The 115,343-nt window shown below is 71.3% G+C and carries 97 protein-coding genes and 2 pseudogenes (2 of these 99 running past the window's edge); 55 read left to right on the top strand and 44 right to left on the bottom strand.

Annotated features, from left to right (window positions below):
• Both JO379_RS05235 and JO379_RS05230 read left to right on the top strand, forming a co-directional pair.
• On the top strand, positions 1-773 hold the 3' portion of the coding sequence (locus JO379_RS05235; protein WP_307841901.1) for an urease accessory protein UreD. It extends 37 nt beyond the left edge of the window; 773 of the gene's 810 nt are visible here — the last part of the coding sequence; its start codon lies beyond the left edge, outside the window; it ends in the stop codon at positions 771-773.
• Positions 774-953: 180 nt separating this feature from the next.
• Positions 954-2,555: an alpha/beta hydrolase gene (locus JO379_RS05230; protein WP_130876551.1), complete on the top strand. Its 1,602-nt coding sequence runs from the start codon at positions 954-956 to the stop codon at positions 2,553-2,555.
• Positions 2,556-2,656: 101 nt separating this feature from the next.
• Here JO379_RS05230 and JO379_RS05225 read toward each other — a convergent pair whose 3' ends face one another.
• A complete protein-coding gene (locus JO379_RS05225; protein WP_209514135.1) occupies positions 2,657-3,490 on the bottom strand; it encodes a TIGR02452 family protein in 834 nt (277 codons plus the stop codon).
• A 222-nt stretch (positions 3,491-3,712) separates the two neighbouring features.
• Between JO379_RS05225 and JO379_RS05220 the strand changes: the two genes are divergently transcribed.
• On the top strand, positions 3,713-4,096 hold the full coding sequence (locus tag JO379_RS05220) for an SSI family serine proteinase inhibitor (protein ID WP_209514132.1): 384 nt from the start codon (positions 3,713-3,715) through the stop codon (positions 4,094-4,096).
• 19 nt (positions 4,097-4,115) lie between these two features.
• On the opposite strand, the gene JO379_RS05215 is transcribed toward JO379_RS05220, so the two are convergent.
• The 5 genes from JO379_RS05215 to JO379_RS05195 form a co-directional block, all read right to left on the bottom strand.
• A complete protein-coding gene (locus tag JO379_RS05215) occupies positions 4,116-4,274 on the bottom strand; it encodes a hypothetical protein (protein WP_165451482.1) in 159 nt (52 codons plus the stop codon).
• A gap of 123 nt (positions 4,275-4,397) precedes the next feature.
• Positions 4,398-5,348 carry a cytochrome c oxidase assembly protein gene (locus JO379_RS05210; RefSeq protein WP_130876548.1) on the bottom strand — a complete coding sequence of 317 codons (951 nt, stop codon included), beginning with the start codon at positions 5,346-5,348 and terminating at the stop codon, positions 4,398-4,400.
• Positions 5,349-5,486: 138 nt separating this feature from the next.
• Complete coding sequence (locus tag JO379_RS05205; RefSeq protein ID WP_130876547.1) at positions 5,487-6,512, bottom strand: 6-phosphofructokinase; 1,026 nt, start codon at positions 6,510-6,512, stop codon at positions 5,487-5,489.
• Positions 6,513-6,665: 153 nt separating this feature from the next.
• A complete protein-coding gene (locus JO379_RS05200) occupies positions 6,666-7,394 on the bottom strand; it encodes a type 1 glutamine amidotransferase (RefSeq protein ID WP_130876546.1) in 729 nt (242 codons plus the stop codon).
• Positions 7,395-7,421: 27 nt separating this feature from the next.
• Entirely contained in the window at positions 7,422-8,660 is a 1,239-nt protein-coding gene (locus tag JO379_RS05195; RefSeq protein WP_130876545.1) for a MurT ligase domain-containing protein, read from the bottom strand.
• 164 nt (positions 8,661-8,824) lie between these two features.
• Here JO379_RS05195 and def point away from each other — a divergent pair, with 164 nt between their 5' ends.
• Positions 8,825-9,463 (top strand): peptide deformylase, encoded by a 639-nt coding sequence (gene def / locus JO379_RS05190; protein ID WP_209514130.1) that lies wholly within the window; start codon positions 8,825-8,827, stop codon positions 9,461-9,463.
• 27 nt (positions 9,464-9,490) lie between these two features.
• Here def and JO379_RS05185 read toward each other — a convergent pair whose 3' ends face one another.
• On the bottom strand, positions 9,491-10,135 hold the full coding sequence (locus JO379_RS05185) for a TetR/AcrR family transcriptional regulator (protein WP_130876543.1): 645 nt from the start codon (positions 10,133-10,135) through the stop codon (positions 9,491-9,493).
• A gap of 151 nt (positions 10,136-10,286) precedes the next feature.
• Between JO379_RS05185 and JO379_RS05180 the strand changes: the two genes are divergently transcribed.
• The 7 genes from JO379_RS05180 (at position 10,287) to JO379_RS05150 (ending at position 25,918) form a co-directional block, all read left to right on the top strand.
• A complete protein-coding gene (locus JO379_RS05180) occupies positions 10,287-11,513 on the top strand; it encodes an acyl-CoA dehydrogenase family protein (protein ID WP_209514128.1) in 1,227 nt (408 codons plus the stop codon).
• Positions 11,514-11,879: 366 nt separating this feature from the next.
• Positions 11,880-13,517, top strand: coding sequence for a TROVE domain-containing protein (locus tag JO379_RS05175; protein WP_209514126.1), 1,638 nt, complete (start codon positions 11,880-11,882; stop codon positions 13,515-13,517).
• A 556-nt stretch (positions 13,518-14,073) separates the two neighbouring features.
• Positions 14,074-16,944, top strand: a complete 2,871-nt coding sequence (locus tag JO379_RS05170) for a helix-turn-helix transcriptional regulator (protein ID WP_209514124.1) — start codon at positions 14,074-14,076, stop codon at positions 16,942-16,944.
• Between the two features lie 13 nt (positions 16,945-16,957).
• Entirely contained in the window at positions 16,958-19,867 is a 2,910-nt protein-coding gene (locus JO379_RS33870; protein WP_209514122.1) for a helix-turn-helix transcriptional regulator, read from the top strand.
• Positions 19,864-22,743 carry a helix-turn-helix transcriptional regulator gene (locus JO379_RS05160; protein ID WP_209514120.1) on the top strand — a complete coding sequence of 960 codons (2,880 nt, stop codon included), beginning with the start codon at positions 19,864-19,866 and terminating at the stop codon, positions 22,741-22,743. Before JO379_RS33870 ends, JO379_RS05160 begins: the two co-directional genes overlap by 4 nt.
• 181 nt (positions 22,744-22,924) lie before the next feature.
• A complete protein-coding gene (locus JO379_RS05155) occupies positions 22,925-24,133 on the top strand; it encodes a cytochrome P450 (RefSeq protein WP_209514118.1) in 1,209 nt (402 codons plus the stop codon).
• A 186-nt stretch (positions 24,134-24,319) separates the two neighbouring features.
• Positions 24,320-25,918 carry a GMC oxidoreductase gene (locus JO379_RS05150; protein WP_209518532.1) on the top strand — a complete coding sequence of 533 codons (1,599 nt, stop codon included), beginning with the start codon at positions 24,320-24,322 and terminating at the stop codon, positions 25,916-25,918.
• Between the two features lie 113 nt (positions 25,919-26,031).
• Here JO379_RS05150 and JO379_RS05145 read toward each other — a convergent pair whose 3' ends face one another.
• From JO379_RS05145 to JO379_RS05135, 3 genes are all read right to left on the bottom strand, one after another.
• The gene (locus tag JO379_RS05145; RefSeq protein WP_130876536.1) at positions 26,032-28,200 is read right to left on the bottom strand and encodes a PIG-L family deacetylase; all 2,169 of its coding nucleotides are present in this window, start codon (positions 28,198-28,200) and stop codon (positions 26,032-26,034) included.
• A gap of 405 nt (positions 28,201-28,605) precedes the next feature.
• Complete coding sequence (locus JO379_RS05140; RefSeq protein ID WP_130876535.1) at positions 28,606-29,286, bottom strand: response regulator transcription factor; 681 nt, start codon at positions 29,284-29,286, stop codon at positions 28,606-28,608.
• Positions 29,283-30,530, bottom strand: coding sequence for a sensor histidine kinase (locus JO379_RS05135; protein ID WP_130876534.1), 1,248 nt, complete (start codon positions 30,528-30,530; stop codon positions 29,283-29,285). The genes JO379_RS05140 and JO379_RS05135 overlap by 4 nt, the downstream gene beginning before the upstream one ends.
• Before the next feature lie 167 nt (positions 30,531-30,697).
• Between JO379_RS05135 and JO379_RS05130 the strand changes: the two genes are divergently transcribed.
• Together JO379_RS05130 and JO379_RS05125 are read left to right on the top strand one after the other, a co-directional pair.
• A complete protein-coding gene (locus tag JO379_RS05130) occupies positions 30,698-30,925 on the top strand; it encodes a hypothetical protein (RefSeq protein WP_242625923.1) in 228 nt (75 codons plus the stop codon).
• 106 nt (positions 30,926-31,031) lie between these two features.
• Positions 31,032-31,424 (top strand): VOC family protein, encoded by a 393-nt coding sequence (locus JO379_RS05125; RefSeq protein WP_209514116.1) that lies wholly within the window; start codon positions 31,032-31,034, stop codon positions 31,422-31,424.
• Positions 31,425-31,482: 58 nt separating this feature from the next.
• Here JO379_RS05125 and JO379_RS05120 read toward each other — a convergent pair whose 3' ends face one another.
• Positions 31,483-32,409: a zinc-binding dehydrogenase gene (locus JO379_RS05120; protein ID WP_209514114.1), complete on the bottom strand. Its 927-nt coding sequence runs from the start codon at positions 32,407-32,409 to the stop codon at positions 31,483-31,485.
• Between the two features lie 253 nt (positions 32,410-32,662).
• Here JO379_RS05120 and JO379_RS05115 point away from each other — a divergent pair, with 253 nt between their 5' ends.
• Positions 32,663-33,697 carry a PLL family lectin gene (locus JO379_RS05115; protein ID WP_130876531.1) on the top strand — a complete coding sequence of 345 codons (1,035 nt, stop codon included), beginning with the start codon at positions 32,663-32,665 and terminating at the stop codon, positions 33,695-33,697.
• Positions 33,698-33,974: 277 nt separating this feature from the next.
• Complete coding sequence (locus JO379_RS05110) at positions 33,975-35,123, top strand: alpha/beta hydrolase (RefSeq protein WP_209514112.1); 1,149 nt, start codon at positions 33,975-33,977, stop codon at positions 35,121-35,123.
• Between the two features lie 17 nt (positions 35,124-35,140).
• Here JO379_RS05110 and JO379_RS05105 read toward each other — a convergent pair whose 3' ends face one another.
• On the bottom strand, positions 35,141-35,902 hold the full coding sequence (locus JO379_RS05105) for an SDR family oxidoreductase (protein ID WP_130876529.1): 762 nt from the start codon (positions 35,900-35,902) through the stop codon (positions 35,141-35,143).
• Between the two features lie 180 nt (positions 35,903-36,082).
• Here JO379_RS05105 and JO379_RS05100 point away from each other — a divergent pair, with 180 nt between their 5' ends.
• Positions 36,083-36,727, top strand: coding sequence for a helix-turn-helix domain-containing protein (locus JO379_RS05100; protein ID WP_209514110.1), 645 nt, complete (start codon positions 36,083-36,085; stop codon positions 36,725-36,727).
• On the top strand, positions 36,724-38,073 hold the full coding sequence (locus JO379_RS05095; protein ID WP_209514107.1) for an MFS transporter: 1,350 nt from the start codon (positions 36,724-36,726) through the stop codon (positions 38,071-38,073). Before JO379_RS05100 ends, JO379_RS05095 begins: the two co-directional genes overlap by 4 nt.
• A 42-nt stretch (positions 38,074-38,115) precedes the next feature.
• Here JO379_RS05095 and JO379_RS05090 read toward each other — a convergent pair whose 3' ends face one another.
• Entirely contained in the window at positions 38,116-39,018 is a 903-nt protein-coding gene (locus JO379_RS05090; RefSeq protein WP_130876526.1) for a LysR family transcriptional regulator, read from the bottom strand.
• Positions 39,019-39,121: 103 nt separating this feature from the next.
• On the opposite strand from JO379_RS05090, the gene JO379_RS05085 reads away from it, so the two are divergent.
• The 4 genes from JO379_RS05085 to JO379_RS05070 all read left to right on the top strand — a co-directional run bounded on the left by JO379_RS05085 (position 39,122) and on the right by JO379_RS05070 (position 42,927).
• Positions 39,122-40,054, top strand: a complete 933-nt coding sequence (locus JO379_RS05085) for an NAD-dependent epimerase/dehydratase family protein (protein ID WP_209514105.1) — start codon at positions 39,122-39,124, stop codon at positions 40,052-40,054.
• A gap of 69 nt (positions 40,055-40,123) precedes the next feature.
• Complete coding sequence (locus tag JO379_RS05080; RefSeq protein ID WP_209514103.1) at positions 40,124-41,035, top strand: aldo/keto reductase; 912 nt, start codon at positions 40,124-40,126, stop codon at positions 41,033-41,035.
• A 177-nt stretch (positions 41,036-41,212) separates the two neighbouring features.
• Positions 41,213-41,782 carry a TetR/AcrR family transcriptional regulator gene (locus JO379_RS05075; RefSeq protein ID WP_130876523.1) on the top strand — a complete coding sequence of 190 codons (570 nt, stop codon included), beginning with the start codon at positions 41,213-41,215 and terminating at the stop codon, positions 41,780-41,782.
• Positions 41,783-41,805: 23 nt separating this feature from the next.
• On the top strand, positions 41,806-42,927 hold the full coding sequence (locus tag JO379_RS05070) for a GDSL-type esterase/lipase family protein (protein WP_209518530.1): 1,122 nt from the start codon (positions 41,806-41,808) through the stop codon (positions 42,925-42,927).
• Between the two features lie 33 nt (positions 42,928-42,960).
• On the opposite strand, the gene JO379_RS05065 is transcribed toward JO379_RS05070, so the two are convergent.
• Entirely contained in the window at positions 42,961-44,118 is a 1,158-nt protein-coding gene (locus JO379_RS05065; RefSeq protein ID WP_130876522.1) for an FAD-dependent monooxygenase, read from the bottom strand.
• Positions 44,119-44,203: 85 nt separating this feature from the next.
• On the opposite strand from JO379_RS05065, the gene JO379_RS05060 reads away from it, so the two are divergent.
• Together JO379_RS05060 and JO379_RS05055 are read left to right on the top strand one after the other, a co-directional pair.
• On the top strand, positions 44,204-44,761 hold the full coding sequence (locus tag JO379_RS05060; protein WP_130876521.1) for a TetR/AcrR family transcriptional regulator: 558 nt from the start codon (positions 44,204-44,206) through the stop codon (positions 44,759-44,761).
• A gap of 155 nt (positions 44,762-44,916) precedes the next feature.
• Entirely contained in the window at positions 44,917-45,390 is a 474-nt protein-coding gene (locus tag JO379_RS05055) for a carboxymuconolactone decarboxylase family protein (protein WP_130876520.1), read from the top strand.
• Positions 45,391-45,514: 124 nt separating this feature from the next.
• Here the strand turns inward: JO379_RS05055 and JO379_RS05050 are convergent, their stop codons facing one another.
• Positions 45,515-46,120: a GNAT family N-acetyltransferase gene (locus tag JO379_RS05050; RefSeq protein ID WP_130876519.1), complete on the bottom strand. Its 606-nt coding sequence runs from the start codon at positions 46,118-46,120 to the stop codon at positions 45,515-45,517.
• Between the two features lie 261 nt (positions 46,121-46,381).
• Between JO379_RS05050 and JO379_RS05045 the strand changes: the two genes are divergently transcribed.
• From JO379_RS05045 to JO379_RS05025, 5 genes are all read left to right on the top strand, one after another.
• Positions 46,382-46,900, top strand: a complete 519-nt coding sequence (locus tag JO379_RS05045; protein WP_130876518.1) for a toxin-antitoxin system HicB family antitoxin — start codon at positions 46,382-46,384, stop codon at positions 46,898-46,900.
• 93 nt (positions 46,901-46,993) lie between these two features.
• Positions 46,994-47,839 carry a DUF4097 family beta strand repeat-containing protein gene (locus JO379_RS05040; protein WP_209514100.1) on the top strand — a complete coding sequence of 282 codons (846 nt, stop codon included), beginning with the start codon at positions 46,994-46,996 and terminating at the stop codon, positions 47,837-47,839.
• Positions 47,840-47,899: 60 nt separating this feature from the next.
• The gene (locus JO379_RS05035; RefSeq protein ID WP_372449051.1) at positions 47,900-48,916 is read left to right on the top strand and encodes an ATP-binding cassette domain-containing protein; all 1,017 of its coding nucleotides are present in this window, start codon (positions 47,900-47,902) and stop codon (positions 48,914-48,916) included.
• On the top strand, positions 48,913-49,701 hold the full coding sequence (locus JO379_RS05030; RefSeq protein ID WP_130876515.1) for an ABC transporter permease: 789 nt from the start codon (positions 48,913-48,915) through the stop codon (positions 49,699-49,701). Before JO379_RS05035 ends, JO379_RS05030 begins: the two co-directional genes overlap by 4 nt.
• Before the next feature lie 147 nt (positions 49,702-49,848).
• Positions 49,849-50,364, top strand: coding sequence for a GtrA domain-containing protein (locus JO379_RS05025; protein ID WP_209514098.1), 516 nt, complete (start codon positions 49,849-49,851; stop codon positions 50,362-50,364).
• Positions 50,365-50,382: 18 nt separating this feature from the next.
• Here JO379_RS05025 and JO379_RS05020 read toward each other — a convergent pair whose 3' ends face one another.
• From JO379_RS05020 to JO379_RS05005, 4 genes are all read right to left on the bottom strand, one after another.
• Positions 50,383-51,489 (bottom strand): serine hydrolase domain-containing protein, encoded by a 1,107-nt coding sequence (locus tag JO379_RS05020; protein WP_242625937.1) that lies wholly within the window; start codon positions 51,487-51,489, stop codon positions 50,383-50,385.
• 245 nt (positions 51,490-51,734) lie between these two features.
• Positions 51,735-52,187, bottom strand: coding sequence for an alpha/beta hydrolase family protein (locus tag JO379_RS05015; protein ID WP_242625922.1), 453 nt, complete (start codon positions 52,185-52,187; stop codon positions 51,735-51,737).
• 114 nt (positions 52,188-52,301) lie between these two features.
• Positions 52,302-52,673, bottom strand: a complete 372-nt coding sequence (locus JO379_RS05010) for a hypothetical protein (protein ID WP_245381383.1) — start codon at positions 52,671-52,673, stop codon at positions 52,302-52,304.
• Positions 52,674-52,858: 185 nt separating this feature from the next.
• A complete protein-coding gene (locus tag JO379_RS05005) occupies positions 52,859-53,821 on the bottom strand; it encodes a TetR/AcrR family transcriptional regulator C-terminal domain-containing protein (RefSeq protein ID WP_209514096.1) in 963 nt (320 codons plus the stop codon).
• Positions 53,822-53,987: 166 nt separating this feature from the next.
• Here JO379_RS05005 and JO379_RS05000 point away from each other — a divergent pair.
• Positions 53,988-55,127, top strand: a pseudogene (locus JO379_RS05000) (FAD-dependent monooxygenase).
• Here the strand turns inward: JO379_RS05000 and JO379_RS04995 are convergent.
• The gene (locus tag JO379_RS04995) at positions 55,106-56,227 is read right to left on the bottom strand and encodes a serine hydrolase domain-containing protein (protein ID WP_209514094.1); all 1,122 of its coding nucleotides are present in this window, start codon (positions 56,225-56,227) and stop codon (positions 55,106-55,108) included. The pseudogene JO379_RS05000 and the gene JO379_RS04995 sit on opposite strands and share 22 nt — an antisense overlap.
• A 189-nt stretch (positions 56,228-56,416) precedes the next feature.
• On the opposite strand from JO379_RS04995, the gene JO379_RS04990 reads away from it, so the two are divergent.
• Positions 56,417-56,737 (top strand): GatB/YqeY domain-containing protein, encoded by a 321-nt coding sequence (locus JO379_RS04990; protein WP_242625936.1) that lies wholly within the window; start codon positions 56,417-56,419, stop codon positions 56,735-56,737.
• 18 nt (positions 56,738-56,755) lie between these two features.
• On the opposite strand, the gene JO379_RS04985 is transcribed toward JO379_RS04990, so the two are convergent.
• Positions 56,756-57,613 carry a class I SAM-dependent methyltransferase gene (locus JO379_RS04985; RefSeq protein WP_209514092.1) on the bottom strand — a complete coding sequence of 286 codons (858 nt, stop codon included), beginning with the start codon at positions 57,611-57,613 and terminating at the stop codon, positions 56,756-56,758.
• A gap of 114 nt (positions 57,614-57,727) precedes the next feature.
• On the opposite strand from JO379_RS04985, the gene JO379_RS04980 reads away from it, so the two are divergent.
• On the top strand, positions 57,728-58,315 hold the full coding sequence (locus tag JO379_RS04980) for a TetR family transcriptional regulator (RefSeq protein ID WP_209514090.1): 588 nt from the start codon (positions 57,728-57,730) through the stop codon (positions 58,313-58,315).
• A gap of 119 nt (positions 58,316-58,434) precedes the next feature.
• A complete protein-coding gene (locus JO379_RS04975; protein WP_209514088.1) occupies positions 58,435-58,956 on the top strand; it encodes a DUF4396 domain-containing protein in 522 nt (173 codons plus the stop codon).
• A 6-nt stretch (positions 58,957-58,962) separates the two neighbouring features.
• Here JO379_RS04975 and JO379_RS04970 read toward each other — a convergent pair whose 3' ends face one another.
• The 3 genes from JO379_RS04970 to JO379_RS04960 all read right to left on the bottom strand — a co-directional run bounded on the left by JO379_RS04970 (position 58,963) and on the right by JO379_RS04960 (position 61,619).
• On the bottom strand, positions 58,963-59,712 hold the full coding sequence (locus JO379_RS04970; protein ID WP_209514085.1) for an SDR family oxidoreductase: 750 nt from the start codon (positions 59,710-59,712) through the stop codon (positions 58,963-58,965).
• Positions 59,709-60,380, bottom strand: coding sequence for an alpha/beta hydrolase family protein (locus JO379_RS33125; protein ID WP_307841900.1), 672 nt, complete (start codon positions 60,378-60,380; stop codon positions 59,709-59,711). The genes JO379_RS04970 and JO379_RS33125 overlap by 4 nt, the downstream gene beginning before the upstream one ends.
• 318 nt (positions 60,381-60,698) lie before the next feature.
• Positions 60,699-61,619, bottom strand: coding sequence for a zinc-binding dehydrogenase (locus tag JO379_RS04960; protein WP_130876503.1), 921 nt, complete (start codon positions 61,617-61,619; stop codon positions 60,699-60,701).
• 89 nt (positions 61,620-61,708) lie between these two features.
• On the opposite strand from JO379_RS04960, the gene JO379_RS04955 reads away from it, so the two are divergent.
• From JO379_RS04955 to JO379_RS04945, 3 genes are all read left to right on the top strand, one after another.
• Positions 61,709-62,647 (top strand): LysR family transcriptional regulator, encoded by a 939-nt coding sequence (locus JO379_RS04955; protein ID WP_209514083.1) that lies wholly within the window; start codon positions 61,709-61,711, stop codon positions 62,645-62,647.
• A 279-nt stretch (positions 62,648-62,926) separates the two neighbouring features.
• Complete coding sequence (locus tag JO379_RS04950) at positions 62,927-64,219, top strand: family 2 encapsulin nanocompartment cargo protein terpene cyclase (RefSeq protein ID WP_209514081.1); 1,293 nt, start codon at positions 62,927-62,929, stop codon at positions 64,217-64,219.
• Between the two features lie 15 nt (positions 64,220-64,234).
• Positions 64,235-65,116 carry a geranyl diphosphate 2-C-methyltransferase gene (locus JO379_RS04945; protein ID WP_130876500.1) on the top strand — a complete coding sequence of 294 codons (882 nt, stop codon included), beginning with the start codon at positions 64,235-64,237 and terminating at the stop codon, positions 65,114-65,116.
• Positions 65,117-65,214: 98 nt separating this feature from the next.
• On the opposite strand, the gene abc-f (JO379_RS04940) is transcribed toward JO379_RS04945, so the two are convergent.
• The gene (gene abc-f / locus JO379_RS04940; protein ID WP_209514079.1) at positions 65,215-66,861 is read right to left on the bottom strand and encodes a ribosomal protection-like ABC-F family protein; all 1,647 of its coding nucleotides are present in this window, start codon (positions 66,859-66,861) and stop codon (positions 65,215-65,217) included.
• A gap of 243 nt (positions 66,862-67,104) precedes the next feature.
• On the opposite strand from abc-f (JO379_RS04940), the gene JO379_RS04935 reads away from it, so the two are divergent.
• Together JO379_RS04935 and JO379_RS04930 are read left to right on the top strand one after the other, a co-directional pair.
• On the top strand, positions 67,105-68,064 hold the full coding sequence (locus tag JO379_RS04935) for an SDR family oxidoreductase (protein WP_209514077.1): 960 nt from the start codon (positions 67,105-67,107) through the stop codon (positions 68,062-68,064).
• Positions 68,065-68,157: 93 nt separating this feature from the next.
• Positions 68,158-69,768, top strand: coding sequence for an ankyrin repeat domain-containing protein (locus JO379_RS04930; protein ID WP_245381381.1), 1,611 nt, complete (start codon positions 68,158-68,160; stop codon positions 69,766-69,768).
• Positions 69,769-70,357: 589 nt separating this feature from the next.
• On the opposite strand, the gene JO379_RS04925 is transcribed toward JO379_RS04930, so the two are convergent.
• Both JO379_RS04925 and JO379_RS04920 read right to left on the bottom strand, forming a co-directional pair.
• Complete coding sequence (locus JO379_RS04925) at positions 70,358-71,866, bottom strand: SulP family inorganic anion transporter (protein WP_130876496.1); 1,509 nt, start codon at positions 71,864-71,866, stop codon at positions 70,358-70,360.
• A gap of 77 nt (positions 71,867-71,943) precedes the next feature.
• Entirely contained in the window at positions 71,944-72,549 is a 606-nt protein-coding gene (locus tag JO379_RS04920) for a carbonic anhydrase (protein WP_130876495.1), read from the bottom strand.
• A gap of 531 nt (positions 72,550-73,080) precedes the next feature.
• Between JO379_RS04920 and JO379_RS04915 the strand changes: the two genes are divergently transcribed.
• From JO379_RS04915 to JO379_RS04905, 3 genes are all read left to right on the top strand, one after another.
• Positions 73,081-73,308 carry a hypothetical protein gene (locus JO379_RS04915; RefSeq protein WP_130876494.1) on the top strand — a complete coding sequence of 76 codons (228 nt, stop codon included), beginning with the start codon at positions 73,081-73,083 and terminating at the stop codon, positions 73,306-73,308.
• Between the two features lie 398 nt (positions 73,309-73,706).
• Positions 73,707-74,468, top strand: a complete 762-nt coding sequence (locus JO379_RS04910; protein WP_130876493.1) for a hypothetical protein — start codon at positions 73,707-73,709, stop codon at positions 74,466-74,468.
• Between the two features lie 61 nt (positions 74,469-74,529).
• The gene (locus tag JO379_RS04905; protein WP_130876492.1) at positions 74,530-74,883 is read left to right on the top strand and encodes a zinc ribbon domain-containing protein YjdM; all 354 of its coding nucleotides are present in this window, start codon (positions 74,530-74,532) and stop codon (positions 74,881-74,883) included.
• A 108-nt stretch (positions 74,884-74,991) separates the two neighbouring features.
• Here JO379_RS04905 and JO379_RS04900 read toward each other — a convergent pair whose 3' ends face one another.
• The 3 genes from JO379_RS04900 to JO379_RS04890 all read right to left on the bottom strand — a co-directional run bounded on the left by JO379_RS04900 (position 74,992) and on the right by JO379_RS04890 (position 77,566).
• The gene (locus tag JO379_RS04900) at positions 74,992-75,423 is read right to left on the bottom strand and encodes a VOC family protein (protein WP_209514076.1); all 432 of its coding nucleotides are present in this window, start codon (positions 75,421-75,423) and stop codon (positions 74,992-74,994) included.
• A 206-nt stretch (positions 75,424-75,629) separates the two neighbouring features.
• On the bottom strand, positions 75,630-76,331 hold the full coding sequence (locus tag JO379_RS04895; RefSeq protein ID WP_242625920.1) for a response regulator: 702 nt from the start codon (positions 76,329-76,331) through the stop codon (positions 75,630-75,632).
• A 20-nt stretch (positions 76,332-76,351) separates the two neighbouring features.
• The gene (locus JO379_RS04890; protein WP_209514074.1) at positions 76,352-77,566 is read right to left on the bottom strand and encodes a sensor histidine kinase; all 1,215 of its coding nucleotides are present in this window, start codon (positions 77,564-77,566) and stop codon (positions 76,352-76,354) included.
• 266 nt (positions 77,567-77,832) lie between these two features.
• Here JO379_RS04890 and JO379_RS04885 point away from each other — a divergent pair, with 266 nt between their 5' ends.
• Entirely contained in the window at positions 77,833-80,052 is a 2,220-nt protein-coding gene (locus JO379_RS04885; RefSeq protein WP_209514072.1) for an MMPL family transporter, read from the top strand.
• 148 nt (positions 80,053-80,200) lie between these two features.
• Here the strand turns inward: JO379_RS04885 and JO379_RS04880 are convergent, their stop codons facing one another.
• From JO379_RS04880 to JO379_RS04865, 4 genes are all read right to left on the bottom strand, one after another.
• On the bottom strand, positions 80,201-81,067 hold the full coding sequence (locus JO379_RS04880) for a TauD/TfdA dioxygenase family protein (protein ID WP_209514070.1): 867 nt from the start codon (positions 81,065-81,067) through the stop codon (positions 80,201-80,203).
• 15 nt (positions 81,068-81,082) lie between these two features.
• Positions 81,083-82,147: a threonine ammonia-lyase gene (locus JO379_RS04875; protein WP_209514068.1), complete on the bottom strand. Its 1,065-nt coding sequence runs from the start codon at positions 82,145-82,147 to the stop codon at positions 81,083-81,085.
• Positions 82,141-82,920, bottom strand: a complete 780-nt coding sequence (locus JO379_RS04870) for a GNAT family N-acetyltransferase (RefSeq protein ID WP_130876485.1) — start codon at positions 82,918-82,920, stop codon at positions 82,141-82,143. Before JO379_RS04870 ends, JO379_RS04875 begins: the two co-directional genes overlap by 7 nt.
• Before the next feature lie 375 nt (positions 82,921-83,295).
• Positions 83,296-84,678: an erythromycin esterase family protein gene (locus tag JO379_RS04865; protein WP_209514067.1), complete on the bottom strand. Its 1,383-nt coding sequence runs from the start codon at positions 84,676-84,678 to the stop codon at positions 83,296-83,298.
• A 117-nt stretch (positions 84,679-84,795) separates the two neighbouring features.
• Here JO379_RS04865 and JO379_RS04860 point away from each other — a divergent pair, with 117 nt between their 5' ends.
• Together JO379_RS04860 and JO379_RS04855 are read left to right on the top strand one after the other, a co-directional pair.
• Positions 84,796-85,623, top strand: a complete 828-nt coding sequence (locus JO379_RS04860; RefSeq protein ID WP_209514065.1) for a 3-hydroxybutyrate dehydrogenase — start codon at positions 84,796-84,798, stop codon at positions 85,621-85,623.
• Positions 85,624-85,703: 80 nt separating this feature from the next.
• Entirely contained in the window at positions 85,704-87,635 is a 1,932-nt protein-coding gene (locus JO379_RS04855) for a helix-turn-helix domain-containing protein (RefSeq protein WP_209514063.1), read from the top strand.
• Here JO379_RS04855 and JO379_RS04850 read toward each other — a convergent pair.
• Together JO379_RS04850 and JO379_RS04845 are read right to left on the bottom strand one after the other, a co-directional pair.
• On the bottom strand, positions 87,606-89,012 hold the full coding sequence (locus tag JO379_RS04850; protein ID WP_372449050.1) for an MFS transporter: 1,407 nt from the start codon (positions 89,010-89,012) through the stop codon (positions 87,606-87,608). The genes JO379_RS04855 and JO379_RS04850 overlap by 30 nt on opposite strands.
• A 57-nt stretch (positions 89,013-89,069) precedes the next feature.
• Complete coding sequence (locus tag JO379_RS04845) at positions 89,070-89,426, bottom strand: hypothetical protein (protein ID WP_209514060.1); 357 nt, start codon at positions 89,424-89,426, stop codon at positions 89,070-89,072.
• Positions 89,427-89,776: 350 nt separating this feature from the next.
• On the opposite strand from JO379_RS04845, the gene htpG reads away from it, so the two are divergent.
• From htpG to JO379_RS33620, 4 genes and pseudogenes are all read left to right on the top strand, one after another.
• Positions 89,777-91,714: a molecular chaperone HtpG gene (htpG, locus tag JO379_RS04840; protein WP_209514058.1), complete on the top strand. Its 1,938-nt coding sequence runs from the start codon at positions 89,777-89,779 to the stop codon at positions 91,712-91,714.
• 39 nt (positions 91,715-91,753) lie between these two features.
• Positions 91,754-91,933 (top strand): annotated as a pseudogene (locus JO379_RS04835) (IS5/IS1182 family transposase); the annotation flags it as partial.
• Positions 91,934-92,163: 230 nt separating this feature from the next.
• Positions 92,164-92,424, top strand: coding sequence for a hypothetical protein (locus JO379_RS04830; RefSeq protein WP_130876479.1), 261 nt, complete (start codon positions 92,164-92,166; stop codon positions 92,422-92,424).
• Between the two features lie 147 nt (positions 92,425-92,571).
• Complete coding sequence (locus JO379_RS33620) at positions 92,572-94,014, top strand: ricin-type beta-trefoil lectin domain protein (RefSeq protein ID WP_209514056.1); 1,443 nt, start codon at positions 92,572-92,574, stop codon at positions 94,012-94,014.
• A gap of 88 nt (positions 94,015-94,102) precedes the next feature.
• Here JO379_RS33620 and JO379_RS04820 read toward each other — a convergent pair whose 3' ends face one another.
• The 3 genes from JO379_RS04820 to JO379_RS33615 form a co-directional block, all read right to left on the bottom strand.
• A complete protein-coding gene (locus tag JO379_RS04820) occupies positions 94,103-95,152 on the bottom strand; it encodes a hypothetical protein (protein WP_242625919.1) in 1,050 nt (349 codons plus the stop codon).
• Positions 95,153-95,435: 283 nt separating this feature from the next.
• A complete protein-coding gene (locus JO379_RS04815) occupies positions 95,436-96,665 on the bottom strand; it encodes a protein-glutamine gamma-glutamyltransferase (protein ID WP_209514053.1) in 1,230 nt (409 codons plus the stop codon).
• Between the two features lie 277 nt (positions 96,666-96,942).
• A complete protein-coding gene (locus JO379_RS33615) occupies positions 96,943-97,419 on the bottom strand; it encodes a hypothetical protein (RefSeq protein WP_209514051.1) in 477 nt (158 codons plus the stop codon).
• 719 nt (positions 97,420-98,138) lie between these two features.
• Here JO379_RS33615 and JO379_RS04805 point away from each other — a divergent pair.
• Entirely contained in the window at positions 98,139-98,864 is a 726-nt protein-coding gene (locus tag JO379_RS04805) for an alpha/beta fold hydrolase (RefSeq protein WP_209514050.1), read from the top strand.
• 22 nt (positions 98,865-98,886) lie between these two features.
• Here JO379_RS04805 and JO379_RS04800 read toward each other — a convergent pair whose 3' ends face one another.
• Complete coding sequence (locus tag JO379_RS04800; RefSeq protein ID WP_209514048.1) at positions 98,887-99,789, bottom strand: serine hydrolase; 903 nt, start codon at positions 99,787-99,789, stop codon at positions 98,887-98,889.
• Positions 99,786-100,688: a LysR family transcriptional regulator gene (locus JO379_RS04795; RefSeq protein WP_242625918.1), complete on the bottom strand. Its 903-nt coding sequence runs from the start codon at positions 100,686-100,688 to the stop codon at positions 99,786-99,788. Before JO379_RS04795 ends, JO379_RS04800 begins: the two co-directional genes overlap by 4 nt.
• 165 nt (positions 100,689-100,853) lie before the next feature.
• Between JO379_RS04795 and bla the strand changes: the two genes are divergently transcribed.
• The 6 genes from bla to JO379_RS04765 all read left to right on the top strand — a co-directional run bounded on the left by bla (position 100,854) and on the right by JO379_RS04765 (position 108,687).
• Positions 100,854-101,780 (top strand): class A beta-lactamase, encoded by a 927-nt coding sequence (gene bla, locus JO379_RS04790; RefSeq protein WP_130876471.1) that lies wholly within the window; start codon positions 100,854-100,856, stop codon positions 101,778-101,780.
• 205 nt (positions 101,781-101,985) lie between these two features.
• Positions 101,986-102,525, top strand: a complete 540-nt coding sequence (locus JO379_RS04785; protein ID WP_209514046.1) for a hypothetical protein — start codon at positions 101,986-101,988, stop codon at positions 102,523-102,525.
• A 406-nt stretch (positions 102,526-102,931) separates the two neighbouring features.
• The gene (locus tag JO379_RS04780) at positions 102,932-103,210 is read left to right on the top strand and encodes a hypothetical protein (protein WP_130876469.1); all 279 of its coding nucleotides are present in this window, start codon (positions 102,932-102,934) and stop codon (positions 103,208-103,210) included.
• A 342-nt stretch (positions 103,211-103,552) separates the two neighbouring features.
• Positions 103,553-105,076, top strand: coding sequence for a DUF8189 domain-containing protein (locus JO379_RS04775; RefSeq protein ID WP_209514044.1), 1,524 nt, complete (start codon positions 103,553-103,555; stop codon positions 105,074-105,076).
• A gap of 95 nt (positions 105,077-105,171) precedes the next feature.
• Complete coding sequence (locus tag JO379_RS04770; RefSeq protein WP_242625917.1) at positions 105,172-106,593, top strand: DUF8189 domain-containing protein; 1,422 nt, start codon at positions 105,172-105,174, stop codon at positions 106,591-106,593.
• A 66-nt stretch (positions 106,594-106,659) separates the two neighbouring features.
• Positions 106,660-108,687, top strand: coding sequence for a DUF8189 domain-containing protein (locus JO379_RS04765; protein ID WP_209514042.1), 2,028 nt, complete (start codon positions 106,660-106,662; stop codon positions 108,685-108,687).
• A 42-nt stretch (positions 108,688-108,729) separates the two neighbouring features.
• Here JO379_RS04765 and JO379_RS04760 read toward each other — a convergent pair whose 3' ends face one another.
• The 3 genes from JO379_RS04760 to JO379_RS04750 all read right to left on the bottom strand — a co-directional run bounded on the left by JO379_RS04760 (position 108,730) and on the right by JO379_RS04750 (position 113,478).
• Positions 108,730-109,494 carry an alpha/beta fold hydrolase gene (locus tag JO379_RS04760; protein ID WP_209514040.1) on the bottom strand — a complete coding sequence of 255 codons (765 nt, stop codon included), beginning with the start codon at positions 109,492-109,494 and terminating at the stop codon, positions 108,730-108,732.
• A gap of 71 nt (positions 109,495-109,565) precedes the next feature.
• Positions 109,566-112,151, bottom strand: a complete 2,586-nt coding sequence (locus JO379_RS04755; protein ID WP_307841899.1) for a SpoIIE family protein phosphatase — start codon at positions 112,149-112,151, stop codon at positions 109,566-109,568.
• Positions 112,152-112,488: 337 nt separating this feature from the next.
• On the bottom strand, positions 112,489-113,478 hold the full coding sequence (locus tag JO379_RS04750) for a PI-PLC domain-containing protein (RefSeq protein ID WP_245381379.1): 990 nt from the start codon (positions 113,476-113,478) through the stop codon (positions 112,489-112,491).
• A gap of 509 nt (positions 113,479-113,987) precedes the next feature.
• Here JO379_RS04750 and abc-f (JO379_RS04745) point away from each other — a divergent pair.
• Positions 113,988-115,343, top strand: the 5' portion of a protein-coding gene (abc-f, locus tag JO379_RS04745) for a ribosomal protection-like ABC-F family protein (protein WP_209514038.1). It continues 279 nt past the right edge of the window; only the first 1,356 of its 1,635 coding nucleotides appear in the window; its start codon is at positions 113,988-113,990; its stop codon lies off the right edge, out of view.

The following is a 115,343-nucleotide window of genomic DNA, read 5'->3' as shown; positions in this document are numbered from 1 at the left end:
GGCTGCGGGCCGCGGCGCACGTCGTCGCGGCGCCGGACGGCCGGGGCGGCACGGGGCTTCCCACGCTGGACGGCGCGGGGCCGTTCGCGCTGCGCAGGCTGCGGCCGCAGGGGCGTGAGGCCCATGTGCGCCTCGTGGGGGCCATGAGCGCGCCCCTCGGCGGTGATCTGCTCGGCCTCACCGTGGAGGTGGCGGACGGCGCCGCCCTGCGGTTCTCGACGACTGCCGCCACCATCGCCCTGCCCGGGCGCACCGGGGCGCCCGCCGCGTACGACACCCGGATCCACGTCGGTGACGGCGCCACGCTGCGCTGGCTCCCCGAACAGCTGATCTCCGCCCGGGGCAGCGACCTGCGGACGACGACCCGCGTCGAACTCGCCCCGACGGCCCGTCTGGTGCTCCGCGAGGAGCAGGTGCTCGGCCGCGCGGGCGAGGACCCCGGACGGCTGTCCGCCCGGCTGACCGTGCGCCGCGCGGGCCGCCCGCTGTTCGACCAGGAGCTGACGTACGGGCCCGGGGCACCCGGCTGGGACGGGGGCGCCGTGCTGGGCGGGCACCGGGCCGTCGGGCAACTCCTCGTCGTGGACCCGGCCTTCGCCGAACACCCGGTGCGGCCCCGCCTCCTCGGTACGACCGCCGCGCTCACCCCGCTCGCCGGGCCCGCCGTCGTGGTGAGCGCGGTGGCCCCGGACGCGCTGCGGCTACGAAGGCTGCTGGATGCGGGAGTTGCGGCCGTCTTCGACGGAGATGACGGGGTACGGGCGTTTTGGTGAACCGGGGGCTGCCGGCGCCACAGGTGCCACCCCGGGTTTCGTCATCCTTACAGATTAGTAAAGAACGTCCGTGCGACCTGTCCTTTGTGGCAATGGAGGCGAAAGGATCCCCCTGCAGCTCCGTGATCATCGTCGCGGCGCATCAGCGCGTACGCGGCGCATCAGCAGGGGGAAAACCACGTGAGACCTACAGCAATATTCGGTGCGGCCGGCACCGCGGTGACGGCCGCACTCGTCGCCGGGCTCCTGGCCGCACCGGCGGCCGACGCCGGCGAGCGGGTACCGGGCGGCGCGGCCGAGGCGAAGGGTGTGCAGATCGCCGCCGCCAAGGCGGCGAAGAAGGGCATCAAGTGGCAGGACTGTCCTGCCGCCTGGGGCCTGGAGAAGCCGATCCAGTGCGGCTTCGTCACCGTCCCGGTCGACTACACCAAGCCGAACGGCCGCACCATCGAGATCGCGGTGGACCGGGTCCGTTCCACCGGTAAGGCGAGCGAGCGCCAGGGCGCCCTCCTGTACAACCCCGGCGGCCCCGGCGGCTCCGGCATGAAGTTCCCGCGGCGGGTCACGACCAAGAACCCGCTGTGGACCAAGACGTCGAAGGCGTACGACTTCGTCGGCTTCGACCCGCGCGGCGTGGGCCACTCCGCCCCGATCTCCTGCACTGACCCGCAGAAGTTCGTGTCGGCCCCCAAGGCCGACCCGGTGCCCGACAGCGAGGCCGACAAGCGCGCCCAGCGCAAGAAGGCCAAGGAGTACGCCGACGGCTGCCACGAGCGCAGCGGCAAGCTGCTCCCGCACCTCACCACGATGAACACCGCCCGTGACGTGGACGTCGTCCGCGCCGCCCTCGGTGAGAAGAAGCTCAACTTCCTGGGCATCTCCTACGGCACCTACCTCGGCGCCGTCTACGGCACGCTCTTCCCGAGCCACGTCCGCCGCATGGTCGTCGACAGCGTCGTCAACCCCGCGCAGGACAACATCTGGTACGAGGCCAACCTCGAGCAGGACGTCGCCTTCGAGGGCCGCTTCAAGGACTGGACGAAGTGGGTCGCCCAGCACGACGGCACCTTCCACCTCGGCAACACCCAGGCCAAGGTCCAGAAGCAGTGGGAGAAGCTGCGCGCCTCCGCCAAGAAGAAGCCCATCGGCGGGGTCGTCGGCCCGGCCGAGCTGATCAGCTTCTTCCAGGACGCGGCGTACTACGACTCCGCGTGGGTCCCGGTCGCCGAGACCTGGAGCAAGTACCTCGCCGGTGACGAGAAGGCCCTGGTCGAGGCGGCGGGCCCGGACCTCTCCGACACCGTCGGCAACGCCGCCAAGGAGAACGGCAACGCCGTCTACACCGCGGTCGAGTGCGCCGACGCCAAGTGGCCCACCAGCTGGAAGAAGTGGGACCGGGACAACACCCGTATCCACCAGCAGGCGCCGTTCATGACCTGGGCGAACGCCTGGATGAACCTGCCGTGTGCCACCTGGAAGTCCAAGCAGGGCACCCCCCTCGAGGTCGCCACGCACAAGGGTCTGCCCCAGACGCTCATCGTCCAGAGCGACCGTGACGCCGCCACGCCGTACGTGGGCGCGGTCGAGCTGCACAAGCGCTTCAAGGGCTCGCGTCTGATCACGGAGAAGGGCGCCGGCTCGCACGGCGTCGTCGGCCTGGTCAACCCGTGCATCAACGACCGGGTGGACGCCTACCTCATCGAAGGCAAGCTCGACGCCAAGGACGTGACGTGCGCCCCGCACGCCACCCCCGAGCCGCCGAAGGCCGCCGCCGCCAAGTAAGGCGGGCGACGACCACACGGGACCGGGCCCCGGTCTTCCCTCAGGACGAGGGGAGAGCGGGGCCCGGCTCGTTCTTCCGCCGCCACCCTCCGCCGGAGGAGTCAACGCCCCCGCGGAGCGAAGGCCCTCGCGAAGGCCGCCCTGGTCGGGGAGTCGGCGGTGCGGTCCAGAACGCCGAAGACGACGTGCTCGAAGCGTCCCGCGAAGCGGCCCTCACCGGTCAGATGGCCGTGGAACGCGGCCGCGACGTGGGCCGGGTCGTTCCGGAAGACCCCGCAGCCCCAGGCGCCGAGCACCAGCCGGTGGTAGCCGTGCGCCGCCGCCACCTCCAGCACCTGCCCGGCCCGGACGGCCAGGGCCGCCGGGACGCGTGCCGTGAGCTCCGGCTCCCGGCGGGCGATCACGCCGGCGTTGGGGGCGGGAGAGGTCAGGAACCCCGCCGTGAAGGGCGTCTCGAGGAGGGCGCCCCGGTCGTCGCGGAACACCGGCACGCCGGGGGAGTGGATGACGCGGTGACTGTAGAAGGGGCTGGGGTCGGCCCGGTGCGCGGCGTAGAACTCCGGTACCTCGCGCAGGCACGTATAGAGCGCCGAGCCGCGGCACAGCGCCTCCTCCTGGGCCTGCGCGCCATTGAGGTAGCCGCCCCCGGGGTTGCGGGCGGAGGCGAAGTTGAGCACCGCGACCGTGCCGCCGGCCGCCATCCGGCGCGCGGCGTCCAGGCTGCCCTCGGCGGTCACCTCGAAGACCGTCGCCCCGGCCGCCCCGTCGCCCGGCTCCGGCACGGCCACCGGTTCCGGCCCGTACAGCCGGGTCCCCCGTACCGCCCGGCCGATCGCCTCCGCGAGGCCGACGGTCCGGCCGGCGGGGGACGTGTAGCCACCGGTCGCGACGATCTCCTCGGTCTCCTTGGCGATGCCGCGCAGCCGGGCGCTCATATGCGATTCCTTGTCATGGTTCCCTTGCGATGATCATTACGGAGCGCCGAGCGTACGGGGCGGGCCGATTTTCGGCCATGTCTTTTTCGCGTGCCGCGGCCGCCGACCGGGTGATCGTGCGCCGCCACCCGGCCTACCGGCCGGTGCGGCAGCTTGCCGGCCCCGGCCCGGGCGGGTGGCCTGGACGGGGGCACTCCCGCGCCCGCGCCCCAGGAGGCACCGATGTCCGTACGTACCGCCGTGGTCGTGGCGACGGCCGCCGCGCTGACCATCCTCCCCCTGGCCCCGGCAGCCGCCGACGAGCCGGGTCAGGGACGGCTCTTCCTGACCGTCTCCGGCGCCCGCGACACCTGGATCCGCGGCCTCCAGCTGGCCTGCCCGGGGCCGGGCCACCACCCCCACGCACGCGAGGCCTGCGCGAGCCTGAAGCGGGCCCACGGCGACCCCGGCGCCCTGACCGGCGACCGGCACCTGTGCACGCGCGAGTACGACCCGGTCACCGCCGGCGCCGACGGCACCTGGCACGGCCGTGCCGTCCACTGGCGCAAGACCTTCCCCAACGCCTGCGCCCTCGAATCCGCGACCGGACACGTCTTCCGGTTCTAGGAAGACCTGTCCGGGGCGCTCACGACCCCCGGGCCGCCAGTGCCCCCAGGGTCACCAGCATCAGCACCACCCAGGTGAACCACAGCCAGCCATTGCTGCCGAGGGTTACCGAATAGGCGGTCACCACGACCAGCCCGCCCACCGTCAGCCCCGCCATCGTCCTCGTCGATCCGGGCATGCCCCGCACCTCCTCACGGCGGCCCCGACGTCGATACCGACAGGCGTGAACGCGCGGACCGCGGCCAGGAGACCATCGTCTCCCGGCCGCGGTCCGTACCGCCATACCGCCGGCGCCGCCCGCTCACTGCTCCCGCGTGCGCAGCGAGGCCAGATACGCGTTGTAGGCCGCCAGCTCCTTGTCACCGTCGCGGTCCGCCGTCCGGTCCGAGCGCCGTGCCTGGCGCTGGTCGGAGCGGTACCACTGGTACACCAGGGCGATCAGCACCACCACCGAGGGGATCTCGCTGAACGCCCAGGCGATGCCGCCGCCCGCCTGCTGGTCCGACAGCGGGTCGATGCCCAGCGAGGCCGGCGGGTTCGTGTACGTGCCGATCATCGGCTCCGAGGCCATCATCAGCGCGATGCCGAAGAAGGCGTGGAAGGGCATGCCGGCGAACAACTCCAGCATCCGCATCACGTATCCCGGCCGGTGCGGGCCCGGGTCGACGCCCATGATCGGCCAGAAGAACACCAGACCCACGGCGAGGAAGTGCACCATCATCGCGATGTGCCCGGTCTTGCTCCCCATCAGGAAGTCGAAGAGCGGGGTGAAGTACAGGGCGTACAGGCTCGCGATGAACAGCGGGATCGTGAAGGCCGGGTGCGTGATGATCCGCATGTAGCGGCTGTGCAGCAGCGCGACCAGCCACTCGCGCGGCCCCTTGCGCCCGCGCCCCGCCGCCGGCAGCGCCCGCAGGGCCAGTGTCACCGGGGCACCGAGCAGGATCAGGATCGGCGAGAGCATGCTGATGACCATGTGCTGCACCATGTGCACGCTGAACATGACCATGCCGTACTCGTTGAGCTTGGTGCACATCACCAGCGCGACCGTCAGCACACCGAGCACGAAGGCGACCGTACGGCCGACCGGCCACGCGTCACCCCGCCGCCGCAGCCGCACCACGGCCCAGCCGTACAGGCCCAGCCCCAGCAAGCAGCTGATCATGAAGAACGGATCGCCGCTGAACTCCAGACCCCGTCCCAGGGTGAACGGCGGCAGATCCATCATCATGCCGTGCCCGCTGTGATCCATCCGCTCTCTCCCATTTCGCACCAATGCGCCGGGACCAGAGTAGAGCCGCCCCCGGCCGGGACTCCGGCCGGGGGCGGCTGTCGCGCACATGCCCCGTGAGCTGCCCGGGAACGGTCGGGAAAAGGCGTGGGAGTCAGCTCACAGCACGCACTCGACCTCGGCGTACCGCTCCTGCGGCACGGTCTTCAAATGCTCGACGGCCGCCGCCAGTGGCACCAGCGTGATGTCCGTACCGCGCAGGGCGGTCATCATCCCGAACGCCCCCCGGTGCGCCGCCTCCACCGCGTGCCAGCCGAACCGCGTCGCCAGCACCCGGTCGTACGCCGTGGGCGTACCGCCGCGCTGCACATGGCCGAGGATCACCGGCCGGGCCTCCTTGCCCAGGCGCCCCTCCAGCTCGACGGCCAGCTGCCGGGCCACACCGGCGAACCGCTCATGGCCGTAGACGTCCGTGGCGCCGACGTCGAAGGCCATCGTGCCCTCGCGCGGCTTGGCGCCCTCCGCGACCACCACGATCGCGAACCGCTTGCCCGCGTCGAAGCGCTGCCCGACCACCTTCGTCAGCTCGTCGATGTCGAAGGGGCGCTCCGGCACGACGATGGCGTGCGCGCCCGCGGCCATGCCCGAGTGCAGGGCGATCCACCCGGTGTGCCGCCCCATCACCTCGACGATCAGCACCCGCTGGTGTGACTCGGCGGTGGTCTTCAGCCGGTCCAGGGCCTCGGTGGCCACGCCCACGGCCGTGTCGAAGCCGAAGGTCACATCGGTCGACGCGATGTCGTTGTCGATGGTCTTGGGGACGCCCACGATGGGCAGTCCGGCGTCCGACAGCAGCCGGGCCGCCTTCAGCGTGCCCTCGCCGCCGATCGGGATGACGGCGTCCAGACCGAGCTCGGCCACATGCCCCTTGGCCCGCTCGACGCCGTCGCGCAACTGGGCGGGCTGTACCCGGGAGGAGCCGAGGATCGTGCCGCCGAGGGCCAGGATGCCGCCCACCGCGTCCAGGTCCAGCTTGCGGTGGTCGGCTTCCAGCAGACCTCGCCAGCCGTCGTGGAAGCCGATGACCTCGTCGCCGTGGTCGACGACGGCTCGGTGCACGACGGACCTGATGACGGCGTTGAGTCCGGGGCAGTCGCCGCCGGAGGTGAGTACACCAATGCGCATGACAGGGAACCTTCGCAACAGGGGCCTTGAGGCCGGACCCCGTCGTCCGGCTGGATCCCCGCCACCCTACTCGCGAGGGGTGACGGGGGCCGCGACCATCCATCATGCGGTCGCCGTGCGGGCCCTCGCGGGGCCCGCACGGCGCCTGCGCCGTTACGCGGGCTGGCTGGCCGCCGCGATCCGCTCGGCGCGCAGCGCGTCGTACCACCGGTCGTCGACCGGCGGCAGGGCGTTGACATCCAGGGCCAGCTTGATCAGCAGGTCCGCGATGTGCGGGTTGCGGGCCATGACCGGGCCGTGCATGTACGTACCGAAGACCGTCTCGTTGTACGCGCCCTCGGTGCCGTCACCCGTGCCGTTGCCCTGGCCGAAGCGCACCCGGGCGAACGGGCGGGCGGTCGGGCCGAGGTGGGTGACGCCCTGGTGGTTCTCGAAACCGGTCAGGGGCGGCAGGCCGAGCGGCGCGTCGATGTCGGCCAGCACATCGCCGACGCACCGGTCGCCCTCACCGCGGGTGCTGACGACGTCCAGCAGACCCAGGCCCTGCTCGCGCTGGCCGAGGTCGTTGATGAACTCGTGGCCCAGGATCTGGTAACCGGCGCAGACCGAGAAGACGATCGCGCCGTTGGCGACGGCCCGGTTCAGACCGCCGTCGCGGCGCAGCCGCTCGGCCGCCAGCCGCTGCGGCCGGTCCTCACCGCCACCGATCAGGTAGATGTCCCCGGAGGTCGGGATGGGCTGGTCGGACCGTACGTCCACGCGCTGGACATCCAGGCGCCGCTGCAGCGCACGCCGCTCCAGGACCAGGGCGTTGCCCTGGTCGCCGTAGGTGCTGAGCAGGTCGGGGTAGACCCACACCAAACGCAGACTGTTCTGGCTCATGCTCACAATCCTCAGTCTTGAGTGGGGTCAGTTGCCGACGCGGCGGCGGACGTCCTGGAACGCGGTGTAGTTGGCGATCAGCTCGATCCGGCCGGGCGGCGCCGCCGCCACCGCCTCGTCGACGCTCTCGCAGACCCGGAAGTCCAGGCCCGCGACCTCCAGTCGCACCGCGAGGTCCAGCTTGCGGTCACCGATCACGAAGATCGGGTGCCCCGCGAGCCGCGGATAGTCCACGTCCCACAGCCAGGAGGTGTCCGTGCCGTCGGCACCCCGCGCGTTCACCGACAGGATCACCGGTGCGGGCGGGCCGTCGATCAGCGAGAACGTCTCCAGCCAGCCGGCCGGGTTCTTCGCCAGCAGCAGCCGGATCTCGCGGTTCATGTAGGTGACCACGTCGAACCGGCCCGCGACCGCCTGCACCTGGTACATCCGCTCCAGGGCCACCTGCGGCGGCACCCCGAAGGTGGCCGCGACGGCCGCCGACGTGGTGGCGTTCGCCTTGTTGGCCCGGCCCGGCAGCTGAAGGTGGATGGGCCACGCGCTGCCGTGCGGGTCGAGGACGTAGTCGCCCGACAGCGCCCAGCTCGGGGTCGGGCGGCGGAAGCCGCACTCGCCGCAGAACCAGTCGTCGCCCGGGCGCTGCATGACGCCACCGCACGACGGGCACGACCAGGCGTCGTCCTTCCACTCCTGACCGGCCGCCACCCACACCACGTTCGGCGAGGAGGAGGCGGCCCATACGATCAGCGGGTCGTCGGCGTTGGCGATGACCACGGCCTTCGTGCCCGCCAGACCCTCGCGCCACTTCTCGGCGAGCATCCGCGTCTCCGCGGCGCGGTCGAGCTGGTCGCGCGAGAGGTTCAGCAGCGCTATGGCCTTGGGCGAGACATCCCGGGCGACTCCCGCCAGGTACTTCTCGTCCACCTCGATCACGCCGTAGCGCGCGTCCGAGCCACCGGCCAGGGCCGAGGTGATGCCCGCGGGCATGTTCGCGCCCAGCGCGTTGGACACCACCGGGCCGCTGGCCCGCAGTGCCTCGGCGATCAGCCGGGTCGTGGTCGTCTTGCCGTTCGTCGCCGACACCAGGACCACGTCCAGGTGGGTCGCCAGCCGCGCCAGCAGATCGGGGTCGAGCTTGAGCGCGACCTTTCCACCGATCACTGATCCGCTGCCGCGGCCCGCGGCTCGCGACACCGCCGCAGCAGCCTTGCCCGCCGTCACGGCCAGCTTGGCCCGCGGCGACAGCGGCCCCGTGTTGCCTGCCATCGTCCTAGATCCTCCTTGCATCCGGCGCCGCGCCTGTCCCTGGTCCGCCGGTGGAACGCCCCCTCCGCGCCGAATCGCCAGCCGGGAGGCTTCGGTCGGGGTGCAGCCTATCGAGATCCCGCCGTGGGCCCGAACCCGCCGTCCGGTGAACGTACGCTGGGGGGATGCGAAAAGGTCTCATCCCCGGCAGCTCCGGACACGTACGACCCATGCGGCTGCTTGGCGATCAAGGCCTGCGCACCCCCTGCGAGGAGGTCACGGACTTCGGCGCCGAGCTCGCGAAACTCATCGAGGACATGTACGCGACGATGTACGCGGCCCGGGGCGTGGGCCTCGCCGCGAACCAGATCGGCGTCCCCTTGCGCGTCTTCGTCTACGACTGCCCGGACGACGAGGACCGCCGCCACCTCGGCCACCTCGTCAATCCGCGGCTGGTCACGGCCGACGGTGACGTCTTTCCCGGCCCCGAGGGCTGTCTCTCGCTGCCCGGCCTCGAAGCCGGCACCCCGCGCTTCGACCACGCCGTCGTGGAGGGCTTCACCGCCGACGGCTCGCCCACGCGCGTCAGCGGCACCGGCTTCTTCGCCCGCTGTCTGCAGCACGAGTGCGACCACCTCGACGGCGGGCTCTACATCGACCACGTGACCGGGCTGCGCCGCCGCCGTGCGCTGCGGGCCGCGCGGCGTGCGCCGTGGTGGGAGCCGGGTACGGCGGAATCGGCCTGGAGCGCGACGGCGGACACGTCCGTCGGTACCGGCTCCGGCCGCCCCGGCCGCCCCGGATCCGTACGCACCGAGGCGTAGGGACCCCGGGCCGGGCGGCCCCGGGGGTCAGAAGCCGGGGCCGTCCGAGCGGTCGCCCGCCACGGCCAGCCGGCCCCACAGCAGATCGGTGAGGTGCCGCACCAGTTGGGCGCGCGGGAACGGCTGCTCGCGCAGCCACCAGTCGCCGGCCGCGTGCATCATGCCGACGATCCCGTGGCCCCAGGTGCGTGCGAGGTCCTCGCCGCCCGGCCCGAGGTCGACCCGCTCGGCGATCACCCGGGCCAGCTCCTCGCCCATCCGCCGCAGCAGCGGAGCGGAGTGCCGCCCCACGTCGAAGCCCTGCTCGGAGGGCTGGTCCTCGTCGGCCGGGTGCATCAGGAACCGGTACACCTGGGGGCGCGCCTCTATCGCCGCGAGATAGGCGTCGAGCGTCGACTCGACCCGCTCGCGGCGGGCCACCGGCGCGTCCAGCGCCGAGCGCAGCCCGTCCAGCAGCGCGTCCGTGTGCCGTACGGCCAGGGCCCGGTAGAGCCCTCCCTTGTCCCCGAAGTGGCGGTAGAGGATCGGCTTGGTGATCCCCGCCTCGGCCGCGATGGCGTTCATCGACGCCCCCGGACCGTCCCGCAGCACCACCCGGTCCGCAGCCTCCAGCAATTCCCTGCGCCGCTGCTCCGCCGCCCGCTGCTGATCGTCCCGCTGAGTGGTTTCCATATGACGTGCCTCCCCGCCCCCGTGCTTCTGTGACGCCTGCGCAACGTAACACCCGCACCACGCAGCGGATCCGAGGGGCGAGGGAGTTGACACGCCTACTGACGGGTAACAGACTCGCGTTACCGGGAGTAACGATCGCGTTGGAGGGGTCATGGCGGAGTTCACCATGGAGCTGAACGAGGATCAAGTGGGCGTCCGTGACTGGATCCACGGCTTCGCGGCCGACGTGATGCGCCCGGCCGCCGCCGAGTGGGACGAGCGCGAGGAGACCCCCTGGCCCGTCATCCGGGAAGCGGCGAAGATCGGCCTGTATTCACTGGATTTTTACGCGCAGCAGTTTCTCGACCCCACGGGGCTCGGCATCCCCATGACCCTGGAGGAGCTCTTCTGGGGTGACGCGGGTCTCGGCCTCGCGATCGCCGGGACGGGTCTCGCCGCGATCGGTGTCTTCACCAACGGCACCGACGAGCAGATCGGCACCTGGGTGCCGCAGATGTACGGAGACGCGAACGATGTGAAGCTCGCGGCCTTCTGCTCCTCCGAACCCGACGCGGGCTCGGACGTCGCCGCCATGCGCACCCGGGCCGTCTACGCCGAGGCCACCGACGAATGGGTGCTGACCGGCACCAAGACCTGGGCGACCAATGGCGGCATAGCCGACGTCCACGTCGTCGTCGCGGTCGTCGACCCCGCGCTCGGCTCCCGCGGCCACGCCTCCTTCATCGTCCCGCCGAACACCCCGGGGCTGTCCCAGGGGCAGAAGTTCAAGAAGCACGGCATCCGCGCCTCCCACACCGCCGAGGTCGTCCTCGACGGCGTCCGGGTCCCCGGCCACTGTCTGCTGGGCGGCAAGGAGAAGCTCGACGAGCGCCTGGCCCGGGCCCGCGAACGTGCCGCGAAGGGCGGTGAGCGCGGCCGGAACGCCGCGATGGCCACCTTCGAGGCCTCCCGCCCGGCGGTCGGCGCCCAGGCCGTGGGCATCGCCCGCGCCGCGTACGAGGTCGCCCTCGACTACGCCCGCACCCGCGTCCAGTTCGGCCGCCCGATCATCGACAACCAGGGCGTCGCCTTCCAGCTCGCCGACATGCGCACCCGGATCGACGCGGCCCGGCTGCTGGTCTGGCGGGCCTCCTGGATGGCCGCCACGGGCAAGTCCTTCACCTCGGCGGAGGGCTCGATGTCGAAGCTCTTCGCGGGGGAGACGGCGAAGACGGTCACCGCCCAGGCCATGCAGATCCTGGGCGGGAACGGCTATACGCGGGAGTACCCGGTGGAGCGCATGCACCGCGATGCGGCCATTTACACCATTTTTGAGGGAACGAGCGAGATCCAGCGGTTGGTGATCGCCCGGGCGGTCTCCGGCGTGCCGATCCGCTGAGCCGGCCAGGAAGAGGCCCGGAAACAAATGACGTTGCGCCCTCGGCGTCCGCCATTACAGTGGTGTCCGTCCAGGTGCGACAGGTGATCGTTACTTCTCCTTCCCAGAGAGAGACCCGGGTTCGAATCCCGGTCGGTGTGTTCGGACACCGGTGGCTCAGCGGCCCAGAGCGCTTTGTCACGATCGCCGACCTTGATCTCTGGACACCTCGACCCGATACGCACCTCCCGGTGCGCAGGGTCCGGTTCCTTCTTGTGATGAAAGCACCGGCCCCGTCCTTGATCTCGGGAGGCACGACAGCGGGGCCCGGCGGGATACCGCCGGGCCCCGCTGTCGTGCCTCCCCTCCGCCGTGGGGGGATTTTTCATGGCACGCTTCAACACCCGCACCACCCGCCCCGCCGCGACGTCGCCGGTCGTCAGCGAACAAAGCCCCTCCACGCGCACGTACGAAGGGGCCGCGGGGTACGCGCGCCCGGCGAAGAGCGAGCTCTTCCTCCTCGCCGTCGGCAATCTCGTCGGCACCGACACCTTCTACGAGAAGGCCGGCGAGCGGGACGACCGCTACGCCCGGCTCGTCCGCGAACTGGCCATGACGGACCCCGGGTGGACCGTGGACTTCCTGCGCTGGCTGCGGGGTCCGGGCAGCATGCGCACCGCCGCCCTCGTCGGCGCCGCCGAGTTCACCGCCGAGCGGATCCGCCGGCAGGCCCCGGGATATTCGCGGCAGGCGGTCGACGCGGTGCTCCAGCGGGCCGACGAGCCGGGCGAGTTGCTCGGCTACTGGACGAGCCGGTACGGGCGGAATCTGCCCAAGCCCGTCAAGCGCGGCATCGCCGACGCCGTCCGCCGCCTGTACACCGAGCGCGCGCTGCTCAAGTACGACACGGATGCCAAGGGCTACCGCTTCGGCGACGTCCTCAACCTCGTGCACCCGGCGCCCGCCGCCGACAAGCCCTGGCAGGGCGACCTGTTCCGGCATGCCCTCGACCGCCGCAAGGGCCGCGACGAGGCGATCCCCGCGTCGCTGACGACGCTGCGCCGGCGCGCCGAGCTGATGGCCGTGCCGGTGGAGAGCCGGCGGAAGCTGCTCCTGGACGCGGGGGAGGGCAATCCGCTCGACGGCGCGGGCATGACGTGGGAGGCCCTCGCGGGCTGGCTGCAGGGGCCGATGGACGCCGCCGCGTGGGAATCCGTCATTCCCTCCATGGGGCTCATGGCCCTCGTCCGCAACCTCCGCAACTTCGACGAGGCCGGGGTGGGCGAGGCGGCCGCGGAGCGGATCGTGGCGCGGCTGCGCGACCCGGAGCAGATCGCGAAGTCCCGGATGCTGCCCTTCCGGTTCTGGGCTGCGTACAGGCACACGGAGTCGCTGCGCTGGGCACACGGCCTGGAGCGGGCCCTCGACGCCTCGCTCGCCAACCTGCCCGCCCTGTCCGGCCGGACGCTGATCCTCGTCGACCGGTCGCCGTCGATGTTCCCCGGCGCCTGGTACTCCACGCCGAACCGGTCCGACATCACGCTCGCCGAGCAGGCCGCCGTCTTCGGCGCCGGGCTGGCGCTGCGGGCCGAGAGTCCGACGCTCGTCGAGTTCGGGATGCGCAGCGCGGAGGTGCGGGTGCCGAAGGGCGGCAGCATGCTCCGTCTCGTCGGGGAGTTCGGCCGGATCGACGGAACGGACATCCCGACGGCCGTGAAGAAGCACTACGACCGGCACGACCGGGTGGTCGTGGTGACGGACGAACAGACCCGCCCCGGCTGGCTGCCGTCGAACTGCGCGAACCACGGCGGGCTGCCCGAGACGCGGATCGACGATCTGATCCCCGGTGATGTGCCGGTGTACATGTGGAACATGGCGGGCTACCGCCCCGGGGCCATGCCGTCGGGCAGCGGCAGTCGGCACGCGCTCGGCGGCCTCACCGACGCCGCGTTCCGGATGATCCCGCTGCTGGAGGCCGGGCGGCACGCCCGCTGGCCGTGGGAGGACGGGGCGCCGGGCCGCTGAAGGGCGTCCGCGTCGCGGCCGGATCCCGCTCCCCGGGCCGGCGCCGCGGAATGACCGCGGGCCTCGCGGTGCTGTGGCTGGCGGCGCGCGCGGATCGGCGCGCGCCGTCGATGCCGCCGGAGGGGCACATGATGGCGAGAATGTGCGGAACTGCACGGGGCCGGCCGACGTGAGTACGTTCGGATGTCAAGATTCCATCAGGATCGGTCCGGAGCGGGCTGGGGCTGTCGGGACAGAACGCGGCAGGCTACAGGAGTCGTGTGGAGGCCGGATGTCATGCCCGAGGGCGACGTGCATTTTCGGTTCAATCGCCCCTGCGTCGTGCGGCTGTTCGATGGCGGCCGGGCGCGCGGGCACACCCTGTAGGCAGCCGGGAACAGACCGTCCAGCGTTGGCCATGCATAGTCGCCATTCTGGCTGAAATGTGATGGGTGGCCATGACCCGTCCTGTTACCGTCGATTCCGATCTTGATCGTGCAAGTCGGTTCATCGGAGCTGTTCTTCTGTCACATCGGATCACCAGAGGTCGAGTGTGGCTTCACGAAAGAGAGAACGCGTGGCGGTCAGCAGCGGTATAGGTCACGGCGCCACCCGGCTCCTGGTCGGCCGATCCACCGAGCTGAACGACTTGGCACGGCACGCCGCGAAGGCACGCGACGGCGCCGCACGGGCGGTCCTCGTCCGCGGACCCGCCGGGATCGGCCGGACCAGCCTGCTGTCCTCCCTCACCGAGCGGCTGCGCTCCGACGGCATGGCCGTCCGCTCCTTCACCGGCCGCGAGACCGCCGTACGGCCCCGGCCGTACCAGGCTGCGCACGAACTCTTCGGGGCGGCACCCACCCCGGCCCCCGCACGCCCCGCGCCCCGCGCCCGGGGCACGGCGCCCGCCGGGGCCTCCGCCGCCTGCCTCGCCTACGCCGCCCAGCGACGGCTCTACGGACACGCCGTATCCCTGCTGGCCACCGGCCCCCTCGCGCTCGTCCTGGACGACGCGCAGTGGTGCGACGAGGCCTCCCTCAAATGCGTGGACTTCGTGCTCCGCAGATCGGCCGGCCGGCCGCTGCTGGTCCTGTTCGCCCAGCGCACCGAATGCGGCGGGCCCGGCGCCCCGATGCTCGGCGAGATCCTCGCCCAGGACCGCTGCGGCCTGCTGGAACTCGGCCCGCTGGGCGAGGACGAGACCGCCCGTCTGGTCACCGGCGCCCTGTCCGGCCCGCCCGACGAGCGCTTCGTGCGACGCTGCGCCGAACTCTCCGGGGGCAACCCCCAGCTCCTCCACCGGCTGCTCGCCGGGCTGCGCGAGGCCGGTGTCCGCCCCGACACCGGCGGGCTGCACCAACTCGAGGTGGTGGGCCAGGGCGTCGTCGCCGCCGGGGTCCCGGCCTACCTGGCCGGCCAGCCCCACCACGTGCGGCAGGTGGCCCGGGCCCTGGCCGTCCTCGGCCGTGACGACGCCGAACCCCTCAGCGCCCTCTCCGGGGTACCCCTCAAGCGCATGACCTCCGCCCTCGACGCCCTGCGGCGCAACGACGTCATCGCGCCCGGCACGACCGGCGCCATGTGCGACGCGGTGCGCTCGGCGGTGCTCGACGGCCTCGCGGCCCCCAAGCTGGAATGGCTGCGCGCCCGCGCGGCCCGGGTGCTCAACGACGCCGGGCGCCCCGCCTGGGAGGTCGCCGACCAACTGGTGCTGCTCAAGGAGCTGACCGAGCCGTGGATGCTCGCCGTGCTCCGCGACGCCGCCGCCGAGGCACCCGCGCGCACCACCACCTCCCGGGCCTCGGTGCGGTACCTCCAGCGGGCCCTGGCCGCCGAACTCACCGAGGGCCAGCGCAAGGACGTACGGATCGAACTGGCCAGGGCCTCGGCCCAGGTGGCACCCGCCATGGCGCTGTGGCACCTGCGCCAGGCCCTCGGCGACGCGACCACCGCCCGGGACCGCGCGCCCATCGCCGTGGAATACGGGATGACGGCCCTCGGCAGCCGCAGCGCCCCCGAGGCGATCCGGATGCTGGGCCGCACCCTCGACGCGCTGACCGCCGAACTGGGCGACGACCCCACCCCCGCCGACCGGGAGCTGCTCACCTCCCTCACCTCCGCCCTGCTGATCACCGCCGTGAACGAGAAGGGTGCGATGGCAGCGGTCCGCGAGCGGACCGGCACCCGGCCCGCCGCACCGGCGGGGGACAGCCCGGCCGAGCGGCAACTCCTCTCCGCCCTCAGCGGCTTCGCCGCGCTCGACGGCCGGCCCGCCCACGAGGCGGCGGCGCTGGCCCGGCGCTCACTGCGGGTCGAGGAGTCCGCGCCCGGCGGCTGGTGGGTGCTCGGCTCCTCCCTGGTCCTCGCCCTCGCCGACGAGGTCGACGAGGCCCTGGCGGGGCTGGACCGCTCGCTGACCGGCAGCCGCGCACGCCACGAACCGTGGATGCACCTCGGCGCCCTCGCCGGACGGTCCCTCGTCCGGCACGGCACGGGCGACGTGGCCGCGGCCGCCGAGGACGCCCGGACCGCCGTCGAATACGCCGAACAGGGCGAGCGGGCCCCCGGTGCCCCCCTCGCGTACATCGCGCTCGGCACCGTACTGCTCTCCCAGGGCCGCACCGAGCGGGCCGAGGCCGCGCTCGACCGCGCCGCCCGGCCCGGACTGGAGCGGCACATCTGGGAGTGGCACCACTACCTCTACGCCAAGGGCCGCGCCCGCCGGGAGCGCGGCGACCTCGACGGCGCGCTGGAGGCATGGCTGCACTGCGGGCGGAGCCTGGAGGAGGCCGGGGTGACCAACCCCGTCCTCGCCCCCTGGTGGCTGCCGGCCACCCACACGCTCGTCGGCCTGGGCCGCACCGGCGAAGCCGCCGACCTCGTCGCCCGGACCACCCCCTGGGTGCGGCGCTGGGGCACCCCCCGCGCCGAGGGGCTCGGCCTGCTCGCCGCGGGCATCGTCGCCGAGGGCCGGGCCCGGCTGGACCTGCTCGCCGAGGCCGTGGACGTCCTCGCCGGCTCCCCGGCCCGGCTGGAGCACGCCAAGGCCGCGTACCAGCTCGGCAGCGAACTGCTGCGCCACGACGACGCCCGGGGCGCGCGCCGCCATCTGCGGCAGGCGATCGAACTCGCCACCCGCTGCGGCTACCCGATGCTCAGCGAGCGGGCGCGCAAGCTGCTCGTCACCGCGGGCGGCCGGATGCCGCAGCTCGCGTCCAGCCCCGTCGACTCCCTCACCGACAGCGAACGCAAGATCGCCGTGCTGGCCAAGGGCGGCGTTAGCAACAGGGAGATCGCCGAGGCGCTGTTCGTCACCCCCCGCACGGTGGAGATGCACCTGACCAACGTCTACCGGAAGCTCGACGTGCGCGGCCGCGCCGACCTGCCCGCACAACTCGCCGCGTACGGCCCGCCGCCCGGGCGGCAGCCGCGGCGGCCGGGCCGGTAGGAGGTCGGCGGTGGTGAGACAGGTGTCGTACTCGCGGGACGAGAAGCCGGAACGCCGGCCGCCCGCGACCGGCTCCGCCGGCGCGCCGACGCGGCTCGCCGAGGGCGAGCTCGTCGAGCGGGAGAAGGAGCAGGAGCTCCTCGCCGGTCTGCTCGGCGGCCTGCGCTCCGGGCGGTCGGCGGCGGTCGAGGTCCGCGGCGTCCCGGGCAGCGGTCGCAGCGCCCTGCTGAGCCGGGCCGCGGAACTCGCCGACCGGGCCGGGGTCCGGGTGGCCGCGGCCCAGGCGTCCTGGGAGGAGTCCGGGCTCCGCTACGGCGTGGTGGCCCAACTCCTCGCCGCCCTCACCCCGGCCACCGGCGCGGGCCGCACGCCGCTCCCGGCGGGTGACGAGCCGGCGGACCGCACCGTGGAGCTGTGCCGGGTCTTCCTCACCGCGGCCCGCGCGCAGCCCCTGCTGCTGGTCGTCGACGACGTCCAGTGGGCGGACCCCTGCTCGCGCCGATGGCTCCAGGCACTGGCCCGCAGGCTCGACTCCGCCCCCCTGATGCTGCTCACCGCGCGCAGCGACGCACTGCCCGGCGGCCCGTACGACCGCATCGAGCTGTGCCCGCTGGCCGACGCTCCGGCCGTCACCGGACACACCCTCCACCTCGCTCCCCTGTCGGCGGCCGGGGTGGGCGAGATGCTCGGCCGCGCATTCACCGAGCCCGCCGACCCGGCCTTCGTCCGGGCGGCTGCCCGGGCCGTGGAGGGCAACCCCGCCGTCCTGCGCGCGGTGATCGGCCGCTTCTCGGGCCACGGCCGGCCACCGGCGGCCGACCGGCTGCCGCAGCTGACCGAGGCCGCCGCCGAGGCGATCGGGGACCGGGCGATCCGTACGTTCGGCGTCCTGCCCGAGGAACTCCTCGGCGTCCTGCGCGTCATCGCGGTGGCCGGCCGGTACTGCACCCCCGAGATGATCACCGCCCTGGCGGAGCTGCGGACCCTCGGCGCGGCCCGCGCCCTGGAACTGCTCTCCGGCACCGGCCTGCTGACGGCCGGGGACCGCCCCGCCTTCGGCGAACCCAAGGCGGCCGAGGCGGCGCTGGCCGGGATCGGCGCGGAGCGCCGCGAGGAGCTGTACGCGCGCGTGGCCGAATGGGCCCACCGCACGGCCGTACCCGACGGCGGACTGGCCCGGATGCTGCTCGGCGCGCGCGTCATCGGCCACCCCTGGGCGGTGGAGGTCCTGCGCCGGGAAGCCGCCCGGCGGCGCGCCGCCGGACACCCCGAGGAAGCGGTGCGGCTGCTGCGGCGCGCCCTGCGCGAACCCGTCCGCCCACCGCTGCGGGTCCGCATCCTCATCGAGCTGAGCACGGTGGTGCTGCCCACCTCGCCCGAGGCCGCCGACCGCCATCTGCGCCAGGCGCTGCTCGTCGCCCCGGCCGACGGCAGCGTCGGCCCCTCGTGGGTCCGCGCCGCCGAACTGCTCGTGGCCCGCGGCGACGTCGTCGCGGCACAGCCGCTGATCGCCCAGGCCGCCGCCCGCAGCGAGACCCGCCCGGCGGACCACGCGGCGCTGCGGGCGCTGTACTGGCTCGCCGAACACAGCCAGCAGGGCGCGACGCACGAGCTGGACCAGCCCCGGATGACGGCGTTGCCCACCTCGCCCACCGACCCCGCCGAGGCGGGCGTCGTCGCCTGGCGCGGCGCCCTCGGCGGCCACGACATCGCCCGCACCCGCGCACTGGCCCGCGCCGCCCTCGCCCCGTCGGCGCGCGACACCACCCCCCTGACCACCCAGCTGGCGGCCTGTCACGCGCTCGTCCTCGCCGACGACTTCGCCGAGGCACGCACCGCCCTGGACGCCGTCCTGGTGCGTGCCGAGGAGTCGGACGCCCGCGCGGTGACCGGCCTCGCCCTGCTCGTCGACGCCACGGCGGAACTGCGACAGGGACGCCCCGACCGGGCCGCGACCGCCCTCGACCGGGCCCGGGAGACCGTCCCCCAGCACTGCTGGCACCCCCTCATGGCCCCCGGCCCCCCGGCCTTCCGCGCCCTCGTCCAACTGGAGCGCGGGGACCTCGAAGGGGCCGAGGGCTCCGTCGCGCTGGCCCGTCCCGGCGGCGCCGAGGGCGGTCTCGCCTGGGCCCACCTGCTGTACGCCCGGGGCAGACTGCGGCTGGCCCTCGGGCAACGCGGCAAGGCACTCGCGGACTTCCTGGAATGCGGCCGGCTGCTGCTCGCCCGCCAGGTGACCAACCCGGCCCTGCTGCCCTGGCGTTCGGCCGCCGCGCAGGCCCGCGGCCCGCGCACCGACGACGCCCAGGCCATCGCCCTGCTCGCCGAGGAGCGCAGGCTCGCCCTGGCCTGGGGCGCGCCGAGCGCGGTGAGAACGGCCCTGCACACCGTGGGGGCGCGGGCCGGGGACCCGGCCCGCCCCGGGCGCCGGCCCGGCCGGCCGTGGCCCGAGTCCGCCGCCCCCACGGCCCGGACACCGGCCACCTGGCAGTACCGGCAGGCGCTCCTCGCCCTGGGGACCACGCCGCTGAGCGGCTCGGACACCATCGACACCCTGCTCTCCGACGACACACCGGCGACCGAACGGACCGGCCGCACCGGGCAGCGCGACCGGAGCGAACAGGCCGGGCAGACCGGACAGGGCGGGCGGGCCGCACCGGCCCGTCCCCGGCGGGCACCGGCCGGGACACCCCGCGCCCCCGGCGGCGCACCGGACCCGGCGTCCCTCGGACTGACCGGTGCCGAACTGCGCGTCGCCGCCCTGGCCGCGGGCGGGCTGGCCAACCGCGCCATCGCGGCCGAGCTCTCGGTGACCCTGCGCACCGTCGAACTGCACTTGACCAAGGCTTACCGCAAGTTGGGCATCTCAGGGCGTGCGGAGCTGGCCGCCGCCCTCGGGCGCGCACCGAGGGAGACACCATGACACCCCTGCTCGACCGCCGACGCGAACTGGACGTGATCGCGGCGGCGATGGCGGCGGCCGAAGGGGGCAGCGGCTCGCTGGTCGTCGTCACCGGTGGCGTCGGCGTCGGCAAGAGCGCCCTGCTCCGCGCCCTGCCCGCCCTCGCGGAGGCGCGCGGCACCACCGTCCTGCGCGCGAGCGGAGCCCTCCTCGAGGCGGACTTCGTGTTCGGGGTGGTCTCCCAGCTCCTGGAGCCCCTGCTGCCCGAGACCTGCGTCGAGCCGCCCGCCGACGCGACCGGGGCGGCCGTCGACGCCGAACCGCACCGCGAACTCCTCGCGCTGGTGGACCACCACAGTGCGCGCGGACCGCTGCTGATGCTGGTGGACGACCTCCAGTGGGCCGACCCGCCCTCGCTGCGCTGGCTCGCCCACCTGGCCAAGAGACTGCCGCGGCTGCCCGTCACCGTGGTCGTCACCGTCCGCGACGGCGACACCCGGGCCGAGGAGCCGCGCGTCCACGAGGTCACCGACCGCGCGGCGCACACACTGCGCCCCGGCCCGCTGTCCGCGCGCGGCACGGCCGAGCTGGTGGCCGCCCGCTTCGGCCGCCCCGGCGCCCCCGCCTTCGTCACCACCTGCCACAAGGCCACCGGCGGCAACCCCCTCTTCCTCACCGCGACCCTGGCGGGCCTCGCCGATACGGACGAGCCCGTCGCCGCCCGGGCCGGAGCCGTCCACGGGCTGCGGCTGCCGGCGCTGCGCGAGCGGCTCGTCGTCGCCCTGCGCTCCCAGCCCGGACCCGTGCGGGACATGGCCAAGGCGATGGCGGTCCTCGACGACCCGGCCGATCCCGTGCTCGTCGGCAGGCTCGCCGGCCTCGACGAGACCGGCCGCGACGCGGCCGTCCGGGGCCTGGCCCGTCTCGGGCTGCTGGCCGCGGGCCCCGTGCCCCGGTTCGCCCACCCGGCGGTGCGCGACGCCGTCGAGGAACTGATGACCCCCGCCGAGCAGGAGGACATCCACATCTACGCCGCCCTGCTCCTGCACAACGGCGGCCACCCCGCGGAGCAGGCGGCGGCGCAACTCCTCGCCGCCACCTCCTGCCAGGACGGCTGGGCGGTCGAGGTGCTGCGCGCCGCGGCCAACGCGGCCCTGCGCCGCGGCGCACCCGAGGACGCCGCCCGCTATCTGCGGCGGGCCCTGCTCGGCAGCTCACCCACCGGAGGGGAGCGGGCCACGCTCCTCGTCGACCTGGCCACCATCGAGCGGGCCTTCGACCCGCTGGCCGCGATGCGGCACATCTCGCAGGCGCTGCTGCTGCTCCCGTCGGCCGCGCAGCGCGCCATGGCGGCCACCCGCATCCCGCCCTCGATGCTCGGCTCCTGCCCGCCGCCGTGCGTCGAACTCGTCGCCCGCACGGCCGAGGACCTCGGCGATCCCGAGCGCCTCGGCGGCGCCGAGCGCGACCTGGCGCTGCGGCTCGAAGCCCGGCTGCGGCACGTGGCGGTGAGCGGTCCGGGCCAACTGCCCGGCTGCGCCGACCGCTTGCGTGCCATGGGGCCGAACCCGTCCCTGCGGACCGCGGCCGAGCGGGAGCTGGTCACCGTGCTCCTGCACGGCGCCACCATGGCGCAGGGCATGCGGGCGGCCGACGTGGCCCGGCTGGCCAACCGGATCCTCCAGTACGAACCCGCCTCGCCCAACCACGCCTACACCGCCCTGCCGCTGCTGACCCACAGCCTCATCGCGGCGGACTCCTTCGAGACGATCGGACCCTGGCTGGAGACCGCCCGGGAACAGGCCCGCCGGGAGAACGCCACCGTCCCCCAGACGGTGATCGGCATCGAGCTCACCCACGTCGCCCTCGCCCAGGGCCGCCTCGAAGAGGCACGCGCGCGTGCCTACGAAGTGCTCGCCCTGGGCGGCGCCGAGTGGGCCACCCTCCAGTCGATGACCGCCGTCGTCGTGACCGCCATCGAGAGCCGCGACCCGGAGCTGACCCGGCGGCTGCTGTCCTACCGCCGTGAGGGCGCCGACCACGGCTACCGGCCGTCCTCCCTGCAGCTCGTGCGCGGCGTCACCGCGGCGATGCGCGGTGACGCGCCGAGCGCCCTGGAGTACTTCCTGGACTGGGGGCGCTCCGCCGAGCGCGCCGACTGGCGTAACCCCGCCGTCTTCCCCTGGCGCGCCTGGGCGGCCGGGCTGCACCACCGGATGGGCAACACGGCACAGGCCCACGACCTCATCGAGGAGGAGTACGCCCGCGCCCTGGCCTGGGGCACCCGGGTGGCGATCGGCCGGGCCCAGCGGGTCCGGGGGGCCATCGCCGAGGGAGAGCGCGGCATCGCGCTGCTGCGGGAGTCCGCCGAGACCCTGGAAGGCGGCATCAACGCCCTGGAGCGGGCCAGGACCGCCCTCCTGCTCGGCCGGCGGCTGGGGGCCGACGGGCAGGCCGAGGCCGAGACCCACCTGCGCCGGGCCCGGGAGGAGGCGGAGGGCTGTGGTGCCACCTGGCTCGCCGAGCGGGCGGCGCGTGAGCTGGGGAACCTCTCCCGCGGCAGGAGCTCGGCGGCCGTCGCGCACCTGACGAAGGCCGAACGCCGCGTCGCCGCCCTCGCCGCGGCCGGAGAGGCGAACAAGGACATCGCCGAGCGGCTCGAGGTGAGTTCACGGGCGGTGGAGAAGCACCTCACACACGCCTACCGCAAGCTCAATGTGACGGGCCGGGCGCAACTCGCCGAGCTGGGCCACCTGTTGGGCGACACCACGGCCGAGCCGCCGGCACCCCGGGCGACCCTGACCACCCCCAGCGGAACGACCGCGCCGAACCGTACCGAACTCACCCGAACCAAAGAGTCCGGAACCGAACCGAAGCATGGCGTGAACCCTCGGTAACCCGTACCTCCCACGATGCTCACCACAGGGTTAGCGCCCCGCGGAATGAATTCGTTGACAGGCTTCGCACCGCGTCCATAACGTCCTTTTCCAACAGCCCTTCGGCCCGTGCGGAACATGCCGCGCCGACGGAGGCGAAAAGGCTCGCGGGCAGGTGAAGAGCGTCATCGAAAGGGCGGACATGACCGAACTCGCGTCGGTGTCTTTCCCCACCGTCCGGGAGAACGCCCGCGGCCTGCCGCAGTGCCCGCAAGGAGCGCGCGGGGAACCGCCGATCACCCGGCTGACCTTCGAGGACGGCCGGCCGGGATGGCTCGTCACCGGGTATTCCACCGCACGGGCGGTGCTCGCCGACCCCCGGTTCAGTGCCAAGGGGGAACGGCACCACCCGCCGGTGCCCCGCGCACCCACCCTCGGGGAATCCCCGGCCGCACCGACCGGAATGTTCAACCGGCAAGAAAATATGCGTGAAAAACCCGAGGAACAGCATTACCGCAAGCTGCTCCTCGGCCAATTGACCGACGACCGCATGCAGCGGCTCACCGAATGGATCGAGAAGAGCGCCGAAGAACTGCTCGACGCGATGGAGCGCCACGGCGCCCCCGCCGACCTCCTCGAGCACTTCGCGCTGCCGCTGCCCTCCCTGGTGATCTGCGAGCTGCTCGGGGTGCCCGACGCCGACCGCGAGGAATTCCAGCGCGCGAGCGCCGTGTGGAGCGGCCTCGGGGAGACCGCCGAGGCCGTACTGGGCGCCTTCGCGAGCCTCAACGCGTATCTGCACCGGCTGGTGCCGCGAAGGCGCGCACACCCCGGCGACGACCTGCTGAGCGGCCTGATCGCCGCCGACGACGCACTGACCGACGAGGAACTCGCCTCGATCGCCTTCCTGCTGCTGGCGGCCGGTCACGAGACGGTGGCCCACCAACTGGCCCTCGGCGTGCTCACCCTGCTGGAGGACCCGGGGCAACTGGCCGCGCTGCGCGCCGATCCGTCGCTCATCGACGGCGCGGTCGAGGAACTGCTGCGCCATCTGAGCGTCGTCCACCACGGGCCCACCCGCGCGGCCCTGGAGGACGTCGAGATCGACGGGCGGCTCGTCCGGGCGGGTGAGATCGTCATGGTCTCGCTGGCCGCCGCCAATCACGATCCCGAGCACTTCGCCGCCCCCGCCGCGCTCGATCCCGCCCGGGACGCCACCGGCCATCTGGCCTTCGGGCACGGCGCCCACCGGTGCCTCGGACGGCAACTGGCCCGCATCGAGCTGCGCGTCGCCCTCGGCGCCCTGCTGCGGCGCTTCCCCTGCCTGCGGGCGCCCGTGCCCCTGCGGCAGCTCCCGCTCCGCCACGACGCGCCGGTCCGCGGCGTCCGCCGGGCCCCGGTGGCCTGGTAACCGGCGGAGCCCCCAGGCCCGTGGACCGGCACGGTCCACGCCCGGGACCCCCGCCCGCGAGGGACCCGGACACATCAGTGAATCCCCCGTAAATCCCCCATTGATCCAGCACAGTGCAGTGCCGGAAAGGTCAGGTAAACCAGCGTGGTAGAAAACCAGCACCTGTCGCGTCGTCGGCTGTTCGGCATGGCGGCCCTCAGCGCCGCCGCCCTCGCCGGCGCGACCACGATCTCCTCGGCCTCCCGCGCGGCGGCCGCCGACAAGTCCGTGGCCGGCGGTACGTTCGTGCCGGCCGTGGTGATCGGCACCGGCTACGGCGCGGCCGTCTCCGCCCTGCGCCTCGGTGAGGCGGGCGTCCCGACGCTGATGCTCGAAATGGGCCAGCTGTGGAACCAGCCCGGCCCGGACGGGAACGTCTACAGCGGGATGCTCAAGCCCGACAAGCGCTCCAGCTGGTTCAAGACCCGCACCGAGGCGCCGCTCGGCTCCTTCCTCTGGCTCGACCTCGCCAACCGGGACATCGAGCCCTACGCCGGTGTCCTGGACCGGGTCAACTTCGACCAGATGTCCGTGTACGTCGGGCGCGGGGTGGGCGGCGGCTCGCTGGTCAACGGCGGCATGGCGGTGACCCCCAGGCGCTCGTACTTCGAGGAGGTGCTGCCCCGGGTCGACGCCGCCGAGATGTACGACCGGTACTTCCCGCGCGCCAACAAGACGCTCCGGGTGGGCAACATAGACAAGAGCTGGTTCGAGCAGACCGACTGGTACAAGTTCGCCCGGGTCTCGCGGGAGCAGGCGTCGAAGGCGGGCCTCGGCACCACCTTCGTGCCCAATGTCTACGACTGGGACTACATGCGGCGCGAGGCGGACGGCTCCGTGCCCAAGTCCGCGCTGGCCGCCGAGGTCATCTACGGCAACAACCACGGCAAGGTCTCGCTGGACAAGAGCTACCTGGCGAGCGCCCTGGGCACCGGCAAGGTCACCATCGAGACCCTGCACGAGGTCAAGACGATCCGGCAGCAGAAGGACGGCACGTATCTGCTGACCGTCGAGCAGAAGAACGTCGACGGCAAGGTGCTCGCCAGCAAGGAGATCACCTGCAAGCACCTGTTCCTCGGGGCCGGCAGCCTCGGTTCCACGGAACTGCTGCTGCGTGCCCGCGAGACCGGCACGCTGCCGAACCTCAACGCCGAGATCGGCACCGGCTGGGGCCCGAACGGCAACATCATGACCGCCCGTGCCAACCACATGTGGAACCCCACCGGGACCAAGCAGTCGTCGATACCCGCGCTGGGCATCGACGACTGGGACAACCCCGACGCCCCGGTCTTCGCCGAGATCGCGCCCATGCCGGCCGGTCTGGAGACCTGGGTCAGCCTCTACCTTGCCATCACCAAGAACCCCGAGCGCGGCACCTTCGTCTACGACAGGGCCACGGACCGGGCGAAGCTGCGGTGGACCCGGGAACAGAACGCGCCCGCGGTCGCCGCCGCGAAGTCGCTCTTCGACCGGATCAACAAGGCCAACACCACCATCTACCGGTACGACCTCTTCGGCAAGCAGCTCAAGGCCTTCGCCGACGACTTCTGCTACCACCCGCTCGGCGGCTGCGTCCTGGGCAAGGCCACCGACGACTACGGCCGTGTCGCCGGTTACAAGAACCTCTACGTCACCGACGGTTCCCTGATCCCCGGCTCCATCGGCGTCAACCCGTTCGTGACCATCACGGCGCTGGCCGAGCGGAACATCGAGCGTGTCATCAAGCAGGACATCACCGCCTCCTGACGTGGTGAGGTGAAGTGAGTGGGGGGCGTGACCGACAGGTCACGCCCCCCACTCGTACGAGCGCCCGGTGGCCGGGGCTCCACGAGGACGTCGGCTCTACGAGGACGTCGGCTCTACGAGGACTGGAGGTCGCTCAGCGGCTTGCCGTCGTGGGAGATCCAGTCCGCGAAGTCCGTCGTCCCCGAGCCGCTGCCGCGGGTGCTGCTGAGCAGGCCGTCCGACCCCAGGACGACGGCGACCGTCCGCCCCTGGGCGTCCTGGGTGATCCCGGCGGTGCCCCGGTGCGGGACGCCCGCCTCCTGCCAGGGACCGGGGCGGCCCGAGCCCGTGGACACCCGGACGAGGCCCTTGTCGTCGCGGGCGGCCAGCACGGCCGTGTTCCCGGCCTGTGCCATGGCCACCCGGCCGTATCCGCCGATCGGGGCGCACTCGGCCGTCTGCCGCCAATTGCCCTTCTCCGCGGGCCGGTCGGCGATCATCACGCGCGCCGTGCCCGGTCGGCGCGTGGCCATCCGCATGCCACCGCCGGGCAGCGGGACCAGCGTCAGCGGGCCGGTGGTGGCGGGCAGCCGCGTCGGCTCGGACAGGTTCAGCGGACCGTCGGCGTCCTCGGACACCCAGTGGTGGACGGTCTTGATGTCGGCGGCGACGACGTGCAGGCGGCCCTTCTCGTCGAGCGCGGCGTCGAGGCCGTCCTCCAGCCTCAGCATCCGGCCCGGATCCGCCGGCAGGGGTGCCCAGTCCGACCAGGCCCCGGCGGCGTGGGTGCGGAAGGCCACACCGCCCGCCCAGTCCTTGACGAAGACGTGGACCTTGCCGTCCTTGGCCACGACCGCGACCGGGTAGCCCATCTCCATCGACCGCTGCGGGTCGTCCGCCTCCGGCGAGCCGAGGGACTCCCAGGGCCCGAACAGCGGGGTGCCGCCGCCGGTGACCCTGCCCGTCTGGAGGGAGGTGACGAGCTCGCGGTGGTGCTCCTTGCCGGGCGTGGGGAGCACGGTACGGATGGAGAACAGCCGCAGGGTGCCGTCGGGCAGCCGCACGGCCTGGACCTGGCCCTCCAGCATCGAGCCGCGGACCGGGGCGGGTCCGACCGGGGCGGGCGTGGACCAGATGCCGCTGCCGGGCGTCCGCTCGGTCCAGCACTGCGCGGTGCCGTCCAGCACCGCGAACGCCGCGAGCCGGCCGTCGGGGAGCGGCTGCACCCAGCGCTGGGTGCCCGTCGCCCGGTGCCGGAGGTGATTGGACCAGGGGGAGTTCTTGGAACGGGCGCCGACCTTGCGGTCACCGCAGCCGGCCCGGTCGCCGCAGTCCTTGCCGTCCACCCAGCCGTAGATGTCCAGCAGCTCTATCTTGTGCGCGATGGCGGCCGCGTCGAGGTTGGCGGGCAGCTTCAGGTTTCCGACCTCGTAGCCGACGTAGCTCTCCACGGCGGTGGGACGCGCGTGCTTGCGGCCCCAGTACTCGGCGAGCGCCGCCTGCGCGAAGTGGGCGGAGGAGGTGTGGTCCTGGTGGTCGTAGTACGCCCCGATGCCCTGGAGCGCCGGCGGGGTGTTGGGGTAGTGCGGGTCCTGCGGCATGTGGGTGGGGTTCGGGTCGAGGGTCCGCACGACGGTCGGCTGGTAGCGCTCCATGACGGCGGCGAGCGAGTCGATCAGCTGCTGGCGGCCGTAGTGGAAGGTGCGCCGGACCGGACTCCCGGTGGGCTTGAGGGTCGTCAGCTTCGGGGTCGCCCCGAGCCACAGCCCGCGCAGACTGTCCTTGCGCGGCCCTCGCATGGTGCGGGCCTCTATGAGCTCCATGAAGATCAGCTGGACCTGGGGGGCGGCCCGCAGCGTCTGCAGCTCGACCTCGAAGCCGGGCAGGAGCGTCAGCGTCTCCACGTCCCAGGGGCTGAGCCAGTTGCCGGTGGCCATCCGGGCGGTCGCCTCGCGGAAGCCGTTGAAACGGGCCCGGACGAAGTCACCGCGCCGCTCGGGCAGCTTCATGTAATGGGGGCTGTGCGTCAGGGCGTTGCGCCCGTCGGACTCCCCGCCGGTCAGGCAGACCGTCACGGCCGGGGCGCCGCTGCGTATGGCCTGCTCCAGCTCCGGGTTCATGAAGTAGAGGGAGTCGTCGGGGTGCGCGATGACGTGCACGAACGACTCGGTCGCCCGGGCCTTCGCCTGGCGCGCCGGGAACTTGCCCTGCTTGGTGACCTGCTTCGCCTCGGGTGCCAGCCACTGCCAGGCACCCACCGCGCCCGTACCGACGACGAGCGAACCGCCGGCGATCTGGAGCATGCGTCGACGCGGTATGTGCCCCGGCACAGGGGTCTCCTATCTCCTGCGCCAAGTGCGCGCGGTAGTACAACGAAAGGGGCGAAGCGAACTAATCACCCATTGATCATGAGTTCGATCCTACGACCCTCAACGCGCTGTTTCCCCGCTGTTATGTAACAGCCGTGCGACGGCCGGGCATAGATTCCAAGGCGATTGCGCAACACGGTGCGCGGGGTACGCCGATGATCACTGTGGGTCGCCTCGGGGTCACGCCGGGAGGGCCGGCGGGTCTGCCGGTGCTGCGGGCGCACCGGCCCTGAGCTGGGTAATCGGGGTCAGGGCCGGGCCGCCCGGACGCGACGGGGAAGACGCGCGGGAACACGCAGCGTGACGCCTCGCTCCGGGCGGCGGAGACCCCGCGGCCGCTCAGGACTCCGCGTCGAGCCGCCCGGCGTCATGCGCGAGCAGCGCGATCTGCACCCGGTTGTTCAGGTCGAGCTTGGTCAGGATCCGCGAGACATGGGCCTTGACGGTCGCCACGCTCATGAAGAGGGCGGCGGCGATCTCCGCGTTCGACCGGCCGCGCCCCACCGCGATCGCCACCTGGCGCTCGCGGTCGTTCAATCGCGCCAGCCGCTCCCGCGCCTCCGCGCCGCGATCCGGCCCCCGGTCCGTCACCCGCTCGATGAGCTGCCGGGTCACCGTGGGGGAGAGCACCGGGACACCGGCCGCGACCCGGCGCACCGCCTCGACGATCTCCGCGGGCGGAGTGTCCTTGAGCACGAAGCCCGCGGCCCCTGCCCGCAACGCCCGCAGTACCTGCTCATCGGCGTGGAACGTGGTCAGCACAATGACCTCCGGCGGAGACTCCCGGCGGCGCAGCGCCTCCGTGGCCGCCAGCCCGTCCACCGACGGCATCCGGATGTCCATCAGCACCACGTCGGGGGAGTGCCGGTCCACCAGAGCGGCGACCTCCGAGCCGTCGGCCGCCTCACCGACGATCTCCAGGTCGGGCAGCCCGCCGAGCATGAACGACAGCCCGGCCCTGACGAGCGGGTCGTCGTCGACGAGCAGGACGCGGATCGGCGGGGTCTGCGGCACGTTCATGTCCGCCACGGTAGCCAGCCGTGCAACCGGAAGCCGCCGTCGGCAGTGGGTCCGTGGGCGAGTCGGCCCCCGGCGAGGGTCGCGCGCTCGGACAGCCCGATCAGACCCTGGCCGGAACCGGGCACGGCACCGCTCTCCTCCTTGCCCGCCGGATTGACCACCTCGATCGTGAGCCCCTGCCGCCGGTCACCGGCGGTCCGTACGGCCACCTCGGCACCCGGGGCGTGCTTACGGGCGTTGGTCAACGCCTCCTGGACGATCCGGTAGGCCGTACGGCCCGTGGCCGGCGGCACGCTCCGCGGATCGACGACCCGGCTGTCGAACGTCACCACCATGCCCGCCTGCCGTGACTCCTCCACCAGATCGTCCAACTCCGCGAGGGTGGGCTGTGGCCGGCCCGCCTCGGCACCGTCGACACCGCCGGGGGCACGCAGCACACCGATCACCTCCCGCAGATCCTGCAGCGCCTGATGCGCGCTGTCGCGTATCACCCCGGCGGCCCTGGCCACTTCGGCCGGCGGCGCGTCCGGGCGGAACTCCAACGCCCCCGCGTGGACGCACAGCAGAGACAGCCGGTGCGCCAGCACATCGTGCATCTCGCGGGCGATGTCCTCCCGGGCGAGGCGCTGCGCCCGCTCGGCACGGAGCCCGGCCTCGGCCTCGGCACGCCGGGCACGCTCGCGCAGCGACACCACCAACTGGCGGCGCGAGCGCAGGAACATGCCCCAGCCGATCACCGTCAGCACCAGCAGCACCCCGGCCACGGCCGACACGATGAACGTCAGATCGGGGTCGGGCCGGACGGCGGCCGAGACGGGGGCCGTGACCAGGGCCAAGGCCCCCACCGCGGCCACCGCCTTGAACGGCCGGTGCACCGCGACCGTGAACACCGCCACCAGCATCGCGCCCGCCGCGCACGGTGCCACGACGGACAGCACCACGAGGACGACCGCGAGCCCCACCGGCCACCGGCGGCGCAGCCACAACGCCGTGCAGGCCGCGGCTCCTATGAGCTGATCGGCGAGGAGGAGGGCGCCGGGGACGTCCGGATCGTGCCGCAGGGACTCCACGACCAGCAGCCCCACCACGCCGGCGACGGCGAGGCAGCAGATGTCGACGACCCAGTCGCGCACGGTGCGCCGCGATCCGTCGCCGGCGGTGCCGGGGTCGGCGACGGCGGACGGGAGCAACCACGGATACGCCGAATCCGCACCCGTCACGCTCCCCGATCGCCTGCCGTCCATGCCGGTCAATCTACCCACCGGTGCCGGGCGGCGGGGGCGTCGGCCGGTGAGCGGCGACCAAAGTCGCGCGGGTCGAGACTTTCGGACCGATGCATCGTCTGCGGGGCTACTTTCGGTGTGACGAAGCGCAGCCCTTCGGGCGATGACCGGGGCGGGGGAGAGGGGCGATGATCGGACACATGAAGAAGATCCTCGAAGTCCTCGGTTTCATCCTCGTCGTGCAGGGCGCCATGGCCGTCCTGCACCAGGTCACCGACTGGTTCGGTAACTGGGGCGTGGTGCGGCACATCGGCTTCCTCGACGGCTACGAGCTGTACGCCGGCATCGTGCTCGCGGTGTTGGGCATAGCCATATGTGTCGCCTCGGACCGGGGAAAGCGGCAGACGGGCGTCTGACGCCCGGGACTTGACCGCGCGGGGCGCCGGGCTTTCAATATCGTCAGCGTCGCGTGTCGCCGAGCAGGAGTGCCGGGGCATGGAGGTGCGGGGACATTGGATTTCCATGGCGGTTCAGCTCAATCACACCATCGTCGGAGCCCATGACAAGTGGGCGTCGGCACAGTTCCTGACCGAGATCCTCGGTCTGACGCCACCCCGGGCGGCCGGGGTGTTCGTAGCGGTCCAGCTCGACAATGACGTCACTCTCGACTTCGCGGAGCCGGGCGCCGACCACATCCGCTGCCAGCACCTCGCGTTCCTGGTGAGCGAGGACGACTTCGACGCGGCCTTCGCCAGTATCCGCGAGCGCGGGCTGATGTACTGGGCGGACCCGCGTCAGCAGTTCCCCGGTGAGATCAACACCAACGACGGCGGCCGGGGCGTGTACTTCCTCGATCCCAACGGTCATGCGCTGGAGCTGATCACGCGCCCGTACGGCAGCGGCGGGAGCGCCTGAGTTCTCTCGGTGTGTTGACCCCGGCCGGCCGTCGCGGATGACGGCGGCCGGGCGGGGCTCAGCCCACGGTCAGCACGGCCTTGCCCGGCAGCCGGCCGTGCGCCATGTCTTCCAGGACCGCCGCTGTCTCACCCCAGTGACCGCGGTGGCCGATCTCCACCCGCAGCCGGCCTTCCGCGGCGAGGTCCAGCAGGCCTGCCACCTCGCGCGCGTCCGCTTCCGCTCCTCCTACGGGGCGGCTGAAGTGACGGAGCGTCAACGGCGGGCCGCCGTCGAGGAGGCCGAAGAAGTCGAGGGTCAGCGGCTCGCCTCCCGCCTGGCCGAACCACAGGATCCGCCCACCGGTGCGCAGGGCGCGGGAGGTCGTCGAGCCGAGCGCGCCGCCGACGGACTCCAGCACGATATCGAAGCCGCCCGACGGCAGGCTGTCCACGTCGTGAAGCACCCTGACGCCCAGCGCGGCCATGTACCGGCAGGAGTTTCGCTCCGTCATGACCGCGGTGACCTCGGCACCACCGGCCAGGGCGAGTTGGGCGAGGAGCCCGCCGACCCCGCCACCGGCCCCGGTGACCAGGAGCCGACGGCCTGTCAACGGTCCGGCCTCCGCCAGCAGCCGGCGGGCCATGAGTCCCGCCAGCGGCAGGGCCGCCGCGGCCGGGGAGTCGACACCGGCCGGGACGGGCGTCAGCCGCGCGGCCGGCGCGGCGGCGAGTTGGGCCGCGGCCCCGCCGGAGGGCAGATGGAGGACGACGCGCACACCCGCGGCGGGCCCGCTCCCGTCGGCCGCCGGTCGTTCGACGTGCCCCACGGCGTCGATGCCCGGGCGGTAGTGGGTGCCGGGCGCGCTCAGGCAGAGGAGGTCGAGCCGGCTGAGGGAGAAGGTGCGCACGCGGACGAGGGCCTCGTGGGCGGCGGGGCGTGGTGCGTCGACGTCGCTGATCTCGGTGAGACGGCCGGGTCGCCCGGTGGGCGTGAGTGCGCGCATGACGGCTCCTGTGCGGTTCGCTCGGGTCGCTCTTCCACTGAAACGGCAGTACGGCTACCGGATTTCGACCGTAACAGTGAAAACGGTGGCACCACTACCGTTTTGTGGGGACCGGCCGGACGGGCCAGTCCGGTTTGTCCGGCCTGAGCGCCGATATCGCGCCAGCTCAAACTGAGCTCTGTCCTTCCTCGCGGCCATGGATAAGTTGGGACGCGGCGCGACAACTCGGCAACCATTCGATCGAGGAGTTTGCATGCCCGTCTCCACCGCACCCGGTACGAAGTGGGGCAACTGGACGAACCTGGAGGGCGGCATCTTCGCCGAGCCCTCCGCCGCCCTCAACTCCGACAATCGTGTCCAGGCTTTCGTCCAGGGCGGCGCCAACGCGCTCTGGACCATCTGGGAAACGCGCGACCGCGGTTGGAGCCCCTGGAAGAAGATCGAGGGCTCACGCATCGAGGGCGTACCCCATGCCCTCCGTGGCAGGGACGGAAAGATCCGCGTCTTCTACCGCACCCCCGACCAGCACCTCGAGGTCGTCACCCAGACCGCCGTCAACGCCCCCTTCGGCGCGCCCCAGCGGATCGTGACCAACATCGGCGGCGACCCGGCGGCGGCGCTCAACGGCGACGGACGCATCCAGATCTTCTTCCGGGGCACCGACGGCGCCCTGTGGTACACGCGCAACCAGGGCCTGGCCTACGAGGCCTACACCGCGCCCACGTCCCTCGGCGGCGGCATCCACGCCACCCCCTCCCCGGTCCTCGACGGCTCCGGCCGACTCGTCGTCGCCGTCAAGGGCGGCAACGACACGCTGTACACCATCCAGCAGAAGGCATCGAACGCCGCCGACGCGTGGGACGCCTTCCAGCAGCAGACCACCGGAGTCACCACCCGGCCGTCCGCGGTCATCGACGCCGCCTCCCGCGTCCAGATCTTCTACCGCGGCTCGGACGGCTCGGCCTGGCGCGTCGGGCAGAGCGACGACTACGACGCCTGGCAGACCTCCGCGTCGCTCAAGGGCCAGATCATCGATCGCCCCACCGCCTGCCTCGGCCAGGACGGCCGGGTCAACGTCCTGGTCAAGGGCACCGACAAAAAGCTGTGGGTCACGGTCCAGACGGCCGAGAACGCCGCCGCCTACGAGGCCTTCCAGACCCTGGAGGGCGTCATCGGCGACGTCCACGTCAGCCCCGTGATCATGAACCGGGTGGGGTTGCTGTATGTGTTCACCCAGGGCTCCGGCACCGCGCGGAACCTCTGGCTGCAGCGGCAGAACTGGGCGTGACACCACCGGTGAACCGGGCGTGGCGTCACCGGTGAACCGGTCGTGACGCCACCGGGTTCCCAGGCCGCGTGCACTACGGGCACCCGCTGCCCGTAGTGCACGCGGCGGCGTCCGCACCGGTAGCGCGCGGCGGCGTCCACTGCCCGGTATGGCGTCACACCTGCCCCACCCCCTACTCGGGTATCACCCCCGGTTTGGCTCCGGGGTGTGACGCGGTGTCAGCCGTCCTCTTCCTACCTTTCCCTCCTCCGCAGCACCGGAAGAGGGAGAGTCATCCATGCGCCGCTTCAAGCGCACACTGGCCGCCGTCGCGCTCGCCACGACGGTCGTCGCGGGCACGGCGGGCTGGGCCACCGGCAGCGAGCAGACCGCTGTCACCGGCCCGCCGGCCGGTACCGCCGCCTGGCGCGCGGACGACGCCCTGCACCGCCCGCTGCCCGACCCCGCGACCGCCGCCCCCGCCGACGTCGCCCGCTTCTTCGCCTCCCTGACCGAAGCGCGGCGCACCGAACTCGCCGTCCGCCACCCGCTGGTCGTCGGCAACCTCGACGGCGCGCCCGTGGCGCTGCGCTACGCGGCCAACGCCCGGGCGATCGCGGCCGAGCGCGCCAAGGAGCGCGCCCGGGCCGCCGACCCCGGACTCGCGAAGTACGAGCGGCTGCGCGCCGGCGAGCTGGCGGACCGCTACGCGCGGCTCCTCGCCCCGGGCCGGCAGATCCTCGCCTTCGACCCGCGCGGCCGCGGCCAGGTCGCCGAGGTCTACGGCGACTGGGCGGCGGCGAAGCGCACGGCGGTCGTCGTGCCCGGCTCGGACATCGACCTCGCCTCCTTCGACCGCACGCACGACCGGTACGGCGCCCCGGCCGGGATGGCCGCCTCGCTGCGGGCCGAGATGGCCCGTCAGGCGCCCGGTGTCCCGACCGCCGTGATCGCCTGGGCCGGGTACACCACCCCCGTCGGCGTCGGACTGGACGCCGCAACCGGCCGTCTCGCGAAGGCGGGCGCACCGCGCCTGGACCGCTTCCTCGGCGGGCTCGCGGCCCTCGGTTCCACCGCGCCCGCGGTGTTCTGCCACAGCTACGGCTCGGTCGTCTGCGGCCTGGCCGCCCCCAACCTCGACCGCGCCGAGGCGGCCGACCTCGTCGTCCTCGGCAGCCCCGGCGTCCGCGCCGACTCCGCGGCCGACCTGCGCACGGGGGCCCGGGTCTGGGCGGTCCGCCGTGACAGCGGGGACTGGATCGGCAACATCCCCAACGTCCGGCTGCTGGGTCTCGGCCACGGAGCCGACCCCACCTCGGCGGAGTTCGGCGCCCGGGTCGTCTCCTCCGCCGGCGCCCACGGCCACTCGGGCTACTTCGCGCCGGGCACGCAGTCGCTGCGGAACTTCGCCAGGATCGCCCTGGGCGCGTACGAAGCCGTCCGCTAGGGACGTGCCCTCGCGCGCTACCGCGTCGTGTAGCCGCCGTTGGCGAAGAGGGTCTGGCCGGTGATCCACCAGCCGTCGGTGGCCAGAAAGGTCACGATCGGCGCGATGTCCTCGATCTTGGTGAGCTGGTTGGCCATGGCCTGGGATTTGTGGAACTCGACGCGCTCGGGCGTCTCCTGCCCGTAGAAGAAGGGGGTGTCCATCGGACCGGGGGCGATGTTGTTCACGGAGATGCCGCGCGGGGCGAACTCCTTGGCCGCCGCCCGGGTGAAGTGCTCGACGGGGGCCTTGCAGCCCGCGTAGGTGGAATAGCCGTCGGTGAAGGCCGCCAGCAGTGATGTGACGATGGTGATGACCTTGCCGTTGTCGTTGAGGTGCTTCCCCGCCTCGCGGATGAAGAAGTACGCGGCCTTGGCGTTCACGCCCGCCATCCGGTCGTACTCGGCTTCGGTCGTCTCCATGATCGGCTTGCGCAGCACCATCCCGGAGGTGTTGACCGCCACGTCGATCCCGCCGAACCGCTCCTTGGCGGTGGTGAACAGATCCTCCACGACGTCCACTTTGGTCAGGTCGCCCTGGATCGTCTCCGCCTGTCCGCCGGCCGCCTCGACCGCCTTCGCGGTGGCCACCGCGTCGTCCTTGGTGCCGTCCGAGTGGTAGTGCACGACCACGTTCGCGCCCTGGTCGGCGACGGTGCGGCTGATGAGGCCGCCCAGGTTCTTCGCCCCGGCGCCGACCAGGACGACCTTGCCCTTGAGGGACTGGTTGCTGCCGCTCATGTCACTGCCTTTCTCCGTGTCGCCCGCGGTCCGCGCGGGTGCGGGTCACGCCGCCCAGCCTTGCCCAGCCGGGGGCCCTTCGCAGCTCGGGGCGTGCCGGCGGGAGATCACCCGAAACTGCGAAGAGTTCTTCGCGAAGAAGTGTTTGCGAAGAACTCTTGGCGGTTTAGGGTGATCGGCATGGCAGAAGTCAGTAGGGAAGAGCGAGAGCGGGCGGACGGCCCGCACCCCGAGACTCACGTGGTCCTGGACGCCAAGGGCCTGCGCGCCATGGCCCACCCGGTGCGCGTGCAGTTGGTCGGACTGCTGCGCGCATACGGTCCGTCGACGGCCACCCGCCTCGCCGAACGGCTGGGCCTGGGCTCGGGAGTGACCAGCTATCACCTGAGACAGCTCGGCGCCGCCGGATTCGTCGAGGAGGACACCGACTGCGGCAACGCGCGGGAGCGCTGGTGGCGGGCCGTGCACCAGGGCACCTGGCTGACCGACAAGGGCCTTGCCGACTGCGAACCCGAGGCCATGACGGCCTACCGGCGGTCGGTGGCCGACGCCCATGCGCAGCGTGCCCGGCTGACACTGGACGCGCTGGAGGTCATGCCGCGCCCCTGGCGGGACAACCTCAACCTGAGCGACTGGTCCCTGCGGCTCACTCCCGAGGAGGCCGCGAGCCTGGGGGAGGAGCTGAGAGCCGTCGTCAACCGCTACCGCCGGGACGCGCCCGAAGCGGGATCCGGTGCGCCGGAAGGCGCCGAACGCGTCGTACTGATCACACACATCCTGCCCGAGGTGGACGCCGCCGCCGAGTCGGCAGGGGAGACGCCGTGACCAAGGCAGTCCGGTGGGCGGGAGGCATATCCGGCCGGCGCAGTATCCGGCCGCTGGCCGCGGTGCTCGCCGCCACCGTCGTATCGCTGACCGGCACCCGGGTCTCGGCCATCGCCCTGCCGTGGTTCGTGCTCGTCACCACCGGCAGCGCCACCCGGACCGGCCTCGTCGCGTTCTGCGAAATGACCCCGTACGTGGTCGCCAAGGCACTCACCGGGCCGCTCGTCGACCGCGTCGGCCCGCGCGTCGTCTCCTGGACCACCGACTCGCTCAGTGCGGTCGCCGCGGGCCTCGTTCCCCTGCTGTACGCCGTGGACCTGCTGCCCTTCTGGCTGTTGCTGGTCCTGGTGGCCGTCATCGGGGCGGTGCGCGGCCCCGGTGATCTGGCCAAGGACATCATGGTCCCGGAGGCGGCCGAACGCAGCGCGGTCCCCCTGGAACGGGCCACCGGAATCTCCGGTGTGACCGAACGGCTCGCCTCCACCGTCGGCCCGGCGGCGGGCGGCGCGCTGGTGGCCCTGCTCGGCCCGCAAGCGGGCCTTTTGGTCAACGCCGCCTGTTTCGCCCTGGGTTCGGTGATCGTCGGGCTGGCCCTGCCCCGTGGCATGGGGCACGCCGCCGAGTCGCCCGCCACGCCGGAAGGCGGGAAGGGGCCGGGCTACTGGCGGCGCTTCGGCGAGGGCTTCACCTTCCTGCGCGGTGAACCCCTGTTGCTCACCATCATCGTCACGGTCGGCATCACCAATCTGCTCGATGCGGCCTTCATGACCGTCCTCGTACCGGTCTGGGCCAAGGAGTCCGGCGGTGGCCCCGCCGCGATCGGACTGATCAGCAGCGTCGCCGGCGTCACCGCGGTCCTCGGCAGCCTCGTCGCGGCCGCCGTGGCCCACCGGCTGCGCCGCCGGCTGGTGTTCTTCGCCGGCTTCCTGATCGTCGGCGCACCACGGTTCCTGGTCCTCGCCTCCGGCGCGCCGATGTGGGCGGTGTTGGCGGTCTTCGCCGTCGGCGGCTTCGGCGGCGGATTCCTCAACCCCATTCTCGGAGCGATCTCCTTCGAACGCGTACCACGCCAACTGCTGGGCCGGGTCCGGGCCCTGGGTGGCTCGCTGGCCTGGGCGGGCATTCCCCTCGGCGGTCTGCTGGCCGGGGCGGCGGTGGCCTCGTTCGGCCTCGTACCGGTGCTCGTGGCGGGCGGTGCGGCGTACTTCCTCACGACCAGCCTGGCCGGGCTGCGCCCCGAATGGCGGGAGATGGACCGGCTCCGCGGCGCCGGCCGCGCACCGGACGAGGCGTCCGGCGCAGATGCGGGAGTGGAGGCGCGCGAAAAGGAGATGCCGCGCTCCTGACCCTGATGTGATGCGCGCTGCCGGACCGTGACTTGCCCGCGGCTACGGCACCGACCCGACCAGGGCGGACAGCAACGCCTCGACGTGCGGCTGGGGCCGGGCGCGATGCCGGGAGGCGGTGGCCACGCCGATGTAGCGTGCGGGGCGCGGCGGGTCGATGGGGATGACGACCACACCGCTGACCGACGGATCCAGGGCGATCCGCGGGACGAGGGAGACGCCGACACCCGCGGCCACCAGGGTCTGCGCGAAGAAGAAGTCGGTGGTGGCGGCCGAGACACGCAACTCCGAGCCGGCGAGTTCGGCATAGCGGTGCATGAAGGCCTGGGCCCTCATGCATCCCATCACCCAGCGCTCCCGCACGAGTTCGGCCAGGTCCAGGCTCGCCCGGCCGGCGAGGCGGTGCCCCACCGGCAGCACGGCCGACATCGGGTCGTCCATCAGCGGCACCCAGTCCAGCCCGGACCGGTCACCGGGCCGGACCGGCAGCGGGCCGTCGAAGTGATAGGCGAGCGCGATGTCGGCCCGCCCCTCGCGCACCAGCGGCAGGCTGTGCTCCGGCTCCTTCTGCAGCACGGTCAGTTCCACCTCGGGGTGCTCGGCGACGAAGCGGGTCAGCACCGGCGGCAGCAGCCGGTGACCACCACTGGTGAACGTCGCCACGGTCAGCTTCGTGCGCCCCGTCGCCAGCCGGTCGATCTGCTCCCGGGCATGCGACAACTCCGCCGAGATCGCCTCGGCGGCCTCGACGAGGAGCCGCCCCGGCTCGGTCAGGGAAACACCCCGCGTGCTGCGCTCGACGACCTGGGCGCCGAGTGTCCTTTCCAGTGCGGCGATCTGCTGGGAGACGGCGGACGGTGTGAGCAGCAGGGCGGCCGCGGCCTTGTTGAAACTGCCGCTCCGGGCGACCTCGCGGAGCGTACGGAGCCGCTGGACATCGATCATCAGTCGCCCTTCATACGGGTTAAGCAAGTCACCACTTCTGCTGATGATCGCATTCCGTCAGGCTCGTGCACACAGCAAGACGAGCACTCCGGGAAGAGGACACATGAAGCATGTGGGCGTCATCGGCGGCAGCCGCTACTTCGGCAGGCACGTGGTGCTGCGGCTCCGGGACGCGGGGGCGCGGGTGACGGTCGTCAACCGTGGCTCGTCGGCCCCGCCGCCCGGCGTCGACCACGTGATCGCCGACCGCGACGACGAGAGCGCTCTGGGTGCGGCGCTGGGGAACCGCACCTTCGACGCGGTCATCGACCAGGTCTGCAACACACCCCGGCAGGCCGCCGTCGCCCGCCGCGTCTTTCACGACCGCACCCCGCGCTACGTCATGACCTCGACCATCGAGGTCTACGACCCGGCCTCCTCCGACGCCATCGACCCGGCAACGCCGGGCAGCGGGGTCCCCGAGGAGGCGATCGATCCCACCTCCTGGCCCGTCCGCCACGAACTTCCCTGGAACGAAGGGGAGTTCCGGAACCGGCACTACGGCGAGGGCAAGCGCCAGGCGGAAGCGGAGTTCGCGCGGGACCCGGCGTTCCCCTTCGTCGCCGTCCGGTCCGGACACGTCCTGGGCGGCGGCGACGCCGACTTCACCGGCAGGCTGCGCCACTACGTCGAGCGCGTCCGTACCGGAAGGCCCGTCGACATCCACCGCGTGAACCACCCGTCCTCGTTCATCGGCGAACACGAGATCGCGGACTTCCTGGTCTGGACGGCGGGCGCGGACTTCCTCGGCCCCGTCAACGCCCGCTCCCACGGCGAACTCGACGTGACCGACCTCTGCGCGCGCATCGCCGGACAAGGCACCCGCGCGGCGGCCTACCGCACGGTCGAGCCGGGGAGCGAGGCATCGCCGTTCGCCTTCGACCGCTACTACGGCATGGACAACTCCCGAGCCGAAAGGCTCGGCTTCCGCTTCTCGGACACGGCCGACTGGCTGCCGGGCGCCATCTCCGAGCAGATCGCCGCGCTGAAGCACTGAAGCACTGATGGCCTGAAGCGCCGAAGCCGCTATCCCACCACCCCACCCGAGTACAGAGAGGTTTCCCTCATGCGCGCACGCCGCCTGGGTGATGTCCACGTCAGCGCGATCGGCCTCGGCGCCATGCCGCTGTCCGTCGAAGGCAGGCCAGACGAGGACGCGGCCATCACCACGATCCACGCGGCCCTCGACGCCGGAGTCACCCTCATCGACACCGCCGACTCCTACCACTGGCACGCGGGCGAAACCGGACACAACGAGTCGCTCGTCGCCCGCGCCCTGACCCGCTACGGCGGCGACACCGGATCGGTCCTGGTCGCCACCAAGGGCGGGCGCGGCAGACCCGGCGACGGTTCCTGGACCGTGACCGGCACGCCCGACCACCTCAAGAACGCCTGCGACGCCTCACGCCGACGCCTCGGCGTCGACACGCTCGGCCTCTACCAGCTCCACAAGCCCGACCCGCGGGTCCCGTGGGCCGAGTCCGTCGGCGCCCTCGCCGAACTCCTCGACGCGGGCAGGATCCGTGCGGCCGGCATCTCCAACGTCGGCACCGAGCAGATCCGCGAGGCCCACGCCGTACTCGGCGGCCGCCTGGCATCCGTACAGAACCGCTTCTCCCCGGCGGTCCGCGACAGCGCCCCCGAGCTGCGGCTGTGTGAGGAACTCGGGGTGGCGTTCCTGCCGTGGAGCCCGCTCGGAGGCATCTCCAGAAGCGTCCTGGAGGGCCCCGTGGCGGACGATCGACGTACGGCACACGCGACGTACGAGCCGTTCCACGAGGTCGCCCGTGAGCGCGGCGTGAGCCCGCAACGGGTCTGCCTCGCCTGGCTGCTGGCCCTGTCCCCGGCCGTCGTCCCCATCCCGGGCGCGCGCCGCGCGGCGTCGATCCGCGACTCCGCGGCCGCCGCCGACCTCGTCCTCAGCGCCGAGGAGACGGCCCGGCTCGGACGCCCCGGCCTCGCTGTCCCCGGGCAGTGAGAGGCCGGGGATCGTCACCGGCCTGCCGGCCGACTCCCTGCCCGCCATCCGCACACGTACCCGCCGCACGCTCGTGCCGTCCGGTCGGCCGGCGCCGAGGTGATCACGAAATGCATTTGCCTGAAGCCTTCAGGTAAATGCATGATGGTATTCGCCAGAGCGGAGGAGAGCACCCACATGGCCAGAGCAGGACTGACTCCGGCCACGCTGACCCGGTCCGGCGCCGAACTCGCCGACCGGATCGGCTTCGACCAGGTGACCCCTTCGGCCCTCGCCCGGCACGTCGGCGTCAAGGTCCAGAGCCTGTACGCCCACGTGGCGAACGCGCAGGACCTGAAGACCCGCATCTGCCTGCTCGCTCTGGAGGAGATGGCCGACCGGGCCGCCGACGCGGTGGCAGGGCGCTCCGGGAAGGACGCCCTGGCCGCGTTCGCCACCGTGTATCGCGACTACGCCCGCCGGCACCCGGGCCGCTACGAGGCCGCCCGCCATCAGCTCGACCCGCAGACCGCGGCCGCCAGTGCCGGGGTGCGCCACGCGCAGATGATGCGGGCCGTGCTGCGCGGCTACGACCTGCCCGAGCCCGAACAGACCCACGCGGTCCGTCTGCTCGGGGCCGTCTTCCACGGCTTCACCGCCCTGGAGCTCGCCGGCTCCTTCGCCCACAGCACCCCTGGTCCCGGTGAGTCGTGGACCTGGACCATCGATTCCCTCGACCGCCTTCTCCGCACCTGGACCACCCCGTGATACTGACGCCCATCACCCCCGGCATGCTGCGCGGCGCCCTGGACACCGAGCGCACCGAGCGCGGTCTGCTCCCGCACCGCCTTCCCGCCCGGGCCCGTCGGCAGATCCCCGACGGCCGGCTCGCCATGGCCGAGGCCCAACCCTCCGGCGTACGCCTGGCCTTCCGCACGGAGGCCACGGTCATCGAGCTGGAGACGCTGCCGACCAAACGCGCTTACCATGGCATGCCCGCGCCGGCCGACGGCGTGTACGACCTGCTGGTGGACGGCAGCCTCACCGCGCAGACAACCGTGAGCGGCGGCAAGCTCCTTCAGATCGACATGTCCACCGGGGCCGCCGAGCTCCACGACGGTGAGCCCGGCACCGCACGCTTCACCACCCTGCCCCCGGGCATGAAGAACATCGAGATATGGCTGCCGCACACGGAGATCACCGAGCTGATCGCCCTGCGCAGCGACGCCCCCGTCCACCCTGCCCACGATTCCGGGCGGCGGGTGTGGCTGCACCACGGCAGCAGCATCAGTCACGGCTCGAACGCCACCCGTCCCACCGGCACCTGGCCCGCCCTCGCCGCTCACCGAGCAGGTGTCGAGCTGGTCAGTCTCGGCTTCGGCGGCAGCGCCCTCCTCGACCCCTTCACCGCCCGCACCATCCGTGACACCCCTGCGGACGTGATCAGCGCCAAGATCGGCATCAACCTCGTCAATGCCGACGTGATGCGCCTGCGCGCCTTCACCCCCGCCGTGCACGGCTTCCTCGACACCATCCGCGAGGGCCACCCCACCACACCGCTCCTGGTGGTCTCTCCCACCTGGTGCCCGGTCCAGGAGGACACCCCCGGCCCCCTGGCCCCGGACTTCACCGGCGGCACGCTCACGTTCACGGCCACCGGCGACCCGGCCGACGTCGCCACCGGACGTCTGACGCTGCGCGTCATCCGCGACGAGCTCGCCCGGATCGTCACGGCGCGCTCCGCCGACGACCCGAACCTGCACTACCTCGACGGCCGCGACCTCTACGGCGAGAGCGACTACGCCGAGCTGCCGCTGCCCGACGAGATCCACCCCTGCCCCGAGGGACACCGGCGCATCGGTGAGAACTTCGCACGGATCTCGTTCGGCACCGACGGCCCGTTCGCTCGATGACCTCACGGTTCACCACCGGCAATCGTCACACGGTCAGCGCAGCACCGGCGGCGTCCAGTCGGCGTGACGCAGGATGGCGCGGATGGTCACGCCTGACGGAGCCAGCCGCATCGCGGCATTGCGCAGGGTGACGGCTGCCGGATGGGACAGCTGCTGGCCCATCCGGCCCGCCTGACGGGCCGCGCGGGCGACCGCCTGGCTGCGGGGGCGGCGTTCGGTGTCGTAGCGCGCCAGCGCCGCTTCGACGGTGGACTCGGTGGCGAGCGCGGCGGTCAGCACGGCAGCGTCCTCCATTGCCTGGCAGGCGCCCTGGCCGAGGTTGGGCGTCATCGCGTGGGCGGCGTCCCCGAGGAGGACGACGCGGCCCACGGCATAGGCGGGCACGGGGACGACCAGCTCCTTGATGTCATGGTGCAGCACGGCCTCGGGCCTGGTCACTGCGAGCAACGCGGGAATCGGTGCGTGCCAGCCGCCGCACCGGCGGCGCACTTCCGCCAGGGGGTCGGGAAAACGGGCGCCCTCAGGGGCGTTGAGGACGGCGTGCCACTCCGCTCGGCCGTCCGCGAAGGCGATGTGGCCGAACTCGGCACCGCGGCCCCAGGTCAGCTCGAAGTCGGAGTCCATCGCCAAGGGACCCTCGGTGATGGCGCGCAACACGGTCGATCCGCTGTAGGCGGGGCCGGGATGGTCCGGGAACAGCTGGGCGCGCAGTCGGCTGTTGACGCCGTCGGCGCCCACGACCAGGTCCGCGTCGAGCTCGGCGCTCTCCAGACGCACTCGCGGCTGCTCCGGGACGGAACGGTCGACGGACACCGCCTCCGCGCCGGCCACCAGGGACTCGGGCGGTAGCGCGTCACGGAGCAGCCGGTGCAGCACGGCGCGCGGAATGCCGACGATCGGCGTGCCGAGCGCGCGCTCCAATGCCCTGCCGTCCATCCGTGCCAGACAACGGCCACGGGGAGTCCGCGTGGCCCCGGTGTACTGCGGGCGGGCAGCCGCGCGCACCGTGGCGCCGACGCCCAGGGCGTCCAGCGCGCGGATGCCGTTGGCGTGCAGGGAGATGCCCGCTCCCGCGTCGTCGAGGACCCGGGCGCGTTCCAGGACCGTCACCTCCCAGCCGATCCGGCGCAGGCCGATCGCTGTGGCCAGCCCGCCGATGCCGCCCCCGACCACCACTGCCTTGTTGCCCATACCGAGCCCCTCCCGTGCCTGCAGCCGTGCTTCTACAGATGTAGAAGGAGGGTAGTGCACACGCTCTACAGGTGTAGAAAGGGGTGTGACCACAGACCGACGTACCGTGCTTGCCGATGCGGCTATCCAAGTTCTCGCCGGGGAAGGGATGCGGGGGCTGACGCACCGCGCCGTGGACCGGGCCGCCGGTATGCCACCGGGCACCACATCCGCGTACTACCGCACACGTCAGGCGCTGCTCGCGGCACTGGTGCGGCGCCTTGTCGACCGTGACCAAGGCGAACTGCAAGGCCTCGGGGAGGAGCAGCCGAGGCCCCGGAGCGCCGATGAGCTGGCAGCCGGGATCGCCGCGTTCGTCGAGACGCGTCTGACGGGGGACGGGCGCGAGCGGTCGCTCGCGCGGTACGCCTGCGCTGTGGAGAGCGCGCGTCATCCGGAACTGCGGGAGATCCTCGTGCCACGGGAGAACGCCGCTCGCGATGCCGTGCGCGACTTCCTGGCCGATCGAGGCGTCGAGGACGCGGACGGGCGGACCCTCACGCTGCTGGCCTGCGTGGACGGTCTCGTCTTCGACCGGCTGGTCGGCGGAGGGCAGGTGCCGGTGGAGGAGATCCAGGGGCTCGTGGAGGCCGCTCTGCGGTAGGGGGTGCCGGATGCCAAGCCGGCGGCATGCCGCCGGGCACGCACCGCCGCAGTTTCCGCTGCGGAGTGACGCAGGTCGCAATGCGTCCATGTCACATCTCGCTGAGCTGCCTCGTCGAAGGTGTGTAACCGTCGGACAAGGCAATGGAGCGCATCGTGGAAGCACGTCTGAACCCCTTCACCAACCCGGTCCTGGGCAAGGTCTTCAAGCACATCATCGCCGCGAACAAGGTGCTCGAGGAGTCGACCCTGCCGGCTTCGACGCAGGAGCTGGTCAAGCTCCGCGCCAGCCAGATCAATGGCTGCGGCTTCTGCACCGACATGCACTTCAAGGACGCCGTGCACGCCGGAGAGTCCGCGGAACGCCTCAACCTGGTCGCGGCCTGGCGGGAGGCCACGGTGTTCACCGAGGCCGAGCGCGCGGCGCTGGAACTGGCGGAGGAGGCCACTCGCATCGCCGATGCGGCGGGCGGCGTCCCGGACGAGGTCTGGGCGAACGCCGCCCGGTACTACGACGAGGACCAGCTCGGCGCCCTGGTGGGTGTCATCACCGTCATCAACGCCTTCAACCGCGGGAACGTCATGCTCCAGATGCCCGCCGGCGACTACCAGCCCGGCCAGTTCGGATAACCCTGCGGGCAGCCGACAAGGGCCGTCTGATGTGACGTCGGGCGGGAAGATGAGGGCCACGGTGGGCCGGCGCTTCCATGGGAAACGCCGGCCCACCGGCGTACGCCCGCAGGCCGTGCCGGGACTACCGGCGAACGTCGCCGCGCGCCTCCCGCCACATCGACCAGAGCGTCGGGCCGCCCCCGGGTACGTGGATCTCGCCCCGCACGGTGAATCCGAAGCGCTCGTAGAAGCCGATGTTGGTCTGCTTCGACGATTCGAGGTGTGTCGGCAGCCCGGCCGCGTCCGCCTTGGCCAGGCCCGAACGCAGCAGGGCAGCGCCGTGGCCGTGGCCCTGGACCGCCGGGTCGGCGCCGAGCACTGCCAGATACCAGTGCGGCTCCTGGGGTGCTGCCTTGCCGACCAGCTCCAGCATTTCTCCCAGCCGGGCCACGTGCTCGCCCAACAGCCCGTTGATGCGGGCCAGCGTCCCCTCGTCCGGGTGCTGCTCGGCCGTGCCGGGCGGTGTCCAGAAGGCTGCTGCCGCGTCGGTGTGCTCGCAGTGACCGAGCGGACCGTACTTGTGGGTGAGCATGACGTCGAACCACTGGGCGAGACGGCCCTCACGCCCGTCTTCGTCGGGGAAGAGCCACAGCATCATCGGGTCGTCCGCGAAAGCACGGGCCAGGACGTGTGTGATCTCGGGAGCGTCGCCGGTGTCGATCGGCTGGGGCGTGTTCGGTGAGTGCATGCGGCCAACGTAGGGTCCACGGTCATTCCGGCACATCGGTCGTTCTACCGATGGCCGAGGCCTCTGGTGTCATGTGGTGCCATTCGGTGCCACCTAGTGCCAATCCGTGACCCTCGATGGCGCCTGAGTGCCCATGGTGCCGCAACGGCTTGGATCGTCCACGCCGCATTTCCGCAGCCAAGGCGGGCCGCCCCTGAACTCGCCCGCACGGGGCGCCGCCCGGGCTTGCGCGTGGTGCCATCATGGTGCCATGATGACGTCATGGACCTCACCCCGTATGTCGACACCCTCCGCCGCGAACTCGCGGTGGCTGCCGAGGCCGGCGGCGACGAAGCCCGCGAGCTGGCCGATCGGCTCACCGCTCCTCTGGAGTCGGCGACCCGGCTGACCATGCTCAATGTGCTCTCCGCGGCGATGGACGAGATCACCCGCGAGCTCGCCCCCGGCTCGGTCGACGTACGGCTGCGCGGGCTGGACCCCGACTTCGTGGTGACACTGCCGCCCACCGACGGCGGCGCCCCCGCGGGACCGGCCGCGCCCGTCGAACCGTTCAAGGCATCGGCCCCGGCCGAAGGCGACGAGGGGGGCACCGCCCGCGTCAATCTGCGTCTGCCGGCCCACCTCAAGGCCCGCGCCGAGGAGGCCGCGAGCCGTGAGGGCCTGTCGGTCAACGCGTGGCTGGTGCGCGCCGTGTCGGCCGCGGTGGACGGGGGCTCCCGGCCCCGTGCGACGGAGAAGGCCCAGACCATCGGACAGAGCATCACGGGCTGGGTGCGTTAGTCACGGGCCCCACCCGCACCACTGCACCCGCACCACTTCACCCCACGTCCCACCAGCGGGGACGAGCCAAAGACTCATGAGGACGGGACAGCCATGCCTTCTTACGACACTCCCGAACCGATCTCGGCCACGGCGCACGTGGAGGCCGGTTCCATTCAGTTCATCGCGGGCGACCGCCTCGACACCGTCATCGAGGTGCGGCCCCGCAACCCGAAGAAGGACCGGGACGTGCGGACGGCCGACCAGACCGAGGTCACGTACGCGAGCGGCGTCCTGACCGTCAGGACGCCCAAGCCCGTGTTCGGTCTCGGCCGCACCGGCGTCGTCGACGTGACGGTCGAACTGCCCACGGGCTCACGCGCCGAGGTGATCGGCGCCTGGACCCAGGTGCACAGCGAGGGCCGGCTCGGCGAGGTCCGCGTGAAGACCTCCTCCGGTGACGCCCGTCTCGACATCACCGGCCCGCTGAAGCTGACCGCCTCCCACGGCTCGATCGCCGTGGACCGGGTCGAGGGCACGGCCGAGATCACCACCAGCTCCGGCAGCCTGCGCCTCGGCCTCGTCGACGGCCCCGCCGTCCTGAAGAACTCGCACGGCTCCACGACCGTCGGCGTCGCGACCGGTGAGCTGCGGGTGAGTGGTGCCAACGGCGACATCGACATCGTGCGCGCCGAGGGCTCGGTCACCGCCACCACCGCCCACGGCACCCTGCGGGTAGGTGAAGTGGCCCGCGGGGCCGTACAGCTGGAGACCTCCTACGGTTCCATCGAGGTCGGCATCCGCGAGGGCACGGCCGCCTGGCTCGACGCCCACTCGGGCTCCGGCCAGGTGCGCAACACGCTCACCGCGTCCGAGGCCCCGGCGTCGACCGAGGACACCGTCGAGGTCCGCGCCCGTACCCGGTACGGCCATATCGACATCCGCCGCGCCAAGGCCTGAGCACCACCTCCTCAACCGGCCCCGCCTTCCCCGTACTTCAGCCTTCGAATGGAGGGCTCCATGCCTTCTTTTGTCATGCCCACATCCAGTTTGGGTGACGGTCGGCCGTCACCGGCCGCTGTCTCCGCCGTCGGTCTGCGCAAGTCCTACGGTGACAAGACCGTCCTCGACGGCATCGATCTGCGTATCCCGGCCGGTTCGGTCTTCGCGCTGCTCGGCCCGAACGGCGCCGGCAAGACCACCGTCGTGAAGATCCTCTCCACGCTCATCACCGCCGACGGCGGACAGGCCCAGGTCGCGGGCCACGACGTCACCACGTCACCGGACGGTGTGCGTGCCGCGATCGGTGTCACCGGTCAGTTCTCGGCGGTGGACGGGCTGATCACGGGGGAGGAGAACATGCTCCTCATGGCGGATCTGCACCATCTGTCGAAGCGGGAGGGGCGGCGGGTCGCCGCTGAGCTGCTGGAGCGCTTCGACCTGGTGGAGGCGGCGAAGAAGCCCGCCTCCACCTACTCCGGCGGTATGAAGCGCCGCCTGGACATCGCGATGACGCTGGTCGGTGATCCGCGGATCATTTTCCTCGACGAGCCGACCACCGGCCTCGACCCGCGCTCGCGCCACAACATGTGGCAGATCATCCGCGAGCTGGTCTCCGACGGCGTCACCGTCTTCCTCACCACCCAGTATCTGGAGGAGGCCGACGAACTCGCCGACCGGATCGCGGTGCTGAACGGCGGCCGGATCGCCGCCGAGGGCACCGCCGACGAGCTCAAGCGCCTGATTCCCGGCGGGCACGTGCGGCTGCGGTTCGCCGACCCGGCCGCCTACCGCTCCGCCGCCACCGCCCTGCGCGAGGTCACCCGCGACGACGAGGCCCAGGCGCTGCAGATCCCCAGCGACGGCAGCCAGCGCGAACTGCGCTCCCTCCTCGACTGGCTGGACTCCGCCGGCATCGAGGCCGACGAACTCACCGTCCACACCCCCGACCTCGACGACGTCTTCTTCGCCCTCACCGCCACCAACCAACCGAACCAGCCGAACCAGCCGCACCAGGCCAAGGAAGCAGTCCGATGAGCTCCCTCACCCTCTCCCTGCGCGACTCGTCCACCATGCTGCGCCGCAACCTCCTGCACGCGCGCCGCTACCCCTCCCTCACCCTCAACCTCCTGCTCACACCGATCATCCTGCTGCTGCTCTTCGTCTACGTCTTCGGCGATGTGATGAGCGCGGGTATGGGAGGTGGCGCGGACCGCTCCGAGTACGTCGCCTACGTCGTGCCGGGCATCTTGCTGATGACCATCGGAGGCACCGTGGTCGGCACCGCCGTGTCCGTCTCCAACGACATGACCGAGGGCATCATCGCCCGCTTCCGCACGATGGCGATCCACCGCGGCTCGGTGCTCATCGGGCACGTCATCGGCAGCGTGCTGCAGTCGATCGCCAGTGTGGTGCTCGTGGGCGCCGTGGCCGTGGCCATCGGCTTCCGGTCCACCGGCGCCACGCCCCTGGAGTGGCTGGCGGCCTTCGGACTGATGGCCCTGGTGGCCCTGGCACTCACCTGGATCGCGGTCGGGATGGGCATGGTCAGCCCGAACGCCGAGGCGGCCAGCAACAACGCACTGCCGCTGATCGTCCTGCCGCTCATCTCGAGCGCCTTCGTCCCGGTCGACGCGATGCCGGGCTGGTTCCGGCCGATCGCCGAGTACCAGCCCTTCACACCCGCCATCGAGACCCTGCGCGGGCTGCTGCTCGGCACCGAGATCGGCCACAACGGGTGGCTCGCGGTCGCCTGGTGCCTGGGCCTCACGGTGCTCGGCTACTTCTGGTCGAAGGCGGTTTTCAACCGCGACCCGAAGTAACCGAGACGACATGGACACGGCCGGGCCGGGGCGCCTACGGCGTCCATGCGTGGCGCTATAAATGGCTCGCATTGGCGCCATGCGTGCACCATGATGGCGCCAGAGGTGCGCATTTCGCGGGATGAATCATCGGAAGGGGGCGGGATCATGGAGACAGCACAGAGCAAACAGCAAGCGGCGCCCGGCGCCTTCACCGCCTTCGCCCGCTTCGTGCTCTGCGGCGGCGGGGTGGGCCTCGCCTCCAGCTTCGCCGTGGCGGCCCTCGCCTCCTGGATTCCCTGGGTCCTGGCCAACGCCCTGATCACCGTGGTCTCCACGCTCCTCGCCACCGAGTTGCACGCCCGCTTCACCTTCGGCGGGGGCGGGCGCGCGACCTGGCACCAGCACGCGCAGTCGGCCGGGTCCGCGGCGGCCGCGTACGTGGTGACCTGCATCGCGATGCTCGCTCTGCACCAGCTGGTGGCGGCACCCGGTGCGGTGCTCGAGCAGGTCGTCTACCTGTCCGCCTCCGCACTCGCCGGTGTCGCGCGGTTCGTGGTGCTGCGCCTCGTTGTCTTCGCGCGGACCCGCTCGCAGGCCGTGGCCACGGTCTGTCCCGTGAATGCGACCGTCGCCCGCGCCTCGGCCCCGACCGGCCCTGCGGCGCTCTGCCGTGCCGCCTGACCGTCCCCCCGGGGGGCGTCAGGTGGCATTCCCGTCCTGGGCGTCGGTACCGCACATCGCTTGCTGGTACAGCGTCGACAGCGCGTAGTCGATGGGGTGGGGCTGCGGCTTCCCCGAGGAGTCCGGCTTGTTCCACCTCTGGAGGTTGACCGCGACGGACATCTGACGCTTGCCGTCGGCCCGGGTCAGGGACATCGTTCCGGACCCCCAGACCGTTCCGTCGTGGCCCCAGAAGATGCCGCAGCCCGGCCTGGTGACCTTGTGCAGGCCGAGGCCGTACTCGATCGTCGATCCGTCCAGGGCGATGACCGGGATCGTGCGCTGCATCTGCGCCAGCGTGGACCGGTTGACGACCGTGCCGTCGAGCAGTTTGCCGTAGAAGCGGTTGAGATCCTCCATGGTCGATACGAGAGCGGCGCCCGTGCCCGTCCAGGACATGTTGTAGACGCTGTAGTCGCGCGGCGGGTCGATCAGGCCGTAGAAGGCCTCGTACATCCGCGAGTGCGGTCCCTCGATGCGCGGCCCGGTCGGGAACGCGGTGTGCCGGAGCCCGGCACGCTCGATGACGTTCCGGGTGATGTACTCCTCGGCCGGGGTACCGGTCACTCGCTCCAGGAGTTGGCCGAGGAGCAGGTAATTGGTGTTGGAGTACACCCCCTTGGGGCCCCCGGGCTCGCCGGTGGGAGGCGCCGCGAGCCCCAGCTCGATCAGCTCCGCGGGATGGAACTGCCTGAAGCGGTTGTCGTCCAGGCTCTTGGGCGAGACGTCCGGCAGGGAAGGGAACGCCTTGAGGGACGGGAACGCGTAGGGGATGTAATCGGGGATGCCGCTGGTGTGGTTGAGCAGCATCCGGACCGTGATCTTCCGGCCGCGTTCCCCCGGCACCAGATGCGGCAGATAGCCACCGATCGGCGCATCGAGCCGGATCCGGCCCCGTTCGACCTGCTGCATGACGGCGGCGGCGGTGAAGGTCTTGGTGACGCTGCCGACGCGGTGCCGCATGTCGGGTCCGACGGGACGGCCGGTCCTGACGTCGGCGACCCCGGAAGCGCCGCGCCATATCCGGTCGGCGTCGCGCACCTCGCCGTACACGCCCGGTACCCCCGCGCGGTGGACACCGTCCATGGCGGACTTCAGCCCCGCCGGACGGAAGCCGGCCGACGGGCTTGTGCCGCCGGTCGGCACGGTCCGTTCCCCGGCGGGCGCGGGAGCCGCCGTCACCGTGCCCGCACAAGCGACCAGCGCGGCCATGCCTGCGCAGAACACCAGTCGAATCTTCATGTCATCCGGCCTTTCATGGGATTCACGATCAATGAGTCCGAAGGCACGAGAGGGACTCCTCACGCCTTCGGGATGCACAACACGACGAGCTAGACCGGCGCGCGGCGCAGGGCTGCGGCGAGGTCGGTGATCTGACGCTGCGAGACCGCGGCGGACTGTATCGCCTGTGACCCGTGGAAGGTGCCGGGCCACTGGTGCAGCTCGACCGACACGCCGGCCTGGAGAAGGCGCAGTGCGTAGGCGTTCGTCGCGGTTCGGACAGAACTCGGCGGTGGCGATGTAGGCCGGTGGCAGGCCGGAAAGGTCGGTGGCCCACCGGGCGCTCGATGTCCAGGTCGCCGAAGACGCCCCCACCGCCGTGCGTAGATCGGCATCGCTACGTCCGGATCGGCGGGCACGGTGCGGTCCTCGACCTCCATGGCCGAGGTGTCCGGTGCCGGCACCGCGGCAGCATGCTCGGCGACGTGCTTGCGCGCGGTGACCGGGTCGTTCAGGTCGAGGTCCGGCAGGAACGGGATGAAGGCTTCGAGTTCGGGATCCATGACGACCATCCTCACGACCGCCGTCGGCGGGGTCACCCGCCATCCGTCGCGTAACCCGCCACGATGGCGCACCACTCGGCGCGCCCCGGACTGGGTACGGGTGGCCCCCGTGCGTCAGGAGGCCGGTTCGACCTCGAGCCAGCGGTGCCGACGGGAATCGCGGTATTCCAGCGCGACCCAGCCCAGCCTTCCGAGGGCCTGCGTGCAGAGCTGAAGCGCGTCCCCTTGTTCCCGGGAAGCCCGGCTTCCTGGCGGGCCGAGCCATTCGACGCGAGCCATCACCTCGGGCCGGCCGCTGCGGTGAGTGGCCCGGGACGGCTCTGCCCGGCGGACGACGTACCCGGTGGAAAGACGCCGGCCGTCGGCGTCCACAGCGGAGGGTGCGATGCCGGCTGCCTCCAGGGCGAGGGCGATCGCGCGTACGGGTTGCAGCAGCTCCCACGGTGCCGGGACGGCCGTCGGATCGGCGGCTCCGCCGTTCATCATGCGGCGGATCTGCAAAAGAGCGTCAACGGCTTGCCGGACGGCGGCCGCACGCTCGTGGGGGCCCCCGGGGACAGGCTCCTCGTCTCCCGTAGCCACCGGGAAGCCCGCCGTGCCGCCGGTCACCTTGCCTCCCACCCTGCTGTCGCCGTCCCTGGTACGAAGTCCCGGCCAGGATGCCAGTGTGTCTACGCGACGGCTTCCTGTCCTTCGATGAGGGAAGTCAGTCCGTCGAGAAGTGCCTTGAGGCCGAATTCGAAGAGCGCGTCGAGATTCAGGTCGTAGCCGTCGGTGAAGGATCCGACCACCTTGGCGAAGGCCGGGAAGCGGCCGGATTCCACCAGTCCCTGGAGGGCGGGGGCGCGGCTGTCCATCCACTGGTCTTCCGACTGGCCTGTGGAGGCCGCGGCGTGTGCTTCCATCTCGAGGTGCCCCGCCAGGCCGTGGACATGGCTGTAGAGCAGGACATGCATGTCGAACAGCGTGGTGGGGTCGAGGCCGTGTCCGTCGAGGGCGCCGAGCATCCACTCGCCGTGGACCATCAGATTGGGTACGAGCAACGGACGGGTGAGAGAGCCGAGCTGCGCCAGCCACGGGTGCTTCCGGTACAGGCTCCACAGGGTCCGGGCGCCCAGCTCGATGCGGGTACGCCAATCCTCGGGGGCGTCGGCGGGGTAGGACTGCTCGCCGAACGCGGCATCGGCCATGTGCAGGACGAGGTCTTCCTTGCTCGGGACGTACCGGTAGGTCGACATCGCCGCGACGCCGAGCCGGGCCGCGACGCCGCGCATGGAGAGCGCCGAGAGCCCTTCGGCGTCGGCGATCTCCGTGGCGGTACGGACGATCCGGTCGAGGCTCAGTTCCTGCTCGGGTTCGGGGACGGGGGACGGGCGCCTGCGCGCCGGTGCGGCGGGGGCGGTTCCGGCGACGACCGTGCCGATCCGTGGCCGGGTCTCGACAAGTCCCCCCAGACGCAGGGTGGTCAGGGCCTTGGTGGCGGTGGCGAGCGCGACGCCCCATTCCCCGGCGATCTGCCGGGTCGAGGGCACCCGGTCCCCGGGGGCGAGTTCACCGTCCGCGATGCGCCGCCGGATCTCGGCGACGATGCGCAGGTAGGGCGGCTCCCCGACTGTATCTGTGGCCCTCGTCACGTCCTGCTGCCTTCCTGTCCTGTACTAGTGCAGAGGGTAGCAGCGACAACGTCGCATGGGGCCTGTCTGTCCTAGTACAGACGGGGCATTCGGCCAGTTGAGAGCGTTGCCTGTACGGCGTACGTTCAGGTTGCGTACACCGTACAGAGCCCTGAAGGAGCTTCTCATGCAGACCGTACTCATCTCCGGCGGCGGCATCGCCGGTCCTGTCCTCGCCTACTGGTTGCGCCGCCACGGCTTCGCGCCCACCGTCGTCGAGCGCGCCCCGGGGCAACGCCCCGGCGGCCAGGCCGTGGACATCCGGGGGGTCGCCCTCGATGTCGTCGAGCGGATGGGCCTGCTGGAATAGGCACGGAGTGTCCGCACCCGGATGCGCGGCATGTCGATCCTCGACCCCGACGGCCACGAGGTCGACCGCTCCACAGAGGCGACCTTCAGCAGCGGCCGGCTCGACAGCGAAGACATCGAGGTGCTGCGCGAGGACCTGGTACGGATGGTGTACGAACACACGCGCGCAGGCGTCGAGTACCTCTTCGGCGACAGCATCACCGCGCTCGACGAGGGCGGGACCGGCGTGCGCGTCGACTTCGCGCACGGGCCGTCCCGTGTCTTCGACCTCGTGATCGGCGCCGACGGCCTCCACTCCGCCGTACGGCGCCTGGCCTTCGGTCCGGAGGAGCGTTTCGCCCACCACTTGGGCAGCTACCTCTCGGTGTTCAGCGCGGACAACTTCCTCGGACTGGACGACTGGCAGATGTGGCTGCGGGACGGCGACACGGGCTTCGGCATCATGCCCGTACGCGGCAACACCGAACTCAGGATCGCCTTCGGCTTCGAGTCCGCCCCTCTCGCCCATGACCTCCGCGAGGGCGGCGCCCTCCGGCGGCTGGTCGTGGACAAGCTCGCATCGATGCGGTGGGAAGGGGCCCGTCTGGCCGAGGCCGCCGGGACCGCGCCGGACTTCTACTGCGACGCCATGGCCCAGATCCGCATGGAGCAGTGGTCGCGAGGCCGGGTGGCCCTGCTCGGAGACGCCGGCTACTGCCCTTCCCCCCTCTCGGGGCAGGGCACCAGCCTGGCTCTCGTAGGCGCCCATGTGCTGGCCGACTGCCTCGCCCGGGCCAACGGCGACCACCGCACCGCGTATGCCCGCTACGAGCAGCGGATGCGTCCCTTCGTCACCCTCAACCAGGCGCTGGCCACCGAGAATCCCGGCGGCCCCGCATCGGAGGAATCTATCGCGCACGCCAAGAACGCACTCTTCCTGGACAAGGAATTCCGGGGTCAGCGGGTCAATGCTTCGTAGGCGCTCCGGAGAAGCTTGTGGCCGCGTGGGTCGGTGAGGCCGAGGTGGCTCATCTGGTTCATCACGTAGGTGATGGTCATGCGTGCGTCGTGGTCGTTGACGATCAGTGATCCGCCCCTGCCACCCCAGTAGGACGTGTGGGCGTTGGCTGTGGTGACGGGTGCGTCGTCGGCGTTGAGGGCGTAGCCGATGCCGAAGCGGAGGGGGATGCCGAGCACGAGATCGATGCCGTGGGACTGTTCTTCGAATACCGCGCGGCAGGTGGCTTCGGACAGGAGGCGCGTGGAGGCTGTCCGGCCTCCGGAGGTGAGTACGGATTGGATCGCGGCCACGGATCGTGCGTTTCCGTAGCCTGCTGCGGCAGGGATTTCGGCGCGGTGCCACTGGGGGGTCCAGGTGTCCTGGGCGGTCACGTAAGGCCCGACCGGGATGGTCACGCGGGGGTTGGCCTCGGGCGCGGGGCCGGGTGCGGGGATGACCTCGGAGACCCGGAGGTCGTCTTCGGCTGGGAGGCCGATGTGGAAATCGGCGTCCAGTGGGGCAGCGATCTGGTCGGCGAAGAACGTCCCGACGGTCTGCTGGGAGATACGGCGGATGACCTCACCGATGAGGAAGCCATGGGTGAACCGGTGGTAGCCGGACGCCGTACCGGGTACCCACCGGGGCTTCTGGCGGGCCAGCAGGCTGGTGGCCTTCTCCCAGTCGCACAGGTCGCCGAGTGTCATGGGCCGGTCCCAGTCGGGGAGTCCGGCGGTGTGACCGAGCAGGTGCCGGATCTCGATGTGGTCCTTTCCTGCGGTACCGAACTCGGGCCAGTACTTCCCGACCGGCGCACGCAGGTCGAGTTCACCGCGGTCGACGAGGACGAGGGCACACAGTGCGGTCATCGTCTTCGTCATGGACCACACGTTGGTGAGGGTGTCGCGCTCCCAGGGCCGGGTGCGTGCCGGGTCGGCATACCCTCCCCACAGGTCGACGACGGGTTCGCCGTCGAGGTGGACCGCCACCGAGGCACCGACATCCGCCCCGCTGCGCAGGGAGTCGGCGAACACCTCCCGTACCGCGCTGAACCGGTCGCTGCAGATGCCGTGAATGGCCATGGCGAACAAGATCTCCCATCGCAGAGGGACCTACCTTCGCTGGATCGTCGCGTTCCTGTCGAGGGACCGGCACCCCAGTTGGCGGGAAATGTGTGTCGCACGTGTATCGCGTTGTGAGTGCACGGATACGGCCATAGGGTCATCGGCATGTCTGTACGCCTTCGTATGCGTCAAGCACTGCCGGAAGCGATGCGCGCCCGCGACAAGGTCGCGGTGAGTGCCCTGCGCTCGACACTTGCCGCGCTGGACAACGCCGAGTCGGTGCCCGTGGACGAGGCCGCGCTCCGCGGCGTGGCCCTCGAGTATGCGCCGGTCGGCGCCGGCGCCACCGAAGCACCGCGGCGGGAGCTGAGTGAACGTGCCGTGGTCGATGTCGTGCGCGCCGAGGCCGACGAACGGCTGGAGGCCGCGGCGCAGTTGACTGCGCCCGCGCATGCCGATCGGGCCGAGCGGCTGCGCGCGGAGGCCGCCGTGCTGCTGCGGTTCCTCGACGGCCCCGGCGCCGCATAAGCCGTCCCGGGGCGACCGTCAGCGCCGCGCTGCCCCGCCGCGTACGGCCGTGACCAACCAGGAACTGCTGCGCAGCCACACGGCGCCGTCCGCCTCGTGACGGCACAGCGCGGCCGTCAGCGCCTCACGCGCCTGAGCCTGCTCGGGTGGGCCGACCTGGTCGAGCAGATGCCGTCCGGGGCCGGAGTCCAGCAGGAACGCCGCGGCATCCGCCGCGTCGACACCCCACTTCCCCGGCACCTCGCTCCGCTGCACGTCCACACCGGCGAATCCGGCCGCCGCGAGCAGGGAGCGGAGGCGGTCGGGATCGGTGAGCGAGAACATACCCGGGCCGCCGGGCTTGCCGAAGCCACCCAGCGGCAGGAGGCCCTGGAGCGAGGCCAGCGCCGCCAGCCACTCGTTGGCCTCGGCTTCCGCCGCGCAGATGAAGGCCAGTCGGCCGCCGGGCCGCAGCGCGCGGTGAAGGTTGGTGAACGCGGCGACGGGGTCGGTGAAGAAGGTCATGCCGTAGCGGCTGATGACCGCGTCGAACCCCTCGGCGTCGAAGGGATGGACTTGGGCGTCGCCCTGAAGGAAGGAGACGTTCTCCACCCCTTCGCGCAGGGCGCTGTCGCGGGCCTTCTCCAGCATCGGGCCTGACAGATCCAGTCCGAGCGCCCGGCCGTGCCCGGCGCGCCGGGCCGCGAGGCGGGTGGTGCGGCCGGCCCCGCAGCCGACGTCCAGCACGGCATCGCCTTCCGAGATGGCCGCAGCTTCCAGGAGGGGTTGGTTGAAGCCGTCGTTGACGGCATCCCAGCGTTCCTGGCTGCGGGCCCACTGCTCGCCCTCATAGCCGTTCCACGCCTCGGCCTGCGCGGTGTTGGCGAATTGACCCATGGGTGACTCCCTCCGACGCGGGGCGCAAGTGGCCCCTGCCCCTAGTATGGGCATGTGCCCAAACAGTATGGGCAGGCGCCCATACATGCAATGGGCTTGAGGAAAGGGGCTGTTGTGTCACCTCGTGGAGTAGCGATTCCCGACCTGCGCGAGCGGCTGTTCGCGGCCGCGGAGCGCGTGGTGGCCCGCGACGGCGCCGCCGCCCTGACCAGCCGTGCCATCACCGCGGAGGCGGACTGCGCCAAGGGCGTCCTGCACACGCACTTCGCCGGCCTGGACGGGTTCGTCGCCGAGCTGGTCCTCGACCGGTTCGCGCGGAGCGCCCGCCAGGCCGAAGCGCTGGAAGCGAAGGCGGGACAGGCCACGGTCGCGGACAATCTGCGGGAAGTCGTCCTCGCCTTGATGGACGCCCTGCCTCCCGCGGTGGTGGGACTGGCGATGACGCGCCCGGCAGCGGCCCTGCGCACCCGAGAGGGCTTCCAGTCCGGCGCGCCCGCGTTCGACGCGATCCAGCAGGCCTTCACCGCCTACCTGGAGGCGGAGCGGCGCGGCGGCCGGCTTCCTGTCGACGCCGACCCCGCCACCCTCGCGCTCGCGCTCGTCGGCACGACCCACCACCTGCTGATGACACGCGTTCCCGGGCGCGGGGAGGGCATGGAGGCGACCGTGGGACGGCTGCTGGCCTTTCTGCTGCGCAGCTGACTCCGGGCCGCCGAAATCGCCCGGAAATACCCCAGGGAGGTACAAGGTCGTCCTGTGGATCCGGGGGAGCGGGGCCACAATGGACGGGATGGGACGGGACGGGATGGGGGATGGAGGTCATGGAGGACCACGCACACCGCACCGGTACCGCTCACGGCCACGCTGCGCACCAGGCGCCCCCGGGTCACGCCGGGCCTCGGACGGGTGAGGTGACCTGGGGAGCCGCAGCGAAGGCGACGCTGCACTGCCTGACCGGGTGCGCCATCGGCGAGATCCTCGGCATGGTCATCGGTACCGCCCTGTTGTGGGGCAACGCGCCCACCATGGCCCTGGCGATCGTGCTGGCGTTCGTGTTCGGCTACTCGTTCACGTTGTTCGCGATCCGCAAGGCCGGCCTGGACTTCAGGTCCGCCGTCAAGGTCGCGCTGGCCGCCGACACCGTCTCCATCGCGGTGATGGAGCTCGTCGACAACGGCATCATCGCCCTGGTCCCCGGCGCGATGGACGCCCACCTGTCGGACGCCCTGTTCTGGACGGCTCTGCTGGGCGGCTTCGCCGTGGCTTTCGTGATCACAACGCCGGTCAACAAGTGGATGATCGGCCGCGGCAAGGGCCACGCCGTCGTCCACGCCTATCACTGACCGCCGTCACGCCGCGGGTACGGCCCCCACCAGGCCGCCGTCGATGACCAGATCCTGGCCATTGATGTAGGACGCGTCGGAGGAGGCGAGGAACGCCACGGCCGCCGCGACCTCCTCCGGGAGCCCGAAGCGTCCGGCGACGATCCGGCCGGTCACCGCCTCCATCTCGGCTTCGGTCAGCGCGGCAGTGGGATACATCGGGGTGTCGATGTAGCCGGGGCTGACGGAATTGACGCGGATTCCGCGCGGAGCGAGGCCCGCGGCGAGAGTACGGGCCAGGTTGTGCACGGCGGCTTTGGTCGCCGAGTACAGGGTCAGGACGCTGTTTCCCCGGTGGAGCGTCCAGGACGCGTTGAGGACGATCGAACCACCGTCCACCAGCAACGGCAGCGCCTTGTGGACGGTGAAGAACACCCCCTTGAAATTGACGTCGACGCCGTGGTCGAAGTCCCGCTCGGTGATGTCTTCGAACGGCAGGAACGTGCCGGTGCCCGCGTTCGCGAAGAGACTGTCCAGGTGGCCGTGACGGGCTCGGACCGTCTCCATCAGCGCGTCCACCGCGCCGAGGTCGGCGGAGTCGGCCACGATGCCGGAGGCCCGGGGGCCGAGCTCCCGCACGGCGGCGTCCACGCGCGCCCGGGTGCGGCCGGTGACGATGACCTGGGCGCCCTCGTCGATGAGGCGATGGGCGGTCGCCAGGCCCATGCCGCTGGTGCCGCCGGTGATGAGGACGGTCTTCCCGGCGAAGCGGTTCATGCTGCTGCTCCCGTCAGAACGTGGCAGATGTGGTCGGTGAGATGAGGCAGCCAGTCGGCCCGTGCGTTGCCGAGGAGGTGGTCGCCGTGCGGGACGGACAGGTAGGTGCCGTGCGCTGCCAGACGGGCCAGGGGCCCGCCGTTCGTCACGCCGGGGATGACGTCCTGGCCTCCGTCCACGACCAGCAGCGGGGCCGTGATGCGGGGGGCCAGGGAGGCGAGGTCCACATGGCCGGCGAACGCGCGGGCGGCATCGGCCCCTCCGGTGCGCCGGCTCATGATGTCGCGGACCGGCGGGGGAAGTTCGTCCCAGTCGAGGCGGAAGGGACCGCTGACGGTGGCGACCGCCGCCACGCGCGACTCCAGCGCCGCGGTCCGGGCCGCGAAGTAGCCGCCCAGACTGAGACCCACGAGCCCGACGCGTGCGACGCCCAGGGCGTCGATGACCCGGCCCACGATCTGCTCGTAGTCCGGCCTGAGGACTGTGGTGCCCGCGAGTACGCCTTGCCCGGGACCGTCCATCGCGAACACGGCCAGCCCTCTGGCCAGCAGCGCGGAGACCAGGTCGAGGAACTCTTCCTTGGCCGAGTCCAGGCCGGGAACGACGACCACGGTGCCGGGTGCGTCCGCAGGACCGCGCAGCCAGCCGGTGAACCCCTCGCCGCTCACGCGTCGGGCACCGGGCTCCAGCACCGTGATCGCCCTGCTCAGGGCGTCGTCCGCCTCGGCGGCGGCACGGCCCGGCCTCCGCGTACGGCGCCAAGGTGGCCAGGTGGAACCACCGGGCCGCCATCAGGAGGTACTCACCCCTGGAGACGGACGATTCCGCGTTGTCCGCACGCTGAAGGCAGGAGCGTCCGGTGCGTACGAAGGCCGGTCCCCAGTCGGCGACGGAGGCGAGGCCCTCGGTGACGCGACGGTATTCGTGGGGGTCGACGCCCGCGCCGGTGGCGCGTGTCCACTGCGCCTCGGTGAATTCAGTGGTGCTCATCGTCCGTCTCCCGTCAGCAGAACGGCCTTGCCGCGTATCCGTCGCTCTCGCAGGTCGACCAGTGTGTCGGCGGTGTCCGCCCAGCCGGCGATCCGGCCGATCTCCGGGTGCAGCCTGCCCCGTTCCACGAGGCGCACCAAGGCCGCGAGATCGGGTCCGTAGGGGGCGCCGGCGTAGTGGAAGTGCTGGATCGTGACACGCTCGGGCCCGCCCAGGAGCTCGAAGAAGTCGAGCGTCACCGGACTGCGGCTCGCCTGACCGAACCAGACGAGCAGGCCACCCGGGCGCACCTTGGAGAGGGCGATCGGCAGATCCGGCCCGCCCGTGGACTCCAGCACCACGTCGAACGGCCCCTGGGCCGCCGTGACGTCGTGCACCACCTGCGCGCCCAGCTCCGCGAGCCGCTCGCCGCGCACCCGTGTGGCCGTCACTACGGTCAGCTCCGCCCCGGCCCCCACGGCCAGCTCGGTGACGTAGTGGCCGACGCCGCCCGAGGCGCCGGTCAGCAGCACCCGTCGGCCGGCCAGGGAACCCGCCGTACGCAGCAGCCGCAGGGCGGTGATCCCGGCCAGCGGCAGGGCCGCCGCCCGTACGCTGTCGATGCCGTCCGCGAGCACCGCGAGCGAGGGCGTGGGCACGGCGACGTATTCGGCCCATCCTCCCTGCGCCGGGTGACCCACCACGCGGGTACCGATGCCGGGGCCCGAGCCGTCGGCCGCTGCCTGCACGACGAGCCCTGCGATGTCCTTTCCGGGCAGCAGCCCCGGCCGAGGGCGTTCGAGGAGGAACGTCTCGCCCCTGTTCGGCGCGAACGCCTCGACCTTGATCAATGCTTCACCGGGCTCCGGCGTCGGCTGGGCGACCTCGGCGAAGGCGACCGGACGCGCCGCGTCTCCCGTGGGAATGAGTCTTTGCATGCCGAGGATGCAACCCCCGCACCCGCCCCGCGATCCAACAACGAACGAGCGAAGCTGACAACTTTTGGTTGTCACCTATGGTGGAAGCCATGGATCTCGACATGGCGCAAGTGCGTTCCTTCGTGCGCGCCGCCGAGGAACTGCACTTCGGACGGGCAGCCGGGACTCTCGCCATCTCTCAGCAGGCGCTGTCCAAGAGGATCGCGCGGCTGGAATCCCTGCTCGGCACCGAGCTCTTCCACCGTGGCGGCAACGGGATACGCCTCACCGAAGCCGGACAACGATTTCTCCCACCGGCCCGGCAGACGCTGGCCGCCGCCGACGCCGCGGTCGCAGCGGCGGTCGGAAAGGACCGTCCGCTGCGCGTGGACGTGTGGGGGCACCTCTACGCGCCGATGCGGACGCTGGCCCAAGTCGCGGGACAGTCGAGGGAGTTGATGCTGGGGCACGGGCGTGATCTGCCGTCGGTGACGGCGGCGCTGCTGCACGGAGACATCGACGCGGCCTTCGGCCGCGTGCACCCTCCGCTGCACGCCGGGCTGGCACACCGCCTCGTCCGCCTCGAGCCGGTGGACGCGGTCCTGAGTGCGGACCATCCGCTCGCGGCCGAACCGGCACTGCGCCCGGACCAGCTGCGCGGCAGCGTGCTGTGGGCACCCGGCGCGCTGGACCGGCTCGACTTCCTCCATCAGTTCGCCGGACGATTCGGCATCCGTGACAGGGCCGCGAGTGTCAACCTGGGGCTCGCCCACTTCCTCACCGAAGTGGCCGGCGACCCGCGACGCTTCTCGCTGCTGCCCGCCGACGTGCCCCTGCCGGAGACCCCCGGGCTGCGCTCCGTCCCCCTGGTCGACCCCACACCGCTGTACGCCTGGTCGCTGCTGTGGCGCACCGGCAACGTGCATCCGGGGCTGAACCACCTGACCGCCGCCTGCGCCGCGGAAGCGGGGCGCAGTCGATGGCTGGAGTACGACCCGGCTCACGACTGGCTGCCCGAACCGCCCCGGCCGCCGGGATCAACAGCCTGAACCCTTCGCCGAACGGTCGCAGTAACCGTCGGACGAACGCGTCCGGGTTCCAACTCCCGTAGGCCCGGCGGGCAAACGCCCTACGGTGGAAGGTCACTGCATCGGGGTAATATTTATGGTTCTTCAGGAGCGGCCGGGCATACGGACGTTACTGGTCCCGAGCCGGGATCCGGACGGATTACCAGGCATTCACCCGCTTATTCCTCTTTCGCCGGTGACGCGTGCGTGCGTACGCCGATCGCCGCCCTCACGAAGGAGATCACTCGATGGGAGCTACGGATGCCCGATCCCCGGCCTGCCCCTGTGCAGCCGAGCCCGCCGGGCGCCGTCGGCGCCCTGCCCGCCCCGCCTTCCTTGAGCACCCTGCCGTTCGCCCCCGCCCCCGCCCCTGGCGCAGGCACCGTGCCCGTGCCCGAGGACGGGCCGGGTGACGGCCCGGCCGCCGAGTCCGCGGGGGAAGGCGCCGCCGTGGTGGGGCGACAGAGCCCCGCCGCGGAATGGATCCTGCGCGGCCCCAGTGGTCTGGGCACGGCCGGTCTGCGCCTGGCGCGGCGCGAGGAGCCTGCGGCGCCCGAGCCCGAGGCGCCGGCGGCGGGCAATCCGATCCCGGGCCTGTACCACCACCCGGTGCCGGAGCCCGACCCCGCACGCGTGGAGGAGGTCAGCCGCAGGATCAAGGCATGGGCCCTGGACGAGGTCGAGCTGTACCCCGAGGAGTGGGAGGAACAGTTCGACGGCTTCTCCGTGGGGCGCTACATGGTCGCCTGCCATCCGGACGCTCCTACCGTCGAGCACCTGATGCTCGCCGCGCGGCTGATGGTTGCCGAGAACGCGGTCGACGACTGCTACTGCGAGGACCACGGCGGCTCGCCCATCGGACTCGGCGGGCGCCTGCTGCTGGCGCACACCGCTCTCGACGCCCTCCACACGACGCAGGAATACCACCCCCACTGGGCACAGTCACTCCACGCGGACGCGCCACGGCGCGCCTACCGATCCGCCATGGAGTACCTGCTCCAGGAGGCCGGCCCGTCCCAGGCCGACCGGTTCCGGCACGACATGGCCCGTCTGCACCTGGGGTACCTCGCCGAGGCGGCCTGGGCCCAGACGGATCACGTCCCCGAGGTGTGGGAATACCTGGCGATGCGGCAGTTCAACAACTTCCGCCCGTGCCCCACCATCACCGACACCGTCGGCGGCTACGAACTGCCTGCGGACCTGCACGCGCGACCGGACATGCAGCGGGTCATCGCTCTCGCCGGGAACGCCACCACCCTCGTCAACGACCTGTACTCCTACACCAAGGAACTCGCCGCCCCCGGCCGGCACTTGAACCTGCCCGTGGTGATCGCCGAACGGGAGGGCGTCCCCGAACGGGAGGCGTACCTGAAGGCGGTCGAGGTCCACAACGAGCTCATGCGCGACTTCGAAGCCGAAGCCGCCGCCGTGGCCGCCGCCTGCCCCCTCCCGAGTGTGCTGCGCTTCCTGCGGGGCGTGGCCGTGTGGGTCGACGGCAACCACTACTGGCACCAGAGCAACACCTATCGCTATAGCCTGCCCGATTTCTGGTAAGGACGGTACGTATCCGTGACCAGCACCCACCACGTCGCTCCCGCCACCCCCGTGCTCATCCCGGGCCCGGCGACGCCCTACCAGGAGGACATCGCCCGTTACTGGGACCATGAGGCCAGGCCCGTGAATCTGCGTCTCGGCGACGTCGACGGCCTCTACCACCACCACTACGGCATCGGCGACGTCGATCACAGCGCCCTCGGCGACCCCGAGGACAGCGAGTACGAGAAGAAACTGATCGCCGAGCTCCACCGCCTGGAGTCGGCACAGGCCGGCCTCCTCCTGGACCACCTCGGCGCCGTCCAGCGCGAGGACACCCTCGTGGACGCCGGCTGCGGCCGCGGCGGCTCGATGGTCATGGCCCACCAGCGCTTCGGATGCAAGGTCGAGGGCGTCACCCTGTCGGCCAAGCAGGCCGACTTCGCCAACCGGCGCGCCCGCGAACTCGGTATCGAGGACCACGTCCGCGCCCGCGTCTGCAACATGCTCAGCACGCACCTGGAGACCGGGCAGGCCACGGCCTCGTGGAACAACGAGTCGAGCATGTACGTCGACCTGCACGACCTCTTCGCCGAGCACTCCCGCATCCTCGCGGTCGGCGGCCGCTACGTGACCATCACCGGCTGCTGGAACCCGCGTTACGGCCAGCCCTCCAAGCTGATCTCCCAGATCAACGCGCACTTCGAGTGCAACATCCACTCCCGCCGGGAGTACCTGCGCGCCATGGCCGACAACCGTCTCGTGCCGCAGGCCGTCATCGACCTCACTCCCGCGGCCCTGCCCTACTGGGAGCTGCGGGCCACGTCTTCCCTGGTCACCGGCATCGAAGAGGCATTCATCAACTCGTACAAGGACGGTTCCTTCCAGTACGTGCTGATCGCGGCCGACCGCGTCTGACCGACCGCAGGACTGAGGCCGCGGCTTCGCCCCGTCGCATCACGCGGCGGGGCGAAGCGCTGGGCGCACTGGTGAGCCGTGCGCCGATGCCCGGTGGATCAGCACCTCCGGCCGTCGCGCAGCTCCAGCCGCTCGCCCGGGAACCGCTCGCGGAAGCCGCGGTCGTGCGAGACCGCGACGACCGCTCCCGGGTACGCCGCAAGCGCCGCCTCCAGGTCCTCGACCAGGTCGAGCGCGATGTGGTTCGTCGGCTCGTCGAGGACGAGAAGGCCGGCGGGCCGGGTCACCAGGTTCGCGATCTGCAGCCGCCGCTGCTGCCCTGCGGACAACGCCGCGACCGGCACATACAGATCCTCCTCGCGGAACAGGCCCAGGCCCAGCAGTTGTTGGGCGTATTCCTCCGGCAGCCCGGGCCGTCCGGCCGCGAAGGCGGCGAGCAGCGGCAGCCGTGTGGAACGCGCGGGCAGCTCCTGCGCCAGGTACCCGATCCGGGCGGGGCGGCGCACCGCGCCCGCATCGGGCTCCAGGTCGCCCGCCAGGACGCGCAGCAGCGTGGTCTTGCCCGCCCCGTTCGCACCCGTGACCAGCAGCCGCTGCCCGGGTGTGATCGCCAGCAGCCCGTCCAGCCGCAGCCGCTCGCCGACCGCTACGCCGTCGAGCTCGGCGAGCGGGCGGTCGACGGGATGCCCGCCGTCCGCCGCCGGCAGCGCCGCCGTGAACCGCAGCGGTTCAGGCGGCACGGCCACCGGGTTGCGCCGCAGCTGGGCCAGTCGCTCCCGGGCCGATCGCACCTGCCCGCCGAGCTTCGCCTCGTGCGAGCGGCGGTGCTTGCCGAAGCCCTGCCGCGGGTCCTTGCCGGTGAAGGCCAGCCGCTTCCCGGCAGCCTCCAGCAGCTCCTCGGCACGGGCCACCTCCTGAAGCCAGTCCGCGTGTCCCTGCTCCGCGCGGCGCCGGGCGGCGGCCTTCGCGGCGCGGTAGCCGGCCCAGCCGTCGCCGTACCGGTGCACCGCGCGCGCATCCCGGTCGACCTCGAGGATCGTGGTGGCGACGCGTTCCAGGAAGCCGCGGTCGTGGGTGACCGCGACGACCGTGCCGCGGTGCGCGCGCAGGTGCTCCTCGAGCCAGTGCACGGCCGCCGCGTCGAGGTGGTTCGTCGGCTCGTCGAGAAGCAGCAGCTCGGGGGCGGCGGCCAGCACGCAGGCGAGCGCGAGCCGCGACTGCTCGCCGCCGGAGAGCGAGCCGAACAGGCGGTCGCGGGTGATCCCGGCGAGCCCGAGCCCGTGCAGGGCGGCGTCGACACGGGCGTCCGCCTCGTAGCCGCCGCGCTCCTCGTACGCGCTCAGCAGCTCTCCGTACGCGGCGAGTTCGCCCTCCGATGCCTCGCCGAGGTGCTGCTCCGCCGTGCGCAGCCGGCGCTCCATGTCGCGCAGTTCGGCGAGGGCGAGGGCGACAGCGTCCTGCACGGTGCGGTCCGGAGCGAGATCGAGGGTCTGGGCGAGATGGCCGGTGCCGCCGGGGAAACTGACGGTGATCTCCCCGGCATCGGGCACCTCGGCCGCGGCGAGCAGCCGCAGCAGCGTGGACTTGCCGGAACCGTTCTCGCCGATGACGGCAGCCTTCTCGCCCGGTCGGACGGTGAAGGAGACCTGGTCGAGGACGGTCCGGGTACCGAAGGACTTGGTGACGTCCCGGACGGACAGCTGGGCCACGACAGCGGGCACAGCGGAATGGGCGCGTTCGCGCATGTGACTTTCCCTGGGAATGCGAAGTGTCTACGGGCAGCAGAAACGGCCGTATCGGCCGTGCCCGGACTCAGAGGAAGTAGAAGAAAGCCATGCGTCCACCGTAGCAAGACGGTGCGTCTCGCGTCTACTGGTAAGCTCCCGGCATCGATCCGCAGCTGTGGCCCTACCGGCGCGGCAGTCCCGGCAGGGGCCGGCGCCTGGGCCAGGTGCAAGATCTCCGCTCACGCGTGGAAAGGTCTTGCCGTGGACAGGTTCGAGCAAAATGAGAAGACGCCGGTAACCGAAGGCATCTTCCTGCTGACCGTCGTCAGCCCGCGCAGGGATGAAGGCAACAGTCCGACCGGGATCGTCGGCCGGTGCCTGGCCCGGCAACTGCTCGCCATGGGCCGTCGTGTTCGGGTGCTGGCCGAGCCGGACCAGTGCGATGGCTGGCCTGACACGGTCGACGTCGTGGAAGGGTCCATCACCCGGCCCCTGGAGTGTGCGCGAGCCTTCGACGGTGTCGGGGCTGTATTCCTCGCCGGTGCCCACCCGTCGACGGTCCAGGACGCCCTCGCTCTGGCGCGGAACGCCGCCGTCGGTAAGGCCGTTGTGCTGTCGTCACACGGGCCGGAGTACGAAGAGGCGTACCCGCCGGAGACCTGGTTCTGGCTGGCGATCGAGAAGGCGGTGGAGCGCTCGGGTATCGCCTGGACGCACATCCGCCCGTCGGCTGTGATGGGCGCCGTCATCGAGGGCACCTACCCGGCGACAGGGTCGGACTGGCCCGACACCCTACGCGCCGACGGGCTGGTCCGGGAGGCCTTCCTCGACGAGGGCCACTACCCCTTCATCCATGAGGCGGACCTCGCCGCCGTCGTGGCCGCGGCCCTGATCAGCGACGATTACACCGGGACAGTCATCGAGGCCGTGGGCCCGCCGCTGAGCACCCTTTCACGGATACGGAGCCTTGCCGCCGCTCTCGGCCGCGACATCGGCACGGTCGACCTGGCGGCGGACGAGAGCCGTGCGATCTGGCGACGTCTTGGCTGGCCGGACGGCGCGATCGAGGTGACGCTGTACGCACTTGAAGAGTACGGTGCCCGCTTCGCCGAGCTCATGCAGTGGACACTCGACCAGCGTCCGTCCGTCCAGGACATCATCGGCCGCCCGCTGCGCACTTATGACGACTGGGCGGGGGAGAACATCGACTCATTCCGCTGACGGGGGCGTGCCGCGCGCGCTCCCGCCGTCGGCGTGCTGAGCGCTCGCCGACACGACACCCTCCTGTCAGTGGCGGGTGCCACGATGGGGCGCATGACTTCTTCCCGGTTACTCACGGCCTATCAGCCGGCCGGAGATTCTCCCTTTCCGCCCGCGTGGTGGTTCGTGCCGGCCCGGCTTGCGCACACCGCCGTGGTCGGTACGGGGCCGGACATCACGATCCTGCTGACCGGCTGGGAGGTATGGCCGGATTCGCTGGGCATCCGGCTGAGCGTCTTCAGACGTCAGGTGCATGAGGGCCGCGGGAGCGGTACGGATGGACTGCGCTTCACCATGGTGCTGGCCGACGGCCGCCGCGTCAGCACTCTGGACCCGGACTTGGGGGATGCTCCCGGTCGGCAGGCGGAGCAGCCCAGCCTCCGCCTCCGTGGTGGATCGGGTGGGCTCTTCCACCATGGCATCGAACTGCACATGTCCCAGCTTCCGCCCCAGGGCCCGCTCACTCTCATCACCGAATGGCCCGCAGAGGAGGTCCCGGAAGCCCGGACGGAGTTCGACGGCACGGCGCTGCGCGCGGCAGCGGAGGCGGCGTTGGAGATCTGGCCGGACCTGCCGTCGGCGCCCGAGCAGGAGGTTCTCGGCTGGATGACCACGGGGCCGCAAGAGATCATGGCGCAGCCTCAGCGATGGCTCCTCCCCGAGCCACAGCGCCGGCAAGCCGTGGAGCGGGACCGTGCGGACTGGGAGGGCATGGGAGCCGAAGGGTGGGCAGACCCGGAGGTGGTGCGGGCGCGTCTGGCGGCAGGTGCCGACCCGGATGACCCTCAGGGGCGGCCGCTGCACCGGGCCGCCGCTGTCGGTGCCCCTGAGGCCGTCCGGGAATTGGCGGGGGTGGTCAGCGATGTCGACCAGGCCGACGACGAGGGTGCCACGGCTCTGTGGGAGGCCGTGTGCCACGGGGCTGAGGAGAACGCGGCCATCCTGCTCGCTGCCGGGGCGGATGCCTGGACACCCCGCGTTTCCCGTTGGTCGCCCGGCCGGCTCGCCCTGACCACACGCCTGGCCCCGCTCTTCGCCGGTTCCGCGCCGCCCGGCGCACGGATTGCTGACGCTGAACTGGCCGCGTTCCGGGCAGCCGACGCCCAGGCCGCGGTCTTCGGCGAGGAGCTGCACACCGAGGGGATCTCGGTGGCGTTCGTCTCCGGCGTGGACGCGACGGAGGCGGTCCGCCGGCTCGATGCCGACCTGCACCGGCCCGGTTCCGAGGAGTACGACCCCTATGACGACTGGGACCAGAGCACACGGGTCGTCGGGGTGACCGCGGTGCCGGGCGGCTGTGTGCTCGTTCAGCCCGCCTTCTACGGGCTGAACACCGATGCCTGGCTGGCCGCCCTGACGAGCGGCGGCGGACGGGCGTACGGCGTCTACTTCAACCCCAAGGGCGGCACCTTCGGAACGTTCGCCACGGACGGCCGGGCCGTCCAAAGCGAGGAGATCGGCCTGCCACCAGGTGAGGAAGAGCCTGAAGGGCACTGGACCCACCGCTTCTGGCTGTGGGATTCCGGGGAACGGCTGTGGAACGGGAGTGAGCTGGCCTACGCCTGCGATCAGGCAGGGCTTTCCGTCGACGAGAGTCGTGCGGTGGCCGGGCCTCCCGACTGGTGGGCCGAAATACGGGAGGACAGCGCCTTGTTGGCGGACTAGGCCGAGTCGGAGAGCCGGGGGCGGTGCCCTGTCTCGTGCCGTGACGATCGGGGCATGGGGCGAGCGGCAGGCCGTGCCGGACCGGCGACTGGTCGTCCACCACGGCGCAGCATCGCCGGGCGGGCGTCATGCCTGGTGGCTGTCGGTGGGAGAGGCGGAGGGCCTACCCGATATCGGCTCGGAAGCGCGGTTGCCGCCGCGAGGCATACCGTAGAGGCATGGGCAGAAATAAGCACAGGACCGGTCCGCAGGCCGGACATGTCTGCCCGGTCTGCCGGCACCCCGTCGAGACGGTGATCAAGCGGCACAGACTGTTCGGGATCTTCGTGCCCGTCTGGGGCCCCGGCCCGTGCCAGAACCCCGATTGCGCCGCGTATGAGGCCGCCCCGGAACACAGGACGCCCCGGTCCTGACCCGAGGTGGCGGCCGGGGGGCGTGCGGTCAGCGGTCATGGGATGGCACGGTGGCGCTGTGTGGCGGCCCGTACCTCAGGGTGTTCGAGACGTGCGTTGCTGGTTTGACCGAGCCGGGCCGCAAGCCGGGAAAGCCGCTGCGGCCCGGTGCCCCGATGGTCACGGGCTGAGTGCTGTCACCGGCCGCGAGGGACGTGAGCAGCACCGGACATGGGCGCGTCGTCCTGTTCGACCCTCGCCAGTGCTGCTGCCGACGTGTTCTGCCGTTCCGCCCAGGTGTCGAGCGCGGTGCGGCACGCGTGGTCGAGGTGGTGCAGCTGTGAGAGGTCGAGTTCGGCCTTTCGGTGAGCGGGGAGCTTTTCGAGTGTGTCGAGAATGTGCGGCAGGCGCAGGAAGGTGGCGTTGCCGGTGAGGGTGACGACGACGGGACCGCAGGCCGGTTCGTGAACCTGGAGGTGAACGCGCGAGGTCTCCCAGGCGGCTTTGAGTACGGCGAGGAGCAGGCCGAGGAGGACGCCGTCGAACATGTTGGTGGTGACGATGGCGAGGGCGGTGACGACCAGCACGATGGCTTCACCGCGCTGGTCGCGCCACAGGGGGACCAGTTCCTTGACGGGGATGAGTTTGCAGCCGGCGTGGATGAGGACGCCCGCGAGTGCGGCCAGCGGGATGATGCCGATCGCGGCCGGAAGGAGGGCGGCGAACAGCAACAGCCACGCTCCGTGCAGGAAACGGGAGAGTGCCGTCTTGGCCCCCGCCTGGACGTTCGCGGCGCTGCGGACGATGACGGCGGTCATGGGCAGGGCGCCGAGGACACCACAGAGGGTGTTGCCCACGCCCTGGGCCATGAGTTCCTTGTCGTAGTCGGTGGGCGGTCCGTCGTGCATGCGGTCGACGGCGGCGGCGCTGAAGAGGCTTTCCGCCGAGGCGATCAGCGTGAAGGCCAGCACCGTGCTCATGGCGGCCAGGCCGGTCAGCGAAGTGAGGGCGTCTGCCCCCGGCGGCTGGACGGCCTGGAGGAGTCCTCGGACTTCGACGTGGGCGACCGGCAGACCGGCCAGAGCGGTCGTGGCCGTGGCCAGGGCGACCGCTGCGAGCGGCGCGGGCACGGTGCGGAGAGCGGCCGGGGCCTTCTTCCACAGCACGAGCACGGCGATGGTTCCGGCGCCGACCATGAAGGCGGTCAGCGTCCGGCCGCCGGTGGCGATGTCGGCGGCCAGCTCCGGAATGCCCGTGATCTTCTCCGGCCCGGAGCGGGGCTGCCTGGCGCCGGCCATGGTGTAGAGCTGGCCGAACAGCAGCACCAGGCCGATGCCGGCGAGCATGCCCTGGACGACGGAGACCGAGATCGCCCGGAACCACCGGCCCACCCCCAGGGCCCCCAGGGCCAACTGGAGCAGGCCGGTCGCCACGACAATGGCACCGAGGGTCCCGAGACCGAATTCCTGGACGGCTTCGAAGACCAGGACCGTCAGGCCGGCGGCGGGCCCGCTGACCTGCAACCTGCTACTGGGCAGGGCGCCGACGACCAAGCCGCCGACGATGCCGGTGATCAGGCCCAGTTCGGCGGGTACCCCGGAGGCGACGGCCACGCCGACGCACAGGGGCAGAGCCACCAGGAACACGACGAGCGAGGCCAGCACATCACGCCGCAGGGCGTCCGGGTCTTTGCGGAAGGAGAACATGGTGGAGGGTTCCTCTCGCTGTGGGGGAAGAGAGGACCGGGAGGGCCCATGGGGCGAGGGCGGGGTCACAGGCGGGGTCACAGCGGAAGGAAGTGTCCGTACCCCGCCGACTCCGGCCGGTGCGCCCGCACCGCGCCGGTATGCACTTCGTAGTACCAGGCGTGCACGGACAGCTCTCCCTGCTCGACCCGCTCGCGCACACACGGGTAGGCGCTGAGCCGTTCCACCTGGGCGATCGCGTTGCGCTGCACCGCCTCCGCCAGGTCGGGAGAACTGGCGGTCGTCTCCCGCACGGCCCGTGGTGCGGCCCGCTCCAGCCAGCCCCGCACGGCCGGCACCGCGGAGAGGTCGTCCCCCTTGACCAGGGCGCTGACCGCGCCGCAGTGGGAGTGCCCGCACACCACGATGTTCCGGACCTCCAGCACGCGCACCGCGTACTCGATGGTGGCCATCTCCCCGGCCGGACGGTCGTTGCGGTACTCGGGCACGATGTTGCCGGCGGTCCGTAGCTCGAAGAGCTCACCCGGGCGTGCACCGGTGATGAGCGAGGGCACGACGCGCGAGTCGGAGCAGGTGATGAACAGGACGTCCGGGCACTGGCCGACCTCCAGGGCGCGGAACTCCTCGGCCCGTTGGGCTACGTGCGTGGGGAACGATCGTGCGTTGTCTACCAGGGTCTTCATGGTGGCCTTCCTCCTGCGCTGCGCGGTTTTCCTGCGGGCGCGGTGTGCTCAAGGTCATCATCGGGCGATGTGTGGAAGCACCCGTGGGGCTCCCGGCCGGCGTATTCACGCCGACGGTCGTGCGGTGCTGAGCGCCGGGGCGCGGGCTGTGGCCCGCAGCACCCTGAGGCGCGGTGGTGAAGCGGAGACATCTGCGGTCCGGGCCACGCCACGTCGGATGAGTCGGCGCTCGCCTCGTGGTGTCAGGGGTGAGAACAGCAGAGCTGCGCGGGACCAAGATGTCTTTGCCCGCACATTACCTGAGGGGGTCGACGTCAAGGAATGACCAAGTAATGCTTTTGGATGCGTAATTGGCGCGTCGCGCTCAATGCACCCCGGGGGCGTACGCCCCCGGGGTGAGGCGGGTTGCTGGCAACCACGCGCCATCGGCTGCCGACATCGAAGAGGCGCAGGGCGGGAATGGCTGACAGCGGCATGCCTGGCCAGTCGGTCCGGCAAGGGTCGGAGTACCGCACAAGGGGGGAGACCGACGTGTTCGACCGCAAGGCTGAAGCAGACATGCGGCTGCACTCCGACAGGGTGGCCGCGGAACTCGCCCGCAAGCGCCGTGAGAAGGAAGAGCGCGAGAAGACGGAACGAGAGAAGGCGGAACGCGAGAGGTCGGAAGGGGGCACCGCCGCTACCGACGCCCCACCCCCGGCCGCCGAGGCGGAGGAACAGGACGACGACTCGGCCCATGGCGAGTGCGAAGTGCGATAGCCCAAGGCCGGTGGCCCGGCCGATGTCTGCCAATGGCCGAGAGGGCCGGGGACGATGCACGGTTTCGCGCCATCGTCATCGACCTCGCCGCCACCCCACCGGACGTGTCCCGCCGGGCGGGCGGGTGGTCCGGCAGTGCGCACCGCACGCGTGTCCGCCCGACTGCCGGACGGTGCGCCCGCGCCTTCGCTGCCGGCACTGTCTGCCGACACCGTGGATGTCGAATGAAGGAAGTTGACGTAAAACCTTCGCTTTGCTGGATTTTGACTTCTTCTTGAATGTTGATTGCCGGTAGCGTCCGGTCCTGGTCGGAGACCCCGATCAAGGCCGACTCGCGTCCGGGGCATCCCGTGCCGCTCGTCGGTTCCCGTGAGTTGTTGGATGTCACAGGAGGATGCATGCCCTCTCGCATAGCCGCCGCGATCGCCACGTGTGCGCTGAGCCTCGGGGCCCTCGCCTCGGCCGCAGGCGCCGCCACAGCGGCTTCGCCGGCCCCCACCGAGGGCGCGCCGTCGCTCCAGTCGGCGATCACCGCGCGCGCCGCGGCCGTGGACCGGTGCAGCTACCAGGTGGTCCGCTCCGACGACTCCCGCTACGTCCATTCCGTGAGCGGAACGTTCGGCGGCACCGTCCGTGAGCTGCCGATCCAGAAGGAGGACTTCGTCCGGTTCTCCGGCGAGTGGCGCAAGGTCGTCCAGGTCGACGCGTGTGCGGGCGGGCAGGGCCAGGCGCCCACCACGCTCCGGGTCACGGGGAAGCTGGAGAACCCGGAGCACTACGAACCGTGGGTGCCGCGGACGATCCGCAGCGCCGACCTCAAGCCCGCCGCCTCCTCGGTGATCCCGAAGGCACCGGCGCTGACGTCCGTCGACCGCCTCGACGCGGCCACCGTCCGTGTCAACTGGAAGCCCGCGCAGGGCAACCCGGACCAGGTCATGCTGATGGAGCGCAAGCCCCTCTACAGCAGCGAGGTCGGCATCTGGGTGCCCAACACGTACCAGCGTGACGTCCAGGGCGGCGCCACCTCGATGGACCGCAAGCTGGAGCGTGACGCCGACATTCCCGCCTCGGTCCGCCCGCACTCCTACTGGATGCGCGTGGTCAAGGACGGCTACGTCAGCGACCTGCGTGCCGAGAAGCCGGTCACGGTCCTGCCGTAACCGGCTGCCGACGCGTGCCGCCCGGGCGGGCCGGCTCCTTGACTTCAAATACACTCTCCCGGTGACCGACACCCTGCCGCCGTGCCCCGAGTGCTCCAGCGCGTACACCTACGAGATGGGCGCGCTCCTGGTCTGCCCTGAATGCGGCCACGAGTGGTCGCTCACCTCCGCCGAACCCACGGACGGCGGCGAGGGCGGCGTGATCAGGGATGCGGTCGGCAACGTACTCGCCGACGGTGACACGGTGACGGTCATCAAGAGCCTGAAGGTCAAGGGCAGCCCGACCGGGATCAAGGCGGGCACCAAGGTGCGCAACATCCGTCTCGTGGAGGGTGTGGACGGCCACGACATCGACTGCAAGGTCGACGGATTCGGTCCCATGCAGCTCAAGTCCAGCGTCGTCAAGAAGGCCTGACCCGGTACACCGGCGCTCGCGGCGGCGGGGTGTCGACGGCGCGCGGTCGTTCCGCCGCCGCGACCCCGGCCGCCACGGGGTCCGACGGCATCCGCCCGGCCCGTGGGCTCAGCGTTCCGTCAGCTCCGACGGGGCCTCCTGGATCACCCAGCCGTTGCCGTCCGGGTCCTCGAAGGACATGAACGAGTTCCAGGTGCCGCCCTTGCCCTCTTCCCAGCCCGTCGCGCCGACGTGACGGACCGGGGAGACGTCCACGCCCCGTCCCACCAGCTCCTTACGGGCCGCCTCGATGTCCGTGACGCAGAGTTGCAGACCTTGCAGAGTGCCCGGCTCCATCGTCTTCATACCGGGCGCCGCGGGCATCCCCTGGAGCATCGCGATCGAACAACGCGAGCCGGGCGGGGTCATCTGGATGACACGCATACCGGGGGCGACCTCGTCGTCGAGGTCGACCTTGAAGCCGGCCTTGTCGGCGTAGAACTCCTTGGCCCGGTCCATGTCGGCGACAGGGACCGGAATGACTTCGAGCGTCCAGTTCATGGAAGTCTCCTCAACAACTCAGCGGTCCGGCCGCACGGACCGCCCTTGGCGAAGCCGAAGGCAACCGTACGGGCCGTGACCGCGAACACCAGGGCTCATCCACCGTCGCCCACCAGGAATCCGCCGCGCACGCCGAAACGCCGAGGCCGTCCCGAACTCGTCCGGATACCCGCCGGGCAGCCATTGCCGCTCGCCCCTGGTCGCCGCTACCCCCGGCCGTTGCCCACCTCGACCAGCCCCGTCTCATACGCGGCGATCACCGCCTGGGCCCGGTCACGGGCGCCGAGCTTCCCGAAGACGCTGGTGATGTGGTTCTTCACGGTCGACACGCTGATGTCCATCGCCCCCGCGATCTCCGCGTTGTCGAGCCCCGTGGCCATCAGCCGCCATACCTCCAGCTCGCGTGGTGTGAGCTCGCCCGTGCTCACGGCGGGCGGCTTCGGGCGGTGCGGGGCCCTGACGTAGGTGGAGATCAGCCGGGTCAGCAGCCGGGGCGCGACCGTGGCTTCCCCGGTGTGCACCACCCGGACCGCCGCGACCAGCTCTTCCGGCGAGATGTCCTTGGGCAGGAACCCGTAGGCGCCCGCGCGCAGCGCGGCCACCACGTACTCGTCCATGTCGAAGGTGCTCAGTGCCAGGACGCGGCACCCCGGCAGCTCCCGTGCCAGCTGACCGGTCGCGGCGACCCCGTCCAGCACCGGCATCCGGATATCCATCACGACGACGTCGGGTCGCAGCCGGTGCGCGAGGGCCACTGCCTCCGCCCCGTCCCCCGCCTCGCCCACGACCTCGAAGGCCGGGTCGGGCGCGAGGATCAGCGCCAGCCCGCGCCGCACCAGTGGCTGGTCGTCCGCGATCAGGACCTTGACCGTCCGCCCGCCCCTCGCGTCACCCGTGACGTCACTCATGCCGTTCCCCATCGCTTCGCTCATCGCAGTGCCCCCTCATCGGCCTTCAACGGCAGCCGGGCGGACACCAGGAACCCGCCCTCGTCCAACGGCCCCGTCCTCAGCGTCCCGCCGTGCAGCACGACCCGTTCCCGCATCCCGACCAGGCCGTATCCGGACCCGTAACCCGACCCGGATCCGGGCCCGAATCCCGCATCCGCACCCGTGCCGTCGTCCGTCACCTCCACCGCCACCTCGTCCGGCCCGTACGTCAGCCGTACGGACGCCCGCGACCCGCCCGCGTACTTGCGTGCGTTCGTCAGCGCTTCCTGGACGATCCGGAACACGGTCAGACCCACGCTCGACGGCAACGGGCGCTCCTCGCCCCGCACGTCGAGAGCGGTGGGCAGTCCGGCCCGGCACGACTCGGCGACGATGCGCTCCAGATCCCCGACCCCCGGCTGCGGGGCGGTCGGCTCCTCCTCGACCTCCTCCCCGGCCCGTAGGACGTCGAGCAGTTGCCGCATCTCCCGCAGCGCCATCCGCCCGGACCCCTCCAGGGTGACCAGCGCTTCCCTGGCCACCTCAGTGTCACGGGAGAGGTTGGCGCGGGCGCCCCCGGCCATCAACTGCATGGTGGTGATGTGGTGTGCCACGATGTCGTGCAACTCCCGTGCGATGCGCCGCCGTTCGTCGGCCACGGCGCGGTCGGCGAGCAGTCGGCGGTTGGCTTCGATGTCCCTGTGCCAGCGGTTCATCACGGTCGCGGCGATGGCGACGAGCAACCCGGAGGCCCCGTTGCCCACCAGGTCGACGATCCTCGGCTGGGACCACGATGTCTGCCCCACCAGGGACATCGTCACGGCGATGAGCGTCGCCGGTGCCGCCACGGCCGCGCTCTTGGACCGGATGACCGTGTAGAGGGCGACCACGACCGTTGCGTTGACGTGCTGCTCCACGGGCACGCTCAGATTCAGCACCAGGCCGAGCAGCAGCACGGCCGCGAGCGTCGGCACCGGGGCGCGGCGGCGGGCCAGCAGTGGCAGCGCGGACACGACCAGCAGCACGCACCCGGCTGCCGGGACGGAGCCCCGCTCCACCTGGCTGGTGAGGGTGAAGCCGATCAGGTCCACGGCCGCCGCCCCGACCGCGACCAAAGCGTCGTTGCGGGTCCACGGCAGCGCGTCACCGCCCGGCCGCCTCCCGGATGCCCCGGCCGCCCCGGATGCCCCGGGCACAGGGCGTGTCGTCGACATCGTGGTCCTCCCCCCAGCCGCCCCGCCGGCTGTTGCCGGTGCGCCACGACTGTCATCTCTTGATCCATTCTGGCACCGGTCCCGGGCCCCGCCCCGGGCCCCTGAGCCGATCCCCGAACCAGGACCACGGTCCTGGTCAGCGGCTCTTCCCGGCCCCCGCTCCCAGGCCCTTCTCGTCCCGCACCCGGACGCTTTCCGCCCTCGGCGCTGATGAGCTGGACAACGGCCGGGAGCACCCGGCGCTCCACCCACTGCCGGAGGAATACGTGATCCGCGCCCTGACCGGGTTCTCCACCCGCAACCCATGGAAGGTCATCGCCCTCTGGGCGGTGCTGGGCATGGCCCTGACCATGCTCAGCCAGGTGCTGATCTACCGGGTCACCCAGACCCAGACCGGCGACTTCCTACCCGCGCAGTACGACTCGGCCGCCGCGCTGAAGATCGCCGAGGAGCGGTTCGGCGTGAAGCCCGACGCCAACGCGGTGACCATGCTCGTCGCCCGCGCCGACGGCAAGCCCCTCACCGGTCCCGACCACCGCGGCGTCGCCGCCGTCGCCGAGCGACTGGGCCACCGGCGCGTGCCGATGCCCGCGCCCAAGGAGGACGACGATCCCGCCTTCCTGCGCCGGGACCACTCCCAGACGCCCAAGGTCAGCCCCACCATGGTCGCGCCCGACCGCAGCTTCGAGCTGCTCTCCGTGCAGCTGACCGGCAACTCCACGGACCCCGCCCTGCACGACCTCTACCGCGCCTTCCGCGACCGGGCGAAGGACGACTTCGCCGAGGCCGGGATGCGTACGGGCTTCACCGGCGGCCTGGCCGACCTGGTGGACACCGCCGATGCCGAGAAGACCACCCAGGAGGTCGTCGGCATCCTGATGGTCGGTCTGATCGTGCTGATCAACGTCCTGGTGTTCCGCAGCGCGCTGGCCGCCATCGTGCCGCTGCTCGCGGTCGTCATCGTCGGCGGCGCGGCCGCGGGCACGGTCGTCGGCACCGCGATGCTCACCGGCATCATGCTCGACACCTCCACCCCGAGCATGATCAGCGTCGTGCTGATCGGTATCGGCGTCGACTACTTCCTCTTCCTCCTCTTCCGCTTCCGCGAACACCTGCGAGCCCGCCCCGACCTGCCCGCACGCGTGGTGTCGGCCGAGGTCAGCGCACGGGTCGGCACGGCGATCACCTCGGCCGCCCTCACCATCGTGGCCGCCTTCGCCACCCTCGGCATCGCGACCTTCGGACAGTTCCGGGTGCTCGGCCCCGCCATCGCCGTCTCGGTGCTCGTCATGCTGCTGGCCAGCCTGACCCTGATGCCCGCGCTGCTCGCGGTCACCGGACGCAGGATGTTCTGGCCGTCCCGCTCCCTCAAGCGCGAACCGCACGCCGGCGCCGCGGCGCGCGTCGGCGACCTGGTCGCCTGCCGCCCGCTCACCCTCGTGCTGGCCTCCGTCGCCCTGCTCGGCGCGCTGGCGGCCGGACTGGTCGGCATCCGGATGGACTTCGGCCAGACCGCCGGCACCCACGACACCCCGGCCGCCGCCACGTCCGCCGAGATCGCCCGCGCCCTGCCCGCCGGAGTGTCCGATCCCGCCACGGTCTACGTCACCGCCAAGGACGGCCGCACTCTCACCGCCGCCGGACTCGACGCCCTGCCCACGGCCCTCGCCAAGGTCAAGGGCGTCGGCAGCGTCGGCAGAACCACCCTCAACGACGACCGCACCGCCGCCCGCATCGACCTCTACCTCACCGCCGGCAGTCAGACACAGCAGGCCCGTGACCTCGTCTCGGGACCCGTACGGGACACCGTCGCCCGCCACACCCCGGCCGGTGCACAAGCCCACGTCGGCGGCACGGCCGCGATCTTCGCGGACATCTCCACCGCCGTCGACCACGACCTGAAGGTCGTGTTCCCGGTCGCCGCCGTGCTGATCGCCGTCATCCTGCTCGTCCTGCTGCGCAGCCTGCTCGCCCCGGCGGTCCTCATGATCGCCGTCGGCCTCGGCTTCGCCGCCACCCTCGGTGCCTCGGCCCTCTTCTTCCAGCACTTCCTCGACAAGCCGGGCGTCAACTTCGTCCTGCCGCTGGTGCTGTTCCTCTTCGTCGTCGCCCTCGGCACCGACTACAACATCCTGATCAGCGACCGCATCCGCGAGGAGATGGAACGCCCGGGCCCGGCCCGCGCCGCCGTCGCCAGGGCCGTGCGCCACACGGCACCCGCCATCGCCACGGCGGGCGTCGTCCTCGCCGCGTCCTTCGGCAGCCTCGCCGTCAACGCGGACCCCTCCACCCAGCAGATCGGCTTCGCGACGGCGCTCGGCATCATGCTCTCCGCCTTCGTGCTCTCCATCGTGCTGGTGCCCGCGCTCGCCGCGATCCTCGGCCGGGGCACGTGGTGGCCGGTCCGCCCGGGCCGTGACCGGGGACGCCACCACGCAGGCCCCCCGGCCGCCCGGCCGCGGCCGGACCACGTCTCCGTGTCCTGACCGGCCGAGGAGGCGCTGTCGTCGGTCAAACGTCTGGCCAGGAGCTGTCCGGCGAGTCACTCACGACTCACCGGACAGCTCCTGGCCACATTGCCGTTGCCTTACGGGGATCCGGCCGGGGCCGGCGCCACCCGCGGAAGGGGCAGGCTCAGAGCGTCAGGAACGGCTTCTCGCCCGCGATGTTCATGCGGTGCATCAGCCGCTCGTGCGGGAAGTAGTCCGCCACCGCGAGGTGCTGGGTGCAGCGGTTGTCCCAGACGAGGAGGTCACCGGTGGACCAGGCGTGGCGGTAGATCAGCTCGTTGGTCTCGATGTGCCGGTAGAGGAATTCCAGGATCGCCCGGCTCTCGGAGTCGCTGAGCCCGTTGATGCGGGTCACGTACGGCGACGAGATGTACAGCGCCTTCCTGCCGGTCACCGGGTGCGTGCGCACCAGGGGGTGCTCCACCGGCTCCTGGTCGGCGAACTGCTCGTCCGGGTCGATGCCCTTCTTCTTCAGCGACCGCTGGAGGTTGCCGTAGTCCGCGCCGAACGCCTTGCGCACGTCGTGCACCGCCGTGAGCTTGAGCAGCATCTCCCGCATGGGCTCGGAGAGCGTCTCGAAGGCGAGGTACATGTTGGAGTACAGCGTGTCGCCGCCGACCTTGGGCGTGGTCCTGGCGTGCAGCACGGTGCCGAGCGGGGGCTCGGCCCAGCCGCTGTTGTCGGTGTGCCAGGAGTTCAGGCCCGGCGGCTTCTGCTCGTTGTTGTGGAGCACCATGCACTCCGGGTGCCCCTCCACGGTCATGGGCAGCAGGTGCTCGTGCTTCAGGAGCGGGCCGAACCGTGCGGCGAACCGCTTCTGCTGCTCGACGCCCAGGTCCTGGTCGGGGAAGACCAGCACGCTGTACTGGTGGAAGGCGTCGTGGACGGCCGTCCACACCTCGTCGGTGAGTTCCTGCGACAGGTCGATGTCGAGCACTCGGGCCCCGATGGCGGGGCTGACCGGCTCGATGGTGGGCAAGGACCTACTCATGCTTCTCCTCGGGAATTAGGAATGCTGTCCTGCGGGCGCGGCCAGGGAGTCGGTGGTGGCCGGGGCGTCGGTGGCAGCCAGGGACGCGGTGGTGGCCAGGATGCGCACGAGGACATTCGGGTCGATCACGCCGCCGCTGACGATCGCGCACGGCCGGCGCCAGCCGTAGGCGCCGGCGTGCTTGACCGCGGCGGCGTACGCGGCCGCGCCTGCGCCCTCGCAGACGATCTTGTCGGTGAACGCCAGTGACGCCAGCGCACTCGCGATCTCGTCCGGCGTCACGGTGAAGACCCCGGCCAGCTTGTCCTTGAGCCGTTGGAACTGCGCGGGGAGGACGAAGCTGGCGCCGATGCCGTCGACGAAGGACTTCTCGTACGGCACGTCCGTGGGGCGGCCGGCCCGCAGGGAGGCGGTCAGCGGCGCGCCCGTGCTGATCTCCACGGCGTACACCGGTATGTCTCTGCCCGACGCGCGCAGCAGCGAGGTGATGCTGTAGGCGAGGTGTCCGCCGCCGTACGGGACGAGCACGGCATCGACGTCGGGCAGGTCTTCCAGGATCTCCAGCCCGACCGTGGCGCAGCCCAGCGTGACGTAGGGGTTGCTCTCGGACGCCAGGAAGAATCCGGGGAGTTCGGGGTAGCGCGAGGTGGTCATCGTCTGCCGCCAGGTGGCGTACGGGACCTCGAGGATCTGTGCCATCGGGTTGTAGCGCGTGATCTGGTCGCGCTTGGCGCGCGGGATCCCCTCGGGCACCACGACGGAGTAGGCGAGGTCCAGTTCGGCGGTGGCGTGGGCGAGGCCCTGTGCGAAGTTCCCCGAGCTGCAGGTCACCACGCCGTGCCGGCTGATGTGGTGCCAGGTGTCGGGCTCGAACCGGCGGTATCCGTGCAGCGCGCTCAGCGCGCCACGGATCTTGAAGGAGTCGGTGAACTGGAGATTCTCGCACTTGATGTACACATCGGCGGTGCTCTGGGCCTTGGAACGCAGCAGCGGGGTGTGCCGTATGTACGGGCGGATGAGCTGCTGCATGTTCCGCACGGCCGTGGGCGAGACGGCGTGCATGTCCTGGGAGGTCAGCATGCCAGTTCCGCGACCGGGTAGAGGAAGTCCTCGGTCAGGCCGAGCCTGTGGGCCATGGCGATGCTGGCGCGCTTGTCCTCGGCGCATGTGATGACGACCCGCAGACCGTTCTTCGCGCTCCAGCGGGCGACCTCGGCGAGCAGGAACGAGGGCAGTCCCAGCCCGCGGTAGTCGGGGTGGGCGAAGGTGCCCAGCTCGGACAGGCCACCGCCGACGACGCCATGGGCGTCGGCGACGATCCGCCCGTCCTTGCGCAACGCGAAGCCGATGGCGTGTTCGGCGTAGCCGGCGCCGGAGCCGAAGATGCTGCGGGCCATCGGCGAGTCGAGCCGGTCGAAGAGCGCGGCGTCGATGCGGACCAGTTCGAAACCGTCCGGCAGTACCGGCTCGGGGGCGCTCCAGTCGGCGCGCGGTTGGCTGAACTGCCGTCGCAGGGCCGGGGTGAAGCCGCTGCCGGCGGCCAGTTCGCCGATGCCCGGCTCGGCCGGGTGGACGATCTGGACCGTGCCCCGTCCCTCGAGGAGGGTACGGGCCTGGTCGAAGAAGGCGCGGGTCAGTGTTCCCGCGGCGAAGCAGAAGGGCGAAAGGGTGGCGATCAGACAGGCGACCGGGACCCCGTTCTCCTCGTGCACCCACACGCGGCCGGGTAATTTCTCGTCGAGGACACCGTGCACGAACGCCAGATTCGGGTACTGCGGCCCGAATAATGGCTCGACGCGCGCGTAGTCCTCCTTCGCTAACTCGACCAGCACCGTGCGGTCCGCCTCTCTCATGCCTACTCACGTCAAACGCCCGGGATTCGTGTGTCATTCCTGCGGCTGGCCGGGCGGCAGGGCAATTCAGCCTGCATCACGGCGACAGCCGCGCAACAGAACGCATCCGGTCATGATCGGTCATGTGCGTCCGGAAACCGCCCTTGGCGTAGTCCAGGGCGGCGCCCTGTCATTACGCGGCGGTCTGGGCGGAGTTGGGCGGTGGATGGTGACGTTTTGCGCGGTGGCGGCCGCCCCGGCGAGCGTGGGCGGATCACCGGGAGCGCTGCCGGGCGGCCGTCGGCCTGCTTGACGCCCGTGCGTGTCGTAGGCCCGTCCGTGCCGTAGGGGGCCGCCGTAGGCTCGTCAGCCCGATGCGGCAGCCCCAAGCGGTCGCTACTCCGGCTGCGCCACCGGCACGGACGCCCGCACGGTGTGCAGATGCACCACGATGTCGAAGGCACGGCCCAGCGCGAGCGGCGGCGTAGGCTGGTTGGGGTACCGGCCGGGGATGACGAACGTCGGGCGTGCCGTGTCCAGCCAGCCGGCCACCGCCGGATCGCGGCGCGCCGCGCGCAGGTCGACGTAGAAGTCGCGGTAGCGCACCTTGTCGAGGGTGTATTCGTTGCTGCCGGGCGCGGCGGGACCGACGCTGTAGGTACCTGCTTCTCCCGTCGCCGTCTTGGCGCGGTAGTCGCCGCTGTTCAGCGAGGTGCCGACGGCGAGATACTCCCGGCCCACGAGCTCGCGCAGGTCCGCGCCCATCGTGACCGGGTAGTACTCGGGCACCGCGGACTCGTAGGCGGCGTGCCCGTTGTGGGCCGAGACCACGAGCCGCTCGCCGGTCTGCCGCTGCCACCACACGGCGGTCTCGGCCATGGTCCGGTCGCGGTGCCGGCTCGCGGCCTTGGCCTGGGCCGGGTCGCTCCAGTCAACGGTGTACTCCGTGGCCATGTGCGAGATGACCCGGGCCTCCTGCAACACCCAGGGGTCCCGCGTCCCCGCATCGGACAGCAGCCGGTAGGCGGCCGCCGCGTCCTTCGCGATCGCCTTCCGTTCGCCGAGCGGCAGGGCGTTGTACGCCGCCATGCGCGCGGCCACCCCGGTGGGCAAGGCGCGCAGTGCGGCGTAGTGGCGGCGGAGTTCGGGAACGAGAGCGGGCTCGTGGCCCTCCGCCCAGCCGAGGATGCGCTCGTACTGCTCCGGTGCGGCGTCGGAGAAGTCCAGGCCCACGATCCGGACCGGGCGCGCGCTGGTGCGGTTGTGCTCCCGCACCCAGCCGAACAGGTTGAGGAACTCCTCCGTGTTCAACAGGGAGTACCCGTCCTGGAACTCCTCCCGCAAGATCTGCCGCAGGTCGCCCTCGCCGGTACGGACGTACGCGTCGATCCGGGCGGCCGCCGACCAGGAGATCTCCATGGCGAAGGCGGAGAACCCCTCCCGCGTCACCAGCTGCCTGAGCAACCGGTCCTTCACGGTGAACAGTTCCTTCGAGCCGTGCGAGGCCTCGCCGAGCCCGACGATGTTCGCCCCGCGCGTCATCGAGGCGAACGCGGCCAGGTCGTTCCCGGACCCACCCGGCTCGGCGGTGCGCAACCGGTGCGCGTACCGCTCCAGCCCGGTGACCACGCCGTGGTCGGAGGCCGTGAGGGCGGAGGCGGGTCTTGTCCGCGGCCCGGCCGCTGCCGCGGTGGTGGCGGCCGCGCCCAGGAATGCCGTCAGGGCGAGCGTCAGGGACAGCGCCTGTGCCACGGGTCGGTGTATGGATGTGTGTGCCATGCAGGGATGTTATCCAGGCTGCTGTCCGGGCTCATGTGGCCGGCACCCACCCGTACCGCGGACGCTACGTACCCGCACCCCATCGATCCGCCGGCACCGCCTTCCTAGGCTTTCCCCATGACCGAGCCCACGCCCGCTCCCCACAACAGCCCCCTCAACGCCTTTGGTATCGCGGGGCGCCGTGGTGATTTCGCCGGGCGTACCGCCCTCGTCACCGGCGCCGCCAGTGGTATCGGCGCGGCCTGCGCCCTGCGGCTCGCCGCCGCCGGGGCGACGGTGCGCGCCCTGGACCTCGACGCCGTCGGCCTCGACGCGCTCGGCCGGAGAGCCAAGGGCCTGCCGGGCGGTGTGGAGGCCGTGGTGCTCGACCTCTGCGACCTCGGCGCGGCCGAGCACATCGCGGCGGCCGGAACCGACATCCTCGTCAACAACGCCGGTATCCAAAAGGTCTGCCCCATCGAGGACTTCCCGCCCGATGACTTCCACAGGATCATCACCGTCATGCTGGAGGCACCCTTCCGGCTCCTGCGGGGGGCTCTGCCGCACATGTACGAGCGGGGCTGGGGGCGGATCGTCCACATCTCCTCCGTCCACGGGCTGCGTGCGTCCGCCTACAAGTCCGCCTATGTGGCCGCCAAGCACGGCCTCGAAGGGCTCTCGAAGACCGCCGCCCTCGAAGGAGCGCCACACGGCGTCACCTCCAACTGCGTCAGCCCCGGCTACGTGCGCACACCACTGGTCGAGCAGCAGCTCGCCGACCAGGCCACCGCGCACTCCCTGCCCGTCGAACGCGTTCTGACGGAGATCCTGCTGGCCGGGCAGGCACTCAAGCGGCTCATCGAACCGGAAGAGGTCGCCGAAGCCGTCGCCTACCTCTGCGGGCCGCATGCCTCCTTCATCACCGGCAGCACCCTCACCATGGACGGCGGATGGACCGCCCGCTGACGGGCCGCCCGGGGACGGCCCGCCCGTCGCCGGGCAACCCGCCGTCGGGGCGCTCACCGTCCGGCGGTAAGCCTGTCCCCATGTTCTCCGACGGCTTGTCTTCCGACGACCACTGTGAAAACCCCTCCGCCGCCTACCTCGCACTGCTCGCCGACGGCGCACCCGCCGAGGCCTACGAACGGCCCGTCCTGCGTGCCCGCGCCGACGGGGAACCACCGGCCCGCCTCGCAGCCGTGGAGCACGCCAAACACCTCGCCCTGCGCGTGCGGGCCGAACTGGAGGACCGCAGACGACGCGAGGCCGAACTCTCGGCGCTCATCGCCACCGCGCACGACCTGGCGGGGCTGCGCGACGTCGACGCGGTGCTGCGGGCCATCGTGCGGCGCGCCCGTTCGCTGCTGGGCACCGACGCCGCGTACCTCACCCTCCACGACGCCGTCGCCGGGGACACCTATATGCGGGTCACCGACGGGTCGGTCTCCGCACGCTTCCAGGAACTGCGGCTGGGCATGGGGGAGGGGCTGGGCGGGCTCGTCGCGCAGACGGCACGCCCGTACGCCACCGACGGCTACCTGGACGACCCCCGTTTCCGACACACCACGGTCATCGACTCCGGCGTGCGCGACGAAGGACTCGTCGCGATCCTGGGCGTCCCGCTCCAGCTCGGCAGTGGTGTCATCGGTGTCCTCTTCGCCGCCGACCGGCGCTCCCGCGTCTTCGACCGGCAGCAGATCGCCCTGCTCGCGTCCTTCGCCGCCCACGCCGCCATCGCCATCGACACCGCCAACCTCCTCGCAGAGACGCGCTCCGCGCTGGCCGGACTCGAGGCCGCCAACGCGATCATCCGCGACCGCAGCGCCGCGGTCGAGCGCGCGGCCGACATCCACGACCGGCTCACCGAGCTCGTCCTGCGCGGCGGCGGAGTCCACGACGTCGCCGCCACGGTCGCCGAAGTCATCGACGGCCGCGTCGAATTCCTCGAACCCGACGACGGACCGGCGTCCGCCGTGGAACGCTCCCGCGCCGAAGGACGCGCCGTCCTTGAGGGGGACCACTGGATCGCGGCGGTGTCGGCCGGGGACGAACTGCTCGGCGCCCTGCGCCTGCGCGACCGCCCGGGCCTCGATCCCGTCGACCGGCGCACCCTGGAGCGCGCCGCCATGGTCACCTCACTGCTGCAACTGGCCCGCCGCTCGGCGGACGAAGCCGAACAGCGCGTGCGCGGTGAACTCCTGGACGAGCTGCTCGACGCCTCCGAGCGCGCCCCGCGCCTCCTGCGCGAACGGGCCGTCCGCCTGCACGCGGACCTCGACACACCCCACCTCGTCCTCGCAGCCCGCATCGCCGACGAGCGCGCCGACGCCCCAGCCGACCGGCAACGCCTGTGGTCCGCCGTCTCCCACCTGGCCGCCACCGGCCACGGCCTGGCCGTCACCCGGGACGGAAGCGCCGTTCTGCTCCTTCCCCACGGCCCGTGCGACAGCCCCACCACGACCGCCCGGAACACCGCACGCCGCCTCGGGGCCGCCGCCCACGCACCCGTCACGGTCGGCGCCTCCACGCCCGTCCCCGCACCGGCCGCCCGCCCCGCCGACGTCGCCACCGCGTACGCCGAAGCGCGCCGTTGCCTGGACGTGCTGCACGCACTCGGCCGCGGTGGTGAGGGTGCGGCGGCCGACGACTTCGGTTTCCTGGGCCTGCTGCTGACAGGGCCGCGCGGCGGAAGCCACGCGGGGGAGTTCGTCACCCGGACGATAGGACCCGTCGTCGACTACGACGCCCGGCGCGGCACCGCGCTCATCGCCACCCTCGATGCCTACTTCGCCAGCGGCATGAGCCCGGTCCGCACCAAGGACGCCCTGCACGTGCACGTCAACACCGTCGCGCAGCGACTGGACCGAGTGGGCCGACTCCTGGGCGCGGACTGGCAATCGCCCGCCCGCACCCTGGAGATCCAGCTCGCACTGCGCCTGCACGGTCTCTCACCGGCGCTCGGTGGTGGCAGCGGCTGAAGACCGGCCGGGTCCGGCGGGCTCCTTGGATCCGTCGGTCCCGTCGGTTCCGTCGGCGAGATCGCGGTTCCGGGTCTCCCGGGCGCATGCGACGGCGACGAGGGTGAGGAGCGCCGCGCCCATCACGTACAGGGCGATCGGGGTCGCGCTGTCATGGTCGGCGAGCAGCGCCGTGGCGATCAGCGGGGCCGGGGCACCGGCTGCCACGGACGAGAACTGGGCCCCGATCGAGGCACCCGAGTACCGCACCCGGGTCGCGAACATCTCGGAGAAGAAGGCGGCCTGCGGCGCGTACATCGCACCATGGAAGACCAGCCCCACCGTGACGGCGACGATCAGCCACGGGAACGACCCCCTGTCGACCAGCGCGAAGAACGGAAACGCCCAGGCCCCCACCCCCACGGCTCCCAGCAGATAGACGGGCCGCCGCCCGATCCGGTCCGACAGGGCACCCCACGCGGGGATGACCACGAAGTGCACGGCCGAGCCGATCAGAACGGCATTGAGGGCGCTCTGTCTGGACAGCTGTGTCTGTTCGGTCGCGTAGACGAGGATGAAGGCGGTGATGACGTAGTAGCTGATGTTCTCCGCCATCCGCGCACCCATGGCGATCAGCACGTCCCGCCATTGGTCACGCATGACGGCCACGAGCGGCATCCGTTCGGCGACGTCACCTCGCCGCTCGTTCGCTTCCGCCCGGGCGAGGGCGGCCTTGAAGACGGGCGATTCATCGACGGACAGCCGAATCCACAGCCCCACCACCACCAGCAGCCCCGACAGCAGGAACGGCACCCGCCACCCCCACGACAGGAACGCCTCGTCCGACAACAAAGCCGTCAGTGCGGACAGCACCCCCGTGGCGAGCAACTGCCCGGCCGGCGCCCCGGTCTGCGGCCACGCGGCCCAGAACCCCCGCCGCCGCGCGTCCCCGTGCTCGGACACGAGCAACACCGCACCACCCCACTCGCCCCCGAGCGCGAACCCCTGGACGAGCCGCAGCACGGTGAGCAGCACGGGCGCGAGGGACCCGACCGTTGCATGCGTCGGCAACACCCCAATGGCGCAGGTGGCACTCCCCATCAACAGCAGACTCACCACCAACAGCCGCTTACGCCCCAGCCGGTCACCGTAATGCCCGAACACCAACGCCCCGACCGGTCGCGCGGCGAATCCGACGGCGTAGGTCAGGAACGACAGCAAGGTGCCGACCAGGGGATCGGAGTCCGGAAAGAAGAGCTTGTTGAAGACGAGGGCGGCGGCGGATCCGTAAAGGAAGAAGTCGTACCACTCGATGGTGGTACCGATGAGGCTCGCGACGACGATCTTGGGGAGCGAGTTGGGAGTCGGGGTGGGTGGTGAGGGGCTGGCCATGGTCATCACTTCCGGGTGGGCGAGGGCGCGTCATTGCGTTGCCACACGCTAGGAAGGCGCAGGTCAGGGGCCTATGTGGTGGGGGGCCACACTTCGGGGGCGGGGTATGAGGGCAGTGCCTATGGGGTGCATGACGGGGCCGTGCTGAACGCCGCCGTTGACCTCGTTGTGAACGGTCCCTTGACGTGTCGCTGAGGTAGCGGCGATCCGCTGCAACGAGCGGAGCAGGACGCGCAGGTCGTCGCTGGTGAGAGACCCGGCTTCGAGGAGCGGCTGCAGGCGGGCGTGCCACTCGGCCCTGACGCCGGAGGCCGCCTGCTCGTCCTCTGGGGCCTCGGTAGCAAGCAGTTGGATGGTGACCATGAGGGAGACCAGTGTGGTTGCTCCCGCCGCCGCGAGGGCGGCCAACTCGCTGTCCATGGTTTTCTACCGTTCGGTGGGGCTCCGTTCCGGAGGCAGGGTCCCCGGTTTTCTCCGGGAGACGGTCCGGGGCTTCGGAAGGGAGCCGGGCGGGTCGCGTCGTTGATGGCCGAACCCAGGGCGGGCCGCTGAGGAGAGGCGGCTTCCATGACGGGCCCTCGCCCGTCCGCGCCGACCTCGCCCTGATCGACACCTGCACCTCAGCTCCTCAGGCCATCCGCCCCCTCGCCGGCGCACTGCGCGACTGTCTGGAGCGGCCTTACCGCCACATTCCAGCCACTGCCCTGACATGGTGTTTTACAGTGGCTTCCGTCAGATCTGGCGACAGGACCTGTGAGGTATTCGCGAACATGTCGACTGAAACCTTTGAGTTTCAGGTGGAGGCCCGTCAGCTGCTGCAGCTGATGATCCACTCGGTCTACTCGAACAAAGATGTCTTCTTGCGAGAGCTCGTCTCCAATGCCTCCGACGCGCTGGACAAGCTGCGCCTCGAGAAGCTGTGGGACGACTCGCTCGATGCCGACGTGTCCGATCTGCACATCGACATCGACGTCGACACGGACGCCCGCACCCTCACGGTGCAGGACAACGGCATCGGCATGTCGTACGACGAGGTCGGGCGGCTCATCGGCACGATCGCCAACTCGGGCACCGCCAAGTTCCTCCAGGAGCTTCAGGAGGCCAAGGACGCGGCCGGAGAGGAGGGGCTCATCGGCCAGTTCGGCGTCGGGTTCTACGCCGGCTTCATGGTGGCGGACGAGGTCACCCTGGTGACCCGGCGCGCCGGCGAGAGCCAGGGCACCCGCTGGACGTCGCGCGGCGAGGGCACGTACACGCTGGAGAGGGTCGACGACGCGCCGCAGGGCACCTCGGTCACCCTTCACCTCAAGCCGGCCGACCCGGAGAACCAGCTCCACGACTACACCTCCCCGTGGAAGATCAGGGAGATCATCAAGCGGTACTCGGACTTCATCACCTGGCCCATCCGGATGGTGATGCCCGTAGGCCCCGAGATCTCCCCCGCAGCCGGCACGAGCGACGAGACGCCCGAAGCCGAGGCGCCCGAAGCCGAAACGCTCAACTCCATGAAGGCGCTGTGGGCTCGACCGCGCGGTGAGGTGACCGACGACGAGTACCACGAGCTCTACAAGCACATCGGCCATGACTGGCGCGACCCGCTGGAGACGATCCGGCTCCAGGCGGAGGGCACCTTCGAGTACCAGGCCCTGCTTTTCCTCCCCGCCCACGCACCTCACGACCTGTTCGCGCGGGACTCCAAGCGCGGCGTGCAGCTGTACGTCAAGCGCGTGTTCATCATGGACGACTGCGAGGCGCTGTTGCCGCCGTACCTCCGCTTCGTCAAGGGCGTCGTCGATGCGGCGGACCTCTCGCTCAACGTGTCCCGCGAGATCCTCCAGCAGGACCGCCACATCGAGATGATGCGGCGACGACTGACGAAGAAGGTCCTGTCCACGGTCAAGGAAATGATGGCCAAGGACCAGGACCGCTACGCCACGTTCTGGCGGGAGTTCGGCGCGGTCCTGAAGGAGGGACTGGTCACCGACCCGGAAAACCGCGACCTCCTCCTCTCCGTCGCGTCGTTCGCGAGCACGCACCACGACACCGAGCCGACCACGCTCAAGCAGTACGTCGAGCGGATGCAGGACGGGCAGGAGGACATCTACTACCTGACCGGCGAGTCCCGGCAGAGCATCGAGAACTCCCCGCACATGGAGGCGTTCCGGGACCGGGGCATCGAGGTGCTGCTGCTCACCGATCCCGTCGACGAGATGTGGGCCGACGCCGTCGGCGAGTACGAGGGCAAGAAGCTGCGGTCCGTCGCCAAGGGCCGGATCGACCTCGACGCCCAGGACGAGGACGCCTCCGACGGCGAGCGGGAGAAGCAGACCGAGGAGTACGCCGGGCTGCTCGGCTGGATGAAGGAGCAGCTGGACGGGGACGTCAAGGAGGTGCGCCTGTCCTCCCGCCTCACCGTCTCTCCCGCCTGTGTCGTCTCCGACGCGCACGACCTGACCCCGGCGCTGGAGAACATGTACCGCGCGATGGGCCAGGAGGTGCCCAGCGCCAAGCGGATCCTGGAGCTCAACCCGGACCACCGGCTGGTGAAGGGCCTCAACCAGGCGTACAACGAGCGCGAGGACCGCACGGGGCTCGCCGAGACCGCCGAGCTCCTGCACGGCCTGGCGGTGCTCGCCGAGGGCGGCCGGCCGAAGGAACCGGCCCGGTTCGTCAAGCTGATGGGGGACCGTCTGGAACGCGCGCTGTAACTCGGCTGCGCCAAGTGTCGGCGGTCTGCCCCGGGATGTGACGGGGGCAGACCGCCGTCGGCCAGGCTTCGCCCCTCAGCTGCTCCCGGGGACCTGGACCGAATCCGCATGCCCCGTCCGGCTGGTGGACACCCGCGTACCCGGCCGGACCACCTGAGCGGCGACAAAGCGTACGGCTCTCTCCGCAACCGCCGTTACCTGCGCCGACACCAGATCAGGCCCATGTATTCACGCGGCTGCGACCGGCCACTTCAGGGCGTGACCGAAGACACGTTCCTTCTTCCACGGGTCGCCTGGAAGCGCCGCCCCGGGTTCCGGTAGACAGGCGTGCGGAACCTCCAACTGCCCTCATATCAAAGTGAGTTGGATCGCCCGAGCCTTGGTGTGCGGCAGCGCGCCACTCGAACGCACGGGAGAGTCATAGAGACATGAGGCGAATGATCCGCTCCTTGGCGAAGCAACGCGCGAAGCCGCCGACGCCCCCCGGGAGAAGGCCACGCCGCCGCCCCGCCGCCTGGCTCACCACCCTGGTGACGGTCATCGGATCGGTGGCCATCACGGCCCTGCCGGCGGTCCCCGCGCAGGCCTCGCCGCTCCGCAGCACCCCACTGATCACGTACAACATGCTCGGTGCCACGAGCGGCCAGGACAGCAAGTGGACGACCACGATCGGCAATTACATCCAGGCCGCCGAGATCGTGACCCTGTAGGAGGCAGGTCCGACGCCGCCCGGCAGGTTCCAGGGCACCACCCCCGTCCCGGGGCTCCCGCAGGTCGGCCGGGCGGGATACATCCAGCACCACCGCTGGACGTACCGGTCCGCGGACTACGAGGTCTACTTCCTGCAGACCGACCGCATGGGCGGGCGCTACGAGGGCGGCCGCAACAACGTCGCCGTCGTCACGCAGCGCACACCGGACGAGGTGACCGCCATACCCAGCCCGATCGTCGACGGGCGGGCCGCGCTCGGGGTGCGGTTCGATGACGACTGGTACTTCACGTTCCATGCCCGGCCCACCGGCAGGAACAACCCGAACAACGAGTCGGACGTGATACTCACCCGCATCGCGGCCTTCGTGAACCGGACGCCCGGCCGGTCGTGGACCGTCGGGGCCGACTTCAACAACGAGCCGGGCAACTTCGCACTGCCGCCCGGCGCCCACACCTACGCCACCGGTCTGCCCACCCACGAGGGCCGCCGCGAGCTGGACTACGTGGTGGCGTCCGTCAATATCCCGAACCACCCGAGACGGCGGCTCAACGGCGCTTCTGGGGACCATTGGGCCGTCGCCGTCGCCGTCGCCGTCGGCGGCATGCGAGCGGGCGGCGAGCCGCAGCCCCTGTTCACCAGCCCCCGCCACATCGAGAACATGCAGAGCGGCGGGACGCTGGAGGCCCTGGGCGGCGGCGCGCTCAACGGCGTGCCCGCCCTCACCAACCAGCGCAACGGAGGATTCGCCCAGCGCTGGGACCTCGAATTCAACGGGACCGAAGCCGTCCGCATCCGGCTCCCCAAGGGCAGGTGCCTCAGCAGCCTGCTGGACCGCCGGGACCACGGCAAGCCCCTCATGTTCGACTGCGGAAAGAGCAGCCTCCAACGCTGGCGGCTGCTCTCGTTCGGCAACGAGCAGTACCAGATCCGCAACATCCCGCTCGGTCTCTGCCTGGACGCGGGCACGGCGACCAGCCCGCGTGACCTCTACGGCCTCGAGCTGAACCCCTGCAAGGCGAAGGACAACCAGCACTGGTTCCTCGGTCCCCCCGCCGACGCCCACCCCAGGGCCAACTTCTTCGCGGGCGACATGTCCATCGCCCACCCCGGCCCCTTCGGGCTCGAGAACGTCCGCACCGGCCGGATGCTGGCCGGCGAACCCCGCGGGCTCACCGGCACCCGCGTGCGCGCCCACCCGCACCACACCAAGCCCAGGCCCAACGAGGAGAAGTGGATCCCCGAATGGGTCGGCGCCGAGCGGCTGCGCATGCGTGACGCGGCGACCGGCCTCTGCATCGAGACGGACGCGAACGTCCCGAACTCCGGGCTGCGCGGCCTCGACCTGCGGGCCTGCAACGGCTCCCGCGCCCAGACCTGGCACGTGGAGCCGGCCGCCGAGAACACCTTCCGGCTCCGCAGCGAACAGCGCGTCCTCGGTAGTGAGCCTTGCCTGGACCTGGACCAGCTGGCCGCCCACACCGGCTCGGACATCGTCAACGTCAATCAGTGCGAACGCGGCCGCGCCTCCCAGCGCTGGTTCTTCGCACCCTTCGACGCGTCCTCCGGGCCCGACGAGACGGGGGAGTGACGCCCGGGGCCCTCACGGCGAGGGCCTGCTCCAGCCCACCGGGTCATGGCCGCCCGGTTCGGCAAGCGAAAGGGCCATCAGGCCCTGACTAGGGGTTCTCCTGCAGGGTGAGGCCGTAGTAGTCGACGTGGTAGTCCCCGACGCTCTGTGCGTGGTCGGTCAAGCTGAGGTCCTTCGGAGAGGAGACGCCCAGGTCGCGCAGGGTGGCGACCATCATGCGGGCCAGTCGGCGGCCGTCCACCTCGCCGATGCCGAAGTCCCCCGAGTGGTAAGGGGCCTCGAGCCAGTGGTCCAGGGCGGCGGGGCGGGTGGCCTGCGGGATCCAGCCGAAGGAGGCCGGATCGGTGACGCCCTCTCCGAGTCGCTCCGGGTCGTAGATGATCTCCAGTCGGTCGCCGCAGAGGAGGTGGAACAGGATCGGGCCGTAGGTACCGGGCACCAGAGCGTGGAAGCCGAAGTCAAGCTCGATGCCGAGAGCGTGCGTCTCGGCGGGGAGCGTGTCGAGGAAATCGCCGAGGGTGTGGGTGAAGACGTCCCAGTCGTCGGTGCGCCAGCGTCCCGGGAAGCCCAGGCCCGCGTTGGCGGGATCGCGGCGGCTGCCGAAGAACCCGCCGAGGGCGTAGTGCTCACCGTGCCCCTGCCGCCAGAACCAGTTCTCCACCGGGTCGGTCGGCTGGAGCAGCAGCTCCGGGCCGTGCTCGCCGGCGTGCAGCTCCAGCGTGTTCTCGCGCTCACGCCAGCGAAGGAAGGGACTGCCCCACAGCGGGGCGGAGTCGTAGAACGGCCCGGGGTCGCCGTACGCGCCCATGATGGAAGCCGGACCGAACTCCTGCGTCAGCACCTCGGCGACCGCCCGGAAGGCCGCCGCCTTCCCCGCGGCACCGCCCTCGGGCAACGCGACGGGCACATACAGTCCGACGTACTCCTCGCCGCCGTGCACGTAGTCCTTCTCGAAGCGGTCCACCGGGCGCAGCCGGGGCGTCCACCGAGGGGAGGCGTCAGGCGCCGGCCCCGTCACCAGCCGCGGTCCGGAGGTGCCCTCTTGCCACTGCCAGCCGAGGCCCTCAACCACTGCCCGCAGCGCCGGCCCGCTCCAGCCGCCGGTCTCCGCTTCCCGCAGCCGTCGTGCCAGCTCCACCACTCGCACTGTGTCCCAGGCCCCGATCATCCCGAACTCCTCGTTCCGTTCCGTGTTCGTGCGAGAGACCTTGCCATACGGCACTGACACGAGCTCACCGGCAATCCAGGGATTCTGCCGGCAGCTGTCCACCAGAGCGCTCCAGCGGTGGTAGGTGTGACAGAGCATGGTCGTACTGCCCCGGCGCGGAGTTGGTGTCCTTCGCGAAGTCGACGGGGGTTCCCTGCCCCCCGTGTGCGGGAGGAGAGCCGGGAGGCGGCCCCGGCTCTCCTCCCTGGCCCTGCTACGGCCAGCCTTGCGTCATCTTGTCGGGAGCGGTGTTCCAGCTCTTGGGTATGAACGTGATCGCGTAGGTTCCCCGGTCGAAGTCCGAGTACCCGGCAGACCAGTTCCGGAACTTGCTCTCGTATACGTGCATGGGCCCCAGGTCGCTATCGGGTGCGTGATAGTGGTCGCCGTGGGTCCATGTGGTCTTGTCCGCGTCCGCGTCCGTTTGTGCCCCGAACCAGCCGTAGTCGAAGTTGACGTAACCTCCGCCGGGATTGGTGGGGCTGCGCGGAATGCTTCTGTCCTTCGACATGTCGACCAGGCCGGTGCCGGGGGCGGGGCGGAAGGCTTCCGGGTCGCCGTACTTCCTCTTGTCGGAGGAGCCCCACCGGTCCTGACCGCTCCAGAAGTGCTTCGAGTAGATCACCGCCTTCATCTTGGACGGGTCGCTGTTCCCCCCGTACCTTTCCTTGAAGGACGGCGTGTCCCTCAGCGCCGAGTAGAAGTTCGAGTGACTGTCCTCGTAGCGCAGCGCGTCATTGTTGTTCGCGAGCTCCTTCTTGAGGTTCTCGATGTAGGCCCCCTCGTCGTGGGCGCTTTCCAGGGCCTTGTTCATGACGGACGCCACATCGCGAGCCCGCTTGAAACCCTTCCTCTCGTCGAAACTGGCCTTGGCGATGCGGCCCTCGAACTCCGCGCGCGTTTCATTGGGCCGGGGCCTGGTGTTCTCCAGGTCGTTCTTGTACTTGTTCTCGTCGAAGTACGCGAACGCCAACTTGTTCGTCGGGTAGGGACCCGAATTGACCCAGGTGACGCCAACGCAACCGTAGGACAGCTTGTCCCGCTGCTCTTCGGTCATTTGCTGCTTCTTGCCGTCGCGGTGGCTGTAGACCTGCTGCCACTTGCGTATGTAGTTGTTGACGACCGTGGTGGCTCTGCCCCCCGAGGGCTGGTACGCGTCAGGCATCCTGTCGAGCGGCTCGGCGGGAGGGATCACTCTGTCGCCGGCGGAGTCGGGGGTACGGAAGGGCGGGCCGGCGCTCGGTCGGCCCAGAGCCAGCGCTCTTTCGTTCAGTGCGTTGATGTTCTCGACGTCATCCGCCGTCAGGTGGTGCGTTTCGGCGTAGGAATTCTTCTTTCCCGCGTCGCCGCTGTCGGCGGCCTGGCTGGCCGACGGCATGAACCCACCGGTGCACATGACCGCACCCACAGTGGCGAAGGCTAGAATTCTCCGACGTTTGTACATGGCAATTACTCCCTTGTGGTGAAACTCGTGAAGCGAGGACATGCGCGGGCATGCGAGAGCACGGCGCAACGGAGGGTTTGCGGCGAGTGCCGCTCGGCGCCAAGGCCGCGTCGCTACGCCGGTGGGCAGGAAGGCCGTCGCCGCGAGGCGGACGGAGGCGCAGTGAATTGCGGGACATGGCGGTGGTGGCGCGGTGTGGTGGCCGGGTGCCACCGTGGTGGCCGCAGGGCGGTCCGGGCGTGACTCGGTCGTCCGCCCCGGCAGGGCTGCCGGCTCGCTACATCAGCGTCGTCGCCGAGGCGACGACGCGGGCCCGGCCTGGTTGGTCGGGGGCGCCGTATCGAACCTCGACACGTGGGTGGGAGCGCATGAACTCCGTGTCCGCCAGGCGGACCTGCCTGGCGTTGCCGACCGTGCGTACGGCGATGTCCGTGCCGAGGAAGAAGCTGAACTCACCCGTGGCCGGGGCGTAGACGAAGAACTTGCCGCCTTCGAACCTCTGCTGTGCGACGTCGTCGGTCAGGACCAGGGACCAGAAGCCCACGCAGTGGCCCGCGGGACACATGAACTGGAAGTCGGCCCGCAGGCCGTCCAGTTCCATCCAGCGGAAGGGATTGTCGTCGTCCGCCTTGATCGCGGCCCCGGTGGCAGCGGTCGCGGGGGCGACCGCCCGGGCTCCCTCGATGAGGGGCAGGGTGACGGCGGAGGCCACGGCGACGGTGGTGAGGGCGCGGAGAGCGGTTCGGCGTATCACTTCTCGGCTCCTGGATGAGTAATCAGGTTGATACGAGCAGTGATCCTGTCTCCGAGTTAACGCCCCGGCAACACCACGGCTTCAAAACCGGCCAACCCGTCACAGAGGTCGGTATCCGGCCGTGCTTCCGCCCCGGTCCAGTGCGGGGGAACACGATGCGGCAACGCTCCCCGGGTCCCTGGCGCGAGGTTCGCGACGAGACCGGTGCCGAGTGAGGGAGTCAGTTCGGCTGTGGAAAGAGGGCTGTTGGTCTGCTGGGCAGCGAAAGCGCCGAACTGTACGCCTGCGGCGTGGGAGCCGGGGGCCTTCCATGAGATGTGCGGCCTCGATGGTGCGTTTCCAGCCCGCGTCATGGTGGCGGTCACGGCGTCGGGGTGCCGGAGAGCGATCCGCCGGAGCGGGGAAGTGGCCTGAGAGCAGGCGCGGGGGCGCCGGCCACTCGGTGCCAGCGAGCGTCTTCTGATCACCAGGAGGCATCCGGCCCGACGCACCGTTCCCCCAACCACTCCCTAGTACATGCCTACATGCTTGTTGCCTGCACAACCGGGCGCGACGGACGCCTGTGGCTCGGGATGCGTCTGTAGGCCGCTGTTGGTGCAGGGACCGCGCAGTATCGTCGGGAGTCGTGAGTGCGGTCACTCGGCCCGCGACCACGGGCGGGGCGGCCGCTTCGCGCCGCGGTCTCCCCGCCCGCGGCTCGGACAACGGAGGTACCGCACATGAACGTCGACACCGACCGGCCGGCCTTCCTGCTGGTCCACGGAGCCTGGCACGGAGCCTGGTGCTGGGACTCCGTACGCACCGCGCTCGACGCCGAGGGTTGGCGGTCCGACGCCGTCGACCTGCCCAGCGCCAGTCCTCCGGCCGGCCGGTACGACGGCGCCCGCCCGGTGGGCATGCTGGACGACGCGGACGCCATCCGGGACAGCCTCCGGCGCATCGACGGCCCGGTGGTGGTGGTCGCCCACTCCTACGGAGGCGTCCCCGCCACGGAGGCCATCGCAGATGCCGCGAACGTGGTGGGGGTGGTGTACCTCGCCGGATTCCAACTGGACGTGGGTGAGAGCATGTTCACGTTCCTCGGAGCGCCCGTGCCGGACGACGGCACGGGCCACGCCCCGCCGTACGAGGATGCCCGGCGGATACTCTTCGACGACGTGCCCGAGGCCGATGCCGACCGCGCCGTGGCCCGGCTGCGCCCGCAGAGCGTCCGGTCCTTCACCGAGCGGGTGACCACGGCAGGATGGCGCACCGTGCCCTCCAGCTACGTAGTCTGCGACCGCGACCAGGCGCTCGTGCCGTCCCGGCAACAGGAGCTCGCCACGCGCGCCGATTCCGTCCACCGGCTGCCGAGCGGCCACTCGCCGTTCCTCTCCATGCCCCGGCGACTTGCCACTCTCCTGGGCCGGATCGCCACCTCCAGCCTCCCCACCCCGCGACGATGACTCCGCCCAGCCCTCATGCTTGTCAGTAGTTCCGTAGGTGGTCACGCAGGGTTCGGGCGACCTGTGCCATGAGGGCTTCGGCGCCGGGCTGGGAGTCGGCCGGGACGGCTGACTCGGTGAGGACGGCGATGGCGTAGGCCTGACCGTCGGAGTGCTCGACGACACCGATCTCATGGCGGAGGTTGAGGAGGGTGCCGGTCTTGGAGGACCAGGTGGTGGCGTCGGAGCTGAAGTCCGGGGCGAGGCGTTGCCGGAGCACGTTGTGCGCCAGGAGGTCGCGTACCCGCTCGGCCACCGCGGGGTGGATCTTCGACGGTGCCCACAGGGCTTGGAGCAGTTCGACCCAGGCACGTGCGCTGCCGGTGTTGGCGCGTGTGGTGTCGAGCTGGGGGACCCGGTGCCCGCGGCCGCTGGTGCCGGCGTCTATGGCCAAGGCGTGCGCGAGGTGGGCTTCGCTGGCGTCGAGGCGCTCCGCGGGGGTGTCGGAGAGCTCGTGGATGGTGTGGCGGACGGTGATGCCACGGATGCCGAGCTCGTGGAGGATGTCGGCGACCTGGGCGGGCGGGGTGAGGCCGAACAGTGTGTCGGCGGCCGTTCCGTCGCTCAGGCAGGTGCTCAGGTAGAGCAGGTCGTCGATGGCGATCCGGGCGGGGTGGCGGAAGCGGCTCAGCCCGGTGGGGCCGGGCGTGGTGATCCGCCCGGGTCGCACGTCGAGCGTTGTGGCCCCGTCGAGTTCGCCCCGCCGGATGCGTTCCGCCGTCGCCAGCGCGAGCGGAACCTTGACCAGGGACGCGGAGGGCAGCGGAGTGTCCGGCTCGATCCCCAGCTCGTCGCCGGTGTGCAGATCCCGTACGAGCAGGCAGCCGTGCAGACCGCCGTCGTGCAGCTGCCGGCGCAGGTCGCTCAGCAGGGCCTCGGTGTTCACGTCGTCGTCCCTTCCGCGGTTCCCGTCAGGGTGTCCGCGCCGAGGCAGCGGGCGATGGCGTCCCCCAGGCGCGCTTCGACGGGCTGGGGATTGCCGTCCGCGGCGATGGCGAGCGCGTACCCGCGGCGCAGAGTGATCTCGCCGATGGGACGCCAGCCGAGGGCGAGTTCCTCGGCCTGTGCGGGAGAGCACAACAGCAGGTCGCGGGTGCAGAGGACCTCCGCCGCGGCGGTCGTCAGGTCGGCCGCTACGACGAGCTGCGCGGGCCGGAGGCCGACCGCGTCGCGCAGCCGCGCCAACGGATCCCGGATGTGCGGTACGTCGTCCTCCGGCTGCAGCCAGATACGACGAGCCGGGTCGGGCGAGCCCCGTCCGACCCGCAGAGTCTCCAGGTAGACGCGCTGCACGCCGGTGTCCCGCGTTGCGGCGAGCCCGAGCGGCACGGACCACACCGCCTCGTCCGACGGCACCGCGAGCAGGGCGGCACGTACCTGCTGCGCGTGGAGGAGTTCCCTGCGCTGCGCGGGCTCCGCGCTGCGGACGTCGAGCGTGACACCGTGCCCCCGCGCGTCGGCGACGAGGCGCGCGAGGTCGACCGTGGAGCAGGTGCCGGGCATCGCGAGCCGCCACGGCTTGCTCTTGGCGGCTTCCGCCTCGTGGAGCAGCACATCGGCCGCCTGCACGAGCTGCCTGGCCACCGGCAGCAAATCCCGGCCGAAGGGGGTGAGGACGGCCCGCCGTGACGTGCGCTCGAACAGTTGCTCCCCGAAATGTTCTTCCAGCGCCGCGACGCGACGGCTGGCCACCGACTGGGACATCCGGGCAGCGGACGCTCCGACGGTGAAGCTGCCGTGCTTGCTGACGCTGACGAACGCGCGACATGCCCCGACCAGATCCACACCCCGAACTCTATGCCGAATCTGCATGGAACGGCGCACAAGCGTATTGGACCGCATGGCCGCCCGAAGGCGAGGGTGGTCGGGCAGTCATGACCACGTACCGGGACGGCCGCGTCACCCGTCCCCGACGCGCCCGCGCTGTGGGCGCCCCTGGAGGTTTGGACCATGCAGCACACTCGTGCCCGCCGCGCTGTTGTCGGCGCGCTCGCCGCGCTCGCCCTCGTCCCGCTCACAGCGTGCGGCCAAGGCGGCTCCCCGGCCTCGTCGTCCCCGTCCGCCGCGACGACGAGGCCGAGCACTGCCACGAAGCCGTTCGCCGGCGAATTCAAGGAGCTTGAGCGCAAGTTCGACGCGCGGCTGGGCGTCTATGCCATCGACACCGCCACCGGGCGCGAAGTGGCCTACAACGATGGCGAGCGGTTCGCCCATGCCTCCACGTTCAAGGCGCTGGCCGCCGGCGCCGTGCTGCGAAAATATTCGCTGAGCGGGATGGACCGGGTGGTCACGTACTCCAAGGACGATCTGGTCGACTACTCCCCAGTGACGGAGAAGCACGTCGAGACCGGAATGAGTCTGGACGAGCTGTGTGACGCCGCCGTCCGCTTCAGCGACAACACCGCGGGCAATCTGCTGCTCGACGCGCTCGGCGGCCCCAAGGCCCTCGACGCCGCACTCGAGGAGATGGGTGACCACGAGACCCGGATGGAGCGCCGCGAGCCCGAGCTGAACCGGTGGGCCCCCGGCGGGACCCAGGACACCAGCACACCGCGAGCACTGGCCAAGGACCTGCGCGCGTACGTTCTCGGAGACGCCCTCGGCAAGAGCGAAAAAGCCCGGCTCACGAAGTTGCTGCGGACCAACACCACCGGAAACGAGCTCATCAGGGCCGGGGTGCCCAAGGGCTGGGTGGTCGGCGACAAGACCGGAGCCGGCCAAGGCTACGGCACCCGCAACGACATCGCCGTGGTGTGGCCGCCCGATGCCGCCCCCATCGTCATGGCGATCATGTCCAACCGCAACAAGAAAGACGCCCCCTACGACAACAAACTGATCGCGGAAGCGGCCTCCGTGGTCACCGGCACCCTGTCCTGACTTTCCGCCCGGCGACGGCGACGGCGACGGCGACAGCAACACGAACACCCCCAGCAGGGCCGGGGGTGTTCACCCAGAGGGGCAGGGGTGACGACGCGCGGCCCCCGGCGCGGTGTCCGGTTCCCCCCTTGGGCATCTTGTGAAGAGCGTGGAGAATCCCGACCGTCGCGCCATATCTCTCAGGCCACGTCCGTGAGGAGAAATCATGCGCTCGGTGAAGACGGCCCTCGCTCTCGGTGCAGCGGCGCTGGCTGTGGCGGGAAGCACCATGACCCCGACCGCGGCAGCCGCGACTCCCTCCGGGGACGCCAACGGGAAGGCCATGACCTGGACTCTGCTCGCGGACGGCCCCAGTGGAACGGTCCAGGTGGGCGGCGGCCCTCTGAGCAACCCCTACCTGGGCGACACCTCCACGGCCACAGCGCTGCCCTTGCTCTGCCTGAGAATCGACGGCCGACCGGCCCCCGCCGGCATCACGCCCGGCTTCTACGCGGGCTGGGCGCGCGGAGTGGTCGCGGCCACCGGCCCGCTCCGCGGCACCCGCCTGACCAGCCGCGCGGTCGCCGACGGAGTCTGTGCGAACAGCTTCGGGCCCGGCTGGCGCATGGCCGAGTTCCACGACGGCAGATACGGCCCCGGCCTTGAGAGCTCGGGCGGCTGGAGCTACTGGGCCTACGGTGACGTCCCTGCCGGTACCCGTTTCTGGACAGCCATCAACGATCAGCCGGCCAACCCCTGGGACTGACACGCACTCGTCGGCGCCGGGCAGCACCGCGATATCCGCACACTGCCCGACGCCGGTGACGACGATGCCGGCCGGGATGGGCCGGCAACCGTCTCAGGCACCCCCGGAGTGGCAGATGGCGCAGCCTCTCGGCTTCGTACACACCCTCATCCGCGGCCGGCATCCGCTGCCGTCGACTCGCCCATTGAGACGGCATAAGGATGTCCGGAGCAGTGGCGGCCTCCCGGCGTCTTCCCGATTGAGTACAACTCCCCAGCAGCGGCTAGGATTTGGTCGTTCTTGAGAAGGGGCGTTGATGGGTACCAGGTTTATTGAGGTAGACGAATCGCGGCAAGGCGAGCCGGGTGTGCAGAAGGGAGGCAGAACACTGACGGTAGGGGACCAGTCCTTCACCCAGGAGATATGGGTGAAGGTCGAAGCCTACGACGACCTCGATCCGACCGTGACCGGGGACGTCCATCTGCACACGTTCGCGGTCCCGGGTATGGAAGTCCGGGCGGGGGCCGCGAAGAGCGACGAGGACGGAAGCAGCGAATTCGAAACCAGGTTGGTCCCGTCTGTCCAGTATTACCAGATCGAGCTCGGGCCCGACTCGCTGAATAAGCTCCATGACGCGCTCAATCCCTTCATCGCAGCCGCGAAGGAATGTGAGCCGCCAAAGGGCCGCAGGGCACGCGCCAAGTAGTCCACAATGTCCCCTCCCGTGAGGGGACATTGCCATATCGCGGGCGACGGGGCCCGCTTTGCCGGAACGGTCGCGGCCCTTTTCTCCGCCCCGTCCCTTTCGCGTCGAACGGCCGAGGCGCCTCCAACGGCCGACACCCCTTGGACGGCCGACGCCCCCCTGAACGGCCGGTACCCCGGTCGTCGCGGACGTCGCCTTGTCAATCCGTAGCGTTCCCGGTGCTCCCAGCGGGCGGCCGTGGCTAGCGTCCACCCCGCCGGTGCGGGCGAGTCGTCGCTCAACGAGCCGCGACCGTGCCCCACCCGTCCGTTCCGACATGACCCCGAGGGGGAAGGACGCCACGTGCTACACGGTCTTTCCAGACGTGCGCTGCGCCTCGTTCTCGCGGCGGCAGTCACCGTATTGCCGTCGTTGGTGACGACATCCCCGGCCGCCGCGCGAGCCCAGGCAGCCGGATACGCCGCCTCCTGCCCGACGACCGGCTTCATTTCCGATCCCTACGGCGGCGCTCGCGATCACGACGGCATCGACATCGCCGCCCCTCACGGCACTCCGATCCATGCCGTGGGCGACGGCGAGGTCATCAACTCCGGCCCCGCCGACGGCTACGGCCAGTGGATCCGCATCCTGCACCCCGACGGAACGGTGACCGAGTACGGGCACATGTACCACCGGGACGTGGCCGTGGGCGAGCGGGTGACGGCCGGTCAGCGCATCGCGCTCATGGGCGCGGAAGGCCAGGCCGACGGCCCCCACCTCCATCTGCGCGTGCGACGCGACACCAGCATGAGGCATGGCATCGACCCCGTTCCCTACCTCGCGGAACGCGGCGTGACCATACCGTGCACGCCGGGCAGACGCCCCGGACCCCCGCCGTTGGTGTATCCGGTGGAGTCGGGCCGGGTGGTGTCGGCCCGGTCGGCCGACGGCCGGCTGGAGGTGTTCGCGGCGGGGGCCGACGGGGTGCATCACGCCTGGCAGACCCAGGTCAACGGCGGCTGGTCGGAGTGGGAGCGGCTGGGCGGCCCCGCTGACGCGCAGCTGGCGGTCGCTCCCAATGCCGATGGCCGGCTGGAGGCCTTCGCGGTCAACGGCGACACCGTCCAGCACCGCTACCAGCTGACACCGTCCGGAGCCTGGTCGGACTGGGAGGACTTCGGTACCGGTGGAAGCAGTGTCGCCGCCGGAGTCAACGCTGATGGGCGTATCGAGGTGTTCGCCTCCGGGCCGGTGGGTGTCTTCCACCGATATCAGACCGCGCCCAACAGCGGCTGGTCGACGTGGGAGCCCACGGGCGGTGGCCCGGCCGGCAGCCGGGTGAAGATGGAGAAGGCCCCTGACGGCCGCCTTGAGGTGTTCGCGCTCAACGGGAGCACGTTCCAGCATCTGTATCAGACGGCTGTCAATGGTGGCTGGTCGCAGTGGGAGGACTTCGGTGGCGGCGGTCATGACGTGACCGTCGACCACAACGCGGACGGCCGCCTGGAGGTGTTCGCTTCGGGACCAGTGGGGGTCTTCCACCGGTACCAGACAAGCCCCACCAGCTGGTCGGAGTGGGAGCCCACCCGAGGCCCCGCCAACTCCCGGCTCACGAGCGACCGCACCGCTGACGGGCGGGTGGAGGTCTTCGCCATCAACGGTGAGACCGCCGCGCACATCTGGCAGAAGAGCGTCAACGCTCCCTACAGCGACTGGGACGAATTCGGCACCGGCGGAACCGAGATCACTGCCGCCACCAATGCCGACGGCCGCATCGAGGTCTTCGGCACCAGCCAGGCGGGAGTCCACCACAAGTGGCAGACCGGGTTCAGTACCTGGTCGAAATGGGCCTGGGTGAACAGCACCTCCGGTCCCCCCATGACATGACCGGCCACCTGAAGGGGCAGCAGTTGATATCGATCCCGCAATCCCGGCGAGCGAGAACGGCCTCGCCGGCCAGAAGCGCCTGCCGCCGTGTCGTCGTGTCGGTGCTGGCTCCGCTGCTCGCCGCGGCGGGCCTGGTCATCGGCGCCTCACCGGCACAGGCGGACGCGAGTGACCTGTGCGCCCAGGTCGGCTACAACGCGGGCTGGCGTGGCGAGGCTCTGGAACTCGCCGTCGCCGTCGCACTGGCCGAGTCGAGCTGCAACCCGTCCGCGTCCAACACGACGGGCAACAGCCCCGCGTCGACCGACCGCGGCCTGTGGCAGATCAACAACTACTGGCATGCGGAGGTCGACGACGCCTGCGCCTACGACGCCCAGTGCAATGCGAACGAGGCCTTCCGCATCTCCAACCAGGGGAAGAACTGGCAGCCGTGGTCCACGTACGTCATGGGCCATCACCGGCGGCACATGGACGTCGCACGCGCCGCGGTAGCGCGTCTCGGGCGTCCGGGCCCCGGGCCCGCACCGTTGGTGTACCCCCAGGAGTCGGGCCGGGTGGTGTCCGCGCGGTCGGCCGACGGCCGGCTGGAGGTGTTCGCGGCGGGGGCCGACGGGGTGCATCACGCCTGGCAGACCCAGGTCAACGGCGGCTGGTCGGAGTGGGAGCGGCTGGGCGGACCCGGCAACGGGCAGCTCGCCATCGCCTCGAATGCCGACGGGCGTCTGGAAGCGTTCGCCATCAATGGCGACATCGCCCAGCACCGCTATCAGCTCTCCCCGTCCGGCGCCTGGTCGGACTGGGAGGAGTTCGGTACCGGCGGGAGCAGCGTGGCCGCGGGGGTCAACGCCGATGGTCGTATCGAGGTGTTCGCTTCGGGGCCGAAGGGGGTGTTCCACCGGTATCAGGACGCTCCGAACGGCGGTTGGTCGACGTGGGAGCCCACGGGCGGTGGTCCTGAAGGCAGCCGGGTGAAGATGGAGAAGGCCGTCGACGGCCGTCTCGAGGTGTTCGCGCTCAATGGGAGCACGTTCCAGCATCTGTATCAGACGGCTGTCAATGGTGGGTGGTCGCAGTGGGAGGACTTCGGCGGTGGCGGTCATGACGTGACCGTCGACCACAACGCGGACGGCCGCTTGGAGGTGTTCGCTTCCGGTCCGGTGGGAGTGTTCCACCGGTACCAGACGAGTCCGACCAGTTGGTCCGGCTGGGAGCCCACCCACGGTCCTGCGAACTCCCGGCTCACCAGCGACCGCAGTCCCGACGGGCGGGTGGAGGTCTTCGCCGTCAATGGTGATGCCGCCATGCACATCTGGCAGAAGGGCGTGAACGCCTCCTATGCCGACTGGGACACCTTCGGAACCGGCGGCACCGAGATCAGTGCCACGGCGAATGCCGACGGTCGCATCGAGGTCTTCGGGATGAGCCAGGCCGGAGTGCACCACAGGTGGCAGACCGGCTTCAGCACCTGGTCCGAATGGGCCTGGCTCAACAGCACTTCCGGCCCGCCCACCAAGTGACCCGACACCGCGGCCGGCCGGGGCGACGACGCCCGGCCGGCCGCGGCACCCCTGCGGGAGGATTTCATGCATCCGATCAGCAGACGTCGTCTGCTCCAGGGCTACGCCGCGGCCGGCGCCCTCGCACTGCCGGGGGCCGTGGGCGGCGCGGTCGCCACCGCGGCGCCGCCCACGCCCCACCGGTGGATCGGCGCGGGGCCCTTCACGCACGTCCACGACCCGTCCACCCCCGGTGGGCGTCGCTACCTGAACGATCACACGCTGATCAAGGCAGCGGGCCGGTGGCACCTGTTCGGCATCGTCGGTGCCGTCGCGCCTCCCGGACAGGCCCCCGACAGCGCGGCCGAGGTCTCCTTCGCCCATGCCTCCGCCCCGGATCCCTACGGACCGTGGACCACGCACGCCGACGCGCTGACCGTCGACCGGGCCTATTTCGGAGAGGAGCACCTGTGGGCGCCGCACGTCATCGAGGCGGGCGGCACGTACTGGATGTTCTATGCCGCCGGTGGCCGGAGCGGTGCCGCGATCAATCTCGCCACCTCGACCGACCTGTTCACCTGGACGCGGATCCCCACCGGCCCGCTCTTCCGGGGGCGCGTGGCGCGCGACCCGATGGTGGTGAGGATCGCCGGCCAGTGGGTGATGTACTACACCGAACTGTCCGGCCAGGACGGCCGGCACGTGGTGGCCTTCCGGCGCTCCGATGACCTGTTGCGCTGGAGCGAACCAGGAATCGCGTTCACCGACGCGACCACCGCCGCGACGGTATCGGTCACCGAGTCGCCCTTCGTCGTCGAGCGGGACGGCTGGTACTACCTGTTCATCGGGCCCCGCAACGGCTACGACGGCACGGACGTGTTCGCGTCCCGGAACCCGTTCTCCTTCGGTCTCGACGGTTACGCGGGCCATGTGCCCGGTCACGCGGTCGAGGTGGTCGCCGACGGACAGCAGTGGCATACGAGTGCCGCGGGCTGGTTCCACCAAGGGCTGTACCTGGCCCCCTTGCAGTGGCGGGACGCACCACCGCCCTGGCAGAGCGCCGACAACCCCGTCGCCGGCCTGGATGTCGCCGGTCGGCTGACCGTGTTCGCGCAGGACGCGAGCGACGGTTCACTGCTGCGCCGCGTCCAACTCGACCCGCAGGCCGACACATGGTCGCCGTGGGAGTCGTTCGGCGGCCCGGCCGGGGCGGTTCCCACGCTCGGCACCAATGCCGACGGCAGGCTGGAGGTGTTCTCCCTCGCCCCGGGCGGTGCCAACCTGCACCACCGGGTGCAGCGGCCGGACGGCAGCTGGCACGACTGGGAGGAGTTCGGCGGCCCGGCAGGCGCGGCCCCCGCCGTCGCCCGCGACGCCGGCGGCAGACTGGAGGCCTTCGCGCTCGGCCCGGGCGGCACGGGCATTGCCCGGCGACGGCAGGCCTCACCCGGATCGCTGGCCTGGGACGCGTGGGACGGCGCCTTCGGCGGGCCCGCGGGCGCACCGCCCGTCGTCACAGCCAACGCCGACGGTCGGTTGGAAGTCTTCGCCCTCGCACCCGGGGGCGCCGGGATCTACCACCGGTGGCAGGAGACACCGGGCGGCGCCTGGGCGCAGTGGAACCGCTTCGGCACCGCGGCCGGGACTGTGCCACGCGTGGCACGCGACGGCAGCGGCAGGCTCACCGTCGCCGCGACGGCCCCGTCCGGAGTGGCGACGTTCTCCCGGCGTCAGACCGTGCCGAGCGGAGGCTGGGACGGCTGGCAGCCGATGTTCGGCTGGACCGCCACGGCCCCGGCACTCGTCGCCGACGCCGACGGCAGGCTCGACGCCTTCGCCCTGTCTCCTGGCGGCGCACGGCTCAGCCACCGCCGGCAGGCCACCCCCGGCGGCAGCTGGGACCCTGCTGACGACTTCGGCGAGCCCGGCGTCCGGCTCGCCGCCGTGCCCACGGCCACGACCGATGCCACCGGAAGGACGCACGTCTTCGCCGTGACCGCCCAAGGGCGGATACGCACCCGGGTACAGGACCGGCCCGGCAGCGGCTGGCGCCCGTGGACCGCGTTCGGTGACCGCGCCGTCGCGCCCGTCCCGTCGGGCAGCCCCAGCTACTGAGCCTGGACTCGTACAAATGCCGCCTGGGGCCTGGAGCCTGAGTCAGCAGTGACCGTCGAGGAACGCGGTGACCGCATCGGCGAAGGCGTCCGGAGCATCGTGGTGCACGACATGACCGGCGGACAGCTCGACGCGACGGATGACGCCGGCCCGGCGGGCGACCATCTCCCGGGCGTGACCGGCTGCCAACTCGTCGCTGCGGGTCCCATGGACCAGCAGCGTGGGACAGGTCACCGATATCCAGTCGTTCCAATGATCGCCGTTGAGCGCCTTCTGGGACGCCACGGTGTCGGCGATGTCGAAGGAGAACCCCCAGCCCCGGTCCGTCCGACGGAAGGAACACTCCAGATAGGGCGCCGCCGCGCCCAGGGCCGCGGCCAGCGCCTCCCGGGACGGCGCGACGCCGGGAAGGCGTGTGGTGAACGACCAGTCGCAGTCCACGACCGCGCCGATGTCCTCGACGATCAGCGCGCTCACCCTGTCCGCGTGCCGGGCCGCGAACTGGTAGGCGTTCACCCCGCCCAGCGAATGGCCCAGCACCGCCACCGGACCGACGTCCAGATGCCGGTGAAAGGCCGCTACATCGGCTACGTAATCGCCCCGCTCGTAACGGGGAGCACGGTCGGACTCCCCGTGCCCGCGCTGGTCGAGGGCGATCACTCTCCACCGTGGAGCCAGCGCCGCGGCCAACGGAGCGAACGCCGACGCCTCGTTGTAGTGCCCGTGCAGAGCCAGCAGCGGCCTGCCGGGGCCGCCGAAGTCCAGATACGACAGTGTCCGGCCACCCACCATGAAGAATTTACGCATGGTGCGGATGGTAGGAGACGGCACTGACACGTCCCGGCCGACCAATACCGGTCGCAGTCCCCTTCCTCAGGTCAAGCGGATGCGGGCAGGTGGATGTCCAGAAGGCACACGTCATCGCCCTGTTCGTCCGGGAGGAGACGGGACAGCAGGGTGTCGAGCGAGCCACGGCCGTCCGTGGACAGTTCGGTCTCGGCGGCGCGGGCGAGGCGGGCGAGCCCCTCGTCCAGGTGTTCCCCGGGGCGTTCGACCAGGCCGTCGGTGTACAGCAGCAGATGATCGCCGGGCGCGATCCGGCACACGGCCTCGCCGAAGGAGGGCCGCAGCGTGGCGCCGAGCAGGATGCCCTCGGGCGGGGAGAGGAATTCCGCCTTCCCGTCACGCACGAGCAGGGGCGGTGGATGGCCCGCCTGGACCCAGGTCAGGCAGCGGTCGGCGGGGTCGTAGCGGCCGAGCACGAGAGTGGCGGTGGCATGGTGGTCGCGGGTGTGCAGGAGCAGGGTGTTGAGCCGGTGCAGCGCGCCGGTGAGCGACGAGCCGGTGACGACCATGCCCTTGGCCGTGAAGCGCAGCTGGGCCATCGTGGCCACCGCGTCGATGCCGTGTCCGGCCACGTCGCCGACCGCGAAGAGGACCCCGTCGCCGGGCATTTCGAGGGCGCTGTACCAGTCGCCGCCCACATTGAGGTCGTCGTGGGAGGGGAGGTAGGCGACGTCGACGCGCAGATCGCCCAGGTTCAGCGACTGCCCGGGCAGCGGCAGCAGGGCGTGCTGGAGGCGGGCGGCGACCGCACGTTCCGCCTGCAGGACGTTGCGCTGGGCCAGGGCGGCCTGCCGGGTCTCCGTCAGGGCCAGTTCGGCGGTGCGCTGCGCTGTGACGTCCTGGACGAAACCGCGCACTTCGACGGGGGTGCCGTGGGCGTCCGGCACCGCCTCGGCGACGACCCGCAGGTGCCGGACACCGCCCCGCGTCGTGATCCGTACCTGGCGGTCGACGGGCGTGCCCGCGCCCAGGAGGTCCTGGAGCGCGCGGGTGAAGTCCGGGGCGTCCTCGGGCAGGACGTCCCCGGGGAAGGCGTCGAGGGGCAGCGGGTCCGATTCCGGGTCGCGGTCGAGGACGGCGTGGACCTGGGGTGACCAGCTGATGGCGCCCGTGACGAGGTGCCAGTCCATCCAGCCGAGGTTGCCGAGCCGCTGCAGGTCGGCCAGGAGGGCCTGCTGCCGGTCGACGTCGTCGTGGCCCACCCAGGTGACCACGAGTGCGTCACCGAGCTTCACCGCACGGACGGAGTAGACGGAGCACTGCGGCAGGCCGGCGGTGACCTCCTCGTAGGTGAAGGGATCGCCCTCGTACGGCGTCCCCGTGGTGAGTGTCCGCAGGTAGCCCCGCCAGACGTCGGCGCCGGCCACGGTGGGGTAGCACTCCAGGACTCGCAGCCCGATCAGCCGGCGGCCGCGTCGGCCGGCGATGTCGACGGACTGCGGCGCGGCTGCGTCGATGCGGAAGTCCTCGACGTCACCCGCCGGTGACCGCAAGGGGGTGAGGAGGATGGCGGGGCCCGTGAGGACGTCGAAGACGGCCTGGACGAGTGCGGCCATGCCGGCTTCGGGACCTTCCGGGCGGCCCGGCCGGGCGGTCTGCCCGGCCGGTGCGCACCATCCGGACGCCTCCGGGGCCCCTGGCCTTCCGGACGGCCTGGACGGCCCGGGGACTCCGTTCAGCCGGAACGGCGCCGGGCGCACATACCCTGCGCGGAGGCTCCCGGCGCACAGCCGGGCGACGGACCGCAGCAGCTCGCGCACGTCCTCGCCGAAGGGGGCCTCCACCGTGCGCAGGACGCCGAGGGCCGCGGTGACCCTGCCGCCGGTGGTGACCGGGAGCCAGGCGCGGGTGCGCCATTTCTGCGATGGCTGTCCGATCAGGTGGTAACGCTGTGCGTCCTGTGCCGGGTCCTCCAGCCATATGGCCTCGCCGCGGCGGACGGCGTCCAGCGCGGCGATGCCGCCGACCGGCGGCACGGACCGCCACTGGGCGGCGACGGCGGCCCCGGCGCCGGCGTGCCCGGCCAGCTCCAGGGTGTCGTGCACGGTGCGGGAGAAGAGGAGTACGGCGTCGGCCCGGACCGGGGGCCCGGCCAGGTGGTCCAGCAGCCGTTCCGCGACGTCCTGTGGGCCGGTGGTACCCGTGAGCGCCCTGCTGAGGTCGCCGAGGAGCGCGGGGCGGGAGGGCGGGCGCGGCTCTGTGCCGGATTTCAGCAGCTGCCCGGCCCGGCCGGCGGCGGGGGCCGCGCCGGGGCGCGTCGATCCGGGCGGGCCCGGGGAACCCTGGTCCGGGATGCCGGGACCGTCCGTGACGCCCTGGACTGCGAGGAAGGGCGGGTGGGCGGCCGCCCGCGGGATGTCACCGAGGACGATCCAGCACTCCTCGGTCAGCGTGCGGCCGTCGGCTCGCGCCCGCCGCGTCAGCTCCTCGTGCGCTTCTGCGGCCGAGCAGCCCGACCGTGCCATCAGCAGGCCTTTGGCACGCTCCAGTATGGCCGCGGTGGACGCCTGGTGCTGCAGGCGCTCATTTTCGGCGCGTAGCGCGGCCACGACCTTGGCCAGCGCGACGACGTCGGGTGCGACACCGGAGTCCTCGTCCTTGACAGGTTCGCTCGTCACGTCACCGAGGATGTCATAGGCACCGGCCGCAGGGACCGTGCGCGCGGGCGCCGGTGACCGGACGTGCGGAGGAAGTCGCGCCCGGCTCGCGGTAACAGGGGCGGATCGGACACGAAGCATACGAACCGATGTGCCGTCACTTCCTCTGGCGAACCGCACCATTCCGGTCTCGGAGGTAACCGAAGAAGCCTCCCAAAGCCGTCTGAAGGTCAAGTTCATGGCTCATTCGGTCGGGGAGCGGCCCACCATTTTTTCTCAAGATTCATCACTTCGGGGGGAGTGCCGGCGGCGCTCCCCCCGAAGTCCCCCTGGTACGGCTCCGGCCCGAGGCTGTCGGCTACCTGAAGAGGCGGTCACCGCTGTTGGCCATGCGATGGGTGGAGCTGTGGCGGTTCACCCAGTCACGGACCAGGTTGATCGCGTTGGCGCACTGCCAGCCCTTGTCGTACTCGTGCTCTCCGGTGAAGTTGCCGTAGCCCGCGATGATGCCGTCCACCCGCGCATCGCCCAGCAGTTTGTCGACGTACCACGGATCGTTGTAGGTGGTCGTCCAGGACAGCGTGGCCGCGAGCCGCCCGGCGGCACGGTCCCCGGCGCCCTTCTTCAGTTCCGCGCACGTGTTGTAGGTGGCTTCCGTGCAGTTGCCGAATCCGTTGGCGATATTGCCGTCGCCGTAGTCCATCACCCGGCGCCCGGCCGGAAATCCGGCACCGGACCGGTCGAAGGCGCTGCGGACCTGATCGCGGGTCCCGGTCGTGGTGATCCCTTCCAGCGTGCCGAGCTTGCCTTCCAGGCTCTTCCAGCCCCTGCCGCCGACGTCCGGGGTACTGCCGCCGTGGTACTCGTAGAAACCGTAGAGCACCTGGATCCCGGCCGCCGTCAGCCTCTGCGCCTTGTCGCGCAGTCCGGCGACGCTGCACCCGCGGTTCTGCGCTTCTCCGCAGTAGTTCGGGTCCTTGATGTCCAGCCAGACCAGCGCCAGCCGACGGCCTGCCCGGGCGTTGGAGACAACGCGGTCGATCATGCTGTTGAAGCTGGGGCCCCGCCGGTTGTCACCGGCCGAGGAGCAGTCGTGGTAGGCGCGCCATTCGTTCGGATTCCACCAGGCGCAGACGTCGATCTCGATGGCGTTGGCGCCGTGACCGATTGCGGCGTCCACGCCGTCCAGGGTGTTGACCCGGTGGGCGATGGCGTAGATCGCGTGACGCTGATCGGCTGCCGCCGCCGGTGTCGTACCGAGCGCGGTGGCACCGATGATCCCGCACAGTGCCGTCATCAGCGCCAGTAACGTCCGTGGGCCGGCGCCCTGCCTGAGGTGAGTGGTCAAGAGAGGTACTCCTTCATGTGGGTGCCGCTACCCGGCAGCCACGGATCTCTGCGTGCGCACCAAATCGTTCGATGTGGCGCCTGGACCACCCGAGCCTGCGGGGTCATGCGTTCCGGCCGCCACGAAAGGCCTGAACTTCGGGACGTCGGAACGCGAAAGTGAGCGGTGACCAGGGAAGAAGCACCTGACCTGGAACGCCTGAATGGAACCCTTCCCGTCGGCGACCGGGGAGAGTCGGGCTTGCTGGCGGCCACGCGGAGCCTGATACGGTTAGCTCGGCAGTGATCCTTCGTAGAGGAGTCCAGACATGGTGGGTGACGACGACATCTCCGGGTGATACCCGGATCTGATCGACCACCGGCAGGCGCACCCTTGGCAGTGCCGCCGTTGTGGTCCTCTCGTCGTCCCCTCATTCCCTGTCTCAGGGGCAGTGCCTTCCGCAGGACGAATCCCGCACAGCGGTTTCTTCATGGAGCGGCCTGCCCTCTTTTCCTCACGAGGTCATCCCCATGTCCGACACTTCCGTCATCTGCTCCCAGCTCACCTTCTCCTGGCCCGACGACACCCCGGTCTTCGAGGGCCTGTCCTTCACTCTTGGCGCCGGCCGTACGGGCCTCGTCGCGCCCAACGGTTCCGGAAAGAGCACCCTGCTGAAGCTGATCGCCGGTGAACTGCGCCCCGCAGCCGGGGCGTTGACCGTGCACGGAACGATCGGCTATCTCCCGCAGAACCTCCCCCTGGTCGGCGAGCCGACGGTGGCCGAGGTCCTGGGTGTCGACGCGGTGGTCCGCGCCATCGACGCCGTCGAGTCCGGCGACGTGAGCGAGGAGCACTTCACGACCATCGGCGACGACTGGGACATCGAAGAGCGCACCCGCGCCCAACTCGACCGGCTCGGCCTCGGACATCTCGCCCTCGACCGGACCCTGGGCACGCTCAGCGGCGGACAGATCGTCAGCCTCGGTCTGGCGGCTCAGCTGCTCAAGCGCCCCGATGTACTCCTGCTGGACGAACCGACCAACAACCTCGACCTCGCCGCCCGCCACAAGCTCTACGACGTACTCTCGGACTGGAACGGCAGTCTGCTACTCGTCAGCCACGACCGGGCCCTGCTGGACCGCATGGAGCGCATCGCCGAACTCGACCGGGGGGAACTGCGGCTGTACGGAGGCAACTTCACCGAGTACGAGCAGGCCGTGCGAGCCGAGCGGGACGTCGCGGAGAAGAACGTACGCAACGCCGAACAGGAGCTGAAGCGGGAGAAGCGCGAGATGCAGCAGGCCCGCGAGCGGGCCGAGCGCCGCGCGAGCAACGCTGCCCGCAACCTCAAGAACGCCGGCCTGCCGCGCATCTTCGCCGGGAACATGAAGCGCGGTGCCCAGGAATCCGCCGGCCGGGCGGGCCAGACGCACGCCACCCGCGTCCACGAGGCACAGGCCCGGCTCGATGAAGCGGGACGCGCCCTGCGGGACGAGCAGCGGCTCGTCCTGGAACTGCCCGACACCGATGTCCCCGCCGGACGCACGGTGGTCCTGGGGGAGCGGATGCGGATCCGCCACGGCGAGCGAGACCTGTTCGCGGGGGACGGCGTCGACCTCACGATCCGCGGGCCCGAGCGCATCGCGCTCACCGGGCCCAACGGCGCGGGCAAGACCACGCTGTTGCGGCTGATCGCCGGTGACCTCGCCCCGGACAGCGGACACATCAAGCGTGCCGATGGGCGGATCGCCTCCCTGTCGCAGCGCCTGGATCTGCTCGACCCCGACCGCACCGTGGCCGAGAACTTCGCGGTGTTCGCCCCGCACCGGCCGGAGGCGGAGCGGATGAACCTGCTCGCGCGCTTCCTGTTCCGCGGCTCCCGAGTG

The organism is Streptomyces syringium (genome assembly GCF_017876625.1).
Lineage (GTDB): Bacteria > Actinomycetota > Actinomycetes > Streptomycetales > Streptomycetaceae > Streptomyces > Streptomyces syringius.
The sequence above is the reverse complement of the archived record's forward strand: the minus strand, read 5'-3'. Positions and strand labels throughout refer to the sequence as shown.

Bases quoted from the DNA above. Each gene is read 5' to 3' on its own strand.
- def (WP_209514130.1), top strand. From the start codon at position 8,825: ATGCGAAAAGGTCTCATCCCCGGCAGCTCCGGACACGTACGACCCATG.
- JO379_RS05135 (WP_130876534.1), bottom strand. From the start codon at position 30,530: ATGGACGGCAGGCGATCGGGGAGCGTGACGGGTGCGGATTCGGCGTAT.
- JO379_RS04850 (WP_372449050.1), bottom strand. From the start codon at position 89,012: ATGACCATGGCCAGCCCCTCACCACCCACCCCGACTCCCAACTCGCTC.
- JO379_RS05180 (WP_209514128.1), top strand. From the start codon at position 10,287: ATGGCGGAGTTCACCATGGAGCTGAACGAGGATCAAGTGGGCGTCCGT.
- JO379_RS04855 (WP_209514063.1), top strand. From the start codon at position 85,704: ATGTTCTCCGACGGCTTGTCTTCCGACGACCACTGTGAAAACCCCTCC.
- JO379_RS04805 (WP_209514050.1), top strand. From the start codon at position 98,139: ATGAACGTCGACACCGACCGGCCGGCCTTCCTGCTGGTCCACGGAGCC.
- JO379_RS05045 (WP_130876518.1), top strand. From the start codon at position 46,382: ATGGACCTCACCCCGTATGTCGACACCCTCCGCCGCGAACTCGCGGTG.
- JO379_RS05015 (WP_242625922.1), bottom strand. From the start codon at position 52,187: ATGGATCCCGAACTCGAAGCCTTCATCCCGTTCCTGCCGGACCTCGAC.
- JO379_RS05185 (WP_130876543.1), bottom strand. From the start codon at position 10,135: ATGGAAACCACTCAGCGGGACGATCAGCAGCGGGCGGCGGAGCAGCGG.
- bla (WP_130876471.1), top strand. From the start codon at position 100,854: ATGCAGCACACTCGTGCCCGCCGCGCTGTTGTCGGCGCGCTCGCCGCG.
- JO379_RS04895 (WP_242625920.1), bottom strand. From the start codon at position 76,331: ATGAGTGACGTCACGGGTGACGCGAGGGGCGGGCGGACGGTCAAGGTC.
- JO379_RS04785 (WP_209514046.1), top strand. From the start codon at position 101,986: ATGCGCTCGGTGAAGACGGCCCTCGCTCTCGGTGCAGCGGCGCTGGCT.
- JO379_RS04865 (WP_209514067.1), bottom strand. From the start codon at position 84,678: ATGGCACACACATCCATACACCGACCCGTGGCACAGGCGCTGTCCCTG.
- JO379_RS05210 (WP_130876548.1), bottom strand. From the start codon at position 5,348: ATGGATCACAGCGGGCACGGCATGATGATGGATCTGCCGCCGTTCACC.
- JO379_RS04925 (WP_130876496.1), bottom strand. From the start codon at position 71,866: ATGTTCTCCTTCCGCAAAGACCCGGACGCCCTGCGGCGTGATGTGCTG.
- JO379_RS05125 (WP_209514116.1), top strand. From the start codon at position 31,032: ATGGCGGTTCAGCTCAATCACACCATCGTCGGAGCCCATGACAAGTGG.
- JO379_RS05085 (WP_209514105.1), top strand. From the start codon at position 39,122: ATGAAGCATGTGGGCGTCATCGGCGGCAGCCGCTACTTCGGCAGGCAC.
- JO379_RS05030 (WP_130876515.1), top strand. From the start codon at position 48,913: ATGAGCTCCCTCACCCTCTCCCTGCGCGACTCGTCCACCATGCTGCGC.
- JO379_RS33620 (WP_209514056.1), top strand. From the start codon at position 92,572: ATGGGCGGGCGCTACGAGGGCGGCCGCAACAACGTCGCCGTCGTCACG.
- JO379_RS04985 (WP_209514092.1), bottom strand. From the start codon at position 57,613: ATGGGTCAATTCGCCAACACCGCGCAGGCCGAGGCGTGGAACGGCTAT.
- JO379_RS04920 (WP_130876495.1), bottom strand. From the start codon at position 72,549: ATGAAGACCCTGGTAGACAACGCACGATCGTTCCCCACGCACGTAGCC.
- JO379_RS04975 (WP_209514088.1), top strand. From the start codon at position 58,435: ATGGAGGACCACGCACACCGCACCGGTACCGCTCACGGCCACGCTGCG.
- JO379_RS04955 (WP_209514083.1), top strand. From the start codon at position 61,709: ATGGATCTCGACATGGCGCAAGTGCGTTCCTTCGTGCGCGCCGCCGAG.
- JO379_RS05010 (WP_245381383.1), bottom strand. From the start codon at position 52,673: ATGATGAACGGCGGAGCCGCCGATCCGACGGCCGTCCCGGCACCGTGG.
- JO379_RS05160 (WP_209514120.1), top strand. From the start codon at position 19,864: ATGACACCCCTGCTCGACCGCCGACGCGAACTGGACGTGATCGCGGCG.
- JO379_RS05075 (WP_130876523.1), top strand. From the start codon at position 41,213: ATGGCCAGAGCAGGACTGACTCCGGCCACGCTGACCCGGTCCGGCGCC.
- JO379_RS04815 (WP_209514053.1), bottom strand. From the start codon at position 96,665: ATGTACAAACGTCGGAGAATTCTAGCCTTCGCCACTGTGGGTGCGGTC.
- JO379_RS04970 (WP_209514085.1), bottom strand. From the start codon at position 59,712: ATGAACCGCTTCGCCGGGAAGACCGTCCTCATCACCGGCGGCACCAGC.
- JO379_RS05225 (WP_209514135.1), bottom strand. From the start codon at position 3,490: ATGAGCGCCCGGCTGCGCGGCATCGCCAAGGAGACCGAGGAGATCGTC.
- JO379_RS05100 (WP_209514110.1), top strand. From the start codon at position 36,083: ATGGCAGAAGTCAGTAGGGAAGAGCGAGAGCGGGCGGACGGCCCGCAC.
- htpG (WP_209514058.1), top strand. From the start codon at position 89,777: ATGTCGACTGAAACCTTTGAGTTTCAGGTGGAGGCCCGTCAGCTGCTG.
- JO379_RS04880 (WP_209514070.1), bottom strand. From the start codon at position 81,067: ATGAGTAGGTCCTTGCCCACCATCGAGCCGGTCAGCCCCGCCATCGGG.
- JO379_RS05140 (WP_130876535.1), bottom strand. From the start codon at position 29,286: ATGAACGTGCCGCAGACCCCGCCGATCCGCGTCCTGCTCGTCGACGAC.
- JO379_RS05025 (WP_209514098.1), top strand. From the start codon at position 49,849: ATGGAGACAGCACAGAGCAAACAGCAAGCGGCGCCCGGCGCCTTCACC.
- JO379_RS04995 (WP_209514094.1), bottom strand. From the start codon at position 56,227: ATGGCCATTCACGGCATCTGCAGCGACCGGTTCAGCGCGGTACGGGAG.
- JO379_RS05130 (WP_242625923.1), top strand. From the start codon at position 30,698: ATGATCGGACACATGAAGAAGATCCTCGAAGTCCTCGGTTTCATCCTC.
- JO379_RS05090 (WP_130876526.1), bottom strand. From the start codon at position 39,018: ATGATCGATGTCCAGCGGCTCCGTACGCTCCGCGAGGTCGCCCGGAGC.
- JO379_RS05220 (WP_209514132.1), top strand. From the start codon at position 3,713: ATGTCCGTACGTACCGCCGTGGTCGTGGCGACGGCCGCCGCGCTGACC.
- JO379_RS04900 (WP_209514076.1), bottom strand. From the start codon at position 75,423: ATGAACTGGACGCTCGAAGTCATTCCGGTCCCTGTCGCCGACATGGAC.
- JO379_RS04890 (WP_209514074.1), bottom strand. From the start codon at position 77,566: ATGTCGACGACACGCCCTGTGCCCGGGGCATCCGGGGCGGCCGGGGCA.
- JO379_RS04950 (WP_209514081.1), top strand. From the start codon at position 62,927: ATGCCCGATCCCCGGCCTGCCCCTGTGCAGCCGAGCCCGCCGGGCGCC.
- JO379_RS05105 (WP_130876529.1), bottom strand. From the start codon at position 35,902: ATGAGCGGCAGCAACCAGTCCCTCAAGGGCAAGGTCGTCCTGGTCGGC.
- JO379_RS05020 (WP_242625937.1), bottom strand. From the start codon at position 51,489: ATGGACGGTGTCCACCGCGCGGGGGTACCGGGCGTGTACGGCGAGGTG.
- JO379_RS04845 (WP_209514060.1), bottom strand. From the start codon at position 89,426: ATGGACAGCGAGTTGGCCGCCCTCGCGGCGGCGGGAGCAACCACACTG.
- JO379_RS04990 (WP_242625936.1), top strand. From the start codon at position 56,417: ATGCGCGCCCGCGACAAGGTCGCGGTGAGTGCCCTGCGCTCGACACTT.
- JO379_RS04870 (WP_130876485.1), bottom strand. From the start codon at position 82,920: ATGAGAGAGGCGGACCGCACGGTGCTGGTCGAGTTAGCGAAGGAGGAC.
- JO379_RS04930 (WP_245381381.1), top strand. From the start codon at position 68,158: ATGACTTCTTCCCGGTTACTCACGGCCTATCAGCCGGCCGGAGATTCT.
- JO379_RS04875 (WP_209514068.1), bottom strand. From the start codon at position 82,147: ATGCTGACCTCCCAGGACATGCACGCCGTCTCGCCCACGGCCGTGCGG.
- JO379_RS05050 (WP_130876519.1), bottom strand. From the start codon at position 46,120: ATGCACTCACCGAACACGCCCCAGCCGATCGACACCGGCGACGCTCCC.
- JO379_RS05115 (WP_130876531.1), top strand. From the start codon at position 32,663: ATGCCCGTCTCCACCGCACCCGGTACGAAGTGGGGCAACTGGACGAAC.
- JO379_RS04760 (WP_209514040.1), bottom strand. From the start codon at position 109,494: ATGCGTAAATTCTTCATGGTGGGTGGCCGGACACTGTCGTATCTGGAC.
- JO379_RS04960 (WP_130876503.1), bottom strand. From the start codon at position 61,619: ATGCAAAGACTCATTCCCACGGGAGACGCGGCGCGTCCGGTCGCCTTC.
- JO379_RS05195 (WP_130876545.1), bottom strand. From the start codon at position 8,660: ATGGCAGGCAACACGGGGCCGCTGTCGCCGCGGGCCAAGCTGGCCGTG.
- JO379_RS05200 (WP_130876546.1), bottom strand. From the start codon at position 7,394: ATGAGCCAGAACAGTCTGCGTTTGGTGTGGGTCTACCCCGACCTGCTC.
- JO379_RS05205 (WP_130876547.1), bottom strand. From the start codon at position 6,512: ATGCGCATTGGTGTACTCACCTCCGGCGGCGACTGCCCCGGACTCAAC.
- JO379_RS05175 (WP_209514126.1), top strand. From the start codon at position 11,880: ATGGCACGCTTCAACACCCGCACCACCCGCCCCGCCGCGACGTCGCCG.
- JO379_RS05155 (WP_209514118.1), top strand. From the start codon at position 22,925: ATGACCGAACTCGCGTCGGTGTCTTTCCCCACCGTCCGGGAGAACGCC.
- JO379_RS05150 (WP_209518532.1), top strand. From the start codon at position 24,320: ATGGCGGCCCTCAGCGCCGCCGCCCTCGCCGGCGCGACCACGATCTCC.
- JO379_RS05080 (WP_209514103.1), top strand. From the start codon at position 40,124: ATGCGCGCACGCCGCCTGGGTGATGTCCACGTCAGCGCGATCGGCCTC.
- JO379_RS05070 (WP_209518530.1), top strand. From the start codon at position 41,806: ATGCTGCGCGGCGCCCTGGACACCGAGCGCACCGAGCGCGGTCTGCTC.
- JO379_RS05120 (WP_209514114.1), bottom strand. From the start codon at position 32,409: ATGCGCGCACTCACGCCCACCGGGCGACCCGGCCGTCTCACCGAGATC.
- JO379_RS05035 (WP_372449051.1), top strand. From the start codon at position 47,900: ATGCCTTCTTTTGTCATGCCCACATCCAGTTTGGGTGACGGTCGGCCG.
- JO379_RS05110 (WP_209514112.1), top strand. From the start codon at position 33,975: ATGCGCCGCTTCAAGCGCACACTGGCCGCCGTCGCGCTCGCCACGACG.
- JO379_RS05145 (WP_130876536.1), bottom strand. From the start codon at position 28,200: ATGCTCCAGATCGCCGGCGGTTCGCTCGTCGTCGGTACGGGCGCGGTG.
- JO379_RS04910 (WP_130876493.1), top strand. From the start codon at position 73,707: ATGCCCTCTCGCATAGCCGCCGCGATCGCCACGTGTGCGCTGAGCCTC.
- JO379_RS05065 (WP_130876522.1), bottom strand. From the start codon at position 44,118: ATGGGCAACAAGGCAGTGGTGGTCGGGGGCGGCATCGGCGGGCTGGCC.
- JO379_RS05040 (WP_209514100.1), top strand. From the start codon at position 46,994: ATGCCTTCTTACGACACTCCCGAACCGATCTCGGCCACGGCGCACGTG.
- abc-f (WP_209514079.1), bottom strand. From the start codon at position 66,861: ATGCGCGAACGCGCCCATTCCGCTGTGCCCGCTGTCGTGGCCCAGCTG.
- JO379_RS04765 (WP_209514042.1), top strand. From the start codon at position 106,660: ATGCATCCGATCAGCAGACGTCGTCTGCTCCAGGGCTACGCCGCGGCC.
- JO379_RS04860 (WP_209514065.1), top strand. From the start codon at position 84,796: ATGACCGAGCCCACGCCCGCTCCCCACAACAGCCCCCTCAACGCCTTT.
- JO379_RS05215 (WP_165451482.1), bottom strand. From the start codon at position 4,274: ATGCCCGGATCGACGAGGACGATGGCGGGGCTGACGGTGGGCGGGCTG.